The 113,785-nt window shown below is 72.8% G+C and carries 99 protein-coding genes (2 of these 99 cut by a window edge); 57 read left to right on the top strand and 42 right to left on the bottom strand.

What is annotated here, in order from left to right:
- The 4 genes from LOK46_RS19295 to LOK46_RS19280 all read right to left on the bottom strand — a co-directional run.
- A protein-coding gene (locus LOK46_RS19295) for a hypothetical protein (protein ID WP_273559831.1) crosses the window boundary here: on the bottom strand, positions 1-1,920 show its 5' portion. It extends 162 nt beyond the left edge of the window; 1,920 of the gene's 2,082 nt are visible here — the first part of the coding sequence; the start codon lies at positions 1,918-1,920; the stop codon falls past the left edge of the window.
- A gap of 334 nt (positions 1,921-2,254) precedes the next feature.
- Positions 2,255-5,074, bottom strand: a complete 2,820-nt coding sequence (locus tag LOK46_RS19290) for a DUF4159 domain-containing protein (protein ID WP_273559829.1) — start codon at positions 5,072-5,074, stop codon at positions 2,255-2,257.
- Positions 5,075-5,081: 7 nt separating this feature from the next.
- Positions 5,082-5,993: a DUF58 domain-containing protein gene (locus LOK46_RS19285; protein WP_273559827.1), complete on the bottom strand. Its 912-nt coding sequence runs from the start codon at positions 5,991-5,993 to the stop codon at positions 5,082-5,084.
- A gap of 2 nt (positions 5,994-5,995) precedes the next feature.
- Positions 5,996-7,000, bottom strand: coding sequence for an AAA family ATPase (locus tag LOK46_RS19280; RefSeq protein WP_273559825.1), 1,005 nt, complete (start codon positions 6,998-7,000; stop codon positions 5,996-5,998).
- 669 nt (positions 7,001-7,669) lie between these two features.
- Here LOK46_RS19280 and LOK46_RS19275 point away from each other — a divergent pair.
- The 5 genes from LOK46_RS19275 to LOK46_RS19255 all read left to right on the top strand — a co-directional run bounded on the left by LOK46_RS19275 (position 7,670) and on the right by LOK46_RS19255 (position 15,231).
- Entirely contained in the window at positions 7,670-10,816 is a 3,147-nt protein-coding gene (locus LOK46_RS19275) for a rhamnan synthesis F family protein (RefSeq protein ID WP_273559823.1), read from the top strand.
- A gap of 19 nt (positions 10,817-10,835) precedes the next feature.
- Positions 10,836-12,368 (top strand): glycosyltransferase family 2 protein, encoded by a 1,533-nt coding sequence (locus LOK46_RS19270; protein ID WP_273559822.1) that lies wholly within the window; start codon positions 10,836-10,838, stop codon positions 12,366-12,368.
- A 142-nt stretch (positions 12,369-12,510) separates the two neighbouring features.
- Complete coding sequence (locus LOK46_RS19265) at positions 12,511-13,014, top strand: cupin domain-containing protein (protein ID WP_273559820.1); 504 nt, start codon at positions 12,511-12,513, stop codon at positions 13,012-13,014.
- A gap of 133 nt (positions 13,015-13,147) precedes the next feature.
- Positions 13,148-14,203, top strand: a complete 1,056-nt coding sequence (locus tag LOK46_RS19260; protein WP_273559818.1) for an acyltransferase family protein — start codon at positions 13,148-13,150, stop codon at positions 14,201-14,203.
- Between the two features lie 74 nt (positions 14,204-14,277).
- A complete protein-coding gene (locus tag LOK46_RS19255; RefSeq protein WP_273559816.1) occupies positions 14,278-15,231 on the top strand; it encodes a phosphatase PAP2 family protein in 954 nt (317 codons plus the stop codon).
- Positions 15,232-15,242: 11 nt separating this feature from the next.
- Here the strand turns inward: LOK46_RS19255 and LOK46_RS19250 are convergent, their stop codons facing one another.
- Positions 15,243-16,508, bottom strand: a complete 1,266-nt coding sequence (locus LOK46_RS19250; protein ID WP_273559814.1) for an FAD-dependent monooxygenase — start codon at positions 16,506-16,508, stop codon at positions 15,243-15,245.
- Positions 16,509-16,606: 98 nt separating this feature from the next.
- Between LOK46_RS19250 and tesB the strand changes: the two genes are divergently transcribed.
- The 3 genes from tesB (at position 16,607) to LOK46_RS19235 (ending at position 19,727) form a co-directional block, all read left to right on the top strand.
- On the top strand, positions 16,607-17,506 hold the full coding sequence (tesB, locus tag LOK46_RS19245; protein WP_273559812.1) for an acyl-CoA thioesterase II: 900 nt from the start codon (positions 16,607-16,609) through the stop codon (positions 17,504-17,506).
- A gap of 301 nt (positions 17,507-17,807) precedes the next feature.
- Positions 17,808-18,146, top strand: coding sequence for a P-II family nitrogen regulator (locus LOK46_RS19240; protein ID WP_010683623.1), 339 nt, complete (start codon positions 17,808-17,810; stop codon positions 18,144-18,146).
- A gap of 81 nt (positions 18,147-18,227) precedes the next feature.
- Complete coding sequence (locus LOK46_RS19235; RefSeq protein WP_273559806.1) at positions 18,228-19,727, top strand: ammonium transporter; 1,500 nt, start codon at positions 18,228-18,230, stop codon at positions 19,725-19,727.
- Positions 19,728-19,938: 211 nt separating this feature from the next.
- Here the strand turns inward: LOK46_RS19235 and LOK46_RS19230 are convergent, their stop codons facing one another.
- Positions 19,939-21,108: a phosphoserine transaminase gene (locus LOK46_RS19230; protein WP_273559804.1), complete on the bottom strand. Its 1,170-nt coding sequence runs from the start codon at positions 21,106-21,108 to the stop codon at positions 19,939-19,941.
- Positions 21,109-21,323: 215 nt separating this feature from the next.
- Here LOK46_RS19230 and LOK46_RS19225 point away from each other — a divergent pair, with 215 nt between their 5' ends.
- Positions 21,324-21,503: a hypothetical protein gene (locus tag LOK46_RS19225; protein ID WP_273559802.1), complete on the top strand. Its 180-nt coding sequence runs from the start codon at positions 21,324-21,326 to the stop codon at positions 21,501-21,503.
- On the opposite strand, the gene trmD is transcribed toward LOK46_RS19225, so the two are convergent.
- Positions 21,461-22,225 (bottom strand): tRNA (guanosine(37)-N1)-methyltransferase TrmD, encoded by a 765-nt coding sequence (trmD, locus tag LOK46_RS19220; protein ID WP_273559800.1) that lies wholly within the window; start codon positions 22,223-22,225, stop codon positions 21,461-21,463. The genes LOK46_RS19225 and trmD overlap by 43 nt on opposite strands.
- A gap of 75 nt (positions 22,226-22,300) precedes the next feature.
- Here trmD and LOK46_RS19215 point away from each other — a divergent pair, with 75 nt between their 5' ends.
- Entirely contained in the window at positions 22,301-23,050 is a 750-nt protein-coding gene (locus LOK46_RS19215) for a class I SAM-dependent methyltransferase (protein WP_273559798.1), read from the top strand.
- A 7-nt stretch (positions 23,051-23,057) separates the two neighbouring features.
- Here the strand turns inward: LOK46_RS19215 and LOK46_RS19210 are convergent, their stop codons facing one another.
- Both LOK46_RS19210 and LOK46_RS19205 read right to left on the bottom strand, forming a co-directional pair.
- Positions 23,058-24,095: an aromatic ring-hydroxylating oxygenase subunit alpha gene (locus LOK46_RS19210; RefSeq protein ID WP_443192900.1), complete on the bottom strand. Its 1,038-nt coding sequence runs from the start codon at positions 24,093-24,095 to the stop codon at positions 23,058-23,060.
- A 416-nt stretch (positions 24,096-24,511) separates the two neighbouring features.
- Positions 24,512-25,141: an ATPase gene (locus tag LOK46_RS19205; protein ID WP_273559794.1), complete on the bottom strand. Its 630-nt coding sequence runs from the start codon at positions 25,139-25,141 to the stop codon at positions 24,512-24,514.
- A gap of 299 nt (positions 25,142-25,440) precedes the next feature.
- Here LOK46_RS19205 and LOK46_RS19200 point away from each other — a divergent pair, with 299 nt between their 5' ends.
- From LOK46_RS19200 to rimM, 5 genes are read left to right on the top strand one after another with little or no spacing between them, the layout of a single operon-like run.
- The gene (locus LOK46_RS19200) at positions 25,441-25,659 is read left to right on the top strand and encodes a glutathione S-transferase (RefSeq protein WP_273559792.1); all 219 of its coding nucleotides are present in this window, start codon (positions 25,441-25,443) and stop codon (positions 25,657-25,659) included.
- An 18-nt stretch (positions 25,660-25,677) separates the two neighbouring features.
- Positions 25,678-27,249 (top strand): signal recognition particle protein, encoded by a 1,572-nt coding sequence (gene ffh, locus LOK46_RS19195; protein WP_273559791.1) that lies wholly within the window; start codon positions 25,678-25,680, stop codon positions 27,247-27,249.
- On the top strand, positions 27,246-27,578 hold the full coding sequence (locus tag LOK46_RS19190; RefSeq protein ID WP_012320554.1) for a chorismate mutase: 333 nt from the start codon (positions 27,246-27,248) through the stop codon (positions 27,576-27,578). The genes ffh and LOK46_RS19190 overlap by 4 nt, the downstream gene beginning before the upstream one ends.
- 7 nt (positions 27,579-27,585) lie before the next feature.
- Complete coding sequence (gene rpsP, locus LOK46_RS19185; RefSeq protein ID WP_020092607.1) at positions 27,586-27,948, top strand: 30S ribosomal protein S16; 363 nt, start codon at positions 27,586-27,588, stop codon at positions 27,946-27,948.
- Positions 27,949-27,960: 12 nt separating this feature from the next.
- Positions 27,961-28,656: a ribosome maturation factor RimM gene (rimM, locus tag LOK46_RS19180; protein ID WP_273559788.1), complete on the top strand. Its 696-nt coding sequence runs from the start codon at positions 27,961-27,963 to the stop codon at positions 28,654-28,656.
- Positions 28,657-28,724: 68 nt separating this feature from the next.
- On the opposite strand, the gene LOK46_RS19175 is transcribed toward rimM, so the two are convergent.
- Complete coding sequence (locus LOK46_RS19175; RefSeq protein WP_273559786.1) at positions 28,725-30,404, bottom strand: DHA2 family efflux MFS transporter permease subunit; 1,680 nt, start codon at positions 30,402-30,404, stop codon at positions 28,725-28,727.
- Entirely contained in the window at positions 30,401-31,684 is a 1,284-nt protein-coding gene (locus LOK46_RS19170; protein WP_273559785.1) for an HlyD family secretion protein, read from the bottom strand. The genes LOK46_RS19175 and LOK46_RS19170 overlap by 4 nt, the downstream gene beginning before the upstream one ends.
- A 195-nt stretch (positions 31,685-31,879) precedes the next feature.
- Here LOK46_RS19170 and LOK46_RS19165 point away from each other — a divergent pair, with 195 nt between their 5' ends.
- Both LOK46_RS19165 and LOK46_RS19160 read left to right on the top strand, forming a co-directional pair.
- On the top strand, positions 31,880-32,542 hold the full coding sequence (locus LOK46_RS19165; RefSeq protein ID WP_273559784.1) for an HdeD family acid-resistance protein: 663 nt from the start codon (positions 31,880-31,882) through the stop codon (positions 32,540-32,542).
- A gap of 161 nt (positions 32,543-32,703) precedes the next feature.
- Positions 32,704-35,172 carry a PBP1A family penicillin-binding protein gene (locus LOK46_RS19160; RefSeq protein ID WP_273559782.1) on the top strand — a complete coding sequence of 823 codons (2,469 nt, stop codon included), beginning with the start codon at positions 32,704-32,706 and terminating at the stop codon, positions 35,170-35,172.
- 247 nt (positions 35,173-35,419) lie between these two features.
- Here the strand turns inward: LOK46_RS19160 and LOK46_RS19155 are convergent, their stop codons facing one another.
- Positions 35,420-35,848 carry a DUF1810 domain-containing protein gene (locus LOK46_RS19155; RefSeq protein WP_273559780.1) on the bottom strand — a complete coding sequence of 143 codons (429 nt, stop codon included), beginning with the start codon at positions 35,846-35,848 and terminating at the stop codon, positions 35,420-35,422.
- A 150-nt stretch (positions 35,849-35,998) separates the two neighbouring features.
- On the opposite strand from LOK46_RS19155, the gene LOK46_RS19150 reads away from it, so the two are divergent.
- Positions 35,999-36,382: a hypothetical protein gene (locus tag LOK46_RS19150; protein ID WP_273559778.1), complete on the top strand. Its 384-nt coding sequence runs from the start codon at positions 35,999-36,001 to the stop codon at positions 36,380-36,382.
- Between the two features lie 57 nt (positions 36,383-36,439).
- Here the strand turns inward: LOK46_RS19150 and LOK46_RS19145 are convergent, their stop codons facing one another.
- A complete protein-coding gene (locus LOK46_RS19145; RefSeq protein ID WP_273559777.1) occupies positions 36,440-36,709 on the bottom strand; it encodes a hypothetical protein in 270 nt (89 codons plus the stop codon).
- Positions 36,710-36,943: 234 nt separating this feature from the next.
- Between LOK46_RS19145 and LOK46_RS19140 the strand changes: the two genes are divergently transcribed.
- Together LOK46_RS19140 and pcaD are read left to right on the top strand one after the other, a co-directional pair.
- Complete coding sequence (locus LOK46_RS19140; protein ID WP_273559775.1) at positions 36,944-37,189, top strand: DUF2061 domain-containing protein; 246 nt, start codon at positions 36,944-36,946, stop codon at positions 37,187-37,189.
- A gap of 81 nt (positions 37,190-37,270) precedes the next feature.
- Positions 37,271-38,068, top strand: coding sequence for a 3-oxoadipate enol-lactonase (pcaD, locus tag LOK46_RS19135; protein ID WP_273559773.1), 798 nt, complete (start codon positions 37,271-37,273; stop codon positions 38,066-38,068).
- 33 nt (positions 38,069-38,101) lie between these two features.
- Here the strand turns inward: pcaD and LOK46_RS19130 are convergent, their stop codons facing one another.
- The 7 genes from LOK46_RS19130 to LOK46_RS19100 form a co-directional block, all read right to left on the bottom strand.
- Positions 38,102-38,389, bottom strand: a complete 288-nt coding sequence (locus LOK46_RS19130) for a hypothetical protein (protein ID WP_273559771.1) — start codon at positions 38,387-38,389, stop codon at positions 38,102-38,104.
- Positions 38,390-38,750: 361 nt separating this feature from the next.
- Positions 38,751-39,164: an EF-hand domain-containing protein gene (locus LOK46_RS19125; RefSeq protein WP_273559769.1), complete on the bottom strand. Its 414-nt coding sequence runs from the start codon at positions 39,162-39,164 to the stop codon at positions 38,751-38,753.
- Between the two features lie 195 nt (positions 39,165-39,359).
- Complete coding sequence (locus LOK46_RS19120; RefSeq protein ID WP_273559767.1) at positions 39,360-39,605, bottom strand: hypothetical protein; 246 nt, start codon at positions 39,603-39,605, stop codon at positions 39,360-39,362.
- A 98-nt stretch (positions 39,606-39,703) separates the two neighbouring features.
- Entirely contained in the window at positions 39,704-41,323 is a 1,620-nt protein-coding gene (locus tag LOK46_RS19115; protein ID WP_273559765.1) for an ABC transporter substrate-binding protein, read from the bottom strand.
- A 153-nt stretch (positions 41,324-41,476) separates the two neighbouring features.
- Positions 41,477-42,538 (bottom strand): MBL fold metallo-hydrolase, encoded by a 1,062-nt coding sequence (locus LOK46_RS19110; protein ID WP_273559763.1) that lies wholly within the window; start codon positions 42,536-42,538, stop codon positions 41,477-41,479.
- Between the two features lie 151 nt (positions 42,539-42,689).
- Positions 42,690-42,926 (bottom strand): DUF6894 family protein, encoded by a 237-nt coding sequence (locus tag LOK46_RS19105; RefSeq protein WP_012320537.1) that lies wholly within the window; start codon positions 42,924-42,926, stop codon positions 42,690-42,692.
- 296 nt (positions 42,927-43,222) lie between these two features.
- Entirely contained in the window at positions 43,223-44,461 is a 1,239-nt protein-coding gene (locus LOK46_RS19100; RefSeq protein WP_273564639.1) for a transglycosylase SLT domain-containing protein, read from the bottom strand.
- 335 nt (positions 44,462-44,796) lie between these two features.
- Here LOK46_RS19100 and LOK46_RS19095 point away from each other — a divergent pair, with 335 nt between their 5' ends.
- The 11 genes from LOK46_RS19095 (at position 44,797) to LOK46_RS19045 (ending at position 57,588) form a co-directional block, all read left to right on the top strand.
- Positions 44,797-45,987 (top strand): inositol-3-phosphate synthase, encoded by a 1,191-nt coding sequence (locus LOK46_RS19095; RefSeq protein ID WP_273559761.1) that lies wholly within the window; start codon positions 44,797-44,799, stop codon positions 45,985-45,987.
- Between the two features lie 174 nt (positions 45,988-46,161).
- Positions 46,162-47,091: a hypothetical protein gene (locus LOK46_RS19090; RefSeq protein ID WP_273559760.1), complete on the top strand. Its 930-nt coding sequence runs from the start codon at positions 46,162-46,164 to the stop codon at positions 47,089-47,091.
- A 44-nt stretch (positions 47,092-47,135) separates the two neighbouring features.
- The gene (locus tag LOK46_RS19085) at positions 47,136-48,317 is read left to right on the top strand and encodes a class I SAM-dependent methyltransferase (protein WP_273559759.1); all 1,182 of its coding nucleotides are present in this window, start codon (positions 47,136-47,138) and stop codon (positions 48,315-48,317) included.
- Complete coding sequence (locus LOK46_RS19080; protein WP_273564638.1) at positions 48,317-49,312, top strand: Gfo/Idh/MocA family protein; 996 nt, start codon at positions 48,317-48,319, stop codon at positions 49,310-49,312. Before LOK46_RS19085 ends, LOK46_RS19080 begins: the two co-directional genes overlap by 1 nt.
- Positions 49,313-49,532: 220 nt before the next feature.
- Positions 49,533-51,134 (top strand): YcaO-like family protein, encoded by a 1,602-nt coding sequence (locus LOK46_RS19075; protein WP_273559756.1) that lies wholly within the window; start codon positions 49,533-49,535, stop codon positions 51,132-51,134.
- On the top strand, positions 51,131-52,003 hold the full coding sequence (locus tag LOK46_RS19070; RefSeq protein WP_273559755.1) for a sugar phosphate isomerase/epimerase family protein: 873 nt from the start codon (positions 51,131-51,133) through the stop codon (positions 52,001-52,003). The genes LOK46_RS19075 and LOK46_RS19070 overlap by 4 nt, the downstream gene beginning before the upstream one ends.
- A 310-nt stretch (positions 52,004-52,313) precedes the next feature.
- Complete coding sequence (locus LOK46_RS19065; protein WP_273559754.1) at positions 52,314-53,552, top strand: glycosyltransferase family 4 protein; 1,239 nt, start codon at positions 52,314-52,316, stop codon at positions 53,550-53,552.
- Between the two features lie 121 nt (positions 53,553-53,673).
- Positions 53,674-54,432: a PIG-L deacetylase family protein gene (locus tag LOK46_RS19060; RefSeq protein WP_273559752.1), complete on the top strand. Its 759-nt coding sequence runs from the start codon at positions 53,674-53,676 to the stop codon at positions 54,430-54,432.
- Entirely contained in the window at positions 54,422-55,051 is a 630-nt protein-coding gene (locus LOK46_RS19055; protein ID WP_273559750.1) for a uracil-DNA glycosylase, read from the top strand. Before LOK46_RS19060 ends, LOK46_RS19055 begins: the two co-directional genes overlap by 11 nt.
- 151 nt (positions 55,052-55,202) lie before the next feature.
- Positions 55,203-56,297, top strand: coding sequence for a lysylphosphatidylglycerol synthase domain-containing protein (locus LOK46_RS19050; RefSeq protein WP_273559748.1), 1,095 nt, complete (start codon positions 55,203-55,205; stop codon positions 56,295-56,297).
- A 19-nt stretch (positions 56,298-56,316) separates the two neighbouring features.
- On the top strand, positions 56,317-57,588 hold the full coding sequence (locus LOK46_RS19045) for an ATP-binding protein (RefSeq protein ID WP_273559746.1): 1,272 nt from the start codon (positions 56,317-56,319) through the stop codon (positions 57,586-57,588).
- Here the strand turns inward: LOK46_RS19045 and LOK46_RS19040 are convergent.
- Positions 57,570-58,181, bottom strand: coding sequence for a glutathione S-transferase family protein (locus tag LOK46_RS19040; protein ID WP_273559745.1), 612 nt, complete (start codon positions 58,179-58,181; stop codon positions 57,570-57,572). The genes LOK46_RS19045 and LOK46_RS19040 overlap by 19 nt on opposite strands.
- Before the next feature lie 176 nt (positions 58,182-58,357).
- Between LOK46_RS19040 and LOK46_RS19035 the strand changes: the two genes are divergently transcribed.
- The 4 genes from LOK46_RS19035 to chrA all read left to right on the top strand — a co-directional run bounded on the left by LOK46_RS19035 (position 58,358) and on the right by chrA (position 63,865).
- Positions 58,358-60,832 (top strand): heavy metal translocating P-type ATPase, encoded by a 2,475-nt coding sequence (locus LOK46_RS19035; RefSeq protein WP_273559743.1) that lies wholly within the window; start codon positions 58,358-58,360, stop codon positions 60,830-60,832.
- Positions 60,829-61,287, top strand: a complete 459-nt coding sequence (gene cueR, locus LOK46_RS19030; RefSeq protein ID WP_273559741.1) for a Cu(I)-responsive transcriptional regulator — start codon at positions 60,829-60,831, stop codon at positions 61,285-61,287. Before LOK46_RS19035 ends, cueR begins: the two co-directional genes overlap by 4 nt.
- A gap of 65 nt (positions 61,288-61,352) precedes the next feature.
- A complete protein-coding gene (locus LOK46_RS19025) occupies positions 61,353-62,525 on the top strand; it encodes a M20 aminoacylase family protein (protein ID WP_273559739.1) in 1,173 nt (390 codons plus the stop codon).
- The gene (gene chrA / locus LOK46_RS19020) at positions 62,483-63,865 is read left to right on the top strand and encodes a chromate efflux transporter (protein WP_443192828.1); all 1,383 of its coding nucleotides are present in this window, start codon (positions 62,483-62,485) and stop codon (positions 63,863-63,865) included. The genes LOK46_RS19025 and chrA overlap by 43 nt, the downstream gene beginning before the upstream one ends.
- Positions 63,866-63,971: 106 nt before the next feature.
- Here the strand turns inward: chrA and LOK46_RS19015 are convergent, their stop codons facing one another.
- Positions 63,972-65,372: a leucyl aminopeptidase family protein gene (locus LOK46_RS19015; protein WP_273559736.1), complete on the bottom strand. Its 1,401-nt coding sequence runs from the start codon at positions 65,370-65,372 to the stop codon at positions 63,972-63,974.
- Positions 65,373-65,498: 126 nt separating this feature from the next.
- Between LOK46_RS19015 and LOK46_RS19010 the strand changes: the two genes are divergently transcribed.
- The 5 genes from LOK46_RS19010 (at position 65,499) to LOK46_RS18990 (ending at position 73,490) form a co-directional block, all read left to right on the top strand.
- Entirely contained in the window at positions 65,499-66,317 is an 819-nt protein-coding gene (locus LOK46_RS19010; protein WP_273564636.1) for a hypothetical protein, read from the top strand.
- Between the two features lie 559 nt (positions 66,318-66,876).
- The gene (gene acnA, locus LOK46_RS19005; protein WP_273559734.1) at positions 66,877-69,576 is read left to right on the top strand and encodes an aconitate hydratase AcnA; all 2,700 of its coding nucleotides are present in this window, start codon (positions 66,877-66,879) and stop codon (positions 69,574-69,576) included.
- A 311-nt stretch (positions 69,577-69,887) separates the two neighbouring features.
- Positions 69,888-70,574, top strand: coding sequence for a metal ABC transporter permease (locus LOK46_RS19000; protein ID WP_273559733.1), 687 nt, complete (start codon positions 69,888-69,890; stop codon positions 70,572-70,574).
- 260 nt (positions 70,575-70,834) lie between these two features.
- The gene (locus LOK46_RS18995; RefSeq protein WP_273559731.1) at positions 70,835-72,496 is read left to right on the top strand and encodes an OFA family MFS transporter; all 1,662 of its coding nucleotides are present in this window, start codon (positions 70,835-70,837) and stop codon (positions 72,494-72,496) included.
- A 76-nt stretch (positions 72,497-72,572) separates the two neighbouring features.
- Positions 72,573-73,490: a LysR family transcriptional regulator gene (locus tag LOK46_RS18990; protein ID WP_273559729.1), complete on the top strand. Its 918-nt coding sequence runs from the start codon at positions 72,573-72,575 to the stop codon at positions 73,488-73,490.
- A gap of 400 nt (positions 73,491-73,890) precedes the next feature.
- Here LOK46_RS18990 and rpmG read toward each other — a convergent pair whose 3' ends face one another.
- The 6 genes from rpmG to LOK46_RS18960 all read right to left on the bottom strand — a co-directional run bounded on the left by rpmG (position 73,891) and on the right by LOK46_RS18960 (position 79,334).
- Positions 73,891-74,058 carry a 50S ribosomal protein L33 gene (gene rpmG / locus LOK46_RS18985; RefSeq protein WP_020092568.1) on the bottom strand — a complete coding sequence of 56 codons (168 nt, stop codon included), beginning with the start codon at positions 74,056-74,058 and terminating at the stop codon, positions 73,891-73,893.
- Between the two features lie 106 nt (positions 74,059-74,164).
- Complete coding sequence (locus LOK46_RS18980) at positions 74,165-75,352, bottom strand: MFS transporter (protein WP_273559726.1); 1,188 nt, start codon at positions 75,350-75,352, stop codon at positions 74,165-74,167.
- A complete protein-coding gene (locus LOK46_RS18975) occupies positions 75,349-76,092 on the bottom strand; it encodes an NUDIX hydrolase (protein WP_273559725.1) in 744 nt (247 codons plus the stop codon). The genes LOK46_RS18980 and LOK46_RS18975 overlap by 4 nt, the downstream gene beginning before the upstream one ends.
- Positions 76,049-76,513 (bottom strand): DUF983 domain-containing protein, encoded by a 465-nt coding sequence (locus LOK46_RS18970; RefSeq protein ID WP_273559724.1) that lies wholly within the window; start codon positions 76,511-76,513, stop codon positions 76,049-76,051. Before LOK46_RS18970 ends, LOK46_RS18975 begins: the two co-directional genes overlap by 44 nt.
- A 23-nt stretch (positions 76,514-76,536) precedes the next feature.
- A complete protein-coding gene (gene rnr, locus LOK46_RS18965; RefSeq protein ID WP_273559722.1) occupies positions 76,537-78,858 on the bottom strand; it encodes a ribonuclease R in 2,322 nt (773 codons plus the stop codon).
- Positions 78,859-78,995: 137 nt separating this feature from the next.
- On the bottom strand, positions 78,996-79,334 hold the full coding sequence (locus LOK46_RS18960) for a hypothetical protein (protein WP_273559720.1): 339 nt from the start codon (positions 79,332-79,334) through the stop codon (positions 78,996-78,998).
- Positions 79,335-79,458: 124 nt separating this feature from the next.
- Between LOK46_RS18960 and ydiJ the strand changes: the two genes are divergently transcribed.
- Both ydiJ and LOK46_RS18950 read left to right on the top strand, forming a co-directional pair.
- On the top strand, positions 79,459-82,542 hold the full coding sequence (gene ydiJ, locus LOK46_RS18955; RefSeq protein ID WP_273559718.1) for a D-2-hydroxyglutarate dehydrogenase YdiJ: 3,084 nt from the start codon (positions 79,459-79,461) through the stop codon (positions 82,540-82,542).
- Positions 82,543-82,550: 8 nt separating this feature from the next.
- Positions 82,551-83,441, top strand: coding sequence for a ketopantoate reductase family protein (locus LOK46_RS18950; protein WP_273564635.1), 891 nt, complete (start codon positions 82,551-82,553; stop codon positions 83,439-83,441).
- 51 nt (positions 83,442-83,492) lie between these two features.
- Here the strand turns inward: LOK46_RS18950 and LOK46_RS18945 are convergent, their stop codons facing one another.
- From LOK46_RS18945 to LOK46_RS18930, 4 genes are all read right to left on the bottom strand, one after another.
- Complete coding sequence (locus tag LOK46_RS18945) at positions 83,493-83,807, bottom strand: plasmid stabilization protein (RefSeq protein ID WP_273559716.1); 315 nt, start codon at positions 83,805-83,807, stop codon at positions 83,493-83,495.
- 17 nt (positions 83,808-83,824) lie between these two features.
- Positions 83,825-85,444, bottom strand: coding sequence for a hybrid sensor histidine kinase/response regulator (locus LOK46_RS18940; RefSeq protein ID WP_273559714.1), 1,620 nt, complete (start codon positions 85,442-85,444; stop codon positions 83,825-83,827).
- 132 nt (positions 85,445-85,576) lie between these two features.
- Positions 85,577-87,550, bottom strand: a complete 1,974-nt coding sequence (locus LOK46_RS18935) for an AI-2E family transporter (RefSeq protein ID WP_273559712.1) — start codon at positions 87,548-87,550, stop codon at positions 85,577-85,579.
- 57 nt (positions 87,551-87,607) lie between these two features.
- Positions 87,608-87,988: a response regulator gene (locus LOK46_RS18930; RefSeq protein ID WP_012320502.1), complete on the bottom strand. Its 381-nt coding sequence runs from the start codon at positions 87,986-87,988 to the stop codon at positions 87,608-87,610.
- A gap of 196 nt (positions 87,989-88,184) precedes the next feature.
- Between LOK46_RS18930 and LOK46_RS18925 the strand changes: the two genes are divergently transcribed.
- From LOK46_RS18925 to LOK46_RS18915, 3 genes are all read left to right on the top strand, one after another.
- Positions 88,185-88,820, top strand: a complete 636-nt coding sequence (locus tag LOK46_RS18925; RefSeq protein ID WP_273559709.1) for a glutathione S-transferase family protein — start codon at positions 88,185-88,187, stop codon at positions 88,818-88,820.
- Between the two features lie 117 nt (positions 88,821-88,937).
- Positions 88,938-89,852, top strand: coding sequence for an amino acid ABC transporter substrate-binding protein (locus tag LOK46_RS18920; protein ID WP_273559707.1), 915 nt, complete (start codon positions 88,938-88,940; stop codon positions 89,850-89,852).
- An 81-nt stretch (positions 89,853-89,933) separates the two neighbouring features.
- Positions 89,934-91,175 (top strand): MFS transporter, encoded by a 1,242-nt coding sequence (locus LOK46_RS18915; protein WP_273559705.1) that lies wholly within the window; start codon positions 89,934-89,936, stop codon positions 91,173-91,175.
- 2 nt (positions 91,176-91,177) lie between these two features.
- Here LOK46_RS18915 and LOK46_RS18910 read toward each other — a convergent pair whose 3' ends face one another.
- Positions 91,178-92,416, bottom strand: a complete 1,239-nt coding sequence (locus tag LOK46_RS18910) for an NAD(P)/FAD-dependent oxidoreductase (RefSeq protein WP_273559703.1) — start codon at positions 92,414-92,416, stop codon at positions 91,178-91,180.
- Positions 92,413-93,360, bottom strand: a complete 948-nt coding sequence (locus LOK46_RS18905; RefSeq protein WP_026604832.1) for a LysR family transcriptional regulator — start codon at positions 93,358-93,360, stop codon at positions 92,413-92,415. The genes LOK46_RS18910 and LOK46_RS18905 overlap by 4 nt, the downstream gene beginning before the upstream one ends.
- A 182-nt stretch (positions 93,361-93,542) precedes the next feature.
- On the opposite strand from LOK46_RS18905, the gene LOK46_RS18900 reads away from it, so the two are divergent.
- From LOK46_RS18900 to LOK46_RS18885, 4 genes are read left to right on the top strand one after another with little or no spacing between them, the layout of a single operon-like run.
- Complete coding sequence (locus LOK46_RS18900; RefSeq protein ID WP_273559699.1) at positions 93,543-94,598, top strand: class 1 fructose-bisphosphatase; 1,056 nt, start codon at positions 93,543-93,545, stop codon at positions 94,596-94,598.
- Between the two features lie 23 nt (positions 94,599-94,621).
- A complete protein-coding gene (locus LOK46_RS18895) occupies positions 94,622-95,482 on the top strand; it encodes a phosphoribulokinase (RefSeq protein WP_012320495.1) in 861 nt (286 codons plus the stop codon).
- Positions 95,483-95,502: 20 nt separating this feature from the next.
- A complete protein-coding gene (rpe, locus tag LOK46_RS18890; RefSeq protein ID WP_020092550.1) occupies positions 95,503-96,189 on the top strand; it encodes a ribulose-phosphate 3-epimerase in 687 nt (228 codons plus the stop codon).
- Positions 96,183-96,971 carry an HAD-IA family hydrolase gene (locus LOK46_RS18885; RefSeq protein ID WP_273559693.1) on the top strand — a complete coding sequence of 263 codons (789 nt, stop codon included), beginning with the start codon at positions 96,183-96,185 and terminating at the stop codon, positions 96,969-96,971. The genes rpe and LOK46_RS18885 overlap by 7 nt, the downstream gene beginning before the upstream one ends.
- On the opposite strand, the gene LOK46_RS18880 is transcribed toward LOK46_RS18885, so the two are convergent.
- On the bottom strand, positions 96,932-97,906 hold the full coding sequence (locus LOK46_RS18880; protein WP_273559691.1) for an MBL fold metallo-hydrolase: 975 nt from the start codon (positions 97,904-97,906) through the stop codon (positions 96,932-96,934). The genes LOK46_RS18885 and LOK46_RS18880 overlap by 40 nt on opposite strands.
- 34 nt (positions 97,907-97,940) lie before the next feature.
- Positions 97,941-98,174, bottom strand: a complete 234-nt coding sequence (locus LOK46_RS18875; protein WP_273559690.1) for a hypothetical protein — start codon at positions 98,172-98,174, stop codon at positions 97,941-97,943.
- Between the two features lie 323 nt (positions 98,175-98,497).
- Between LOK46_RS18875 and LOK46_RS18870 the strand changes: the two genes are divergently transcribed.
- Positions 98,498-99,244 carry a YebC/PmpR family DNA-binding transcriptional regulator gene (locus LOK46_RS18870; RefSeq protein ID WP_273559688.1) on the top strand — a complete coding sequence of 249 codons (747 nt, stop codon included), beginning with the start codon at positions 98,498-98,500 and terminating at the stop codon, positions 99,242-99,244.
- A 212-nt stretch (positions 99,245-99,456) separates the two neighbouring features.
- Here LOK46_RS18870 and LOK46_RS18865 read toward each other — a convergent pair whose 3' ends face one another.
- Entirely contained in the window at positions 99,457-100,443 is a 987-nt protein-coding gene (locus tag LOK46_RS18865) for an alginate O-acetyltransferase AlgX-related protein (RefSeq protein ID WP_273559685.1), read from the bottom strand.
- Between the two features lie 181 nt (positions 100,444-100,624).
- On the opposite strand from LOK46_RS18865, the gene ada reads away from it, so the two are divergent.
- Positions 100,625-101,689, top strand: coding sequence for a bifunctional DNA-binding transcriptional regulator/O6-methylguanine-DNA methyltransferase Ada (gene ada, locus LOK46_RS18860; protein ID WP_273564634.1), 1,065 nt, complete (start codon positions 100,625-100,627; stop codon positions 101,687-101,689).
- Between the two features lie 275 nt (positions 101,690-101,964).
- On the opposite strand, the gene LOK46_RS18855 is transcribed toward ada, so the two are convergent.
- Entirely contained in the window at positions 101,965-103,272 is a 1,308-nt protein-coding gene (locus LOK46_RS18855) for a DUF5666 domain-containing protein (protein WP_273559683.1), read from the bottom strand.
- Between the two features lie 11 nt (positions 103,273-103,283).
- Positions 103,284-104,129, bottom strand: a complete 846-nt coding sequence (locus LOK46_RS18850) for a DUF6502 family protein (RefSeq protein ID WP_273559681.1) — start codon at positions 104,127-104,129, stop codon at positions 103,284-103,286.
- Positions 104,130-104,607: 478 nt separating this feature from the next.
- Between LOK46_RS18850 and LOK46_RS18845 the strand changes: the two genes are divergently transcribed.
- The 3 genes from LOK46_RS18845 (at position 104,608) to LOK46_RS18835 (ending at position 106,067) form a co-directional block, all read left to right on the top strand.
- A complete protein-coding gene (locus tag LOK46_RS18845) occupies positions 104,608-104,736 on the top strand; it encodes a hypothetical protein (RefSeq protein ID WP_273559679.1) in 129 nt (42 codons plus the stop codon).
- A gap of 36 nt (positions 104,737-104,772) precedes the next feature.
- Positions 104,773-105,510 (top strand): outer membrane protein, encoded by a 738-nt coding sequence (locus LOK46_RS18840; protein ID WP_273559678.1) that lies wholly within the window; start codon positions 104,773-104,775, stop codon positions 105,508-105,510.
- A 179-nt stretch (positions 105,511-105,689) separates the two neighbouring features.
- Complete coding sequence (locus LOK46_RS18835; RefSeq protein WP_273559676.1) at positions 105,690-106,067, top strand: hypothetical protein; 378 nt, start codon at positions 105,690-105,692, stop codon at positions 106,065-106,067.
- 18 nt (positions 106,068-106,085) lie between these two features.
- Here LOK46_RS18835 and grpE read toward each other — a convergent pair whose 3' ends face one another.
- The 3 genes from grpE to LOK46_RS18820 all read right to left on the bottom strand — a co-directional run bounded on the left by grpE (position 106,086) and on the right by LOK46_RS18820 (position 111,066).
- Positions 106,086-106,700, bottom strand: coding sequence for a nucleotide exchange factor GrpE (gene grpE, locus LOK46_RS18830; protein WP_273559674.1), 615 nt, complete (start codon positions 106,698-106,700; stop codon positions 106,086-106,088).
- A gap of 103 nt (positions 106,701-106,803) precedes the next feature.
- Positions 106,804-109,596, bottom strand: a complete 2,793-nt coding sequence (locus tag LOK46_RS18825) for a [protein-PII] uridylyltransferase (protein ID WP_273564633.1) — start codon at positions 109,594-109,596, stop codon at positions 106,804-106,806.
- A 51-nt stretch (positions 109,597-109,647) separates the two neighbouring features.
- Positions 109,648-111,066 carry a TAXI family TRAP transporter solute-binding subunit gene (locus tag LOK46_RS18820; protein ID WP_273559673.1) on the bottom strand — a complete coding sequence of 473 codons (1,419 nt, stop codon included), beginning with the start codon at positions 111,064-111,066 and terminating at the stop codon, positions 109,648-109,650.
- 224 nt (positions 111,067-111,290) lie between these two features.
- Between LOK46_RS18820 and LOK46_RS18815 the strand changes: the two genes are divergently transcribed.
- The 3 genes from LOK46_RS18815 to LOK46_RS18805 all read left to right on the top strand — a co-directional run.
- On the top strand, positions 111,291-111,836 hold the full coding sequence (locus LOK46_RS18815) for a regulatory protein RecX (RefSeq protein WP_273559671.1): 546 nt from the start codon (positions 111,291-111,293) through the stop codon (positions 111,834-111,836).
- A 76-nt stretch (positions 111,837-111,912) separates the two neighbouring features.
- A complete protein-coding gene (locus tag LOK46_RS18810) occupies positions 111,913-113,124 on the top strand; it encodes a putative DNA modification/repair radical SAM protein (RefSeq protein WP_273559669.1) in 1,212 nt (403 codons plus the stop codon).
- On the top strand, positions 113,124-113,785 hold the start of the coding sequence (locus LOK46_RS18805) for a UdgX family uracil-DNA binding protein (RefSeq protein WP_273559667.1). It continues 820 nt past the right edge of the window; the window shows 662 of its 1,482 coding nt (coding positions 1-662); its start codon is at positions 113,124-113,126; the stop codon falls past the right edge of the window. The genes LOK46_RS18810 and LOK46_RS18805 overlap by 1 nt, the downstream gene beginning before the upstream one ends.

Genomic DNA, 113,785 nt, shown 5'->3' with positions numbered 1-113,785 from the left:
GCGGCCGCCGCGCACCAGCGCGAGACGCGGCACCTGGATGCCGCCGGTCTCGGCGACCCGGCGGACCGAGCCGCCCGACCCGTCGGCCACGGCCTTCAGGCGCTCGGTGTCGCTGAACACGTCGGCGAGCTCGCGCGGGTTGGCCGGCCCGACGCTGACGAAGGCCACGAGGTTGCCCGACCGCAGGGTGTGCAGGCCTAGGGTCTCCGCGTCGAAGGTCGCGGTGAACAGGCCGGGCTCCTGGGGCTTGAGCGTCAGCGTCGTCACCTTGCCGGTCGGGCCCGTGACGGTGACCGGCTCGGCCTGGTCCGCCATCGTCTGGCGCTCGACCCGCACCTCGCGGCCGCGCCCGGTGGTCTGGGCGCGCAGCGCCTCCTCCTCCAGGGCCGGCTCCTTCATCAGCCAGTGTCCGAGGCGGCGCAGCAGGTCGAGATAGGGGCCACCCTCCTGGTAGCCCCGCGCCCAGAGCCAGGCGTGGTCTGACAGGAGCAGGGCGACGCGGCCCTTGTCCTCGCGCGAGAGGGCGAGCAGCGGCAGGCCCTCGGCCCCCGACAGGATCGGCTGGATCCCCGGCCGGGTCCGGGCCTCGACGATGCGCAGCCAGTCGCCCCAGGCCGGCGGGTTCGCGTCCGAGCCCGGCAGGGCGCGGGTCACCGGGTGGCGCTGGCCGACCTGAGTCGGCGCCGCCTTGTAGGGCTTCTCGACGACCCGGCCGTCGGGGTCGCCGGGCAAGATGCCGGCGAGCCGCGTGCGGGCGAGGCTGGCCGGTCCGGCGAATTCGGGGCCGGCGGCGATCAGCAGGGCGCCGCCCTCGCGGACGTAGCGGACGATGTTGTCGAAATAGGCCTGCGGCAGCACGCTCTGGTTGGCGTAGCGGTCGAAGATGATCAGGTCGAAGTCCTTGATCTTCTGGACGAACAGCTCGCGCGTCGGGAAGGCGATCAGGGAGAGTTCCGAGATCGGCGTGCCGTCCTGCTTCTCCGGCGGGCGCAGGATGGTGAAGTGGACGAGGTCGACGTTGGCGTCGGACTTCAGCAGGTTGCGCCAAGTCCGCTCGCCCTGGTGAGGCTCGCCGGAGACCAGCAGAACCCGGAGCTTCTCGCGGATGCCCTCGATCGGCAGGACCGCCCGGTTGTTGACCGTGGTGAGCTCGCCCGGCAGCGGCTCGACCTCGATCTCCACCACGTTCGGGCCGCCGTGCTCGATGCGCAGGTTCAGGGAGAACGGCTTGTCGGTGGCGACGTCCCGCCGGCCGATCTCCTCGCCGTCGCGGCGCACGGTGACGACCGCGTGGCCGGTCCCGCCGCGCTCCATGACCTCGGCGCGGATCGTCAGGTCCTTGCCGACGATGCCGAAGCGCGGCGCCTCCAAGAGCTTGATCTGCCGGTCGCGCTCGTCCGGGTGTCCGGTGACGAGGACGTGGAGCGGCGCCTTGATGCCGAGCTGGGCCAGGGAGGCGGGGACGTCGTGCACCACGCCGTCGGTGAGCATCACGATCCCGGCGAGACGCTCCGGCGGCACGTCGGCCAGCGCCTGGCTCAGGGCCGTGAACAGCTTGGTGCCGTCGTCTCCGTCCTTGGAATCGGGAACGTCGATGAAGCGGGGCTCGATATCGGTGAGCGCACCGAACCGGCGCTGCAACTCGGCGCGGACCGCGTCGGTCATCTGCGGCCGATCGCCGAGCTGCTGGGACCCGGACCGGTCGACCACGATGGCGGCCACGTCCTTCACGGGCTCACGGTCCTCGCGCACCAGCGCCGGGTTGGTCAGCGCCGCCAGCACCAGGGCGAGGACGAGGACGCGCAGCAGCGCGGTCCGGCCCCGGGCCAGGACGGCGAACACCGCCAGGACGGCGACGATCGCGCCCAGGACGGCGATGGCCGGCCAGGGCAGGAGCGGGGTGAAGCTGAGGCTCAGCATGGGGCGGAGCGCTCCGGATCCGTGAGGCGACGCCGCGCCTCATTCCTCGCACCGCCACGCTCACGCAACGGTTCGGCCAAATGCGACGGGCGCCCTCTCCCGTGCGGGAGAGGGTCGGGGTGAGGGATACGACGCTTCCGTCCCGAGCGCGCGAGCGACCCACTGACTGGACGCGCCACGTCCGGACAGGTCTCACCCCTCACCCTGTCCCTCTCCCGCACGGGAGAGGGGACCCGCGCTCCGTCCTGCTGCCGCATCACCGACCGCGCGCTCCGGATCTGCGGGCGCGCCGCGTGGGGCGAGGATGCGGCCTCGAGAAGTGTGTCCGAACTCATCACTGCCCCAGCCGCTCCAGCAGCGCGGGCACGTGGACCTGATCCGCCTTGTAGTTGCCGGTGAGCGTGTACATCACGATGTTCACGCCGCCGCGGAACGCCATCTCGCGCTGGCGCTGGTCGCCGCCGACGACCGGGTAGAGCGGCTCGCCCCGGCGCCCCACCGCCCAGGCGGCGGCGAGGTCGTTGCCCGTGATGATGATCGGGCTCACGCCGTCGCCCGCGCGGGCCGGTCGGCGCTCGGCGCCCTCGGCGGCGGGCGGCAGCGCCTCCACCCAGGTCTGGCCCGTGGCGTAGCGGCCGGGGAAGCTGTCCACGAGGTAGAAGGCTTTGGTCAGCACGTGGTCGAGGGGCACCGGCTCCAGCTCCGGCACCTCGAGCGTCGCCAGCATCTTCCGGAGATAGGCCCCTTCCGGGCTGGGCGGCCCGCCCGGCCGGGCGGTGAGCGCGTCGCGGGTGTCGAACAGGACCGTGCCGCCGTTGCGCATGAACGCGTCGATCTTGCGGATCGCGACGTCCGAGGGCTGCGGCCGGTTCGGGGCGATCGGCCAGTAGATCAGCGGGTAGAAGGCCAGCTCGTCCTTCGCCGGGTCGATTCCGGCCGGCTCGCCGGGCTCCAGGGCGGTGCGCGCGGCCAGCATCTGAGTCAGGCCGGTGAGGCCGGTGCGGCTCGCCTCGTCGACGGCGGCGTCGCCCGTGATCACGTAGGCGAGGCGCGTGACCAGCGCCGATTCGATGCCGTTCGGCCGGTTGGCGGGCGGCTCCTCCGCGCGGGCCGGGCGCGCTGGCAGGGCGGCGAGCAGGACCAGGCCGGCGAGGGCCAGCACGGCCGGTCGGCCGCGCAGGCGGGCCGCCAGACCGCCGCGGCGCAGGAAGCCGCCGAGCCACAGCCCCGCCAGGGTGTCGAGGGCCAGCAGCAGCAGCGCCAGGGTGAACAGGCTCGGCCGCAGGTCCAGGGTCTCGGCCCCGGCGAGCGACCCGAACCGGGCGCCGCCGAGGGCCGCGGTGTCGAGGGGCTGCAGCCGGTCATCCGGTTTCAGGGCGTTCACGCTGATGCCTCCGTCCGGCGGGCCGTAGAAGCCCGGCGGATGCTCAAGGTTCGCCCGGTCGGCGTAGTCGGCCGACACCGCGGTGGCCGAGGCCGGCGGCGAGCCCAGCGCGCCGAACCCGTCCAGCGTCACCCGCGGCGCGAGCACCGGGGCCGCGGCCCGCGTCGCGTCCCCCTGGACCGGCGCCGCGGCACCGGCCAGCGCCACGACGCGCCGGAGCATGTCGATGAACAGGCCGGAGAGCGGCAGGTTCGACCACGTGGTGTCGGCGGTCACGTGGAACAGCACGATCGTGCCCTGGCCGCGCTTCTGCGCGGTGACGATCGGCGTGCCGTCCTGGAGCGACGCCCAGGTCCGGTTCGGCAGGTCGCCGTCCGGCTCGGCCAGGATCTGGCGGCGCACGCCGATATCGGCCGGCGGCGTCAGGCCCGCGAAGGGGCTCTCGGGCGGGAAGGGCGCCAGGGTCTTTGGGCTGTCCCAGGAGAGCGTGCCGCCGAGCGTCCGCCCGCCCCGCCGCAGCCGCACCGGCACCAGCGGATCGTTGCCGGCGGCGAGCCGCGGGCCGGCGAAGCGCAGCAGCATCCCGCCGTCCTTCACGAAGCTCTCGATCCGCGCGGTGGTCTTCTCGTCGAGCGCGCCGACATCGGCCAGCACGAGGACCGAGACCTGATTGTCGAGGAGCTGGTTGATCGACTCCGCCGTGCCCTTGGCGCCCCGGGGCTCCTGCACGTCGGCGAAGGGCTGGAGCGCCCGCGACAGGTAGTAGGTCGGCGCCAGGAGAGGCTGCGCCTGGTCGAGGGTGCCGCCGAACACGAGCCCGACCCGGCGCCGCTTGCCGCGCTCGTCCTGCAGCACCACGGCGCCGGCCGAGCGCTCGCCCGCGATCTCCAGCCGGCTGATGCTGTTGCGCAGCTCCACCGGCATCTCGAAGGTCGCGTCCGCCTCGGTGGCGTCGGCCGCGAAGGCGAAGTCGCGCTCGGCCAGCGGCAGGCCCTTCTGGTCGAGGGCCCGGATCACCCCGGAATCGCGCCCGTTCGGCGCTGCCCGCAGGGCGTGCGTCACGAGCTTGCCGGCGTTCTCGGTGGCGGTCAGGGCGAGGGCCGGCGGCCTGTCGGCCCGCAGCACCGTGAGGGCCGCGCCCTTGTCGCCCGCGAGGTCGGCGAGGCCCTTGGCGAAGCGCGTGTCGTTCGCGCCGGCGACGCCGTCGTTGATCCAGACGAGGCCGGCGCCCCGGTTCTTGTCGAGGAAGGTCTCGATCGTCGCGAGGTGCGCGTCGCGGGTGGGGAGGATCGGGCGCGGCGCGAGGGCGCGCAGGCGCTCCAGGGCGGCGGCGGGCGTCTTCGCCTCGAAGGCCGCGGGGGCGTCGGCGAGGCCGATCACCGCCACCGGGCGGCCGTCCCGGGCGGCGCCCTCCACCGCGTCGGTGGCGACGCGCAGGCGGTCGCGCCAGTCGTGGGCGGCGGAGAAGCCGTTGTCGAGGAGCACGAGGAGCGCGCTGCGCCCGCCCCCGGCCCCGACGCCCCCGGCGTTCCAGACCGGGCCGGCCACCGCGAGGATCAGGGCGGCGGCGATCAGGAGCCGGAGGATCAGCAGCCAGGGCGGCGTGCGCGCCGGGGTCTGCCGCTGCGGGATCAGGTCGGCGACGAGCTTCAGCGGCGGGAAGTTGATCCGCCGCGGGCGCGGCGGGGTCACCCGCAGCAGGAACCACAGGGCCGGCAGGCCGATCAGGGCGGCGAGCGCCAGCGGCGCCGCGAAGGTCAGACCCAGCATGGCGGCCTCACTCGGTGCCGCGGGCGGCGATCAGCGTGGCGAGCCGCAGGGCCGCCTCGCTCGCCGGCCGGTCCGTGCGGTGGATCGTCAGCGTCCAGCCCTGGCCGCGGGCGATGGCGGCGAGCGCCGCCCGGTGCTCGGCGATCCGGGCCCGGTAGCGCGCGCCCCAGGCGTCGGCGTCGCCGATATCGAGGCTGAGGCCACCCTCGAGGTCGTGCAGGACGGCCTGGCCGGTGAACGGGAAGGTCTCCTCGATCGGGTCCGCCACCATGAGGAGGTGGCCGCGGCTGCCGCGGCCGGCGAGGCTCTGCACCGAGGCGGCGATCCGGTCGGGCTCGGTGAGGAAGTCGCCGATCAGCACCACCTCGTCGAAGCGGGCGGGGCTGGCCCGGGGCGGCAGGTCCTGGGTCAGGCCCGCGTGGTCGGCCACGAGCGCCTGGGCCAGGCGCTCGACGATGCCCCGCGACGCGCTCGCGCGGGTCAGCCCGAGCAGGCCGACCCGCTCGCCGCCCTCCACGAAAGCGTCCGCGAGGGCGAGCCCGAGGACGAGCGCCCGCTCGATCTTCGGGGCCGACGCGAGGTCCGACACGAAGCCCATCGAGGCCGAGCGGTCGATCCACAGCCAGATATTGTGGGCCGCCTCCCATTCGCGCTCGCGGACGTAGAGCCGGTCGTCCCGGGCCGAGCGGCGCCAGTCGACGCGGGCCGCGGCCTCGCCGGTGACGAAGGGGCGGAACTGCCAGAAGCTCTCGCCCGGCCCCGCGCGGCGGCGGCCGTGGAGGCCGTGGGCCAGCAGGCTCGACACGCGGCGCGCCTCCAGGACGAGGCGGGGCATCTTGTCGGAGAGGGCGGTCGCGCCCTCGCTCTCGCGCCGGCCGGGGGTGCGCCTGCCGGCGTCGAGGGCGTTCGTCGCGACCAAAGTCAGAGCTTCTCCGCGAGCTTGGCGATCAGGCCCTCGATGGTCTCGCCGTCGGCGCGGGCGGTGTAGCTCAGCGCCATCCGGTGCTTGAGCACCGGCTCGGCGAGCGCCTTCACGTCGGCCACCGAGGGGGCGACCCGGCCCTCGATCAGCGCCCGGGCGCGGGCCGCGAGCGTCAGCGCCTGGCTGGCGCGGGGGCCGGGGCCCCAGAGGAGCTTGTCCTTCACGATGGCGTCGCCGCTGTCCGGCCGGGCCGCGCGGACGAGGTCGAGGATCGCCTCGACCACGGCCTCGCCCACCGGCAGCCGGCGCACGAGGCGCTGGGCGGTGAGCAGCTGCTCGGTGGACATCACGGCCCGCGGCCGCGCCTCGTCCACGCCGGTGGTCTCGATCAGGATCCGGCGCTCGGCGGCGCGGTCGGGGTAGCCGACGTCGATCTCCAGGAGGAACCGGTCGAGCTGCGCCTCGGGCAGCGGATAGGTGCCCTCCTGCTCGATCGGGTTCTGGGTCGCCAGCACGTGGAACGGCCGGGGCAGGTCGTGGCGGGCGCCCGCCACCGAGACGTGGCCCTCCTGCATGGCCTGGAGCAGCGCCGACTGCGTGCGCGGGCTCGCCCGGTTGATCTCGTCGGCCATCAGGAGCTGGGTGAAGACCGGCCCCTGCACGAACCGGAAGGCCCGGCGGCGCTCGGCGTCCTCCTCCAGGATCTCGGTGCCGAGGATGTCGGAGGGCATCAGGTCCGGGGTGAACTGCACGCGCCGCGCGTCGAGGCCGAGCACCGTGCCGAGCGTCTCGACCAGCTTGGTCTTGGCGAGGCCGGGAAGGCCGACCAGCAAACCGTGGCCGCCGGCCAGGATGGTCACGAGTGCGAGATCGACGACTTTCTCCTGGCCGAAGATCACCCCGTGGATCGCCTCCCGCGCCGCGCCGACGTCGGCGAGGCAGCTCTCCGCCGTCGCCACGATGCCGTCGTCCAGGGCGGTGGCCGGGCTGATCCCCTGCGTCATGCCGATATCCATCTCCTGCCCGGGCCCCGCGGGACCCGCCGGCCAATCCCGCAAGTGTGGGGCTTCAGGTGCCGGGCTGGCAAGGTCGGGATCGCCGCACGCTCTCTCGCGGCCGATTTCGCGACGTCGGACGCCCTCGCCGAGGTCGGACCCGCCCACGATGTCGGACACCGGAATTCCGGCCGGGCGCGACGGGCTCCCTCTCCCGAGCGGGAGAGGGTTGGGGTGAGGGACGGGACGTGTCAGGATGGAGAACGCCCTCGAAGCGCCGTGAGGTCGCGCCCTTCTCGGACAGACCTGATCCCTCACCCTGTCCCTCTCCCGCACGGGAGAGGGGATCCGCCCTTCGTTCGGTCGCCGCGGTTCCGGTCCCGATGCGTGCGTCCTGAAGGTCCATGATGAAGAGTGCGATGGTCGGAGATATCGTCGCGCGCTCGGCCCGCCTCGCGGCGAGCCGATGCGCCTGCCGAGCGCGCGACCCCGACCGGGACGGTCGCGCGCGTCCCGGAGACGCCCCCGCTCTTGGCGTGGGCGACCCGGACCTTTAGGAAGGCGCCCAAGCCGGGGCGATCCTCACCCGCGACCGCCGGACCGGCCGAACCCTCTGATGTCTCTCGCGGATCGCGGCGTGGGCAGCTTTGCGGGCTTCCCGCGTATCCGGACCTGACCATGCGCCTTCGAGATGTGTTCGTCGTCGGATCGTCGGAGAAGGCCGGCCTCGCCGGCGCGGCGCAATCCCTCGCGCGCCCGCTGACCCGGCGCCTTAAGGGCCACCGCCGCGGCGAGCCCCGTCAGGCGGACCTCGTCCGTGCCGTCAAGGAATCCGGCCTGTTCGACCCGGCCTGGTACGCGAGGCGCTACCCCGACGTGGTCGGCGAGGGGATCGATCCGGCGGTGCACTACGCGGTCCATGGCGGGCGCGAGGGGCGCTGGCCTCACCCGCTGTTCCACGGCGACCTCTACCTCGATTCCGTCCCGGGCCTCCGGGCCGAGGGCACCAACCCGCTGCTCCACTACCTCGACCGCGGCGCCGCGACGGGCATCCGCCCCAACCCGCTGTTCGACCCGGACTGGTACGCGACGCGCTACCTCGGCGGCGCGGAGCACCGCGCCCGGGCGTTCGCCGACTTCCTGTCGCGGGGCGACACCGACCCGTCGCCTCAGTTCGACACCGCCTGGTACCTGTCCCGCTACCCGGACGCCCGGGCGGCGGGCGGCAACGCGCTGAGCCACTTCTTCGAGACCGGCCGGAAGCAGGGCTACCTGCGCAACCCGGAGGAGTTCGCCGGCCTGTCGCGGCACGTCGACCTGATCCGCCGGTCGGGCCTGTTCGACGCCGCCTTCTACCGGGAGCGCTGCCCCGAGGCCGAGACCAGCGGGCTCGAGCCCCTGGAGCACTACGTTATGGCCGGCGGCTACCGCCGCTACGCGCCCCACCCGCTGTTCGACCCCGACTGGTACGCGGCCCAGTCCGCCGCGGTGCGGGCCGACAGCCTCAACCCGCTGGTCCACTACCTGGAGCACGGCGCCGCCGAGGGCCTCGATCCGGGGCCCTGGTTCGACACGCGCTGGTACACCGAGACCTACTTGCTCGACGCCGCGGCCGGCGACGCGGCCGGGCAGAATCCGCTGGCGCATTTCCTCGCCGACGGCGGCCGCACGACGAGCCCGTCGCCGCGCTTCGACGCGCCCTGGTACCGCGCCCGCTACCCGAAGGTCGCGGCGCTCGGCCTCAACCCGCTGATCGACTACGTCACCACCGGCCTGGAGGCGGGCCGCCTGACCCGCCGCGTCCCCGGGGCCGCGGTGCCGGAAGCCTCGGACGCGCGCCTCTCCTGCCTGAAGCGCGAACCCCGGCGGCACGGCCGCACGGCCCTGTTCATCACCCACTGCCCCGAGGGGCGGATCCGCGGCCACGTCGAGCCCTACCTGCGGGCCTTCGCGGAGAACGGGACCGACCTCGTCCTGATCATCGCCGCCGACCAGCACAAGAACGCCGTGCCGCAGGCGATCCTGGATCTCTGCGCCTCGGTCTACCTGCGCGAGAACAGCGGCTTCGACTTCGCCGCCTGGGCGCATATCCTCCTGGAGGACACCGACCTCCTCGATTCCGAGACGCTCTACCTCGCCAATGACAGCCTCGTCGGACCCCTCGACCGCGACGACTTCGCCGGCCTGCTCGCCAAGATCGACGCCTTTCCGGAGGCGGTGATCGGGCTGGCCGACAATTTCTACTACAGCCACCACCTCCAGAGCTTCTTCCTGGCCCTGAAGCGGCGCTGCCTGTCCTCCTACGCGTTCAACCACTTCCTCCTGTCGGTGGCGAACTGGCCGGACAAGAACGCGGTCATCACCGAGTACGAGCTGACCTTCTCGCAGCGGATGCGGGCGGCCGGGCTCGGCATGCGCAGCCTGTTCTCGGCCCAGAACAAGCACATGTCGCTGGTCAACGACCCGCGCAACAACCGCACCCTGTTCGACTGGGAGAACATGCTCAGCCAGGGCTTCCCGTTCGTGAAGCGCTCGCTGCTGGGCGAGCACGCCGCGATCGGCGGGGCGGCGGTGCGGGAGGCGATCGCCGAGCGCGGCTTCGACCTCGACCGGCTCGACGTGACCTACACGTATCCGGGCGCGCGGGTCTGGGCGGACCTGCGCCGGCCCCGGGCGCCGGAGCGGCCGCTGCGCGTCGCCTACGTCTCGCCGATGAACTACGCCAACGGCCTCGGCGTCGCGGCCCGGAGCTACGCCCGCGCCCTGCATCGGACCCCCTTCGCGCTGAACGTCCACCCGATGGAGCGGCCGTTCCACGTCCACGCCCGGGTGGCGCCGGCGTGGCAGGCCCGGACCTTCTCGGGGCCCGCCGACGTCGCGCTGGTCCATTTCAACGGCGACAGCTGGCACTCGCTGATGAGCGACCGACAGCGGGCGATCGCCGCGGAGGCGCGGCTGAAGATCGGGCTGTTCGTCTGGGAGACCTCCCACGTGCCCGGCGGCTGGCTGCCGACCGTCGACGGGCTCGACGCGATCTGGGCGCCGACGGAGTTCTGCGCGGCGATCTTCCGGCAGATCACCGACATCCCGGTCGACGTCGTGCCCTACGTGGTCGAGAACGAGGCCGGCGAGCCGGTGAGCGCCGCCGCCAAGGCGAACCTGCGCAAGGCCTTCGCGATCGACCCGTCCAGGCGGGTGATCCTCTACGCCTTCGACGGCTCCAGCTACCTCGCCCGCAAGAACCCGCACGCGCTGATCCGGGCCTTCCGGGCGGCGGGCCTCGGGCAGGCCGGCTGGCAGCTCGTGCTCAAGACCAAGCACGTGTTCGACCTGCCCGAGGAGGGCAAGAAGCTCCTCGACCTCGTGGGCACGTCCGGCGACGTCGTGGTGATCGACCAGCCGCTCTCCCAGAACGAGCTCGGCGCGCTGTTCGACCTCTGCGCGGTCTACGCCTCGTCGCACTCCTCGGAGGGCTTCGGCCTGACGATCGCCGAGGCGATGGAGATGGGCAAGGTCGTGGTCGCCACCGATTACGGCGGCTGCCGCGACTTCCTCGACGCCACCTGCGGCTTCCCCGTGAAGGCGGAGGTCACGGCCCTCGACCAGACCTACGGCCCGTACCTGCGCGGCGCCGAGTGGGGCCAGGTGGACGAGGCGGACCTCACGCGAGCCCTCAACGACGCGGCCCGGGCGGTGACCGGGGGCGACGCGGCCCGGATCGGCGCCGCCGCCCGCGCGCGCATCCGCGAGCGGCTGTCCATCGGCGCGGTGGCGCGGGCCATGGAGGCGAGCCTGACCCGCCTCCTGGCCGCCGAACGGTCCTGAAGCCCCGGAGACGCGACCCGTGTTGAAGAAGAAACCGGTCCCGACGCCGTCGGCCTCGTGGGGCACGCTCCCGTGGCCGGACGCGATCCTGCCGCTGCCCCTCGACGCGCAACTCCGCCCCCTCGACGAGCGCCGGCTCGGCCAGGTCGCGGCCGGCCAGTTCCCCGCCTGCCGGGCGATCTTCGTCGCGCCCGCGGCCTCCGAGCTGCGCCCCGACCTCGCGGCGCGCCTGACGTGCGCGCTCGCGGAGCGGCCCGATATCGGCATCTTCTACGGCGACGACGCCGTGGTGGACGGCGCCGGCCAGGTCCGCAGCGTCCACTGCAAGCCGGCCTTCAACCCGGCCCTCCTCATGGCCGACGACTATATCGGCTTCCCGCTGCTGATCCGCGTCTCGACCCTGGCCGGCCTGAGCCCCGATTTCGGCCTGCGCCACGGCAGCGCCGCGTGGTTCCGCTTCCTGCTCGGCGCGATCTCCGCGGGGATCGGCATCGACCGGATCCCCCAGACCTTGATCGCCTCGCCGCTGGAACGCCCGAAGGCGACGCGCACGGCGCGCGCCCACGCCCTCGACCGCTGGTTCGAGACCTCCGGCATGCCGCTGCGCGCCGCCCCGGGGCTGACCGCCGACACGCTGGAGATCCGCCGGAGCCTCGACGCGCGGCCGGCCGTGACCCTGGTGGTGCCGACCAACCAGAGCCGCCCGAAGGACGATCAGGGCCGCGCCGTCGAGGGCGCCAAGCCCCACGTGATCAACCTGCTCGACAGTCTCAGCCGCAGCACCTACCCGGCCGACCGGATCCGCGTGCTGATCGGCGACGACGTGGCCGACGACGCGATCTATCGCGGCCGCTCCGACCGCTTCACCGTGACCCGCCTGCTGACGACCCGGGCTCCGGGCGAGCGGTTCAACTACGCGGCCAAGATGAACACGCTCTGGCGCGCGGCCGAGACCGACCTCGTCATCCTGATGAACGACGACCTCGTCGTGCGCCGGCCCGGCTGGATCGAGGCGCTCCTGACCTTCGCGCTGGACCGCGGCGTCGGCGGCGCCGGCGGCCGGCTGCTGTTCCCCACGGGCAAGATCCAGCATGCCGGCATGACCGGCGGCATCTTCGACGTGTTCGCCCACCCCTGGTACAACCGGGACGCGGCCGAGCCGACCTACGGCGACTGGGCCCTGACGCAGCGCGACTGCTCGGCGGTGACCGGGGCGCTCTTCGCCACCCGCAAGGCGGTGCTGGAGGCGGTCAACGGCTTCGACGAGGGCTTCGCCCTCGACTTCAACGACGTCGACCTGTGCCTGAAAATGCGGCAGCTCGGCTACCGTATCGTCTACACGCCCTTCGCCGAGATGGCGCACCACGAGAGCGCCTCGCGGCAGACCAGCTTCGCCCCGGGCTCGCAGATCGCGCGCTTCCTGCGCCGCTGGGGCGACGTCGTCGCGGAGGATCCGGCCTACAGCCCGCAGCTGCGCATCGACACCGACGTGGTCGCCCCGCGGGCCGACGCGACGCGCTGGATCACCGAGCGCCGGGCGGACGCGGCCTGAGCGGCCCGCGGAGCCGGCGCGCCCGGGTTAAGCTAAACGCGCGAAGTTCGGCCCGGCGGGCTGGAACGGGACAGTCCGAGCCTCTACCCCTTCGAGGGGGATGCGCGGGCGGATTCGACCGCGCCGGGGTGGGGAGCCGACCGTGAAGAAGCTGCTCGCCGCTGCCGCCATCCTGGCCGGCCTGGCCCTGATCGGCCTCGCGGCGGAGATCCGGCTGCACGAGCAGGGCCGCCCCGTCGCCAGCACGGCGGTCCGGTCGGGCGGCGCCGCCTTCGCCCCGGCGCCGATCCCGGCGGCCTGGGTCGTCTCCGGCGACCCCGTCACCGAGGTCGCGGAGGTCTCGCAGACCCATGACGGGAGCGCGCAGGTCTACCTGTGGCGCACCACGGCCAGCACGTTCCGCTGGACCCACCACGCCGACGAGATCATCACCATCCTCGACGGCGAGGTCTTCGTCACCGACGCCGACGGCAGCCGCCATCACCTGACGCCGGGCGACGTGGCGCATTTCCCGGTCGGGTCCGTCCAGCTCTGGGAAGTCCCCCGGACGCTGCTGAAATCGGCGATCCTCAAGCACCGCAGCCCGACCCTGGTCGAGGCGTCCCTGCGCTGGCTGCGCCGGGCGCGGGCGCTCGTCACCGGCTGAGGCGCGGGCGCCTCTGGCTCCCGACGCGCTGAGCCGAAGAGGCGCAGTCTAGGTTGAATCGCGCGATCCGGTGACACGGCTTGCTAAGGCTCGGCGCGGCATCATCGGAGTTCCGACGCCGCGAACCGACCCGATGGCCCCACCCCGCGACCTGCAGCTCGACGCCGCGCGCGGCCTCGCCGTGCTGCTGGTCCTCTCCGGCCACCTGCTGCAGCCCGTCTTCTACGGCCCGTCGGGGCCCGAGCCGGGGCCGGCCCTCGCGGTCTGGCGGGTCATCTACGCCTTCCACATGCCGTTTTTCTTCCTGCTCTGCGGGATGGTCGACCGGATCAAGGGGGAGGCGGGTCTCGCCGCCGCCGGCCGCTCCGCGCTGAAGCTCGTCGCGGTGGCGCTGGCGTTCGGCACCCTCGCGCTGGTCCTCCGGGCCGTCGACGGCACTCTGTCGCCGGGGGACGCGCTCCGCGACGCGCTGTACGGCCGCCACTTCGGCCTGGGCGTGCTCTGGTTCCTGGTCGCCTTGGGGCTGGTGCGGGTGATCGACGCCGCGGCGCGCGCGGCGGCCTTTCCGGGCGGCGACTGGGTCGTCCTGGGCGGCGCCCTGGCCCTCTCGTGGATCTGCAGCGCGCGGGCGTTCCCGTTCTGGCAGGTCCACGCGCTGGTCGGCGCCCTGCCGTTCTACGTCGCGGGCCGGCGGCTCGGACGGCGCGCGTTCGACGTGTCGGCGCTGCTCGGCGCCCTCGGCCTCGTGGTGCTCCTGCTCTGCGCGCCGCGGAACTTCGTCCACGTCGCGACCGGGCAGTACGGCGACCCGGCGCTGTTCGCCGTGACGGCCGCGGCGGGCTCGGCGTTCGCGCTGGCGGTCGCCGGCCGGCTGCGCGGCCCGCCGCGCGCCGCGGCCGGCCTGCTGGGGCGGGCGAGCTTCGAGCTCTACATCGTGAGCGGCTTATTCCTCCTGCTGGCGCCGCACTGGCCCGCCTGGGACCGGTGGGACCTCCTGGTGCTGCTCGCCGCAATCGGCCTGCCCCTGCACCTGATCGCGGCTCGCGGGCTGCGCGGGCCGATCCGGGCCGTCCGCGCGGCCGCCGACAGCGTCGTCGACGGTTTGGTCGACGGGCTCGCCGGCCGCCGGCGTCGCGCGCGGGCGCCGGACACCGCGCCGAGGCCGGGCTTGTCCGGGGCGGATCCTTAAGACTTGTGCGGGACCATCCGCCCGCATTCCGGCCGCAAGACCCTCGATGACAGCGCCACACGCCAGGGGCCCCGATGTTCGCTGAGCGCCCGCGCGGCGGCGTCGGCGCGTGGCCCCTGATCGCCGCCACGCTGGTCGCCACGGTCGTCTGGATGGCGGTCGCCGGGCTGCACTTCGCCTGGGACAGCGCCCTCGTCACCCTCGGGGCCTGCGGCGGGCTCGAGGCCCTGGCGCAGGTCTACCGCACGCGCCGCCCCGAGCCGCGCATCGCCGCGACGCTCAGCGCGCTGGCGCAGGTCATCGCCTTCAGCGCCTGCGCGGCCGCCCTGTCGTACGCGGTCGCGAGCACCGGCGGCCCGCTCTGGGATTCGACATTCGACGCCTGGGACCGGCGGCTCGGCCTGGACTGGCGCGCCTACCTGACCTTCGTGGACGGCCATCCGCGGCTCGGACTGGCGCTGTCGCTCGCCTACCGGAGCCTGATCCTGCAGACCATGCTGGCGGTCATCCTGCTGGGCTTCAGCGGCCGGCTGCGGGCGCTGCAGGACTTCGTCCTCGCCTTCGCCCTCGCCGGCACGGTGACGGTCCTGGTCTCGGCGCTGACGCCGGCCCTGGCGAACTTCGTGTACCTGGGCCTGTCACCGGCGGACTTCCCCGACCTGCACCCGGCCGCGTCCTACGTCCACGTCGCGGACCTGACCGGCCTGCGCGACGGCACGCTCCGGACGATCAACCTCGACCACGTCGAGGGCATCATCACGTTCCCGAGCTTCCACGCGGCGCTGGGGGCCCTCTACATCTGGGCCTTCTGGCACCTGCGCGCGGCCCGGATCCCGGCCCTGGCCGTGAACGCTCTCCTGATCGCCGCCACGCCGATCGACGGCGGCCACTACTTCGTTGACGTGATCGCCGGGCTGGTCATCGCCGTCCTGGCCATCTGCGCCGCGCGGGCGCTCGGTCGGCGGCGGGCCGCCGACGCGCTCCGCCCCGGCGCGCCCGAGGGCGGCCCCGCTCCGGGACGGGCCTGACGTCGGGCGCCTCAGAGCGGCTCGCCCCGCATCAGCCGGGGCCGCGAGTCGCGCGCGGCCGCGGCCTCGCCGATGAAGAAGCGCTTCAGCCCCGGCAGCCGGTCGACGATGCCGAGGCCGAGGTCGCGGGCGAGCCGCAGCGGCAGCGCGTCGTTCGAGAACAGCCGGTTCAGCCCGTCGGTGGCCGCCGCCATGGCGAAGCTGTCGAAGCGCCGGGCGCGCTCGTAGGCGCGCAGCACGTCGGGGCTGCCGGGATCGAGGCCGAGGCGCAGCGCGCCGGTCACGGCCTCGGCCAGCGCCGCGGCGTCCGCGAGCCCGAGGTTGAGGCCCTGGCCGGCGATCGGGTGGATCACGTGGGCGGCGTCGCCCAGCAGCGCGAGGCGCTCGGCGCGGAAGGCGCGGGCGATGCCGAAGGCGAGGGGATGCCGGCTCGGGCCGTGCTCCAGCGCGAGCGTGCCGAGATCCAGGGTGAACCGGCGCTCAATCTCGGCGAGCACCTCGTCGGGCTCGCCGGAGAGCAGGGCCTCGGCGTCCTCCGACCGCTCGGTCCAGACGATGGAGGAGCGGTGCCCCAGGGGACCGCCGTCCCGCAGCGGCAGGATCGCGAACGGGCCAGCGGGCAGGAAGTGCTCGAAGGCGCGGCCTTCGTGCGGCCGCGCGTGGCCGATGGTCGCCACGATGCCGACCTGCGGGTAGGACCAGCCGACCCAGCCGATCCGCGCGGCCTCGCGCAGCCGCGAGCGCGCCCCGTCGGCGGCCACCAGCAGGTCGCCCCGCAGGGTCTCGCCGGTGGTGAGCGCCGCGCGGATCGCGGCCCCCTCCGGCAGCGCGCGCACGACCCCGGCGGCGACGATCGCCACCCCCGCCGCCCGGCAGCCCTCCGCGAGGGCCGCGGCGAGCGGCTCGGCCTCGATCATGTGGGCGAAGGGCTCGCCGTCGTCGCGCTCGGCGTCCGCCTCGCGGCCGAAGGTCAGGAAGACCGGCCGCACCGGGTCGGCGAGGCGACTGTCGCTGATCACCATCTCGGCGATCGGCTCGGCCGCGTCGGCGACCCGGGCCCACAGGCCGAGGCGCTCCAGCATCCGCCGCCCGCCCGCCGCGAGGGCGTAGGCGCGGCCGCGATGCCGGGCGGGGTCCGCGGCGCCCGGATCGATCACCGTCACGGCCAGCGCCGGCCCGTGGGCCTGCTTCAGGGCGAGCGCCAGGGCGAGGCTGGGCAGGCCGCCGCCGGCGATCAGGAGGCTGCGGCTGCCGGGGCGAGGCGTCTCGGCCGTCATCGGGGCGGATCTCCTAGGGGTCCCGCGCGGGACGCGTGGATTGGTTCGTCCGAAAAGCCTATGTCGCACGCGGGCAACGAACGGAAACCCCGCGGGTCATGACCGACGCCAACACCGACGCGATGACGGACGCCGTCGCCGAGCTGATCGCCATCCTCGACCTGGAGCGGCTGGAGGTCGACCTGTTTCGCGGCCAGAACCCCAGGACGGGCTGGCGGCGCGTCTTCGGCGGGCAGGTGGTCGCGCAGGCCCTGGTCGCCGCGACCCGGACGGTGCCGGACGACCGCCCCGCCCACTCCCTCCACGCCTACTTCATGCTGCCCGGCGACCCGCGCACGCCCATCGTCTACGAGGTCGAGCGGATCCGGGACGGGCGGAGCTTCACGACCCGCCGGGTCAAGGCGATCCAGCACGGGCGCGCGATCTTCGCCACGACGGTCTCCTATCAGGTCGTCGAGGAGGGGCTGACGCACCAGCCGGCGATGCCGGCGGTGCCCGGACCCGAGGGGCTCCTCGACGGCAAGGCCCTCGCGGCCGCCGGCGGCACCGGGATGCCGGAGGCGATCGCCGCCTATTTCGGCCGCGAGCGGCCGATCGCGCTGCGGCCGGTCGACCTGAACCGCTACCTCCCCGCCGGCGCGGGTGGCCGGGCCCCGGACCCGATCTTCAATGTCTGGCTGCGCGCGGCCTCGGCGCTGCCGGACGATCCGGCGCTGCACCGGGCCGTGCTGGCCTACGCCTCCGACATGACCCTGCTCGACGTCTCGCTGATCCCGCACGCGCGCTCGGTGTTCGATCCGACGATCCAGGCCGCGAGCCTCGACCACGCGCTGTGGTTCCACCGACCGGTCAGGATCGACGACTGGCTGCTCTACGCGCAGGACAGCCCGGTGGCGGGCGGCGCCCGCGGCTTCGCGCGGGGCCAGATCTTCGACCGGGCCGGCAACCTGGTGGCGTCGGTGGCTCAGGAGGGTCTGATCCGCCCGACGCGGGATTAAAGAGGCTTTCCCGGACGTGCGTTGCCGGTGCGCCACAGGGTGGAATGCACGAAATCGGGCAGGGTGCCTCATCGTTGTGCGCCGTTGCGGCGAGCGATGCCCGCGATCTGGCCGTGGCGGACTAATCGATGGGCAAAATGACGATCGGCGGAAATGTTCCCGGCCAAGCTTGTCTGGCATAGTCCTTGAATAGCGGCCTTCGACCGCGGGTCATCCCGAGCCTGCGGACGGTCCGGGTCGGCTCGTCCCGCAGGTCGGGTGACGGCAACGGTTCCCAAGGACTTCGAAGGGGGCGTCGCCCATGAAAATCGTGATGGCCATCATCAAGCCGTTCAAGCTCGAGGAGGTGCGCGACGCGCTCACCGGAATCGGCGTCCACGGCCTGACGGTGACGGAGGTGAAGGGCTACGGCCGCCAGAAGGGCCACACCGAGATCTACCGCGGCGCGGAATACGCGGTCAGCTTCCTGCCCAAGCTGAAGATCGAGGTCGCCGTCGCCTCGGACCTGACGTCCAGCGTGATCGACGCCATCGCGGGGGCCGCGCGGACCGGCCAGATCGGCGACGGCAAGATCTTCGTGATGCCGCTGGAGAAGGCAGTGCGCATCCGGACCGGCGAGACCGACGCCGACGCCCTCTGATCCGCGGCCCGGTCCGACCGGGCCCGCCGATCCCCAGACCTCCTGAAACACTACGGACTTGAGACCGGGAGCCACGTGCCCATGAAACTTCGTCATGCCCTCATGCTCGGCTTGGGAGGAGCGGCGATCGCCGCCCTCCTGATCGAGCCGTCCCTCGCGCAGACCCCGACACCGGAAGCCGCCTCGCCGCCGCCCTCGCCGATCCCCAACAAGGGCGACACGGCCTGGATGATGATCTCGTCGGCCCTGGTGCTGATGATGAGCATCCCCGGCCTCGCGCTGTTCTACGGCGGTCTCGTGCGCACCAAGAACATGCTGTCGGTGCTGACCCAGGTGTTCGCGATCGTGTCGATCGTCGGCCTGCTCTGGGTGTTCTACGGCTACAGCCTCGCCTTCACCAGCGGCGGCGGCCTCAACGACTTCGTCGGCGGCTTCTCGAAGGCGTTCCTGAAGGGTATCGACGCGAACTCGACCGTCGCGACCTTCTCGAACGGCGTCGTGATCCCCGAATACGCCTATCTGTGCTTCCAGATGACGTTCGCCATGATCACGCCCGCGCTGATCGTCGGCGCCTTCGCCGAGCGGATGAAGTTCTCCGCGCTCGTGGTGTTCACGATCCTCTGGGTCACGATCATCTACTTCCCGATGGCCCACATGGTCTGGTACTGGGCCGGCCCGGACGCCGTCGGCAACGCCGCCAAGGCTCTGGCCGCCGCCACCGACGACGCGTCGAAGGCGACCGCCCAGGCGGCCCTCGACGCGGTCAACAAGGACGCCGGCTTCCTCTTCCAGAAGGGCGCCCTCGACTTCGCCGGCGGCACCGTGGTGCACATCAACGCGGGCATCGCCGGCTTCGTCGGCTGCCTGATCATGGGCAAGCGCATCGGCTACGGCCGTGACCTGCTCGCCCCGCACTCCCTGACCATGACGATGATCGGCGCCTCGCTGCTGTGGGTCGGCTGGTTCGGCTTCAACGCCGGCTCGAACCTCGAGTCCAACGGCACCGCCGCCCTCGCCATGCTCAACACCTTCGTGGCGACCTGCGGCGCCGCGGTGGCGTGGCTGTTCGCCGAGTGGGCCCTCAAGGGCAAGCCGTCCCTGCTCGGCATGCTGTCGGGCGCGGTCGCCGGCCTCGTCGCGGTCACCCCGGCCTCCGGCTTCGCCGGCCCGATGGGCTCGATCGTGCTCGGCCTCGTCGCCGGCGTGGTCTGCTTCGTGATGTGCTCCACGGTGAAGAACGCGCTGGGCTACGACGACTCGCTGGACGTCTTCGGCGTCCACTGCGTCGGCGGCATCCTGGGCGCGCTGGCGACCGGCATCCTGGTCGATCCGAACCTCGGCGGCGTCGGCATTCCCGACTACACCTCGAAGCCGGGCGAGCTCGCCGTCGGTGCCTACGACATGATGAGCCAGCTCATCGTCCAGGCCGAGGCGGTCGGCCTGACGCTCCTGTGGTCGGGCATCGGCTCGGCGATCCTCTACAAGCTCGTCGACGTGACGATCGGCCTGCGTGTCACGCAGGAGGAGGAGCGCGAGGGTCTCGACATCGCCGATCACGGCGAGCGCGCCTACAACTACTGAGACGGACGGCGCGGCCCCGCGGGGCCGCGTCCGCGGACAGGAAAACCCCGGCTCCGAGAGGGCCGGGGTTTTTCGCGTCGGGCCGTCATCGCGAGCGCAGCGAAGCGACCCAGGGCAGCGCTGCGGTCGGAATCGGAGCGAAGCCCTGGATTGCTTCGCTCCGCTCGCAAAGACGATACGGAGCGGCGACCGGGCATCAAACCCGAAGCATTTACGCCGCCCGCGTCAGCGCCGCCTTCTCCTCCGCGAAGGCCCAGTCGAGCCAGGGCGTCAGCGCCTCGAGATCGGCGGTCTCGACGGTGGCGCCGCACCAGATCCGCAGGCCCGCCGGGGCGTCGCGGTAGGCGCCGATGTCGAGGGCGACGCCCTCCCGGTCGAGGCGCTCGACGATCCCCGCCGCGAAGGCCGAGACCGCCGCGTCGCCGCGGGCGAGCACGTCCGGATCGGCGATCACGAGGCAGACGCCCGTGTTCGAGTAGGTGGCGGGATCGGCGGCCAGCGGCGCGATCCAGGGCGTGCGCGCGACCCAGTCGTAGATCGCCTTGGCGTTGGCGTCGGCCCGCGCGTGCAGCGCCGGCAGGCCGCCGATCCGCTCGGCCCAGTCCAGGGTGTCGAGGTAGTCCTCGACGGCCAGCATCGAGGGCGTGTTGATCGTGTCGCCCTTGAAGATGCCCTCGATCAGCTTCCCGTCCTTGGTGAGGCGGAAGATCTTCGGCAGGGGCCAGGACGGCGTGTGGCTCTCCAGCCGCGCCACGGCGCGGGGCGAGAGGATCAGCATGCCGTGCGCCGCCTCGCCGCCCATCACCTTCTGCCAGGAGAAGGTCACGACATCGAGCTTGTCCCAGGGCAGGGGTTGGGCGAAGGCCGCCGAGGTCGCGTCGCAGATCGTCAGGCCCTCGCGGTCGGCCGCGATCCAGTCGCCGTCCGGCACCTTCACGCCGGCCGCGGTGCCGTTCCAGGTGAAGACCACGTCGCTGCGTTTCGTGTCGATCGCCGCGAGGTCCGGCAGGATGCCGTAGGGGGTCTGGTGGATGCGGGGCGCGATCTTGAGCTGCTTCAGCGCGTCCGTGACCCACTCCTTGCCGAACGCCTCCCAGGCGGCGACCTCGACGGGCTTCGGCCCGAGCATCGTCCACATCGCCATCTCGACGGCGCCGGTGTCGGAGGCCGGGACGATGCCGATCCGGTACTCGGCCGGCACCTGCAGGACCGCGCGGGTCAGGTCGATCGCCCGGCCGAGCTTGGCCTTGCCGACGGGGGAGCGGTGCGACCGGCCGAGGGCGGCGTCGGCCAGCGCGGCCGGGGTCCAGCCGGGGCGCTTGGCGCAGGGGCCGGAGGAGAAGTGGGGCACGCGCGGGCGCTGCGTGGGGCGGCTGGTCATGGCGGATCCATCCTTGCAGAGGGCCGCGCTCCCGCGGGGAGGCGCGTCCCGGCTCGCGCATGCGCCGAAACCGGCCGGCTTGCAAGCGCCTGTCCCGCCAGCAGTCTTCGCCGCGCTGCCCCTGGCCGGGACAGTGGCCCGGAGGGCGGGGAACAGTCGATTAAGCCGGGCCCGTTAGCCTTAATGAGGTGCCGCGTAGCGTTTGAGGTGCGCCGATGACTTTCCACAGCGCCGCGATATTGGCGGTCTGGTCCGTTCTACTCTTGGTTATTGGGGCCTTAATACCGCGCATCGTGCTGGCGAGCCGGACACCGCGGCTCGTGCCGCGGCCGCTGCAGCTCGACCCGCTGGATTACGACCGCGACGGCCCGGTGATCGACCTCGAGCCGGCCTGACCGGCGACAGTCCCGCCGCGCAGGTCCGGGCGCCGCTCGGCGGTGATCCGCTCGGCCTCCGCCCGCCGCCAGCGGGCGATGGCGGCGTGGTTGCCGCCGGAGAGGACATCGGGGATCGCGCGGCCCTCCCAGTCGCGGGGGCGCGTGTAGTGCGGGTACTCGAGGAGCCCGCCCTCGAAGCTCTCCTCGACGCCGGATTCCATCTTGCCCATCACGCCGGGCAGGAGGCGCACGCAGGCGTCCAGCACCACCAGGGCGGCGATCTCGCCGCCCGACAGCACGTAGTCGCCGATCGAGACCTCCTCGAGGCCGCGCCCGGCGATCACGCGCTCGTCGACGCCCTCGAAGCGGCCGCAGACGATCAGCGCGCCCGGTCCCGCCGCGAGGTCGCGCACGCGGGCCTGGGTGAGCGGCCGGCCGCGGGGCGACATCAGCAGGCGCGGGCGCGGGTCGTCGGCCCTGGTCGCGGCGTCGACGGCCGCGGCGTCGATGGCGGCGCCGAGCACGTCGCAGCGCAGGACCATCCCGGCCCCGCCGCCGGCCGGCGTGTCGTCGACCGAGCGGTGGCGGCCGAGGCCGTGCTCGCGGATGTTGCGGGCCTCCAGGATCCAGTCGCCCCGCGCCAGGGCGTCGCCCGACAGGGACACGCCCAGCGGGCCCGGGAACATCTCCGGGTAGAGGGTGAGGATCGTGGCCCGCCAGGGCGTGTCCGCGCGCGTCATGGCGCTTGATGGCGCGCGGGGTGCGGCACGGTCAACGGGCCCGGCACCGCCGTCGCGCCCGGCGGGTTGTCGGCCATGATCCGCGCCCTCGCCCTCCTCGCTGCCGCCACTGCCGCCACTGCCGCGGCCATTGCCGCATTGGCCGGCCCGGTCCGCGCCGCCGAGCCCCTGGCGCCCCCGGGTGCGCCCGCCGCCGCCTTCCCCAGGCCCGACCGGCCCGTGGCCGAGATCGTCGCGCCGCGCTGGTCCTCGGAGGCCGAGCGCGACAGGGCCGGCGAGTTCGAGCAGGTCGCCAGGGGGATGGGCATCGCGCCCGGCGAGACGGTGGCGGATATCGGTGCCGGCAGCGGCTACTACGCGGTGCGGCTGAGCCCCCGGGTCGGGCCGCGCGGGCGCGTGCTCGCCGAGGACGTGACGCCGTCCTACCTGGCGGCCCTGGAGACGCGGGTGCGGCCGCTCGGGAACGTCACGGTCGTGCGCGGCGAGCCGCACGACCCGCGCCTGCCCCCGGCCTCGGTCGACGCGGCGATCCTCGTCCACATGTACCACGAGATCACCCAGCCCTTCGGTCTGCTCCACAACCTCGCCGCCGCGATGCGCCCGGGCGGCCGGGTCGGGATCGTCGATGCCGACGCCGTTCCCTCCCGGCACGGCACACCGCCGGCGCTCCTGCGCTGCGAGCTCGCCGCCGCGGGCTACCGCGAGACCGGCTTCCAGCCGCTCGCGGACGGGGCCTACCTGGCGGTGTTCGCGGCGCCCGCGCCGGACGCCCGCCCGAGGCCGGAGACGGTCCGCCCCTGCCGCGACGACGCGACGGCGCGGTAGTGGCGCCTCAGGAGCGCCAGCGCAGCTCGCGGCGCTCCAGCGGGTTGACGAACGGGCGCCCGTCGCGAGCCGATTCCAGGGCCTCGCGCTTCAGCCGGAAATACCATTGCGAGGGCAGGTCGCCCTGGCCGAACAGCACCATGGTGGGCTTGCGGTCGAGCCCGTCCTGCGCGTGCTGGAGCACCTGCTGGTCCTGGGTCAGGAACTGCCGCATCAGCGGGTGCGCGACCGGTCTGAGCAGGTTCAGGGCCGGCATGCTCCAGTAGAGGGCGTTGGTGAGCAGCGTCCGGTCCGGCGTCAGCGGCGTCGCGAAGGTGTAGTTCGCCACCCGCTTCGCCCCCGCGCGGATGCGCTCCAGCCGCACGCCGGGCAGGCGGAACTCGATCTCGACCTCGGGGACGCCGCCGAGCAGGCGGTAGACCGGCGAGCTCGTCGTGGTCGCGTGGCTCGTCATCACGAAGCCGTGGGGCACCGGCTGGAATGTCTTCACCTTCTCGCGGAGCTGCTTCGAGGGCCGGAACCACCACGAATCGTGGACGAAGGCGACGTGCCCGGGATCGACGAGGCTCAGCGTCGTCAGGTCGAAGGAGGCCTCGACCTCCAGCTCGACCACGAGGGAGCCGGCCGGCTCGAAATCCAGCGCCGGCACCTCCGGCACCGCGCCGGCGGCCGGGCCGAGATGCGGGTTGACCCAGAGGAAGCCGGCGCTCTCCCGCACGGGGAAGCGCTGCACCTGGATGCGCGAGAAGTCGGCGGCGTCGTGCTCCGACAGGGTCGGGACGTCGCGGCAGCGCCCGTCGGTGCCGAAGCGCCAGCCGTGGAACGGGCACATCAGGGTGTCGCCGTCGAAGCGGCCCTTCGACAGGGCCATGCCGCGGTGGGGGCAGCGGTCGCGCAGCGCGAAGGGCGTGCCGTCGGGGGCGCGGCCCAGCACGATCTGCTCGCCGTTCAGCGCCACGGCCCGCAGGGCCGACCGGCCGCCCGCCCTGCCGAGGCTCCGGGACTGCCCGACGCAGTACCACGCGTTGCCGAGCGGCTGGCGCATCGCGTCGGGATCGAGCGCGGCCTCGTCGGCGGGGCGCGGCGGGTTGGCGAAGGGCGCGTTCAAGGCGGTTCGGGCAGACCTCGGGGCGCCCGTCATACGCCCGGCCGCCGGGACGGGGAAGCGCCGGGCCGGGGAGGACAAACGGGCGCAGGCGCGGGGCTTCACAAGCCGGGCGCGGCCACCTACCTTCGCTTCACCCGCAACCAACGAAAGGAGGTGATCCAGTGTCTCATTGTCATCAGCCGTGTGTCTCGGCTCATCGGACCTGGACCGTCGCCTCCGGCGCGTCGCTCTAAGACGCGTCAGAGACCCGATCTCGGGACAGTTCCGCCGGACAGCACGGTTCGGCAATGGAAGGGCCACCCTCTCGGGTGGCCCTTCGGCGTTTCAGGGTCCGGAAATGCGGTCGGCGTCGCTCAGCGCCGCTGGGACTGGAACAGCGGCTGGGCGAGCGCCTCGGTCCGGGCGCGCCACAGGTCGCGCTCCTCGCGCAGGGCGTCGCGCTCGCCGGCCAGGGTCAGCCGCTCGGCCCGCAGGGCGTCCCGCTCCGCGATTGCCCGGTCCCGCTCGGCGCGCAGCTCCTCGCGCTCGGCCCGGAAGCGCTCCCGCTCCCCGCGGAACTCCTCGCGTTCGACGCGGACGTCCTCCTGCTCGGCCCGGAGATCCTCCAGGGAGCCGATCTCGTCGCGGATATGCTCGCGCAGGGTCCGGATCTCGTCGGCCAGGATGGCCTGCAGCTCGTCCTGGCGCTCGGCCTCCACGCGGAGCTTGGCCTTCAGCATCAGGTTCTCGGCCATCAGCTCGGCGATGTCGGGATCCTCGGCCGCGCCCCGCGGGGCCTCGGGGCCCGGAACGACGCGGGGCGACCACGCCGCCTCGGCGCCGCGGGGCCGCTTCGCCTCGGGCAGAACCTCAGCCGGCCGCGCCTCGCCGCGGGCCTCGGCCGGCGCCTGGGCCTTCATCGCCGTCAGCCAGTCGCGGAGCGGACCGGTCGTGGGAAAGCTGCCGGACTCGGTCGGCGAGTGAGAGCGGGCGGGTTCCGACATCGGCGGGCGTCCTGAGCGAATATGGCCCGAAGACAATCCCAACATGCTTAACGATCGGTAAAGGTTAACACCGATCGGCGGCCCGTTCTGGCACCGTTGCGGCGCCCGGCGGGCCGAAAAATTGACTTTCCGGCCGGCTGCCGCTACGCCCCGGCCTCCCGATCCGTTGCCGATCGACCGACGCCAAGCCGACTGGCCCTCGAGGCCGGAGGTCAACGCCCGACAGCGCGTGTGCGCCCTCGGGCGCGATGGGTGTTGGCCGATGGGCGATGACGGGATCCGCCGGCCGAGGCACCCGCATGACGCGAGATCAAGAAGCGTTGAAGATCGAGGACGCGATCAACGAGACCTGCCCGTGGTCGGGCAAGCCGATCTCGGCCGACTCGCTGACGCTCTACAACGGCGCCGTGGTCGGCTTCTGCAACCCGGAATGCCGGGACAAGTTCGCCAAGGCCGTGCGCGGCTTCGAGGCCGCCCTCCAGGCGCGCCGCGTCGAGCGCGCCGGGCTCGAGCAGTAACGGCGGGGCGTCAGGAACATGTTCGAAGGCCTGTCCGACCGCCTCTCAGGCATCCTCTCGGGGCTCACCCGTCGCGGTGCCCTGACCGAGGCCGACGTCACCGCCGCCATGCGCGAGGTGCGCCGCGCCCTCCTGGAGGCCGACGTCGCCCTCGAGGTGGTCCGCGGCTTCACCGACCGGGTGAAGGAGAAGGCCGTCGGCGCCGTCGTGCTCAAGTCGGTGACGCCCGGCCAGATGGTCGTGAAGATCGTCAACGACGAGCTCGTGGCGATGCTCGGCACCGACGCCGAGACCGTCGATCTCAACGCCCCCGCCCCGGTGCCGATCCTGATGGTCGGCCTGCAGGGCTCGGGCAAGACCACCACCACGGCCAAGATCGCCCGGCGCCTCGCCGACCGCGAGAAGCGCAAGGTGCTGCTCGCCTCCCTCGACACCCGCCGCCCGGCCGCCATGGAGCAGCTCGCGGTGCTGGCCAAGCAGGTCGGCGTCGAGTCCCTGCCGATCGTCGCCGGCCAGTCGGCGGTGCAGATCGCCAAGCGCGCCATGGACGCCGCCCGTCTCGGCGGCTTCGACGTGGTGATGCTCGACACCGCCGGCCGCACCACGGTGGACGAGGGCCTGATGGCCGAGGCCGCCGAGGTGAAGGCCGCGACGAGGCCCCACGAGGTGCTGCTGGTCGCCGACGCGCTCACCGGTCAGGACGCCGTCAACACCGCCCGCGCCTTCGACGAGCGGCTCGGCGTCACCGGCATCGTGCTGACCCGCATGGACGGCGATTCCCGCGGCGGCGCGGCGCTGTCGATGCGCGCCGTCACCGGCAAGCCGATCAAGCTGGTCGGCGTCGGCGAGAAGGTCGACGCGCTGGAAGAGTTCCACCCGGCCCGCGTCGCCAACCGCATCCTCGGCATGGGCGACATCGTCTCGCTCGTCGAGAAGGCCGCCGAGACCATCGACCACGAGCAGGCGCTCCGCACCGCGGAGAAGATGCGCAAGGGCAAGTTCGACCTGGAGGATCTCTCCATGCAGCTCGCCCAGATGGAGAAGATGGGCGGCATCGGCGGCCTGATGGGCATGCTGCCCGGGATGGGCCAGATCAAGAAGCAGGTCGAGGGCGCCAACCTCGACGAGAAGATGTTCAAGCGCCAGCGGGCGATCATCTCGTCGATGACCCCGCAGGAGCGGAAGAACCCCGACCTCCTCAAGAACAGCCGCAAGAAGCGCATCGCGGCGGGCTCGGGGGTCGACGTCTCGGAGATCAACAAGCTCCTGAAGATGCACCGGACCATGGCCGACATGATGAAGGCGATGGGCCAGGGCAAGCGCGGGATCGGGCAGGCGCTCGGCTCGATGTTCGGCCTCGGCGGCGGCGGGATGGGCGGGATGGGCGGCGGCATGCCCGGTCTCCCGCCCGGCATGCCGGAGCCGACGCCGGAGCAGATCGCGCAGCTCGAGAAGCAGTTCGGCGGCAAGCTGCCGCCGATGCCGCCGGGCCTGGGCGGGGGCGGGATGCCCAAGATCCCGGGGCTTCCGGGCCTCGGCGGTCCGAAGCTGCCGGGTCTCGGCGGGTTCATGCCGGGGAAGAAGAAATGAGCGTGCTCGCGGCCCAGGCCGTCGATCCCGAACTCGCGCGCCTGCGGGACAGCATCGACAACTTCGATGCGGCGCTGATCCACCTCCTCGCCGAGCGTTTCCGCTGCACGCAGCGGGTCGGCGAGCTCAAGGCCCGAAAGGGGATCCCCCCTTCCGATCCGGACCGGGAGGCCCGTCAGGTCGCCCGGCTCCGCAAGCTCGCGGTCGAGGCCAAGCTCGACCCCGACTTCGCCGAGAAGTTTCTGGCCTTCGTGGTCAAGGAAGTCATTCGGCACCACCAGTCGATCAAGGCGGACCACGAGTCCCAGATCGAGCAACAGCGAAAGTAGTCAGACCATGGCCCTCAAGATCCGTCTCACCCGCGGCGGCGCCAAGAAGCGCCCCTATTACCGCATCGTCGTCGCCGACGCCCGCGCCCCGCGCGACGGCCGCTTCATCGACAAGGTCGGCGCCTACGACCCGATGAAGGCCAAGGACGATCCGGCCCGCATCGTGCTCGACAACGAGAAGATCCAGAGCTGGCTCGCCAAGGGCGCGCAGCCGACCGACCGCGTCCTGCGCTTCCTCGACCAGGCGGGCCTCGCCAAGCGCCCGACCCGCAACAACCCGCAGAAGGCCGAGCCGGGCGAGAAGGCCAAGGAGCGCGCCGCCAAGCGCGCCGAGAAGGCCGCCGCCCCCGCCGAGGACGCTGCCGCGTAAGGCGCTCCGGTCATGGCGCGCCGCCCCGCAGGGCCCACCTCCCGCGACGGCGGCCGCCGAGGCCGCACGAGCTCGGCGATCGGCAAGATCGCGCCCGACGCGGCGACCTCGCCCAAGGCACCGGCCCCCAGGCCGGCGCCGCTGCCCGTGCCGCCCGATCCCGACCTCGTCCTGCTGGGCGAGTTCGGGCGGGCGCACGGCCTCAACGGCGAGGTCCGGCTCAAATCCTACACCGGCGATCCGCAGGCGATCGCCGGCTACGGAACCCTTCAGACGGCCGACGGCCGGACGCTGACGCTCGCCGACGTGCGTCCCGCTCCCGGCCCGTCGCCCGACATGCTGATCGCCCGGGTCAAGGGCGTCTCCGGCCGCAGCGCCGCGGAGGCGCTCAACCGCGTGGCCCTGTACGTTCCCCGCGACCGTCTGGACGCGCCCGAGGACGACGACGAGGTCTACGCCGCCGACCTGATCGGCGCCGCGGCCGTGGACGAGACCGGGACCCTCGTCGGGACGATCGTGGCCGTGCCGAATTACGGCGGCGGCGATCTCTTGGAACTGCGACCGCCGAACGGCGGCGCCACGGCGCTCCTGCCCTTCACGAAGGCCTTCGTGCCGGTCCTCGACGTGGCGCAGCGCCGCGTCACCGTGGTCGCGCCGGAGGACCTGTTCGCGGCGCCGGGCGAGAAGCCCGCCGACGATCCGGGCTAGGGGCGAAGGCCGGTCCTCGCGCCGGCGGCGCGTCCGGCGTCCGGGCGGCGCCCCGGCCGCGACCGCCCTCAATGCCCCCCGGCCGGCGCCCCGCCGCCGAGCTTGACGCTCTTCAGGCTCAGGGCCAGCGGGACCGCGCAGGCGGCGACGAGGCCCAGCACCCAGAACACGTCGATGTAGGCCCAGTAGGCCACCTGCGTGCTGAGCACGCTCCCGATCCACGCCGTGGCCTGGTTCTGGGCCTCGATTCCGGCGTAGCCGTGCTCGGAGAAGTACTGCGTCGCCTGTCGCATGGTCTCCTGGTAGGCCGGCGAGGCCGGGTTGACGCTCTCCACCAGGCGGCTCTGATGGAACTGGCTCCGGTAGGCCAGGATGTTCTGCGCCAGGGAGACGCCCATCGAGCCGCCGACGTTGCGGGCGACGTTGATCAGCGCCGAGGCCTGGTCGGTCTGGTCCTTGCGGATCCCCTCGTACGAGGCCGAGGTGATCGACAGGAACACCATCGGCAGGCCGATGCCGATATAGACCCGCGACCACGCGAAGAACGCGAAGGTCGTGCTGCCGTCGATCCGCGTCAGGTCGTACATCCCCAGCGCCACGATGGTCATGCCGGTGGCGATCAGCCATTTCGGCTGGACGTAGGACGAGATCCGGCCGGTGAGGAACATCATCACCACCGTGACGATGCCGCCCGGGCCGAGGACGAGGCCCGACAGGGTGGCGGTGTAGCCGTAATATTCCTGCGTGATCTGCGGGATGAACTGCGTGGTGGCGATCAGGATCGCCCCGGTGAACATCATCACCAGGAAGCACGAGCCGAACTGGCGGTTGCCGATGAGGCGGAGGTCGACGACCGGGTTCTCGCGCGTCAGCAGCCACGGGATCATGGCGATGAACGAGACGACCATCAGCACGCCGGAGACGTTCATCAGCGTCGAGGTGCCGAACCAGTCCTTCCGCTGGCCCTCGTCGAGGATCACCTCCAGCGAGCCCAGGAACAGGGCGACCAGCACGAAGCCGACGATGTCGAAGCGGATGCCCTTGCGCACCAGGGCGCGGCGCTCCTTCTTGGCCGCGTCGCTGTCCTCGATCAGCCAGTACATCAGCCCGAGGGCGAGGACGCCGACCGGCCCGTTGATCAGGAAGCACCAGTGCCAGGAGGCGTTGTCGGACAGCCAGCCGCCGAGTGTCGGGCCGATCACCGGCGCCACCACGATGGCGACCCCGTAGAGCGCGAAGGCCTGGCCGCGCTTCTCCGGCGGGAAGGAATCGGCCAGGATCGACTGCGCGAGCGGCGCCATGCCGCCGCCGCCGAGCCCCTGCATCACCCGGAACAGCAGCAGCGATTCCAGGCTCCAGGCGAAGCCGCACAGGATCGACGACACGGTGAACAGCGCCACCGACCACATGAAGAACGCCTTGCGGCCGTAGCGCTTGGCCAGGAAGCTCGACGCCGTCAGGGTGATCGCGTTGGCGACGAGGTAGCTCGTCACCACCCAGGCCGCCTCGTCGGGGCCGACCGCGAGCCCGCCCGAGATGTAGCGCAGGGCCACGTTGGCGATGGTGGTGTCGAGCACCTCCATGAAGGTCGCCAGCGCGACCACGCCGGCGATCAGCCACGGATTGTGGCCGCCCGGCGCCTTCCCGGACCCGGGCTTGCTTCCGTTCTCCTTGCCCCCGTTCCGTCTGCCCGCACCCGGCCCGCGCCCGGGCGCGGCCGCGCTCCCCCGGCTGGCCACTGCGCTCACCGCACCGTGACGGTCGGGACGATCGACATGCCCGGGCCGATCGACACGTCCGTCGGCCAGGACTTGACCACGATCTTGACCGGGATGCGCTGGGTCACCTTCACGTAGTTGCCGGTGGCGTTCTGCGCCGGCAGCAGGCTGAAGGCGGTGCCCGAGCCCGGCTGCACCGAGGCGACCGTGCCCTGGATCTTGCGGCCGGGATACGCGTCGATCTCGATGGCGACCGGCTGGCCCGGCCGCATGTCGGTGATCTGCGTCTCCTTGAAGTTCGCCGTCACCCAGATGTCGTCGGGCACGAACATCGCCAGGGTCTGGCCGGCCTGGGCGAGCTGGCCGACGCCGCCGGTGAGCCGCACGACGCGGCCGCCCTGGACGGCGCGGACCGTCGTGTAGCCGAGGTTCAGCTCGGCCTGCTCGACCTGCGCCCGGTCGCGGCCGAGCTGCGCCTGGGTCGAGGCCTTCTGGGCCTGGAGCGAGCCGACCTGCTTCTGCGCGGCGACCACGCTGGCGTTGGCGCTCTGCACGGCCGCCTGCCGCTGCTGCAGCGTCGAGGTCGCCGACTGCGACTGCTGGACCGAGCCGGAGCCGCGCTCGGCGAGGTCCTTGTAGCGGGCCGCGTCCTCCTGGGCGAACTTCAGCGCCGCCTCGGCGGTGGCGACCTGCGCCTTGGAGACGTCGATGTTGGCGTACTGCGCCTGGATCTGCGCGTCGATGTTCTTGATGCCGGCCTCGTCGGCGGCGACCTGCGCCTTCGCCTGATCGAGGGCGATGTCGTAGTCGCGCTGGAAGACCTGGAACAGGATCTGCCCGGCCTCGACGTGCTGGTTGTCGGTGACCGGCACGTCCACCAGGTAGCCGCCGACCTTCGGCTGGATCGAGATGCTGCGCGCGTCGACGAAGGCGTCGTCGGTGCTCTCGTACGGGTGCATGTACAGCAGCCAGTAGAAGAACACCCCGACGCAGAGCGCGACGACCGCGAGCGCGCCGAGCAGGAACGCGAGCGGGTGGCGGCGCAGGACGTTGGGGCGCCGCGCGTCGTCCCCGCCGTCGTCGTCGGACTCCGCCGCGTCGTCGTCGGCGTGCCCGTCCTGCGCCTCGGGCGCGTCGTCGTCGGCCTGCTCCGCGCCGGGCTCGCGCGCGGTCTCGCGACCGGTCCCGCCGGCCGCGGCCGGCGCGGCGCGGCCGAGATCGAGCACGTCGCGCTCGCGTGCGACGGCCCGGCCGTCGGCCGGCCGCGGGCGCGCCTCGTCCTCGGAGAGGTGCCGCTGATCGTCAAACATGGGAAGTCGTCGCCCGATGGGCCGGCCACCCGGGGGGTGACCGGGCTTGTCGCATCGCCCGCCTCAGGCAGCACAAGCCGGCCGCAGGCCCAAGGTTCCACGCGCAGATCTGCCCGCCTAGGAACGCATGCCGCACTGCGGCGTTCTGCGCCCGGAACCTTTGCCGTTCCCGGCCTCAAGGCCCAGGAGTTCGCCATGACCAGCAGTCCATCCCCGACGCCGAACCGCCCCGGATCCGGTCCGGCGACCACCCCCTCCGGCATCCCGCTCGTCGGCGCGGCCCGCCTCGACGCCATGAGCGCGGCGCTGGCACGGAACTGGTGGCTCGTCGCCCTGCGCGGCGTCGTCGCGATCCTGTTCGGGGCGATCGCGTTCATCGCGCCGGGCGCCTTCGTGCTCTCGCTGGTCCTGTTCTTCGCCGCCTACATGCTCGTCGACGGCGTCGTCGCCGTCGTCGGCGCGGTCCGGGCCGCGCAGCGCCACGAGCGCTGGGGCTTCCTGCTGCTCGAGGGGCTCGTCGACATCGTCGTGGGCGTCGCCGCGGTGCTGGTGCCGGCCGCCGCCGTCTGGGCGTTCGTGCTGCTGCTCGCCGCGTGGGCGCTGGTCACCGGCGGCCTGATGATCGCCGCCGCCTTCCGCCTGCACCTCCATTACGGGCGCTGGTGGCTCGTCCTCGGCGGGGTCGTGTCGATCCTGTTCGGCCTCGCGCTGCTCATCAACCCGGGCATGTCGGCCCTGGTGCTGACGTGGTGGATCGGCTCCTACACCTTCGCTTTCGGCATCCTCCTGCTGATCCTGGCCTTCAAGCTGCGCGCCCAGCACGGGGCCGCCGGTCCGGGAGCGCCGCTCGGCCGGTGAGCCGGCCCGGGACCGGATCGGGCGCCGTGACCCGATCCACACGGTCGCGGCGCGATCGACGCGCCGCCCGTCCCGCGACCCCGCACCGGCGCGACACCGGGACGGATGCGGCTTAGAAGGCTCGGTCGGCCGGATCGGCCGGTCCCGGAACACGCACCACGATGACGCCCGACGCGCCGGAACGCGCCCCGGCCGACGGGCCGAAACCGCCGAAGCCGGACCCCGCCGCCGACGCCCCGGACCCGCGGCTCGCCGCCCGCGAGGCCGGCCGCGCCGCGCGCGACCTCGCGCGCCATCTCCGGACCCTCCTCGCCGCGGCCGGGCTCGGCCTCGCGCGGACCGGCCGGGCCCTGTCGGCGCGCGCGGCGGAGCGCGCGGCGCGGGCACGGGCGCGACCGGCCCCGGCGGATCTCCCGCCCGCCGTCGCCGAGACGGACGCGCGCGTCCTGGGCCGGCGCGCGCACCCGGTCCTCGGCCGCCGGCACCCGGCCCTGATGGCCGCCGCCGCGGTGGTCCTGCTGCCGGCCCTGGCGCTGGCGATCTACCTGTTCGCGGCCTTCGTGAGCCTGCCGCCGCTGGGCGGCGCCGTGGTCGAGACCGGCCAGCGGGCGATCACCGTCGAGGCCGACGACGGCCGGGTCTTCGCCACCCGCGGCAGCTTCCGCGGCCAGAAGCTCACCGCGGCCGACCTGCCGCCGCACCTCGCCCAGGCGATCGTGGCGATCGAGGACCGCCGCTTCTACAGCCACTGGGGCATCGACCTGCGCGGCCTCGCCCGGGCGGCGTGGCGCAATGTCCGCGGCGGCGGCGTGCGCGAGGGCGGCTCGACCATCACCCAGCAATACGTCCGCCTGACCTCCCTCAACCAGGAGAAGACGCTCTGGCGGAAGGTGCAGGAAGCCTTCCTGGCCCTGCGGGTCGAGTCGACGATGAGCAAGGACGCGATCCTGCTCGGCTACCTCGACTCCGCCTATTTCGGCGCCGGCGCCTACGGGGCGGACGCGGCGGCGCGGCGCTATTTCGGCAAGCCCGCCAAGGCCCTGAACCTGCCGGAATCGGCCATGCTGGCCGGGCTGGTGCGGGCGCCCTCGCAGCTCGCCCCGACCCGCAACCTCGGCGGCGCCAAGGAGCGCGCCGACGTGGTGCTCCAGGCCATGGTCGAGACCGGCGCGATCACGCAGGCAGAGGCCGACGCCGCGCGCAAGCAGAGCGTAACCCTGAAGTCGCCGCCCGAGGCGCCGCCCGGCACCAACTACTTCCTCGACATGATCGCGGGCGACGTGAAGCGCCTCGCCGGCACCGACGGCGACATGACGGTGCGCTCGACCCTCAACCTCGACCTGCAGAGCCTCGCCGAGGGCGTCGTGGCCCGCCGCCTCGACAAGGACGGCGCCCGCCGCAAGGTCGGCCAGGCCGCCATGGTGGTGCTGTCGAAGGAGGGCGCGATCCTCGCCATGGTCGGCGGCCGCGACTATGAGGACAGCCAGTTCAACCGCGCCGTCCAGGCCAAGCGCCAGCCCGGCTCCTTGTTCAAGCTCCTCGCCTACCTGACAGCCTACGAGAAGGGCTACTCGCCGGAATCCGTGATGGTCGACCGCCCGGTCCAGATCGGCGACTGGCAGCCCGAGAACGACGACGGCCGCTACAGGGGCCCCGTGCCCCTGCGGACCGCCTTCGCGCTCTCGATCAACACCGTGGCGGCCCAGCTCGGGCAGGATGTCGGCATCCCGGCGGTGATCGCCACCGCCCGCAAGCTCGGGATCCAGTCGGACCTGCCCAACGTGCCGAGCCTCGTCCTCGGCTCCGGCGCCGTGAGCCTCCTGGAGATGACCCGCGCCTACGGCTCGGTCCTGTCCGGGCGCACCCCGCTCCAGTCCTACGGCATCCAGGCGATCCGCGGGGCCGCGCCGCAGCCGCTCTACGTCCGCGCCGACGCGGCCCCGGGCCCGATGCTGGCGCAGGAGCCGCGCACCATGATGCTCGACTCGCTGCAGGCGGTGGTGGAATCCGGCACCGGCCGCGCCGCGCGGGTGCCCGGCCAGATCATCGGCGGCAAGACCGGCACGAGCCAGGATTTCCGCGACGCGTGGTTCGTCGGCATGACCCCCGACCTCGTGGTCGGGATCTGGGTCGGCAACGACGACGACAGCCCGATGAACCGCATGTTCGGCGGCGAGATGCCGGCCGGGATCTTCCACGACTTCGTCCAGCGGGCCGCCGAGAAGCTCGCGAAGGGCAAGGCCCGCCCCTCGGCGGAGCGGGCCGAGCCGGCCCGGGCGGCGGCACCCGCCCCGGCGGCCGAGCCGGCCGCGGCCGGCGAGGTCCGCGGCGTGCCGGAGGTGATCGATACCGGCACCCTCAACCTGCGCGGGCGGGTCGTGCGCCTCCTCGGCGTGGTCGGCGAGCGCGGCCACCTCGCCCGCCAGCTCGCCAGCTACCTGCGCCGCCGCGAGGTGGTCTGCACCGGCCTGTCCGACGGGACCACGGCCCGCTGCCGCATCGAGGGCGACGACCTCGCCGGGCTGATCCTGGCGGCGGGCGGCGCGCGGGCCTCGGAGGACGCGCCGCCGGACCTCCTGGGCGCCGAGGAGCAGGCCCGCGCCGAGCGGGTCGGGCTGTGGGGCCGGTGAGGCCCCAGGGCCGTTCCCGACCGGATCGGGACGGCCGCGATCGCCGAGCCCGCGCCGCACGGGGCGCGAGTCCCCTCTCCCGCGCGGGAGAGGGACAGGGGCGAGGCATCAGGTCCGTCCGGAGAGATCGCATCCCTCACCCCAACCCTCTCCCGCACGGGAGAGGGGGCGTGGGAGCGAAGGAACGGCGCGGCCTCGGCCGAAGGCATCGTCCCTCCAAGCCGTCGCAACGCGATCGGGAACTGCGCTAGCCGGCCCCCAGCTTCTCCAGCGTCCGCGGATCGGGGACGCCGTCGAAGTAGCGCGCCAGCGCGTCGGCGAAGAGCGGCTCCCCCGGCACGGCGCGGGCGAACAGCGTCATGCTGGAGCGGAACTTCAGATCGTCGGGCGCGCCGAAGATCGCGCGGGCCGAGCGGCCGGCGACGGCGTTGACGGCCGCCGTGCAGGCGCGCAGGCGCGCGCCGAGCACCGGGTGCGCCGCGTAGGCCTCGGCCTCCGCGAGGGACCCGATGGCGTAACGCTGCGCCATCGGGCTCGCGCCGAGCCCGGCGATCTGCGGGAAGACGAACCACATCCAGTGGCTGCGCTTGTCCCCGGCCTGCAATTCCGCCAGGGCTTGCGCGTAGACGCCCTCCTGCGCGGTGACGAAGCGGCCGAGTTCGTGGGTGTCGGTCATGCGCGGCTCCGATGCTCCGGTCCCGCTCCGTCAACCGCGCGGCGGCGGCCGCGGATGCAGACGCGAACGCGGTCGCGGATCTCGGCGCGGATCTCGGCGCGGATCCGGGCCGTCGCAGACGGCGCGTCGGGATTGGTGTAAGCGCCGCCCATGCTCGGAACGCTCGTCGCCTTCATGGTCGCGAACCCGGCGATGAGCCACGCGCTGACGGCGATCCCCGAGACCGCCGGGGTCGCGGCCGCGCTGATCCTGCTGCGCAGCCCCCGGCCGGAAGGCATCGCGGCGCTCGTGGTCTCGACCTACTACTACGGTCGCGAGGCCGGGCAGCGGGAACACGACATCAAGCATGCCGGGTGGGACGCCGTGCAGGCGCATCTCGGCGCCGAGTTCCTGTACGGCTGGTCGCTGCCGAACCTGCAGCAATGGGTGGCGCCGACCTGCGCAGCCTGGGCGGTTGCGGCGGCGATCTACCTGATCCGGTCGCGGATGGCGCGCGCGGCGCCCCTTCGGCCGCCTGGCCGCGGGCGGCCCTGATGGGCAGCCCGGCCGCGTCCGCCGCGCAATCGCGCGCGGCGGCGCCGGGTGCCCGGCTCAGGCGCGGGTGAACGGCCCGTCCGGCGGCCCGATCTCGCTGCGGTCCCCGAGAAGCCGCCGGCCCGAGGCGATGATCTGGACCGTCTCGCGGCTGCTGCACTGGCGCCGCGCGAGGGCCTCCAGGTCGCGCAGGTAGGCAATCACCGGGCCGCGCTGCTTGTCGGCGCGGCCGATCACCGGCTCGACCTTCGCGGTCACCAGACCGCCGACCGAGTCCCAGAATTCCGCCGGGCGGGTCGCGGCGTCGCCCATCGCAGGCTCGTGCATCGCTGATCTCCTCTGGCCTAGCCACCGCTCTTGTCGGGCGTCCCGGCCGGCGGCGCATTAGCCCATGTTGAAGACGGTCATCCGGATCGCGGCGCTCGCGGCATCGTCATCCGCGCGCCGGGCGATCCGGCGGGTCGGCATCCGATGCGCGGCCCATGATGGACAGCGCCGCCGCGCGTATCTCGGATGGACAGCCGGGAGCCCGTATGCCCGCCGACAACGTCCCGACCCGTGATGGCCGCGCGCCCGAGGCCGCCCGGACGGGCGCACCCCCCGTCCGGGGACAGCCGCCTCCGCTCGATCGCCAAGGCCGTGAGCTGGCGCGTCGTCGGGAGCCTCGACACGCTGCTGCTGTCCTATCTGTTCACCGGAAGCGTACTGGTCGCCGGCTCGATCGCCTCGACCGAGACCGTGACCATGACCGTGCTGTACTACCTCCACGAGCGTGGCTGGGGCCTGATTCCCCTGGGCCGCGCCTGACTGCTGTCGGGGGTGGCGATGCCCGCCATGTCCGCCCCCGACGGCGTGACATCCTCGAGAGCCCGGACCGGAGAGAGCCGCATGCCGCAGATCACCGTCGGAGGACTCGGCCTCCGCTACCACCTCGAGGGTCCCGAGGACGCCCCGGTCGTCGCCTTCTCGAACTCGCTGGGGGCGACCCTCGAGATGTGGGACGCGCTGATGCCCGCCCTCGCGGGACGTTACCGGACGCTGCGCTACGACACCCTTGGCCACGGCGGATCGGACACGCGCGACCGGCCCGCGGTGATCGCGGATCTGGCCGGGGACCTCGCGGGCCTGCTGGACGCCCTGGGCATCGGCCGGGCCCATCTGGTCGGGCTCTCGCTCGGCGGCATGACCGTGCAGGCGCTGGCGAGCGCCGATCCCGGGCGAGCGCTCAGCGCAACCCTGATGGCGACGGCGGCCTTCCTGCCGAGCCAGCAGAGCTGGGATGAGCGCGCCGCGACCGTGCGCGCCCAGGGGACGGCGGCCGTGGTCGAGGCGACGCTGGGACGCTGGTTCACCCCGGGCTTCGCGGAGCGCGACCCCGGGGCGGTCCGGGCGGTCCGCAAGCGCTTCCTGGCCTGCGACTCGGCCGGCTACGCGGTCTGCTGCGGGGCGATCGGGCGCATGGATCTCCGGCCGGCGCTGGCCGCCATCACCGCGCCGACCCTGGTGATCGCCGGTCGCGACGATCCCTCGACGCCCCCGGCCATGGCCGAGGAGATCTGCGGCGGCATCGCCCAGGCCGAGCTCGTCGTGCTGCCGCGCGCGGCGCATCTGCTGGCCGTCGAGCGCGCCGACGCGGTCGGCAGCTACCTGCGGGCCTTCCTCGACCGCGCCGCGCCGGGCGCGTAGCCGGGCCGCCGCGGCGCCGTCCCGGCAATGGCGTCAGTGGCAGGCGATCCCGACATCGGCGGGCGACATGCCGCGCGCCAGGCGCCGCCCGGTCCGCAGCAGCGCCTGTCCGAGCAGCGCCACGGTCAGCGGGTCGCCGTCCTGCTCGGCCAGCTGATAGGCCGCGAGCAGCGCGTCGCCGAGCTCGCCGAGCCGGTCCGTGGGCTCCGCATCCGCGATTCCGGCGTCGCGCCCGGCACCGCTGTCGGGCCCGTCGGCCAGCGCGCACAGTTCCGCGCGGCGTCTCGCGTTCGCTTCGTCCTCTGGTGAGCCGTTGCGCATTATGTTGGTCCCTCAACCAGCTTGAGGGTGCACCTACAGGTTGCGAACCGTCAACTCCCCCCGGGCGCGCCCGGTGAGCGGTCGAGCGTCGCAGCTCTCGAAGGGGTAAGACCCGGTGCCGGGCGACCCGCCGGCGCCGCCCGAGGGTACACGGGGGCGCTGTCGCCGGCGCCCGGTCGCGGCCGACGCGGCAGTCGGCGCTCAGGAACAATCGCGCCGATCCACAACTTTGGCGTGCAAAGTCGATGGAACGGCGCGGCCCGACGAAGGTGAAGCGTCGGGTCGAACGCAGCAAGGCCCCCGCGGTCAGCTCCGCGGGGGCCCTGCTCATCGACGCTCCATCAGGAGCGTCCGGTCGGTTTTACTTGATGAGGGCGAGGAGAGCCTTGCCGGCCTTGGTGTTCAGCTCCTTGGCGTCGAGCGTGCCGTCGTTGTCCGGATCGGCCAGCTTGAAGCGCTCGCCGACGGCCGCGAGGTACTCCTTCTTGTCGAGGGTGCCGTCGCTGTCCGGATCGGCCTGCTTCACGCCGGCCGGGCTCAGGCGGCCCTTCAGCTCGCGGGCGTCGAGGGTGCCGTCCGAATCCTTCTCGAGACGGTCGAAGGTCGCCGAGGCCACCGCCTCCACTTCCTTCAGGTCGACGGTGCCGTCGTTGTCGGTGTCGATCATCTTGACGGCGCTCGCCCCGCTCACCGGCTTGGCGAACGCGGCCGGAGCAGAGAGGCCGCACACCGCGAGGGTCACCGCCGCGAAGCCACTGATGAAACGAAGGGTCATTGCCAGATGCTCCCGAAATTTGATGCTCGATCTTCCTAGTCGCCGACTCGCCGTGCTGCAAGTGCGAAATTCGACCCTGTGGGCGGATCGCATGTCTCGGCGCCATCGTCGGCGGATCGGCATAGAAAAAGGGGCCGGCGCGAGCCGGCCCCCGAAGAGGGCGCACAGTCGCCGTACGGCGATCCGCGCGGCGATTCAGTATCCGTAGCCGCGGCGCACCGCGGGGCGGTCGTCGTCGAATCTCTGCCGACGGTAGAGGCGGTCCTCGTCATAGGCGCGGTCGCCCCGATACTCTTCGCGGCGGAAGTCGCGCTCCTGCTGGGCGCGGGAGCGCAGGTCCACGCTCGGCCCGTCGGGACCGATATCGATTCGCTGCGCCGCGGCGGGGACGACGCTCGTCAGGGAGGCAGCCAGGACGGCGCCGGCAAGCAGGGTCTTCATGGGACTCTCCTTCGTGCGTTCGGGGTCCAACCCGTCTTCGCGCCGATCGTTCCCGATTCTCCCGCGTCCTCGCCGCCTCCGAGACAGATCCCGACGGATCACGCGAGCGTCGCGAGGTCCTGAAACCAGTGCTGCGCCTGGACGTAGTTCTTCACCCGCGGCGACAGCGCGTGCGGATTGGTGTCGTGAACCACCCAAACCTGCACGGCGTCGTCCACGACGATTTCGTGGATGCGCGCGAGCAGCCGGTTCTGCTCGGCCACGTCGAGGCTCGCCTTCACCTTGTCGCAGAGGGCGTCGACCTCGGCATTGCGGTAGTGGCTCCAGTTCACGCCGTTCGGCGCGATCTGCCGCGAATCGTAGAAGCGCAGGATCGCGTAGAACGGGTCGGAGGTGACGTAGGCGATGTTGCCGGCGCTGACGCCCTTGAGGCTCGGATCCGCGGCGCCCTGGCGCCACGCCGTGTAGGCCACCTCCAGCTCGACGGTCTTGAACTCCACCTGGATGCCGACCTCAGCCCAGCTCTGCTGGACGAACTCGTTGATCGGTAGCGACAGCATCTGCCCGGTGCCGCCGGTCGGGATCAGGACCGTGGCCTTCACGGGGTTCTTCACCGAGTAGCCGGCCTCCGCGACGAGCTTGCGCGCCGCCTCGACGTCGGTCCGGATCCTGAAGCCCGGCTTGCCGAACCACGGGCTCGATTCCTGGACCTGCCCGACGGCGGGCTGGGCGAGGCCGCCCATCAGCTCGACGACGCCCGCGCGGTCGATGGCGAGGTTGGCGGCCTTGCGCAGGCGCAGGTCGCGCCAGGGCGACCCCTCCACCATCGACAGGTGGTAGTTCCAGACATGGGGCGTCTCGTTGCCCACGACCCGCATGCCGGCGGCCTTCAGGCGCGGCACCGCGTCGGGCGCGGGCGTCTCGATCAGGTCGACGCTGCCGGACAGGAGCGCGTTCACCCGGGCGAGGTCCTCGGGCACGCAGGCGAGGGTCAGCTTCGCGAGCTTCGGGACCCGCTTCGGGTTCCAGTAGCCGGCGTTCGGCAGCAGCTCGAGGCGCACCCGCGGCACCAGCTGCCCCATCCGGAACGGCCCGGTCCCCGAGGGCGCGAAGGCGAACTTCGCCCAGTCCTTCCCGACCTTCTCGTACTGCGCCGGCGACGAGATCAGGAACCAGAGCATCTGGTAGGGGAACAGGCTGTCGGGCGTCTTGGTGACGACCTGGACGGTCTTGGCGTCGACCTTCCGGTAGCTCGCGACCCCGGGCAGGCGCGGGCGGACCTGGGCCGCCTGCCGCTGGTCGAAATGCGGCGCCTCCTTGTTCAGCACCTTGTCGAAGTTCCAGATCACCGCGTCGGCATCGAAGGCCGAGCCGTCGTGGAAGGCCACACCCTCGCGCAGGTGGAACGTCCAGACCTTGGAGTCGGCCGGGTCGGCCTCCCAGGCGGTGGCGAGGCCGGGCACCATCTTGCCGGGCCGGTCGGCGACGTCGAGTTCCCAGGCGACCAGGGGGTCGTAGAGCGTCAGCCCGGTGAACTGGTAGCCGCCCGCGCCCCGGTCCGGCTGGCCGGTGGTGAGCGGCAGGTCGGTCATGGAGATGCCGTAGGTCAGGGTGCCGGAGGCCGCGCCCTGCGCGCCGGCGCGGCCCGCCGCCCCCAGCGCCGCCAGGGCGACGCCCCCGGCCATCAGGGATCGGCGTGTCGGCTTGATCGGGTCCATCGTGTCTCTCGGCTGAAGGCGCGGGCGCCGCACGGAACGGCGCGCGCCCTCGGCGCGCGGCGGCGCGGCCCGGGCCTCCACCCCATGCTGCATACAGAATGATGCACGCATCGTGCCCGATGGCCGCCGGCGCCTCCCGGATGCCCCGGGGGTTCAGGCCTCCCAGACCTGGCCGGGCCTGAGTGCGACGAAGCGCTCGGCCGGGATGCCGGCCCCGCCGAGGGCCGCCGCCAGCGCCTCGACGGGCCGCTCGACGCCCTCGTCGGTGAGCTGGAACGTGCCCCAGTGATGGCCGAGGGCCTGCTCGGCGCCGAGCAGGGTGAGGACCTTCACGGCCTCGGCCGGGTCGACGTGCTGCGCTTGCATGAACCAGCGCGGCTCGTAGGCGCCGATCGGCAGCGTCGCGAGGCGCGGCGGCCCGAACCGCGCCCTCACGTCGGAGAAGAGCGCGCCGTCGCCGAAGCCGGTATCGCCGACATGGTAGTGCACGCCGCGGGGCGAGGTGATCACGAAGGCGCACCACAGCGCCATGCGCCGGTCGTTGACGCCCCGGGCCGACCAGTGGTTCGCGGGCGTCAGGTGGACCTGCAGCCCGTCGCCGAGATCGACCGATTGTCCCCAGTCGCGGGTCTCGACATGCATCGTGTCGTCGTAGCCGCGCAGGATCGTGTCGTTGCCCAGAGGCGCCACGATCAGCGGCTGGTGCGCCTGCCAGAGCCGGGCGAGGCTAGGCCCGTCGAGATGGTCGTAGTGGTTGTGGGTGACCAGGACCGCGTCGATCGGCGGCAGGTCGGCGAAGGCGATGCCCGGCGGGTTGACGCGCTTCGGCCCGGCGAAGCGGACCGGGCTCGCGCGCTTGGCGAAGACCGGGTCGATCAGGATGTTCCGGCCGGCGACCTGCACGAGGTAGCTCGCGTGGCCGATCAGCACGACCCGGAGGCCCTCGACGCGCTCGGGCGGCCGGTCGGCCGGGTAGGGGCTGGGGAAGCTCTTCGGCCAGGGCTCGCGCTGCCGCCGGGCCTGCCAGCGCAGCACGTCGGGGAGCGCCTTGTCGGTGGACTGACCGGGCAGGAAGAACCGCAACCCGTCGAAATGGTCGGAGGTCGGGCCGCGATAGTACGGGTTCCGGCCGCGCCGGTGCGCGGCGTAGCCGACGCCGCCGAGCGTCATGACCGTGGCCGCACTCGCGACCGTGAGCAGGCTGCGCCGTTTCATGGGGCCGAGATGGACGGAACCGGGGGCCGGTCAAGCGCTGCCGCGGCGCGGCGCGGAGCCTCAGGGAGGTTTCGGCGACGTCTCAGGGGCGCCTCAAGGGCGCCTCAAGGGCGCCTCAAGGGGCACCTCAGGGGCGCGGAGCGGGCCCGCCTCACTCCACCATCTCGGCGGCGAGGGACAGGCGCGCCCGGTAGACCACCTTGCCGACGCCGTCGCGGACGCAGGCCACGTAATCCTGGCGCTCGACGTCCGGCAGCATGTCGCGGGCGATCGCCGACATGATGCGGGTGACCTTGGCGCGGGCCGCCGGCAGGTCCGGCAGGTCGAACCCGACCTCATCGTGGATCGGCTGCGAGCCGTCGTGCAGGTCGATGAAGTAGCGGGGCATCGGCGCCAAGCGTCTCTAAGAGAAGTAGTCTACCGACAGGATTGGTCTTGCTATGGTTAACAGTGCCTTAAAAGCCGAGGTATGAGGCCCCCTCGGCGGTCGGGCGAGAACCGGCCTCGACCTCGCCGCACCGCCCCCGATCCGCCCCCGATCCGCCCCGGCGCGTCCGGATCCCGGGACGACGCGGGGGAGACTCCCTCAGGTGACGGGAGAGGAAGGACCGCCCGTCCGGCGAATCCGGCGCGCCGAAGCCGCGATCCGGTCCGCTCAGGAGAGCCGGCGGCCCGGCGGGGTCCTCACACCCCGTCCGGCGGCAGCGCTTCCGTCACCTCGACGCGGCGGTTGCCGGCCACGGGGGCCGTCTCCTCGACGGCGGCGACGTCGCTCTGGGCCGGCGCCCTGTCGAGCGCCTCGGCGACCGCCGCCACGCCCTTGTAGCGGGTCAGCCGCCGGTCGATCATGCCGTCGATCCGGTCGTGCAGCTCGGACACGGTCAGGCTGCGGCGCTTGCCGCCCGTCTTCTCGGTGAACAGGCTGCGATTGGCCCGGGCCGCCGTGCGGAACTCGCGTCCGGCGACCTCGCCGGGCTTCTCGGAGGAGAGCGACAGGAAGCGCCCGGCGCTCGCGGTGCCGAGGAAATGGGCGAGGTACAGCTCGGTCGTGGTGAGCGCGCGCCCGACCCGGGCCTCGATGCGCTCGCGGTCGCGCTTGATGAGCTCGGCCGCCATCAGGGCGGCGACGCGCGGGTCGTTGCGCAGGCCGAGCACCCGGGCGCGCATGCTGCCCGCGACGGTGATCGCCGCACCCCGGCCCTTCACGGCGGCGGCCTCCTCGGCGAGCCCGTAGCGCGCGCCGTAATCGCGGATCATCTCCAGCCAGGTGCGGGCGACGAACTGGAACAGGCCCTGCGCCGAGGACGTCGCGGCCTTCGCGTCGGTGTCGAAGCTCGATTCCTTGTCGGCCAGCGCCATCATGTAGACGGGATCGACGCCGGCCTCGTCGGAGGCCTTGACGATGGTGTCGACCACCTTGCGCGGCACGCTGCGCTCGCCGAACTTGACCGCGTCCTGCTCCTGCGTGACCCGCGGCAGGGCCGCGAGGTCGTCCTGGATCAGGGCCGTGGTGGCGGGCTCCTGCTCCGGCACCGGCAGGCCGTTCCAGGCGTTCTCGGCCGGCGCCGCCAGCGCCTCCGCGGGCGCCGCTGCGGGAACCGTGGGCTCGGACGCGTGTTGAGTCATTGCCTGCGCGGCGCGCGGGCTGGTGTCGATCCGGTCGTGGGCCTGGGCGGCCGGCGCGAAATAGGCGGGCGCGAAGGCGGCCTGCGGCAGACCGAACCCGGCGACGAGCCCGAGGGCCAGCGTCCCGGAGATCCGGCCGAGGCCGGTGCGGCGAAGTGACCGGCGCCCTGTCTCGCGTCCGGCCCGCGGCAGCCACGCCACGGCTTCATCCTCGATATGGCCCGTACCGTTCAGGGTCTGCGGCACGAGTCGGCTCACGTCGTCGGCGCGACGCGCCGGCTCCGGGAAAACCCCCATCATTGGTCCTCTTCAGATTGGTCCTTGCGTCCGCCCGGCTCTGACGGCCGGCTTTTCTGGAAGCGGCGGCCCTATCGACGCCGGCCGTGACCAGAATGGGACGGCGCCGTGATCCAAGCGTGGCACGGTCAAGGAAGGGTTAACCCTGCCCCTCAGGGCCGCGTTAACGCCGCGAACCGGCCCCGCACGGGACGACGGTGGGGCAATGTTGTCGCATTCGGCTTGGAACGCAGCACTGCCGAGCCAGTTAGGTACGGCCCCGGGGGGGCGAACTTCCGTCCCAGGACGGACCCTTCAAGACGCCACCCGCGTCCGCACAAGGACATCAGTTTCCGATGAGCATGCAGTCCGGTCGCCGCGTCGGTGTCGCGTTCGTTGGCATGGGGGGCGCTGTCGCCACCACTGCCATCGCCGGCATCGAGATGATCAAATCCGGCTCCAACCGTCTCGACGGGCTGCCGCTCGCCGGTCTCTCGGTGGCCGGCATGGCCGACTACAAGGACCTCGTCTTCGGGGGCTGGGACCTGAACGGCGACGACCTCGCCTCCGCGGCGAGCGGGCACGGCGTGCTCTCGAAGGACGACATCGAGAACGGCGCCCAGGCCCTGAAGGGCATCACGCCCTGGCCGGCGGTCGGCAGCGCCAAGTTCTGCAAGAACATCGACGGCCAGAATCGGATCGTCGCCAAGGACCACCGCGAGGCGGTCTCGGTGATCGCCAACGACCTCCGCCGCTTCCAGAAGGAGAGCAACCTCGACGACGTGGTCGTGGTGAACCTCGCCTCCACGGAGCGCTGGCCCGACCTCAACGACCCGACCCTGAACTCCACGGCCGCCTTCGAGAAGGGCCTGGATTCGAGCGACGAGGCGATCTCGCCGGCGATGCTCTACGCCTACGCGGCGATCAAGAGCGGCATCCCCTACGCCAACTTCACCCCGAGCGTCGCCGCCGACGTCCCGGCGCTCCTCGACCTCGCCAAGGAGCTGAACGTCCCGGTCGCCGGCAAGGACGGCAAGACCGGCCAGACCATGATGAAGACGGTGCTGGCCCCCGCCTTCAAGGCGCGCGCGCTGCACGTCGACGGCTGGTTCTCGACCAACATCCTCGGCAACCGCGACGGTCTCGCCCTGAACGACCCGAACTCCCTGCAGTCGAAGCTCAACACCAAGGGCACGGTGCTCGACTCGATCCTCGGCTACCCGGTCGAGGATCACCTCGTGCACATCCACTATTACCGGCCGCGCGGCGACGACAAGGAAGCCTGGGACAACATCGACGTCACCGGCTTCATGGGCCAGCGGATGCAGATCAAGGTCAACTTCCTCTGCAAGGACTCGATCCTGGCCGCGCCGCTCGTCATCGAGATCGCCCGCGTCCTCGACCTCGCGAGCAAGCGCGGCGACGGCGGCGTGCAGGAGCAGCTCTCGACCTTCTTCAAGGCGCCGATGGTCAAGAACGGCCACGGGCCGGAGCACGCCTTCGGCAAGCAGGAGAAGATGCTCCACGACTGGCTGGGCGTGCACTGAGGCTTCCCGCATCGACGGGCATGGTCTGAACTCGGTACGGCCCCTTCGTCGATGACGGGCCGGAACCGGCCCCCCTCTCCCGCATGGGAGAGGGGACCCGCGTCCAGCCGGACGACGGGCGAGTCCGTCCCAGCCGCCTGTGAGGCCGTGAGCCTCATCCGGCCGAGAGAAATGATGCCCCGCGAGAACCACCCGTCGCAATCCGGTGCCGCAGCGCCCGAGGCCCTGCGCGACCTTCTGGTCGAGATGAACGACCTCAAGCGCGTCCGCTCCGCGGGCCGTACGGGCTCGATCGCCGAGCGGCTGTTCGCGCAGGGGTGGGGGCTGCTCACGGGCGGCGCCGCGCCCGACGACGTCGCCCTCGACATCGCGGCCGTCACCCTCGCGGCGACGCGCCTCTGCGACCTCGACGCGGCCTTCCTGTCCGCGGCGGGGCTCTCGGACGCGGCCGCCTCCGCGGTGCTGGTGGCGGGCTTCGACGCCGTCACCGGAGACCTCGATCCGGACCTCCGCGACCGCCTGCGCGCGCGGCTCGCGCCGCGTCCGGCGGGCCGACCCGGGCCGCTGCCGGGCTTCGTCAGCGCCCTGGCGCAGCAGCCGCGGGCTGGCGTCACCTGTCCCGGCCGCGCCCGCATCCTCCTGGAGCCGCCGGAGAACCACGCCGAGCACTGCCTGATCGTGGCGGTCTACGGCGTCTGCCTCAGCCCGTTCTACCGGGCCGATCCCGGCACCGTGTTCCTGGCCGCGATGGCCCACCACTTCCACAACGCCGCGATGCCGGATGCCGGCTTCACCGGCGAGATGCTGCTCGGCGACCATCTCGGCCCGATCATGGCGACCACCACCGCGTGGGCGCTCAACGAGCTCGACGAACCCCTGCGGGCCCGGGTCGAGCGCGCCCGCGCGGTCCTTCCGGACGACGCCACCGCCGAGGGCCGCGCCTTCCACGCGGCCGACTGCATCGACCGCGTCCTCCAGATCGCCCAGCATCTCCGCGGGGCCTCGACCACGATGGGGATGGTGCTCGACGAGTGGGAGCTGGTCCACGCCGGCCCGGTGAAGGGCTTCCACGATCGTGTCCTCGCCGACATGCGCATCCCTTGATCGCCGGACCCGGTCGCCCATCTGCCCGGGCGGCTCCGAGAACCATGATTCCGTTCGAACTCAGATCGCCGGACACCGGCAACCCGCTGAAGGCCGACGGCCCGCACGCCCTGCGCGACGCGGAGACCGGCGCGCGCTGGCCCGTGATCGACGGGATCCCGTACCTGCGGACCAACCGCGCGGCCCTGGTCGAGCGGGTGCTCGCGCATCTCGACGCCGGCGAGCCCGACGAGGCGCTGGCCGCGCTGCTGGTCGATCAGGACGACTGGTGGAACGGGCCGCCGGCCGATGCCGCCGGGATCATCCGCCTGATCAAGGAGCGCCGCACCGCGACCCTGCGCGACGCGGTCGAGCTCCTCGGCTGGGGCCGCGTCGGCGACTACTTCCTGCACCGCTGGAGCGACCCGACCTTCCTGGCCGGCCTGTCGCTGCTGGAGGCGCACTGGAACGAGCCGATCTGCGTCTTCGAGTTCGCCTGCGGCATCGGCCACTACCTGCGCGAGCTGCAGCGGCGCGGCTGCAAGGTCGCCGGCGCCGACGTGGTCTTCGCCAAGCTCTGGGTGGCGCGCCACTGGGTCGTCGCCGAGAAGGCGCAGCTCGTCTGCTTCGATGCCGGCTCGCCCCACTGGCCGATCCCGGGGGCGCCGGTCGATCTGGTCGTCTGCAACGACGCCTTCTACTTCCTCGACGACAAGGCGGCGCTCCTCGAGTGCCTCCGCCAGAACGCCGGGGACGACGGCTGGCTGGCGCTGAGCCACATCCACAACCGCGACTGCCCGGGCTTCTCGGCCGGCCGCGCGGTGACGGCCGAGGAGATCGCCGAGTTCTTCCCCGACGCCCTGGTCTACGACGACGCGGAGCTGACCCGGGCGCTGGTCGAGGCGCGGGCGCCGAGCCCGCAGGATCCCGCGGCCCTGCGGAGCTGCGAGGCGTTCTCGGTGGTGTGCGGTCCCGGCATGCGCCCGGCGCCGCGCGCGCTGGTCGACGGCCTGACCCTGCCGAAGCCGGGGACCGTGCTGCGGCTCAACCCGCTCTACGCGCCAGAAGGCGACGGTCACGTCATCCGCTGGCCCTCGGAGCGCTACGAGGCGGAGTACGGCCCCCGCGCCACCTACCCGCCGCGCTCCCCTGGACCCGAGTCGCTGGCCTTCGACGGCAGCCTCGACGCGTCGGAGACGCAGCGCGTCCGCGTGCGCGAGTTCGTCGACCTGCCGGAGCGCTGGTGATGGACGCGGTCGGCTGGGGCATCGTCGGCTACGGCTGGGTTGCCCGCGACTACATGGAGCCCGGCATCCGCGCGGCCGGACACCGCCTGGTCGCCGTCTGCGATCCGAACCCGGAGAGCCGCGCGGCCGCCGAGCGTGCGGGCGCGCGCGTCCATTCCGACCTCGCCAGCCTCATCGCCGAGCCCGAGGTCGAGGCGGTCTACGTGGCGACGCCGAACCACCTCCACCGCGGCGCCGTGGAGGCGCTGGCCGCCGCCGGCAAGGCGGTGCTCTGCGAGAAGCCGATGGCGGCGACGCTCGGTGACGCCGAGGCCATCGTCCGCGCGGTCGAGTCGCAGAGAATCTTCTACGGCACCGCCTTCGACCAGCGGCACCACCCGGCCCACCGGGCGATCCGTGCTCAGGTCGCGGCCGCGCGGCTCGGCACGGTCACGACCGTGCGGATCGTCTACGCCTGCTGGCTCGGGCGCGACTGGTCGGAGGCCGGCCAGCCGAACTGGCGGATCGACGCAGCGCAGGCCGGGGGCGGCGCGCTGATGGACCTCGCCCCGCACGGGCTCGACCTCGTGGACTTCCTGCTCGGCGAGCCGATCGCTGACCTCGCGGCCCTGACCCAGACCAAGGCCCAGGATTACGCGGTCGACGACGGTGCCCTGCTGATCGGGCGGACCGCGAGCGGCGCCCTGGCGAGCCTGCACGTCGCCTACAACTGCCCCGACGCGCTGCCGCGCCGCCGCCTGGAGGTGGTCGGCACGAAGGGCCTGCTCGTCGCCGAGAACACGATGGGCCAGACGGCCGGCGGGTCCCTGACCTTCATCGACGGCGCCAGCGGCCGCACGGAGGCGCTCGCCTTCGACACCGACAGCTCGCCCTTCACCGAGCAGGTGCGCGCCTTCGGCTCGGCCCTGCGCCGGCCCGAGGAGCGGGCGGCGTACGCGGCGTCCCGCGACTTTCACACGATGCGGCTCGTCGCCCGCGCCTACGGGCAGGGGTAGCGGACAGGAAATTCGATCACGCAACCAACCCAAGCATCTCCCACTCACCCCCTCATCCTGAGGTGCCGGAGCGCAGCGGAGGCCTCGGAGGAGGGCTCCAGGGATCCCGGTGCCATCTGGAACCCTCCTTCGAGGACCGCTCTGGCGGTCACCTCTGGATGAGGGGGTGGGTGGGGCGAAGCTGGGAAGGCGGGCGGTTCGCGGCAGACGGGAACACGACTTGAGCAACGCAGACGCCTTCCACGACCAGGACGACCGCGCCCGCCACGAGCGGATCAAGGCGCCGCGCCCCTACCGCTTCGGCGCCAGGCGGCCGATCGAGGGCCTGCCCGAGACCTTGCCCGACCCGGTCAGGGCCTATCTCGACGTGCTGCCGGAGGGGCGCGTCGTCGGCTTCCCGCTGGCGCCCCTCGACCGCACCGGCATCCCGGTCTGGTTCGTGGCCCTGTTCCTCGACGACCCGTTCTTCGTCGGCGCGATGCCGTCGGGCATCGGCTACGGCGCCACCGACGACGAGGCGCTGATCGGCGCCGTCGCGGAGATCGCCGAGAACCTGATGCCGTCGCTCGCGGTGCTGCCCCGCGCGAAGGAGCGGGCGAGCTACACCGATCTCGCCCGCGTCTACGGAGCCAAGTCGGTCACCGACCCGCTGACCCTGTGCCTGCCCGCCGGCTCCCCGGTCGGCCGCGACACGGTGCTCGAGTGGACGCCGAGCATCCGCCACGCCACCGGCGAGATCGTCCTGATGCCGCTCGACGTCGCCGCCACCGACTATTTCGAGCTGTCGGAGGGCTACAAACCCTTCACCAACCTGATCACCAACGGTCTCGGCGCCGGGCCCGACGTGCCCTTCGCGCTGGGCCACGGCGTGCTGGAGCTGCTCCAGCGGGACGGCAACGGCCTGCTGTTCCGGGCCCTCGACCAGGGCGTGATGCTCGACCTCGACGGCATCGGCCCCGAGAACGCCGCGATGCTGGCCCGGCTGAAGGAGCTCGGCATCCGCGCACTGCCGAAATTCGCCACCGACCAGTTCGGCCTCACCAACCTCTACGTCGTCGGCTACGACGAGGATCCGGCGCGCACGCCGGCGCCGATCGCGCTCTCGGCCTGCGGCGAGGCCTGCGATCCGGACCGGGAGCGGGCCCTGCGCAAGGCGCTGCTGGAGTTCCAGGCGGCGCGAGTGCGCAAGACCTTCGGCCACGGCCCCCTCGACATGGCCGCCACGGTGACCCCGCCGGGCTACGTCGACGCGTTCATCCAGAAGGCGCTGCCCAGCCTGGACCTCGAGGAGAGCCGCGCCCTCCAGGCCATGCTCCAATGGATCGAGATGCCGGCGGCCGACCTGCGCGGCGTGCTGGCCGACACGGTCTATTCCGAGCGGAGCACGAAGCGCTTCGCCGAGCTGCCCTCGACCCCGGCCGCCGACGGCCACGCCCGGGGGAAGATTGCCTGCGACCGGCTCCTGGAGGCGGGGTTCGACGTGCTCTACGTCGACTGCACGCCCCCGGGCGGCGGGGTCGGCGTGGTGAAGGCGATCGTGCCGGGGCTCGAGGTCGAGACCATGAGCTACTACCGGATCGGCGAGCGCAACACGAAGAAGCTCCTCGACCGCGACCATCCGCTGATCAAGTTCGGCACCGAGAGCGAGACCCTGCGGCCGGTGCGCCTGACCCCTGAAGCCCTGGAGCGGTTCGGCGGCCAGCCGCTGTTCGACGTGGCCCTGGCCGAGCGGATCGTCGGGCGGCACTATCCGCTCTACCGCGAGCCAGAATCGCACCACGCGCCGTTCCGCCTCGCCCAGCGGAAGGGGAGGGCGGCGTGACGCTCCGGTTCGCCTACAACACCAACGGCGCGGCCAACCACCGCCTCGACGACGCGATCCACCTGATCAAGGCGGCGGGCTACGACGGCGTGGCGCTCACCCTCGACATCCACCACCTCGACCCCTTCGCCGACACCTGGGCAGCGGAGGCCGGCCGGGTGGCGAGCCTGCTGGAGAAGCTGGAGCTGACCTGCGTCATCGAGACGGGCGCCCGCTTCCTGCTCGATCCGTCCGCCAAGCACGAGCCGACGCTGGTGACCGCCGACGCCGCGGGCCGCGCCCGGCGGGTCGGCTTCCTCAAGCGGGCGATCGAGATCGGCGCGATGCTCTCCGCCGAAGCGGTCTCGTTCTGGGCCGGCGTGCCGAAACCCGGCGTCGATCACGGCGAGGCCCGGCGCTGGCTGGTCGAGGGGCTGCACGAGGTCGCAGCCTTCGCGGCCGAGTCCGGCATCGTGCCCTGCCTGGAGCCCGAGCCCGGCATGCTGATCGAGACGCTCGACGATTACGCGGCCCTCGCCGTGCCGGGCCTGAAGCTCGCCCTCGACACCGGCCACTGCCTCGTCACGGGCGAGCGGGAGCCGGCGGCGGCCGTGCGGGAGTTCTCCGACCGGATCGGCACCGTGGCGATCGAGGACATGAAGCGCGGCAGCCACATCCACCTGCCCTTCGGCGAGGGCGATATGGACGTGCCGGGCGTGCTGGAGGCGCTGGAAGAGGTCGGCTTCGGCAAACTGATCTGCGTCGAGCTCTCCCGCGAGAGCCACCGGGCCGACGTGATGATCCCGCAGGCACTCGAGTATCTCCGCGGCTGCCGACGGCCCGGCCCGGTCCTGGCCGGCGAGCAGGAGACGCGGCGGCAATGGCAGTGAGCACGGCCGCCTCAACTGATGGCGCGCAAGTCATCGTTCCGGTATGGCGCGGAGTCCGGCCCCAGTCTGGCATGTTGGCTCCGACATTCACTTCGACCGCCCGGCTTCGAGATCGCGCGCGGGTCCCCTCTCCCGTGCGGGAGAGGGACAGGGTGAGGGTTGAGTACTGCCCGGATGAGGCGCGACCGGTGGGCGCGCCGATGGGGCGCTCAAACCTCAACTTTCTCACCCCTCACCCCAATCCTCTCCCGCACGGGAGAGGGGGCAGGTCGCGCTCCGTCACCGGCGGAACGCGTCCCATGGTACAACGATGAGAATCCTCTTCCTCAGCCGCCGCTACTTCCCGGCGATATCGGGCATGAGCGTCTACGCGCAGAACCTTCTGCGCGAGCTGGTCGGCGCCGGCCACGATGTCACGATGATCTCGCAGTACCGGGGCGACGCCTTCGGAACCCGGGTCTACGGGGGCGGGCCGCCGCCGCCGGTGCCGGGGGTCCGGGTGATCGGCCTGGAACAGCTCGGCGAGCAGACGTCGGGCGATTTCGAGCGCGACATCGCCACGATGGTGGACGCGATCGCCCGAGAGCACGCCCGGAAACCCTTCGACATCCTGCATGCCCAGTACGGCTACCCGACCGGCTGGGCGGTCCTGCTCGCCGCCCGCGAGCTGGGCGTGCCGAGCGTCGTCTCGATCCAGGGTGGCGACGGCCACTGGGTCGGATCCTGCTGCGAGACCCACCGGGTCGCCATGTGCGAGGTGCTGGCCCACGCCAACGCGCTGCTGATCGGCGGCGCCTCCTTCGTGGACGAGGTCTGCGAGCGGCTCGGGTCGGACCCCGCCCGCTTCACCATCGTGCCCGGCGCGGTCGACACCGACCGGTTCGCGCAGGGCACGCCCGACGGCCTGCCCGCGCCCCATGCGGGCCCGGTCCGGCTGTTCTACCACGGCCGGGTCGACCGCCGGAAAGGCGTGCTCGACTTCATCGAGGCCCTGGCGATCCTGCGCGCGCAGGGCACGCCGTTCGCCGCCACCGTCTCGGGGATCGGGCCCGACGTGGACCCCGCCAGGGCGCTCGCCGCGGAGCGCGCCTTCTCGGAGCGCGAGATCGCCTTCACGGGCTACGCCGAGTACGGCTCCGTGCCCGACCTCTACCGCCGCGCCGACGTCTTCGTCTCGCCGACCTACGCGGAGGGCTTCTCCAACACGATCCTGGAGGCGCTCGCGGCCGGGCTCGCCACCGTCTCGTGCCACGCGGTCGGCGTCTCGGACTGCCTGCGCGACGGGGAGAACGGGCTGCTGGTCAACCCGGGCGACGTCCCGGCGCAGGCCGCCGCGCTGACCCGGATCATCACGGACGCCGACCTGCGCCGCCGCATCGCGACGGCCGGGCTCGAGGAGTGCCGGCGGGTCTACTCGTGGCACGCGGTCGGGCGGCAGATCATGGAGGTCTACGCGCGGGTGCGCGACGAGCGGCCGGCCACCGACTTCTCGCCGGACCTGCCCCACGATCCGACCTGCCGCTTCCGCGCCGAGCCGCACCTGCTCTGAGGGATCCGCCAGATTCGGGAATCCCGATCCACGCCCTCATCCTTCGAGGCCTCCGCTACGCTGCGGCATCTCAGGATGCGGTCGAGGGTTGAGTGTCGTCCCAGCCGACAGGCTCTGAACCATGCCCACCGCGCTCGCCCTCTCGCCCCATCTCGACGACGCGGCCTTCTCGTGCGGCGGCCTCCTGGCAAGCCTCGCGCAAGCTGGCTGGCGCGTTGTCATGGCAACCCTGCTCACCGGCAGCGTCGCCGAGCCGAGGGGCTTCGCGCTCGCCTGCCAGCTCGACAAGGGCCTGCCGGCCGAGGTCGACTACATGGCGCTGCGCCGGGATGAAGACATCGAGGCCGCCGCCGCGCTCGGCATCGCCCCGCCCGTGCACCTGCCGTTCCGAGAGGCGCCGCACCGGGGCTACGGCTCGGCGCCGGAACTCTTTTCCGAGGCCCGCGCGGATGACGGCATCGCGGCCGACCTCGGGCCCGCCATCGCGGAGCTGATCGCTGTCGAGAGACCGGATCTCCTCCTCGCACCCCAGGCGATCGGCGGCCATGTCGATCACGTCCAGGCGGTCCGGGCGCTGCGCAGTCTCGACCCGCTTCCCCCGATCCTGTGGTGGCGCGACTTTCCCTACACGGTGCGCGAGACCGCTCCCCGGGAGCCGCTCGCGGCCCTGTTCGCCGAGCTTTCCGAGCAGACCGTGACCCTCGCCCCGGACGCGCAGGACCGGAAGCGCGCCGCCTGCGCGGCCTATGCCAGCCAGATCGGATTCCAGTTCGGCGGCGTGGCCGGCCTCGACGCGCGCCTCGCCCGGGAGCGGGGCATCGAGCGCTTCCGGCGGTCGGCCCCCCGCGGCCCCGCGATCCCCGGCCTCGATGCCGGCTGAGCCGATGGCGCCGAAGGCGCTGGCCGATCCGGAGGCCCTCGCGGCCCGCCGCGCCCTGATCGACAGCCCCCACATCGCGCCGATCCGGGCGCTCGCCGCGCGGATCTCCGCCGAGCGCGGTGCCCCGGTCCCGGCGCCCGATCCCCTGGACGGTGGCGTCGGCGCGCGGATGCTCCTCCTCCTCGAGACGCCCGGCCCGGCGGTGCTGCGCACCGGCTTCGTCACCCGCGACAGCGCGAACGGCACGGCCGCGAACCTGTTCCGCTTCCTCGCCGAGGCCGGGCTCAGCCGGGCCGACACGCTGATCTGGAACGCGGTTCCCTGGCTGATCCACGCCGAGGGCGCCCGCAACCGGGCGCCCCGCCGGGCGGAGGTCGCGGCGGCCGCGCCCTATCTGGCCCCGCTCCTCGACCTGCTGCCGCGCCTCGCCGTGGCGGTGCTGGCCGGCCGCTTCGCCGGGGAGGCGGCGCCTGCCCTCGCGGCGCTCCGCGCCGACCTGCCGGTGATCCGGGTGCCGCACCCGAGCCCGACCTACGTCTGCACCTCGCCGGAGGTGCCCGAGCGGATCCGGCGCGGCCTCGCGGAGGCGGCCGCGATCCTCGATCGGGCCTCCGCCTGAGGATAGATCGCCCGTCACGGGCCCGCCTTCCCTGGCCTTGCGCGCCGGTTCGGCCTACATGCGGGGCGACGGGCCGCGGTCCGGGAGATTCCGGCACGGGCTGACGGCCTTCGGCCGGGCCGCGCAGCCGGAAGGGCGGACGCCGATCGGCATGAATTTTCAGGGACAGCACCGGAGTCCGGCCGAGCCGGTCGAGCCGGTCCAGCACGATGCCGAAGCGGGCTCGAAGCGGAAGAGCCGGCGCAGCCGCTATGCCTGGATCGGCACGGCGGCCAGCATCGTGCTGTTCGCGGTCTCCCTCGGCGTCCTGTGGAAGCTCGTGCAGAGCGTCAGCTGGGCGGAGGTGCGCAGCGCCATCGCGGCCGCGACCGCCGAGCAGCTCGGACTCGCCTTCCTGTTCGTCGGCGTCAGCTACCTGTTCCTGACCGGCTACGACGCGCTGGCCCTGCGCCAGCTCAAGATCAAGGTGCCGTACCGGATCACCGCGCTCGCCTCGTTCACGAGCTACGCGGTGAGCTTCACCCTCGGCTTCCCGCTGCTCACCGCCGGGACGATCCGATACTGGATCTACGCCCGGCAGGGCCTCTCGACGGCCAAGATCGCCGCCCTCACCGTCATCGCCGGCTTCACCTTCTGGCTCGGCATGGGCGTGGTGCTGGGCCTGAGCCTGATCATCGAGGCCGGCCAGCTCGCCGGGCTCGCCTTCACGTCGATTCGGATCAACCAGGGTGTCGGCCTCGCGGCGCTCGCCCTGGTGCTCGGCTACCTCGCCTGGGTGTCGGCCAAGAAGCGCAGCATCACCGTGAAGCACTGGCGCCTGGAGCTGCCCGGGGCCTCCGTGTCGATCGGCCAGATGCTCGTCGGCATCGGCGACGTCTGCGCGGCGGCGGCGGTGCTCTACGTCCTGCTGCCCCAGGAGACGACGCTGGGCTTCACCACCTTCCTGGCGATCTACGTGCTCGCCGCCATGCTGGGGATCGCGTCGAACGCGCCCGGCGGCATCGGGGTGTTCGAGGCCACCGTGCTCCTCGCCCTGTCGAGCCTGCCGCGCAACGAGGTGCTGACCTCGCTGCTGCTGTTCCGCGGCTGCTACTACGTCGTGCCGTTCGTGACCGCCCTGGCGATGCTCGGCCTCTACGAGATCGTGAAGCGCGCGGGCGGCGCCCGCGATCCCGGCCCGCCGGAGGGCACCGCCGGGCCGTCCGGCCGGGCGTGGCGCGACGAGTCCGAGTCCGAGCCCCGCTGACCGGCCGGCCGCGCCCGTCATGTCCGGCCGCCTGCGCAGCTCTCCCGCCTGGACCGGCGCCGCGATCGCCGCGGGCCTGCTCGGCCTCGCCACCGCCCTGGCCGGGCGGCTGGACCTCCCGCTGATCCTGATCGGGCTGGCGGCGGTCTGCCTGGGCGGCTGGCTCGGGGGGCGCGGCCGCGAGGCCCCCGTCGCGCGACCGGCCGCCGCCACGCCGCGCCACGCCGTCGCCGAGGCGCTGCTGGCCCACGTGCCGGACCCGGTCATCCTCGTGGACCGGCGCACCCTGGTGCTGGAGGCCAATCCCGCCGCCCGGGCACTCTTGCCGGCCCTCCATCAGGCCCGGCCGCTGTCCTTCGCGCTCCGCGACCCGGAGGTCCTCGACGGCATCGAGGCCGTGCTGAGTTCGGGCCTCCCCCGCCGCGTCGCCCTGTCGACCCGGGTGCCGCTGGAGCGGACCTTCGAGGTCCAGATCGGCGCCCTGCCGATGCCCGACGGGTCCGGCGTCAGCGCGCTCCTGTTCCTGCGCGACCTCACCTCGGCCCGGCGCCTCGAGGCCATGCGGGTCGATTTCGTCGCCAACGCGAGCCACGAGCTGCGCACGCCGCTCGCCACCCTGATCGGCTTCATCGAGACCCTGCAGGGGCCGGCCCGCGACGACGCGCAGGCGCGGGAGCGCTTCCTGGAGATCATGCGCGTCCAGGCCCTGCGGATGACGCGCCTGATCGACGACCTGCTGTCGCTGTCGCGGATCGAGCTGCGCGAGCACGTCGCCCCCACCGCGGTGGTCGATCTCGGGGCGCTCGCCCGCCAGATGGTCGACGCCCAGGGCCCGCCCGCCGAGGCGCGGGGCGCCGCGATCCGGCTGGAGGAGGGGGCCGGCCCCTACGCGGTCCCCGGCGACGCCGACGAGCTCGCCCGGGTGATCGAGAACCTGATCGAGAACGCCGTGAAGTACGGCGGCGGCCGGATCAGCGTCGGGCTCATACGCGAGGACGACCCGCGGCTCGGCCGCCGCGTCGTCCTGTCGGTCGCCGATGACGGGCCGGGCATCCCGCCCGAGCACATCCCGCGGCTGACGGAGCGGTTCTACCGGGTCGACGTCGCCTCGAGCCGCGCCCGCGGCGGCACGGGGCTGGGGCTCGCCATCGTCAAGCACAGCCTCAACCGCCATCGCGGTCGCCTCGCCATCGAGAGCGCGGCCGGGGAGGGGACGATCGTGCGGGTCAGCCTGCCGGAATACGGCGCCGCGCCGCCGCAGCCCGCGGCCGATCAGGCCGGCCCGGCGTAGGGGCCGATCCCGAGCCCGGCCTCGACGCGCCCGACCCAGGCGCGGATCGCCGGGTATTCCGCGAGGTCGAAGCCGCCCTCATGGGCCATGCGGGTGTAGGCGACGAGCGCCACGTCGGCGAGGGTCAGGGTCTCGCCCGCCATGAAGACCGAGCGCGCGAGGGTGCCCTCCATCAGCCGCAGGGCGTCGGCGCCGCGCTCGGCCAGCTTCGGGTCGAGATCCTCGGGCGCCCGCTTGAGGTAGTGGAGCTGGTAGCGGCGGACCGCGATGTAGGGCTCGTGGCTGTACTGCTCCCAGAACATCCACTGCAGCATGCGGGCGCGGGGCAGGGGCTCCGCGGGCACCAGCGCGGAGCCCTCCGCGAGATAGACGATGATCGCGTTCGACTCCGACAGCACGGTGCCGTCGGGCAGGACGACGAACGGCACGCGGCCGGCCGGGTTCAGGGCGAGGAACTCGGGTTCGCGCGTCCCGCCGCCCGGGACGTCCACGTCGCGCCAGACCGCCGGGATGCCGAGACGGGCCGCGACCCACTTGACCTTGAGGCAGTTCCCGGAACCCGGGTCGCCGTAGATCGTCAGCGGTTCGCTCATCCGTGTCCCCGTCGCTCCGGTGGGCGGCGACCTTGGCCGGCCAAGCGCGATTCGACAACGGCGGCGGCTCTGCATCGACCGGTCCGACGTGAACCGTCGCCCGCGATGCCCTTGACCTTCCCATCATGGGAAGCCTCATCTGACCGGGCATGGATGCTTCGAACCGGATCACCGCCATGTCGAAATCCGTCGCCCTGACCGTCCCCGTCGAGGGCATGTCCTGCGCCTCCTGCGTCGGCCGCGTCGAGCGCGCCCTCGCGGCGCTGCCCGGCGCCCGGGAGGTGGCGGTGAACCTCGCCACGCATCGGGCCAGCCTCGTCCTCGACGGCGCCGCGAGCCCGGGCGACGTCGCGACGGCGCTGGCGGAGGCCGGCTACCCCGTCCCCGAGACGCAGAGCCTCCTGGCCGTGGAGGGGATGTCCTGCGCGAGCTGCGTGGGCCGCGTCGAGCGGGCGCTGGCCGCCGTGCCGGGGGTGACCGGAGCCAGCGTCAACCTCGCCGCGGGCCGGGCCGCGGTCCGACATCCCGAGGGGGTGGTGCCGATGGAGGCGCTGGTGGCGGCCGTGGAGACGGCCGGCTACGAGGCACGGCCGGTCGAGGCCGGCCACTCGGTCGACCCCTCCGCCCGTCAGGCCGAGGAGGGTCGCGCCCTGCACCGCGACCTGATCGTCGCCGCCCTGCTGTCGGTGCCCGTCGTGGTCCTAGACATGGGCGGCCACCTCCTGCCCGCGCTGCACGGCGGCCCCGTGACGGCCCTGGTCCAGGCGGTGCTGGCCACCCTGGTCCTCGCCGGCCCAGGGCGGCGCTTCTTCCTGCGCGGCGGTCCGGGCCTCCTGCGCGGCCATCCCGACATGAACGCCCTGGTCGCCCTCGGGGCGGGCGCCGCCTACCTGTACTCGCTGGTCTCGACCCTGGCGCCCGACCTCCTGCCGGCCGGGGCGGCGCACCTCTACTTCGAGGCGAGCGTCCTGATCGTCACGCTGATCCTGCTCGGCCGGACGCTGGAGGCCGGCGCCAAGGGGCGCACCGGTCAGGCGATCGCGCGGCTGATGGACCTGACGCCGAAGACCGCCCGGGTCGTCCGCGACGGCGCGGAGACCGAGGTGCCCCTCGACGCCCTGCGCCTCGGCGACGTGGTCCGGGTGCGTCCCGGCGAGCGGGTGGCGGCCGACGGTGCCGTGGTCGCCGGCAGCAGCCACGTCGACGAGAGCATGGTCACGGGCGAGCCGGCCCCGGTGCGCAAGGGGCCGGGCGATACCGTGGTCGGCGGGACGCTCAACGGCCGCGGCAGCCTCGACCTGCGGGTCGAGGCCGTGGGCGGCGCCACCGTGGTGGCGCAGATCGCCGCCATGGTGGAGCGGGCCCAGGGCGGCAAGCTGCCGATCCAGGCGCTGGTCGACCGCGTCACCGGGCGATTCGTTCCGGCGGTGATCGGCATCGCCGCGGTGACCTTCCTGGCTTGGCTGATCCTGGCACCGGCCCCGGCGCTGGGTCCGGCCCTGGTCAACGCCGTGGCGGTGCTGATCATCGCCTGCCCCTGCGCCATGGGGCTCGCGACGCCGACCGCCATCATGGTCGGCACCGGGCGCGCGGCGGCGCGCGGCGTGCTGTTCCGCGACGGCGCGGCGCTGCAGGGCCTGCGCGACGTGCGGGTCGTGGCCCTCGACAAGACCGGCACCCTCACCGAGGGGCACCCCCGGCTCACCGACATCGTCCCGGCCGCCGGCATCGCGGAGGACGCGGCGCTGGCCCTCGCGGCCGCGCTGGAAACCCGGTCCGAGCACCCGCTGGCCGGTGCCGTCGTGGCGGCGGCCCGCGACCGCGGCCTCGACCTGTCGGAGCCGGACAGTTTCGAGGCGGTGGCGGGCTTCGGGATCTCCGGACGGGTCGGGGGCCGGACCGTGGCCCTCGGCGCGCCGCGCTACCTGGAGCGTCTCGGAATCGCCCTGGACCCGGATCTCGCCGCCCGGGCCGAGGCGCTGGCGGGCGCGGGTCGGAGCCCGATCCACCTCGTCCTCGACGGCCGCCACGCCGCGATCCTGGCGGTAACCGATCCCGTGAAGCCGGGCGCCCGCGCGGCGGTGGCGGCCCTCAAGGCGAGGGGGCTCGCGGTGGCGATGGTCACGGGCGACGATCCCGTCACCGCGGCCGGCGTGGCGCGGGGCCTCGGCATCGACGCCGTGGCCGCCGGTGTTCTGCCCGGCGGGAAGGTCGAGGCCGTGCAGCGATTCCGGGCCGCGCACGGGCCGGTGGCCTTCGTGGGCGACGGCATCAACGACGCGCCGGCCCTGGCCGAGGCCGATGTCGGGCTGGCGATCGGCACCGGCACCGACATCGCCGTCGAGAGCGCCGACGTGGTGCTGATGTCGGGGGATCTGGACGCCCTGGTCGAGGCGCTGGCGCTGTCGCGGGCGGTGATGGCCAATATCCGCCAGAACCTGTTCTGGGCCTTCGCCTACAACGCCGCGCTGATCCCGGTGGCGGCGGGCGTGCTGGTGCCGCTCGGCGGCCCGGCCCTGTCGCCGGTCCTGGCCGCGGGCGCCATGGCGTTCTCGAGCGTGTTCGTCCTGGGCAACGCCCTCCGTCTGCGCCGGGCCGGCGGGCGGCCCGCGAACGCCGCGGCGCCGGCGCTCGCCGCGAGGCCGGCATGAGCGCGCCGCCCCTGACGATCGGCGAGGCGGCGCGCCGCACCGGCGTCTCGGCCAAGATGATCCGCTGGTACGAGGCGACCGGCCTGTTGCCGCCGGCCGCCCGGTCCGAGGCCGGCTACCGCCACTACGGCGAGGCGGACCTGCACACGCTGCGCTTCATCCGCCGCGCCCGCGACCTCGGGTTCAGCGTGGACGCGATCGCGGATCTCCTGGCGCTGTGGCGCGACCGGACCCGGCCGAGCGCCGGGGTGAAGGCGATCGCGCAGGCGCAGATCGCGGATCTGCGCCGCCGCATCGCCGAGATGGAGGGCATGGCCCGGACGCTGGAGCATCTGGCGGAGGCCTGCTGCGGCGACGCGCGCCCGGAATGCCCGATCCTCGACGATCTCGCGGCGGGGGATCACGGGCCGACGCGGCGGCGCGCGATCCGCGCGCTCCCCGAGCGTGGCCGTTGACGGCGGCTCTGGCCCCGGCTTTGCTGGTCCGGCCCACCCGCCAAGGCCACGAGAGCCCCGACCCGATGCCCGTCCTCGAACGGATCCACGCCTTCGCCGACACGATGACGGCCTGGCGGCACGACCTGCACGCCCATCCCGAGCTGCTCTACGACGTCGATCGCACCGCCGGCCTCGTCGCCGAGACGCTGCGGTCCTTCGGCTGCGACGAGGTCGTCACCGGCATCGGCCGCACCGGGGTGGTCGGCGTCATCCGCGGCCGGGGACGCACCTCCAACCGCGCCATCGGCCTGCGCGCCGACATGGACGCCCTGCCGATCCAGGAGGTGCGCGACCTGCCCTACCGCTCCACCGTGCCGGGCAAGATGCACGCCTGCGGCCACGACGGGCACACCGCCATGCTGCTCGGCGCCGCCAAGTACCTCGCCGAGACCCGGGATTTCGACGGCGCGGCCGTGCTGATCTTCCAGCCGGCCGAGGAGGGCGGCGGCGGCGGTGAGGCCATGGTCGACGACGGCCTGATGGAGCGGTTCGGGGTCGAGGCGGTCTACGGGATGCACAACATCCCCGGCATGGCGGTCGGCACCTTCGCGATCCGGCCCGGGCCGATCATGGCCTCGACCGACCGCTTCACCGTCACCATCGAGGGGCGGGGCGGGCACGCGGCCCTGCCGCAGAACGCCGTCGACAGCGTGCTCGTGGCGAGCCACGTCATCATCGCCCTGCAGAGCATCGTGTCGCGCAACCTCGACCCGGTGCAGTCGGCCGTGGTCTCGGTCTGCGCGCTGGAGGCCGGCGAGGCCTTCAACGTCCTGCCGCAGACCGTCACCATGCGGGGCACGATGCGCACCCTGTCCCAGGCCGTGCGCAGCCAGATCAAGGCGCGGATCGAGACCCTGGTGGCCGAGATCGCCGGCGGCTTCGGCGCGCAGGGCCGGGTCGAGTACGGGGCGAGCTACCCGGTGACCGAGAACCATCCCGCCGAGACCGACTTCATGGCCGGCGTCGCCGCGGCGCTGGTGGGTGGGGAGAACGTCGACCGGGCGGTGGCACCGATGATGACCGCCGAGGACTTCTCCTACATGCTCGGCCGCCGCCCCGGCGCCTACATGTTCATCGGCAACGGCGACAGTGCCTCGCTCCACCACCCGCACTACGACTTCAACGACGCGGCCGCGCCGTACGGGGCCTCCCTGTGGGCGCGCCTGATCGAGACCGGGCTGCCGCGCACCGCCTGAGCGCGCCGCCCGCTCTCCCGTCGCTCGCCGAGGCCGTCCCGGTCTGGCTGCGGGTGGCGGCCCTCTCCTTCGGCGGACCGGCCGGGCAGATCGCCGTGATGCACCGCATCCTGGTGGAGGAGCGGCGCTGGATCTCGGAGCGGCGCTTCCTGCACGGGCTCGGCTTCTGCACCCTGCTGCCGGGTCCGGAGGCGCAGCAACTCGCCACCTATATCGGCTGGCTGATGCACGGGCCGGCGGGCGGGCTCGTTGCCGGGGGGCTGTTCGTGCTGCCGGGGCTCCTCGCCCTGATGGCCTTGAGCTGGCTCTACGTGCTCTACGGCCACGTCGACGCGGTCGCCGGGCTGTTCTTCGGGCTCAAGGCGGCCGTGCTCGCCATCGTACTGCACGCCCTCTGGCGGCTGGGCGGTCGCGCCCTGCGCGACCGTACGGACCGGCTCGTGGCGCTCGCCGCCTTCGTGGCGATCTTCGCCCTCGCGGTGCCGTTCCCGCTCGTCGTGGTCGCCGCCGGCCTGCTCGGCCTCGCCCGCGGCCAGCGCCCGGCCGCCGAGGGCGCGGCGGATCCGGCGGAGGAGGCGGACGTCCTGATCGGCGAGGCGGCGCTGCCGCGGGAGCGCGTCGGCGCCGCGTCCTCCCTGCGGACGGCCGCGCTCTGGCTCGCTTTCTGGCTCCTGCCGGTGGCGGCGCTGCTGGTCCTGCCCGGCGTGCCGCCGGTCTTCGGGCAGGTGGCGCTGTTCTTCTCCAAGATGGCCCTCGTGACCTTCGGGGGCGCCTACGCGGCGCTCGCCTACGTGGCGCAGCAGGCGGTGGAGCATTTCGGCTGGCTGAAGCCCGGCGAGATGCTCGACGGGCTCGGCCTCGCCGAGACCACGCCAGGCCCGCTGATCATGGTGCTCCAGTTCGTGGGCTTCCTGGCGGGGTTCCGGGCGCCCGGCGCCCTGCCGCCGCTGCTCGCCGGGACGCTCGCAGGGCTAATGACGACCTGGGTCACCTTCGTGCCGTGTTTCCTGTGGATCTTCGCCGGCGCGCCGCTGATCGGGCGCCTGCGCGGCAGCCGCCGGCTCGCGGGGGCGCTCTCGGCGATCACCGCCGCGGTGGCGGGGGTGATCCTCAACCTCGCGGTCTGGTTCGGGCTGCGGACGCTGTTCGCCCAGGTCGAGACCGTGCCGCTCGGGCCACTCAGGCTCGACCTGCCGGTGCCGGGCAGCCTCGATCCGGCCGCCCTGCTGCTGACCCTGGCGGCGATCCTCGCGGTGTTCCGGTTCGGGCTCGGGACGCTCCAGACCCTGGCGCTCTGCGCCGGGGCCGGGATCCTGCTGCGGCAGGCGGGGCTCGCTTGAGCCGCACCGTCATCGCGCGCGCAGCGAAGCGTCCCAGGGCTGCGCACCCTCGATCAGCGCAGGGCTGACTCGATGGCTTCGCTGCGCTGGCGCGGACGAGCGGCGATCAGCGGCCGTAGCGGGCCTTGAGCAGCGCGTAGGTCAGCCGCGCGGTCTGGACCTCGCCGCCCTCCGGCCGGCCGGGCTTGGTCGAGGGGTTCCAGCCGTAGAGGTCGAAATGGCCGTGCGCCTTCGTGTTCGGCGCGAAGCGGCGCAGGAACAGGGCCGCGGTGATCGCCCCCGCGAACGGCCCGCTGGAGACGTTGTTGAGGTCGGCCACCTTGGAGTCGAGCAGGCTCGCGTAGGGCGCGTGCAGCGGCATGCGCCAGACCGGATCGATCGCCGTCCGCCCGGCCCGCGCCACCGCCTCCGCCAGCGCGTCGTCCTCCGTGAAGAAGGCCGGCAGGTCCGGCCCGAGGGCCACCCGGGCCGCGCCGGTCAGGGTCGAGAAGTCGAGGATCAGCTCGGGCGAGTCCGCGTCCGCGAGGGCGAGCGCGTCGGCGAGGATCAGTCGGCCCTCCGCGTCGGTGTTGCCGATCTCGACGCTGAGCCCGGCCCGGCTCGGCAGCACGTCGCCGGGTCGGAAGGCGTTGCCGGAGACCGCGTTCTCCACCGCGGGGATCAGCAGGCGCAGGCGCAGGCGCAGCCCGGCGCCCATGACCATGTCGGCGGCGGCCAGCGCCGCGGCGGCGCCGCCCATGTCCTTCTTCATCAGCAGCATCGCGGCCGATGGCTTGAGGTCGAGGCCGCCGGTGTCGAAGGCGACGCCCTTGCCGACCAGGGTCACGCGCGGCGCGTCCGCCGGCCCCCAGGTCAGGTCGATCAGCCGCGGCGCCCGGGGCGAGGCGGCGCCGACCGCGTGGATCAGCGGGTAGTCCCTGGCGAGCGCCTCGCCCTGCGTGACGGTGACGGTGGCGCCGTGGCGGTCGCCGAGCGCCCGGGCGGCCGCCTCGATCTCGGCGGGTCCGAGATCGTTGGCCGGCGTGTTGACGAGGTCCCGGCCCAGCGCCACCGCGGCGGCGATCCGCTCCACCTCGGCCGCGTCGATGCCGGCCGGCGCCGCGAGCCGGGCCTTGGCCCCGCCGCCGGACCGGTATCGGCCGAAGCGGTAGCTGCCCATCAGCCAGGCGAGGGCGGCCTCGGCCGGCTCGGGGGCGTTGTCGAGGCGGAAGGTCCCCTCCGGCAGCAGGCCCGGCAGCTTGCCGACGAGGAGGCGGTCGTAGGCCGCGGCCTCCGGATCTCCGAGGCCGAACAGGACCCGCGCGAGGCTGCCGTCCGGGCCGGGCAGGAGCGCGAGGCTGCCCGCCTTCGGCTTGAAGCCGATGGCCTGGGCGAAGCTCCTCTGGGCCGGCTCCAGGCCGGACTCGACCGCCGCCCAGCCCCCGGTCGTGACCAGCGTCACCGGTACGGCCTGCGTGTCGCCGGGCAGGAGGCCGCGGGTCGTCGCCGGATTCTCGGCCTGGGTCATGTGCCTCTCGCGTGCCGCCCGGACCGGCGGCTTAACGGGTGATTAGGGTTAACGCTCTATCACCGGCCGGCCGGGAGCGTGAAGCGCGTGCCATCGCGTCCGGTCCAGATGCCGGCGGAGCGCACCATGATGACGGCCCTGTTCCGGGTCACCCAGTCCCAGGCCCGCGCCGGACGCCGCGCCGCCCTCGCGGCCGCCGTCGCGCTCGGCCTCGCCGGCTGCAACACCGGCTCTCCCGAGACGACCGGGTCGATCGGCCCCCTCGGCGGCCCGTCGGCGGCCGCCGCGGCGCCCTCCCGGCAGGACGTCGACCGGCTGGCCGAGCGCTTCAACGCCGACCCCACCGACGGGCGCACCGCGATGGCCTACGCGCGCGCCCTGCGGGCCACCGATCAGATCAGCCAGGCCTCGGCGGTGCTGCAGCAGGCCGCCCTGCGCAACCCGCGCGACCGGGCCCTTCTCGGCGCCTACGGCAAGTCGCTGGTCGAGGCGGGCCGCTTCCGCGAGGCGATCGACGTGCTGTCCAACGCGCACACCCCGGCCAATCCCGACTGGCGCATCCTGTCGGCGCAGGGCTCGGCCTCCGCCCAGCTCGGCGAGCAGGCGCGCGCGCAGGGCTTCTACGAGGCCGCACTCAAGATCCGGCCGAACGAGCCCTCGCTCCTGTCCAATCTCGGCCTGTCCTACGCGCTGTCGCGCAACCTCGATCAGGCCGAGCAGACCCTGCGGCTCGCCGCCGACCAACCCGGCGCCGACGCGCGGGTGCGGGCGAACCTCGCCATGGTCCTGGGCCTCAAGGGCCGCTTCGCCGACGCCGAGGCCGTTCTGCGCCGCGACATGAGCGCCGAGGAGGCGGCCACGAACGTCGCGTCCCTGCGCAAGCTCGCGGCTCAGCCGAATCGGTCGAAGGCGCTGTCGAGGGCCGGTGTGCCCGGGGAAGGGTAGGGCGCCTGCTCGGCGCGACTCCCCCTCGGCGGGCTCGCGGATTCACGCAGCGGGACCGGCAACACCAGTGCAGGGTGGAGCGCGGGACCCCTCTCCCGAGCGGGAGAGGGACACGGTGAGGCATCAGGTCTGTCCGACCGAGACGCGACCCGTGCGCGCGTCGATGGCGCGCTCGATACTGATCGCTCGCTTCTCGCCCCAACCCGCTCGCGCTCGAGAGAGGGGGCCTGTCGCGCTCTGCCGCCAGCGTCGATGTCCGCTGGAGATGCGAGAGTCTCACAGGCCTCTGCAGCGCGCGCCCATTCGCCGCCACGGTCCCCGACAGGAAAACGCACCTGTCATGACGACCCGGTAGCGGCCAGATTCGAAAAGTTCTATATCCCTCCGCGGCTGCGCCGCGCGGCATCACGGGCGTCCAAATCGCCCCCGCGCATCGTCCTGCCCGGGCACTCCCGGGGCGGCGCGCGCCCGTCGGGCGCTACACAGGCCGAACACAGACTTCGTAGCGCAGGTCTTGCCTGCGCGTGTTCGACAACCCGCAGCGAGGATAGAACCAGCCGTGCCCTCACTCGACAGCTTCAAGGCCCGCCAGACGCTTCAAGCCGGCGGCAAGACCTACACCTACTATTCCATCCCCGCGGCCGAGAAGAGCGGCCTCGCCTCGGCGGCCGCGCTGCCCTTCTCCATGAAGGTGATCCTCGAGAACCTGCTGCGCTACGAGGACGACCGCTCCGTCCGCAAGGCCGATATCGAGGCCGCCGTCGGCTGGCTCGAGCAGAAGGGCAAGGCCGAGGTCGAGATCGCGTTCCGCCCGTCGCGCGTGCTGATGCAGGACTTCACCGGCGTGCCGGCGGTGGTCGACCTCGCGGCGATGCGCGACGCCATGGTGGCGCTCGGCGGCGACCCGCAGAAGATCAACCCGCTGGTGCCGGTCGATCTCGTCATCGACCACTCGGTGATCGTCGACGAGTTCGGCACCCCGAAGGCGCTGGCCGACAACGTCGCCCTGGAATACGAGCGCAACGGCGAGCGCTACACCTTCCTGAAGTGGGGCCAGTCGGCCTTCGACAACTTCTCGGTGGTGCCTCCGGGCACCGGCATCTGCCACCAGGTGAACCTGGAATACCTGTCGCAGACCGTGTGGACGAAGTCCGAGGACGGCTCCGACGTGGCCTACCCGGATTCGCTGGTCGGCACCGATTCGCACACCACCATGGTCAACGGCATGGCGGTGCTGGGCTGGGGCGTCGGCGGCATCGAGGCCGAGGCGGCCATGCTCGGCCAGCCGCTGTCGATGCTGATCCCCGAGGTCGTGGGCTTCAAGCTGTCGGGCAAGCTGCCCGAGGGCACCACCGCCACCGACCTCGTGCTCACCGTCACCCAGATGCTGCGCAAGAAGGGCGTGGTCGGCAAGTTCGTGGAGTTCTACGGCCCCGGCCTCGACGACATGGCGGTCGCCGACCGGGCCACGATCTCCAACATGGCCCCCGAGTACGGCGCGACCTGCGGGTTCTTCCCGGTCGACCAGAAGACCATCGACTTCCTGAAGGTCACCGGCCGCTCGGACGACCGGATCGCCCTGGTCGAGGCCTACGCGAAGGCGCAGGGCATGTGGCGCGACGCCGGCACGCCCGACCCGGTCTTCACCGACACGCTGGAGCTCGACATGGGCGAGGTCCGGCCGTCGCTGGCCGGCCCGAAGCGCCCGCAGGACCGGGTGCTCCTCGACGGTGCCAAGCCCGGCTTCGCCGCCTCGATGGAGACCGAGTTCAAGAAGGCCGCCGACCTCGCCCGCCGCTACCCCGTCGAGGGCACGAACTTCGACATCGGGCACGGCGACGTGGTGATCGCCGCGATCACGAGCTGCACCAACACGTCGAACCCCTCGGTGATGATCGGCGCGGGCCTGCTCGCCCGCAACGCCGTCGCCAAGGGCCTGCGCTCCAAGCCGTGGGTGAAGACCTCCCTGGCGCCCGGATCGCAGGTGGTCGGCGAGTACCTGGAGAAGTCCGGCCTGCAGGAGCCGCTCGACGCGCTCGGCTTCAACCTCGTGGGCTTCGGCTGCACCACCTGCATCGGCAATTCCGGCCCGCTGCCGGAGGCGATCTCGAAGGCGATCAACGACAACGACGTCGTCGCCGCGGCGGTGCTCTCGGGCAACCGCAACTTCGAGGGCCGGGTGAACCCCGACGTGCGGGCGAATTACCTCGCCTCGCCGCCGCTGGTGGTCGCCTACGCGCTGGCCGGCTCGCTCCAGATCGACATCACCACGGAGCCGCTGGGCCAGGGATCCGACGGCAAGCCCGTCTACCTGAAGGACATCTGGCCGACCTCGGCCGAGGTGCAGCAGTTCATCGAGGAGAACATCACCTCGGCGCTGTTCAAGTCGCGCTACGCCGACGTGTTCGGCGGCGACCAGAACTGGAAAGACGTCGAGGTCACCGAGGCCGAGACCTTCGCGTGGAACCCGGGCTCCACCTACGTGCAGAACCCGCCCTACTTCGTCGGCATGGAGAAGACGCCGAAGCCGGTCGAGGACATCGAGGGCGCGCGCATCCTCGGCCTCTTCCTCGACTCGATCACCACCGACCACATCTCGCCAGCGGGCAACATCCGCGCGGCGTCGCCGGCCGGCGAGTACCTGCAGTCGCACCAGGTGCGCGTGCAGGACTTCAACCAGTACGGCACAAGGCGCGGCAACCACGAGGTGATGATGCGGGGCACCTTCGCCAACATCCGCATCAAGAACCAGATGGTGAAGGACGCCTCCGGCGGCGTGGTCGAGGGCGGGTGGACGCACTTCCAGCCGTCCGGCGAGAAGATGTTCATCTACGACGCGGCGATGAAGTACGCGGAAGCCGGCACCCCGCTCGTCATCTTCGCCGGCAAGGAGTACGGCACCGGCTCGTCGCGCGACTGGGCCGCGAAGGGCACGAAGCTGCTCGGCGTCCGCGCCGTGGTGGCCGAGAGCTTCGAGCGCATCCACCGCTCGAACCTCGTCGGCATGGGCGTGGTGCCGCTGGTCTTCCAGGGCGACACGAGCTGGCAGTCCCTGGGCCTGAAGGGTGACGAGACCGTCACCATCAAGGGCCTCGCGGGCGAGCTGAAGCCCCGCCAGACGCTGACCGCGGAGATCAAGTCCGCCGACGGCTCGGTGAAGCAGGTCCCGCTGACCTGCCGGATCGATACGCTCGACGAGCTCGAGTACTTCCGCAACGGCGGCATCCTGCCCTACGTGCTGCGCTCGCTCGCGGCGTGAGACTCCGGAGGGCAGCGTCCCCGCTGCCCGTGCGGAATTCAGGCGGCGCCCACCGGGTGCCGCCTGACTCGTTTTCGGTCGGTGCCGTCGTCCGACGCGCCACCCTGTCATCGCGAGCGCAGCGAAGTGATCCAGGGCGGCGCGACAGAGGAAGTCCTTGCGCCGGCTGGATTGCTTCGCTCCGCTCGCAAAGACGGTGGTGTCTGACAACCTCGCTTCTGTCGCCGAGCAGGTCATTTCGCTTGCGCGCAACCTTGTTTCGCGCGCGGGCCGCCCCATAACCCGGCTCCTGAAGCCAGGATGGGACCCCGATGAAGCACCTCAGCAAGACCCTCGTCGCCGCCGGCCTGACAGCCCTGCTGTCGAGCGCGGCCTTCGCCGCGCAGGTCGAGCGCGTCCGCGGGACCGTCGACAAGGCCGACGGCAGCACGCTCACGATCAAGACCGACGACGGCAAGACCGAGACGGTCGACGTCGCCGGCGCCAAGTTCGCCTGGGTGGTCCCGTCCAGCCTCGACGCGATCAAGGACGGCGTCTTCATCGGCACCGCCACCAAGGGCGAGAACCCGATGACCGCCCTGGAGGTCGTGCTCTTCCCCGAGTCGATGCGCGGCACGGGCGAGGGCCATTACGGCTGGGACTCGATCACCGACCACACCGCGGGCGCCGGCGCCAAGGTGAAGAGCGCGATGACCAACGGCACCGTGAAGGCCGAGTCGTCGAACGCCCCGAAGGTCAAGAGCGCCATGACCAACGGAACCGTCAAGGCCGACAAGGCAGCCTCGGGCGGCGAGCGCACCCTGACGGTGAGCTACGGCAAGGAGGGATCCAAGGAGATCGTGGTCCCGTCCTCGGCGCCGATCGTCGCCTTCGAGCCCGCCGACAAGGCGATCCTGACGCCCGGCTCCAAGGTCTTCGCCGTGGTCGCCAAGGACGGCGCCAAGGCCGAGGGCAAGCTCGTGGCGGTCGGCAAGGACGGCCTGACCCCGCCCATGTGAGGATCGTCGCGGGGCCGGGCGCCGGACAGAACCGCTGCCCGGCCCCGCATCGCAGAGATTCCCGCACGGTCTGCACGGCGCGGCGGACCCGGTCTCCGACCGCGCCCGACCGCCTGTGCACGCGGAGTGCGCATACAGTCGGCGCCGAACGGGATTAAAATCGCCGTCTCAGCGTGCCACGCGCTGGCACCCTGCACACAAATCGCGCATGGTCGCCCGCCGAGCGGACCGCCAACGAGGCCGCGGCGGAGGAGTCCATCATGGGTGCTGGAGTGGCAGGCGCGATCGCGCCTGGGGGAACGCCGAGTCTGCTGTCGCGCGAGCGGATCGTCGCAAAGCCGGGCTTCAACCGGTGGCTGGTGCCACCGGCGGCCCTGGCAATCCATCTCTGCATCGGAATGGCCTACGGCCTGTCGGTGTTCTGGCTGCCGCTGACCCGGGCGCTCTCCGTGGGCAAGCCGGCGCCCGCCGCCTGTCCCGACATGGGCGTGATGACGGCCCTGTTCACCACCACCTGCGATTGGCGCGTCAGCGACCTCGTCACGGTGTTCTCCATCGGCATCGTCGTGCTCGGCCTCTCGGCCGCCCTGTTCGGCGGCTGGCTGGAGCGGGCGGGCCCGCGCAAGGCCGGCATCGCGGCGGCCCTCTGCTGGGGCGGCGGCTTCCTGATCGGCGCCTTCGGCGTCTACATCCACCAGCTGTGGCTGGTCTGGCTCGGCATGGGCCTGATCGGCGGCGTCGGGCTGGGCCTCGGCTACATCTCGCCGGTCTCGACGCTGATCAAGTGGTTCCCGGATCGCCGCGGCATGGCCACCGGCATGGCGATCATGGGCTTCGGCGGCGGCGCGATGATCGGCTCGCCCCTGGCCGACAGCCTGATCAAGAGCTTCCGGACCGCGGACTCGGCCGGCGTCTGGCAGACCCTCGCGGTGATGGGGGTGGGGTACATCCTGTTCATGTTGGGCGGCGCGTTCGGCTACCGCGTGCCGCCGGCCGGCTGGCGCCCGGACGGCTGGACCAGCCCGACCGCCAAGAACGCCATGATCGCCTCGGGGCACGTCCACCTGCGCGACGCCCACAAGACCTTCCAGTTCTGGATGATCTGGCTCGTCCTGTTCCTCAACGTGTCCGCCGGCATCGGCGTGCTGGCCCTGGCCTCGCCGATGCTCCAGGAGATCTTCGGCGGCGAGCTGATCGGCCTGCCCGGCACCGGCTTCTCGGCCCTCGACGCCGGCCAGAAGGCACAGGTCGCGGCCATCGCGGCCGGCTTCGTCGGCCTGCTGTCCCTGTTCAACATCCTGGGCCGGTTCTTCTGGGCCTCGATGTCGGACCGGATCGGCCGCAAGGTCACTTACGCGATCTTCTTCGCGCTGGGCGGCCTCCTGTACGCGGCGGCGCCCTGGGCCGCCGGCATCGGCTCGCAGGCGCTGTTCGTCGCGATCTTCTGCGTGATCCTGTCCATGTACGGCGGCGGCTTCGCGACGGTGCCGGCCTACCTCGCCGACGTGTTCGGCACGCAGTTCGTGGGCGCGATCCACGGGCGCCTGCTCACCGCGTGGTCGATGGCCGGCATCGTCGGGCCCTTCGTCATCACCAAGATCCGCGAGGCGCAGGTCGCCGCGGGCGTGCAGGGGGCCGACCTCTACGGCCGGACCATGTACGTGCTGGCGAGCTTCCTGGCGGTCGGCTTCCTCTGCAACCTGCTCGTCCGGCCCCTGGCGCAACGCTGGTTCATGTCCGATTCCGAGCGGGCCTCCCTGGACGTCCGCGCGGGCGCCACGGCCTCGGGGCCGTCCGGCTCCTTCGGGATCGGCCGCGGCGGCTTCAGCGCCGGGGCCGCCCTGGCCTGGGCGGTGGTCGGCATCCCGATCATCTGGGGCATCGGCATCACGCTGTCGAAGGCGTTCATCCTGTTCCGCTGAGCGGGCACGCTCGGTTGTGGCGGGCACGGCGGGTCGCTAGGTTTCCGGCGCCTCGCCGTGCCGGGATGCCGTCGTCGTGATCGACAAGCTGGACTTCCTGCTCGCGCTCGCCCGCGAGCAGCATTTCGGGCACGCCGCCGAGGCCTGCGGCGTGACCCAGCAGACCCTCTCGGCCGGCGTGAAGCAGCTGGAGAACCGCTTCGGCGTGCAGCTCGTCTTGCGCGGCTCTCGTTTCCAGGGCTTCACCCCCGAGGGCGAGCGGGTCCTGGAATGGGCGCGGCGCATCGTGGCCGACGCGCGGGCCATGCACGAGGAGGTCACCGGCCTGCGCCGCGGCCTGACCGGCCACCTGCGCATCGCCGCCATTCCCACGGCGCTGCCGATGATCGTGAACCTCACGACGCCCTACCGCGAGCGGCACCCGGACGTGCGGCTGACGGTCGAGTCGGCCACCTCCGCCGACATCTTCTCGCTGATCGAGAACCTGGAGGCGGATGCGGGCCTGACCTACCTCGACAACGAGCCCCTCGGGCGGGTGATCTCCGTTCCCCTCTACCGGGAGCGCTACCGCCTCGTGACGGCGATCGGCGGCCCTTTCGAGGGACGCACCAGCGTCACCTGGGCCGAGACCAGCAGGCTGCCCCTCTGCCTGCTCACGCCGAACATGCAGAACCGGCGGATCATCGACCATCAGATCCGGGAGGCGGGTGCGGATCCCGCCTCCACCCTCGAGTCGAACTCGATGATCGTGCTGCTGACCCATGTGCGCACCCTGCGCTGGGCCTCGATCATGCCGGAGATCCTGGTCGACGCCCTGGGCCCCATGGCCGGCGTGCGCACCATCCCGATCACCGCGCCGGACCTGGAGCACACGATCGGCCTCGTCGCCCCGCGGCGCGAGCCGTCCACGCCGATGGTGACGGCGCTCGTGGCTATCGCGCGGTCCCTGGCGCGGACGCTCGATCCGGATCTGGCCGCGTCGGGGCCCGCCTGAGCGGTCGGTTCCGCACGCGGACCGGGGCGCGGCGGTCCGGGAGCAACCCGCGGGTCGCACGGAGCGCGTGCACCGGCAGCGTCAGGACGAGCCAGATCGCCAGTACGGCCGCGATGATGAGGATCGCCAGCAGGATCCGCTGCATCGAACCCGCCCCCTGCCCGCCGGGCTGGTCGCAATCGCGGGCCGGAGATCGGCCGCGGAATCGCGCAGCGTCCGGGACGAGCGACGGTTAACGATTCGTGCTGGCGCCAGGCTGTCGGCCGCACGGGCGGTGGCCGAGCAGCCACCGGGCCCGCGCGCCATCACCGCGCGCGAGGCGGTGCCGGGCATAGAAAAAGCCGCTTCGTCTCCGAAGCGGCTTCCCGTCGGCGGTCAGGCTGCGACGCAGCCCGCGGCCTTACTTGATCTTGGTCTCCTTGAAGTCGACGTGCTTGCGCGCGACCGGGTCGTACTTGCGCATCGTCAGCTTCTCGGTCTGCGTGCGGGAGTTCTTCTTGGTGACGTAGAAATAGCCCGTGTCGGCGGTGGAGACGAGCTTGATCTTGACGGTGACGGCCTTGGCCATGGCGCGGCGCTCCTGCAGGGTGCGGCATTCCGCGTGAGCGAAACGCAAATGGCCGGGAGAGCCCGGCCGAATACGGGCGGGTGAATGCCCGATCGGACCCGGCAGGTCAAGAGCGGGCGCGCCGCCGCTCCGTCGCGGCGAGCCAGCCGGCGAAGGCCAGGAACAGGGCGAGCAGCGCCAGCGCGAACCCGTTCGGCGGCACGAGATCGAGCCCGCCGCCGATCACCGGCGGCCCCAGCATCAGCCCGACATTGTAGAGCACCACGAAGGCCGCGTTGGCGCCCGCGAGATCGTTCGGCGGCGTGCGGTCGCCCAGCATCGCGAGGCCGACCGTGTAGAGGGTGCCGGCGATGCCGCCCCAGACGAGGAGCAGCAGGCCGAAGGCCGCCGGATGGCCGGCCGCGAGGGGGATCAGGGCCGAGCCCGCAGCCCCCGCGAGGCCGGCGCCGAGGAGCACCGCGCCCCGGTCGAGGCGGTCGGCGAGCCAGCCGAACGGGATCTGGAACAGCACGTTGCCCAGCGCGATCAGGCTGACGAGGCCGGCCGCCCCTTGCGCGTCGTAGCCGAGGCGCAGGCCGTAGAGCGGCAGGATGGCGAAGATGCCGGTCTCCACCGCCCCGTAGGCCAGGGCCGCCGCCAGGGCGCCGGGGGCGAGCCGGACGTAGCCGAGGATGCCGCGGCCGGAGCCCGGCTCGATCGTCGGCGACAGCCCGCGGGCCAGGGCGATGGGCAGGCCGCCGGCCAGCATGAGGGCGGCCCCCGTCGCGTAGGGCGCCAGCCCCTCGGTCCCGACCAGCGCCAGCAGGAGCGGGCCGACCGCGAAGCCCGCCGCCAGGACGGTGGCGTAGATGCCCATCACCAGGCCGCGCCGCTCCGGCGGGGCGGCGGCGTTGATCCAGTACTCGGAGAGGACGAACAGCGCCCCGAGCGTCGCCGAGAACACGAAGCGCAGGGGGAACCACAGGGCGATGCCCGGCAGCAGCGGGAACAGCGCGAGGCTGATAGCCCCGACGAGGAGCGCCAGTCCGAGCAGCGGCGCGACGCCGATCCGCGCGGCGAGGCGCGGCACGAACGGCACCGTGCAGATGCTGGCGATGCCCGCCACCGCGGTGTTGAGTCCGATCAGCGTGCTCGACGCGCCGCGCCGCTCCATCTCGATCGAGAGGAGCGGGATCGACAGGCTCAACCCGATGCCGACGACGGTGACGCAGGTCACGGCCGCCGAGATCGCCGCCACATCCTCCGAACTGATCCCGCGCCGCCCGTCCTGCTGCAATCCCTTCGGACCGCTCACAAGGCCACCCGTTCGCGCCGCCCGTAGCGCTCGTAGTGGAAGGGAATCATCCGGTAGGGCGCGAAGTCGGCGGCGATCTGCGCCTCCAGATCGTCCAGGATCGCGCGGGTGATGTGGGGCAGATCGAGCTTGCGGGCGGCGTCGAGCCGGACCCAGGCGAGTTCGGTGAACTCGGCATCGGCCTCGACCCGCCCCGGCTCCTCGGCCGCCACCATCCGGCGGTCGACGGTGAAGAAGCGCGTGTCGAAGCGGCGGACGCGCTTCGGCGGGGTGATCGCGCGGGCGACGAGGTGCAGCGCCTCGAGGTCGGGCAGCACGCCGTGCCGGGCGAAGCCCTCCCAGCCCGCCGGCACGTCCTCGGGCGCACCGTGCTCGGTCGTGCCGAGGAGCAGACCGGTCTCCTCGTAGGTCTCGCGGATCGCGGCGAGCGCCAGCGCCCGGCCGAGATGGTGCGGGGGCCGGGACACCTGCCGGGTCAGCGCCGCCTCGGCGTAGTCCGGGAGCGCCCCGGCCACCGGCATGTGGCGGTCGCCGAGCTCGATCCGGCCGCCCGGGAAGACGAACTTGCCCGGCATGAAGGCGAGGTTCGGGTTGCGCCGGCCCATCAGGACCTTCGGGCCGCCCCGTCCGCGCCGGTCGATTACGATCATGGTCGCGGCGTCCCGCGGCCGCAGGCGCGCCGCGGCGGGCTTCCGCTCAGGAGCTGTGGCGATCGGGGGCTCCCGCTGCGGCTCCGGCAAGGCGCGTCTCCTCAAGCCCCGGGGCGGGGCGGCTCCGCGGTAGCGTGGCGAAGCCGTGCATGCCAAGGGCGTATTGCAGCCCGACGACGGCGCCCTTCACGGGCTGGAGCAGGGCCAGCGCGAAGACGAGGGTGAAGACCGGCCACACGCCCATCTCGACCCAGAGCGGCACGTCGTAGGCGCTCTCGGTCTCCAGGATCAGGTAGCCGACGATGTGGGCGACGATGAAGATCACCACGTAGGGCGGCAGGTCGTCGGCCCGGTGATGGTGCAGCTCCAGGCCGCAGACGTCGCATTCCGGCCGCACCTTGAGGAAGCGGCCGAAGATCCGCCCCTCGCCGCAATGCGGGCAGCGGCCGATGAAGCCCCGGGCCATCGCAGGAATCAGGCGGGTGCGCTCGGGAATCGCGTCGGCGGCCATCCCCTGCCTGTACACCGCCCGAGTCAGCGGCGCGAGCCGCGGTGGCGCGACCCGGTGTTGCGGATGCCGGCGGGGCGGCCGGGCGGCGCGGCCTTGAAGGGCCGCGCGCCGGACTTCTTACCCGACCCGGCGCTGCGGGCCCCGGAACGGGTCCGGCCCTCGCTGAGCAGCTCGAAGCGCAGCGCCCCGGCCACCGGCGCGGCCTCCACGAGCCGCACTTCGACCCGGTCGCCGAGGCGGAACGTCTCCCCGGTGCGCTCGCCCACCAGGGCGTGCCGGCCCTCCTCGTGGCGGAAATAGTCGGCGCCGAGCTGCGAGACCGGCACGAAGCCGTCCGCGCCGGTCTCGTCGAGCTTGATGAACAGGCCGGCCCGGGTCACGCCGGCGATCTGGCCCGCGAAGGTGGCGCCGACCTGGTCGGCGAGGTGGTGGGCGATCAGCCGGTCGATGGTCTCGCGCTCGGCCGCCATGGCGCGGCGCTCGGCCGCCGAGATCTGCTCGCCGATCTGCGCCAGCTCGCCGAGGGAGACGTCGCCCGCGAGCCCGTCCGAGCCGAGCCGGCAGGCGGTGATCAGCGCCCGGTGCACGATCAGGTCGGCGTAGCGCCGGATCGGCGAGGTGAAGTGCGCGTAGCGGCGCAGGTTCAGGCCGAAATGCCCGAGATTCTCGGGGGCGTAGACCGCCTGGGCCTGGCTGCGCAGGATCACCTCGTTGAGGAAGACGCCGTGCTCGGTCTCGGCCGCGGTGGCGAGGATCCGGTTGAACAGGGCGGGGCGCAGCGCCCCTTCCTTGGGCAGCTTGATGCCCACCGAGGCCAGGACCTCGCCCAGCGCCCGCATCTTCTCCAGGGCGGGCTCGTCGTGGACGCGGTAGATCAGCGGCTGACGCGCCTGCTCCAGGGTCTCGGCGGCGGCGACGTTCGCCTGGATCATGAACTCCTCGATGAGCCGGTGGGCGTCGAGGCGTTCCGGCACGATCACCCGGTCGACCGCGCCCTCCGGGCTCAGGAGGACCTTGCGCTCGGGCAGGTCGAGGGCCAGCGGCCCCCGGCGGTCGCGGGCCGCGCGCAGGGCCGCGTAGGCGGTCCAGAGGGGGCGGAGCGCCGTCTCCAGCAGCGGCCCGGTCGTGTCGTCCGGCCGCCCGTCGATGGCGGCCTGCGCCTGCGCGTAGGCGAGCTTGGCGCGGGAGCGCATCATCACCCGGTGGAAGCCGTGGCGGCGCTTCTCGCCGTCGGCGGCGATGACCATCCGCACCGCCAGCGCCGGCCGGTCCTCGCCCTCGCGGAGCGAGCAGAGGTCGTTCGAGATCCGCTCGGGCAGCATCGGCACGACCCGGTCGGGAAAGTAGACCGAGTTGCCCCGCTCCAGCGCCTCGCGGTCGAGGCTGGAGCCCGGCCGGACATAGGCGGCCACGTCCGCGATGGCGACGGTGAGGATGAAGCCGCCGGGATTGGCCGGGTCGGGATCGGCCTCGGCCATGACGGCGTCGTCGTGGTCCTTGGCGTCCGGCGGGTCGATGGTCAGGAGCAGCCGGTCGCGCCAGTCCTCGCGGCCCTTCAGGGTGGCAGGCTTAACGGAATCGGCCTCCACCAGGGTCGCGTCGGCGAAGACGTGCGGGATGTTGTGCAGGTGCAGCGCGATCAGGCTCACCGCCTTCTCGGAGCCGAGCGAGCCCAGCCGCTCCCGGACGCGGCCCCGCGGCAGGCCGAAGCGGGTCTCGCGCTCCAGCGAGACGCTGACGAGGTCGCCGTCGCGGGCCTGTCCCTCCTCCCCCGGCGGGATCAGGATCTCGCGGCCCTGCGAGCGTTTCTCCACCGGGACGATCCGGCCGCCCTGCGCGCCTTCCCGGTAGACGCCGATGATCTCGGCCTTGTTCTTCCCGATGACCTTGACGACCCGGCCGCTGTAGCCGCCCTCCGCGTCGCGCTCGACCCGGACCAGGGCGCGGTCGCCGATGCCCGGGGCCGGGCGGTTGCCCTTGCGGGGGCCGCGCGGCTGGGTCAGCACGATGGCGGGCGGCTTGCCGGTTCCGGTCCACTCCACCGGGATCGCCAGGAAATCGCCGTGGCGGTCGCGGGATCGGATGTCGGCCAGCACGACCGGCGGCAGATGGCCCGCCGGGGCGAGGCCGCCGCGGCCGCGGTCGAGGGCGCCGTCCTCCTCGATCTCCTTGAGGACGCGCTTCAGGTCGATCTTGGCGGCCCCCTTGATGCCGAAAGCTTTGGCGATCTCCCGCTTGCCGACGCGCTCCTTCGACTCGGCCACGAAGGCGAGGATCTGCTCGCGGGTGGGGACGGGCTGCGGAGCGGCGGGCTCGGCCGCCGGGGCGGTGGTGCGTCGTGCCAAAAGGGGGGTGCCGGACAGTTCTGCGATAGACGGGACCCGCGTGCGGGCGCGGGACCGAGGCGTCGGTCCTGTGGGACTAACATGGGTGTCCGGCCCGCCCGCGGCAACGCCGTGCCGGCACTCCTCAACAGGCGCGATCAGCCGGTCGAGGCGCTCGTCCGGATGCGCGCCACGGCCTGATCCACGTCGAGGTCGGGTGCGAGAAGCTCGTCCAGGGTGAAGGGGCAGGCGCGCGGCAGGGTCAGGTTCACACGTCCCTCCAGCGGCGCGAGCTCCGGACTCTCCGCCTCCTGGACGGCGAGCGTCCAGGCGCCGTCCATCCGCAGGCTCCCGGGTTCGGGCGGATCGCCCGCGAGGGCGGCGAGCCTGGCGCGGCCGGCCGCGCGGCAGGCGCCGCTCAGGCCGTCGTCCGACAGGAGGGCGGCCTTGATCAGCTCGGCCAGGGCGTCCCTGACCCGTTCGAGGCTCGCGTTCATGGGCATCCGTTCCGGAGATTGCGGGAGGGCGCAGGAAGTCGCGGGTGCGTGGCAAGCCGGATGCCAGCGCGCCCTGTCCCATCGCCGATGGTCTCCCGCGATCCGCCGGGTGTAGAAGGCGCGGATGATCCCGGTCCTGACCCGCCACACCGAGGCCGTGCCGCTCTACGCCGCGGCCTGCGCCGAGCTGCGCCTGCGCGGCTTCGAGGGCGACCTGACGCTCTCGGACGCCGACCGCACGGTCTTCGCCACCGACAACTCGATCTACCAGGTGGCGCCGGGGGCCGTGGCCTTTCCGCGCACCCGCGACGACCTCGTGCGCGTCGCCAAGCTCCTCGCGGATCCGCGCTTCGCCGAGATCGTGATCCGGCCCCGGGGCGGGGCGACCGGCACCAACGGCCAGTCGCTGGGCCACGGCCTCGTGGTCGACACCTCGCGGCACATGAACCGGGTGTTGGAGATCGACGTCGCGAACCGCGTCGTCCGGGTCGAGCCGGGGGTGGTGAAGGACCAGCTCAACCGGGAGCTCGCGAAGCACGGCCTGTTCTTCGCGCCGGAACTCTCCACCTCGAACCGCGCCACGATCGGCGGGATGATCTCGACCGATGCCTGCGGGCAGGGCTCGTGCCTCTACGGCAAGACCCGGGACCACGTCCTCGCGCTGACCTGCGTGCTCACCGACGGCACGGTCTGGACCGCCGAGCCGCTGGACCCGGCCGGGCTCGCCGCCGCCAAGGGTCGCGACGACCGCGTCGGCGCGATCCACCGCACCGTCGACGCCGTGGTCACCGAGAACGCGGCGCTTATCGCCGAGCGCTTCCCGAAGCTCAACCGCTGCCTCACCGGCTACGACCTCGCGCATCTGCGCGACGCGGGCGGCCGGTTCGACCTCAAGAGCGTGATCTGCGGCTCGGAAGGCACGCTGGCGCTGATCGCCGAGGCGCGGCTCAACGTGCTGCCGATCCCGAAGGCGGCGGTGCTGGTCGCGCTCTCGTACATCGATTTCGACGCGGCGCTGCGGGACGCGCAGGCGCTGCTGCCGTTCGGCGCCGCCTCGGTGGAGACGATCGACTCCACGGTCCTGGCGCTGGCCCGCAAGGATCCGATCTGGGCCGAGGTGCGGGCCTTCTTCCCCGACGATCCGGCCGGGCGGCCGGTGGACGGCATCAACCTCGTGGAGTTCGTCGGCGACGACGCCGCGACCGTGGAGGCGGCCCTCGCGCGGCTCACCGGGATGCTGGAGGCCGAGCGCGGCACCGACACGAAGCGCATCGGCTTCACCATCGCCCGGGGCGACGCGATCGAGCGGCTCTGGACCATGCGCAAGAAGGCGGTGGGTCTGCTGGGCGCCGCCAAGGGCGACGCGCGCCCGATCCCGTTCGTCGAGGACACGGCCGTCCCGCCGGAGCGGCTCGCCGACTTCATCGCGGAGTTCCGCGCGCTCCTCGACGGCAAGGGGCTGCGCTACGGCATGTTTGGCCACGTCGACGCCGGCGTGCTGCACGTCCGGCCGGCCATCGACCTGAAGGACCCGGCCCAGAACGGCCTGATCCGCGAGGTCACGGAGGGCGTGGTCGCCCTGACCGCCAAGTACGGCGGCCTGCTCTGGGGCGAGCACGGCAAGGGCTTCCGCTCGGAATTCGTGCCGGAGACGTTCGGGCCGCTGATGCCGGCGCTGGAGGCGGTCAAGCGCGCCTTCGACCCGGACGACCGGATGAATCCGGGCAAGATCGCCTCGGCCAGGGGCGCGGGCCTGACCCGGATCGACGGCGTGCCGCGCCGGGGCGAGCGGGACCGCACCATCCCGGCGCCGGTCCGGGAGGATTTCGACGAAGCGCTCCACTGCAACGGCAACGGCGCCTGCTTCAGCTTCGACGCGGACGAGGCCATGTGCCCGTCCTGGAAGGCGACGCGGGAGCGGCGCCACTCGCCCAAGGGCCGCGCCTCGCTGATGCGCGAGTGGCTGCGCCGCGCGGCGGAGGCCGGGGTCGACCCGGCCGCCGAGCTGGCGCGGCAGCCCGCCGGGTGGCTGCGCGACGTGGCGGCGACCCTGCGGAGCCGCCTCCGCGGCCGCCCCGAGGCCGACGACTTCTCCCACGCCGTCAAGGAGGCGATGGACGGCTGCCTGGCCTGCAAGTCCTGCACGGGGTCCTGCCCGATCAAGGTCGACGTGCCGACCTTCCGGGCCAAGTTCCTGGCGCTCTACCACACGCGCTACGCGCGGCCGCTGAAGGACCATCTCGTGGCGGCGCTGGAGCCGCTGCTGCCGCTGGCGGCGCGGGCGCCGCGCCTGAGCAACGCGGTCCTGGCCAACCCGCTGGCTCGGCTGATCCTGGCCCGGGCCGGGCTGGTGGCGATCCCGGCCCTGTCGCCCGTCGCGCTCACGGCGCGGCTGGCGGAACGCGGCGTCGCCGTCGCGACCCCGGACGCCCTGGCTCGGCTGGAGCCGCGGGAGCGCGCGCGGTCCGTGCTGGTGGTGCAGGACGCCTTCACCAGCCACTTCGACGCGGAGGTCGTGGCCGACAGCTGCGACCTCCTCGCCGCCCTCGGCTTCCGGCCCTGGCTGGTGCCCTACCGGCCCAACGGCAAGCCGCTGCACGTGCACGGCTTCCTGGCGCGGTTCGCCGCCGTCGCCCGGTCCAACGCCGCGATGCTGCGCGACCTCGCCGGGCACGGCGTGCCCCTGGTCGGGATCGACCCGTCGATGACGCTGACCTACCGGTCCGAGTACGCGCAGGCGCTGGGCGGCGATCTCCCGAAGGTCCACCTCCTGCAGGAATGGCTCGCCGCCCGGCTCGACCGGATCGCGCCGGGGCAGGGGGGGCGCACGATGCGGCTGCTGCCCCATTGCACCGAGCGCACCAACGCGCCGGGCGCGGTGCGGGACTGGCAGGCCGTGTTCGCCCATCTCGGCCTGAGGCTCGAGGTGCCGGCCGCCGGCTGCTGCGGCATGGCGGGGACCTACGGGCACGAGGCGGGCCACCGCGCCACCTCCGAGGCGATCTACGGCCTGAGCTGGGCCCGCCACGTGGCCGAGGCCCCCGGCTGCACCCTGCTGGCGGACGGCTATTCCTGCCGCTCCCAGGCCAAGCTGGTCGACGGCGTGCGGCTGCGCCACCCGGCCCAGGCGCTGCTGGAGCATGTCCGCGCGGCCGCCGCGGGCGCGGCGCCCTTCCATCCCGAGCGCGCCGCGGCGGTGGCGCCGTGAGCGCCGCCCTGAACGTCGCCGTCGTGGGGGCCGGCGCGGTCGGCTGCTACTACGGGTTTCTCCTGGCGCGGGCCGGCCACGCGGTGACGCTGATCGGCCGTCCCGCCCTGGTCGTAGCGGTGGAGAAGGCCGGTCTCGTGCTGGAGAGCGCGGCCGGGACGGCCTCGGTGCCCGTCCGGGCGACCGATACGGGGGCGGGCGTGTCGGGCGCCGACCTCGTGCTGGTCTGCGTGAAGTCGGGCGACACCGAGGCGGCGGGCGCGATGATCGCCCCCCACCTCGATCCGGCCGCCACGGTCCTCAGCCTCCAGAACGGCGTCGACAACGCCGAGCGGCTCGCCGCCGTGCTGGGCCGGCCGGTCGTGCCGGTGGCGGTCTACGTCGCCACCGCGATGGCCGGCCCCGGCCATGTCCGGCACAACGGGCGCGGCGACCTGATCCTCGGCGCCTCGGAGACGAGCGCGCGCGTCGCCGCCGCGTTCGCGGCGGCCGGCATCCCGACCACCGTCTCGGAGAAAGCCGTCGACGCGCTCTGGGCGAAGCTGATCATCAACTGCGCCTACAACGCCCTGTCGGCCCTGACGCAGCTGCCCTACGGCCGCCTGGTGCAGGGCGAGGGCGTGGTCGCGGTCATCGCCGACGTCGTGCAGGAATGCGCGCGCGTGGCGGAGGCCGAGGGCGTGTCCGTGTCGTCCCGCATCCTCGACGACGTGATGGCGCTCAGCACCGCCATGGCCGGACAGCGCTCGTCCACCGCCCAGGACCTGGCCCGCGGCCGGCCGAGCGAGATCGACCACCTCAACGGCACGATCGTGCGCCGGGGCGCGGCGCACGGGATCCCGACGCCGGCGAACCGGCTGCTGCACACCCTGGTCAAGCTCGCCGAGCGGCGGGACTGAGAGCGCCCCTGCACGGGCACGGGTGCCGGCGGCCCGGTTCGCGACGGGCGGTCACGCCCGCGCGGCGGCGTTGGCCTTGCGGGTCGCGGCGGCCTTCTTGGCGGACGCGGAGCGCTCCGCGGCGGTCCGCCCGGCCGCGGCCTTGCCGCCGGACGCGCCGCCCCTGTGGGCGGCCGGGTGGCCCGTGGCCTTGCCGCGGCCCGATCCGCCCGGCTTCTTGCCCCCGCCATCGTCCTTGTTGACGGTGGCCCAGGCCCGGGCCTCCGCCTCCTTCTCGGGCACACCGCGGGACTCGTACGAGTCGGCGATGTGCTCGGCCTTGCGCTTCTGCTTGTCGGTGTATTTCGACTTGTCGCCCTGGGACATGGGCCGTCTCCCGAAGCTCAGCCCACCCCGGTCGGACCGTCGAGGATCGCGCGCACGCGGCGGACCAGCTCCGTGCGCCGGTAGGGCTTGTTCAGGAGATCAAACTCCGAGCCGCCGATATCGGTTCGCTCCAGGCTCGCCTCCGCGTAGCCCGTGGCGAGCAGGACCTTGAGCCGGGGCTGGCGCCGCCGGGCCTCGCGGGCCAGCAATACCCCGTTCATGCCCCCCGGCATGATCAGGTCGGTGAAGAGCAGATCGACCTTCCCGCTCGAATCCAGGATCTCGAGGGCCTCGCGGGCATTGCTCGCCACCAGCGTCGTGTAGCCGAAGTCCCGCAGGATGGTGCGGGCGAGCTCGGCCACGTCCTCGCGGTCGTCGACGATCAGGATCGTCTCGGTGCCCTGGCGGTCCACGGCCCGCAGGGAGACCTTCGCGGGGGCATTGACGTCGCCGTCGGTCGCGGGGAACGACAGGCGCACCGTCGTGCCGGCGCCCACCGCCGACTCGATCTGCGCGGCGCCGCCCGACTGCTTGGCGAAGCCGTAGACCATCGACAGGCCGAGGCCCGTGCCCTTGCCCTCTTCCTTGGTGGTGAAGAAGGGGTCCATCACCCGGGCGAGCACCGCCGGCGGGATGCCGGTGCCGCTGTCGCGGATGGCGATGCTGACGTAGCGGCCGTCGCGCAGCGGCCCCAGTTCCCGGCCGCGCGCGGCGATCTCGCTGTTCTCCGTGGAGATCCGGACAGTGCCGCCCTCCGGCATCGCGTCGCGGGCGTTGATCAGCACGTTCAGGATCGCGACCTCCGCCTGGGTCGGGTCGACCCGGCAGTTCCAGAGATCCGCCGCGAGGTCGAGTTCGACCTTCACGGACTCGCCCACCGAGCGGGCGACCATCTCGCCCATCCCCTCAATCAGGGTGTTGAGATTGACCGCGCGGCCGTCCAGCCGCTGCTTGCGGGCGAAGGCCAGCAATTGCTGCGTCAGCGTCGTCGCGCGCTCGGCGGCCTGCCGGATGTTCTCGGTGGCCCGGCCGAGCCGCGCGCGGTCGGCGTCGGGCTTCTCCAAGCCGGCCGCCAGGATGTCGACGTAGCCGACGATCACCTGCAGCAGGTTGTTGAAATCGTGCGCGATGCCGCCGGTGAGCTGGCCGAGCGCCTCCATCTTCTGGGCCTGGCCCAGCGCCTCCTCGGCGTCGCGGCGGCGCGAGACGTCGAGCTGCGAGCCGAAATAGTACACGAGCTCGCCGTCGGCATTGTAGACCGGCGAGACGAACAGGGCGTTCCAGAAGGTCGAGCCGTTCTTGCGGTAGTTCAGGATCTCGGTGGCGAACTCGCGCTTCTCGGCGATCGCCGCGCGGACCTGCGCGACGCTCTCGCGATCGGTGTCGGGACCCTGGAGGAAGCGGCAATTCCGCCCGATCAGCTCTTCCGGGGTGTAGCCGGTCATCGCCAGGAACGCCCGGTTGGCGAAGATGATCGGGTTGTCGGGCTGGCGCGGATCGGTGACGATCATCGGCATCCGCGTCGTCTCGACGGCCGCGAAGAAGATGTCGCTCTTGCGGTCGGTGATGTCGCTCGGGGCACCGTCCCGGATCGGGGGACTCGGCCCGGAGGGCGGGGTTTCTGGCGTCTCAGACATGCGAGGTGGTCGTCACCTTCCAGGCCGGGAAAGATTTCTGCGCGTGGCCGATCACGAAATGCGTGCGCGACATTAGCGGCCGGACGGCCGATGTCGACGGTGCGTCCCCAGCGGAGGTGTCGCGCGAAGATCTCATGCCGCGGCCGGCCGCGCCGCCTCGGAGGGCGCGCCCACCGGCGCCGGGACGAGCCGGGGCGGCGCGGGTTCGCGGCAGGCGCCCTGCACCGCCGACAGGGCCTCGTTCAGCGACGTCACCAGGAAGTCCGCCGAGGTCGCCCGGCGCAGCCGCTCCAGGGTCGCCGGATCGCGCTCGCGCCAGAAGCCGACCAGGATGCGCACGCCCGGCACCGCGGCCCGGGCCTGCCGGACCGTGAACCGGATCTGCGACAGGCTCACCGGCTCCAGGTAGGAGAAGCAGATCAGCGCGAGGCCTTCCGGATTCTCGGGCCGCTCGCCGGCGCGGATCGCCGCCATGGACAGGATCTGCGAGGCCAACCCGTGGCGCGCGAGGATCTGACTCAGCATCAGCGTCGCCGCCTCGTCGAACGGACCGCGGCTCGACACGCACAGGACCGGCGTGTCGCCGCGCCAGTTCGGCGCGAGGTCCTCGCGCTCCAGGACGATGCCGGCGACCTGCCGGTCGGGCCCGACGGCGGCCAGCGCCGCCGCAGTCTCGGTGTCGGGGCCGCGGCCGGATCCCCGCCGGGTGCGGCGCCCGACCGGCGCCGTGCCGAGGCGGTCCACCACCGTGCGGATCGCCGCGCCGACCTCCTCCTGCCGCGCGCGGTCCAGGGTGCCGCGCGACAGATCCTCTTGCGCCAGCAGCAGGCCCGCGAGCGCGACCTCGTCGTAGTAGGTGACGAGGGCGCGTTCCTTCAGGAACTGCCAGCCTTGGTCGATCGCCTCCACCGGGTCGCCGGCCAGCATGCGCTGGTAGAAGATCTCGGGCGGCGACAGGGCCGGCTGATCGCCGAGCAGCACGTCGAGGTACCAGAGCCGCTCCACGTGCCGGCCGAGCACCACCAGGCAGACGGTGAGAGGCGTGGCGAGAACGAGGCCGATCGGCCCCCACAGGAACGTCCAGATCGTCGCCGCCAGGATGACGGCGACCGGCGAGAGGCCGGTGGAGTGCCCGTAGAGCAGCGGCTCGATCACGTGGCCGCAGATCGGCTCGACCACGAGGAACAGCGCCGCGGTGGCGATGACCATGCTCCAGCCGGGATCGACGGCGGCGGCCAGGATCAGCGGCAGCAGGGCGCTGATCGCCGCGCCGATATAGGGCACGAAGCGCAGGATCGCCGCGAGGACGCCGAACAGGGTCGGGCTCGGGACGCCGATCACCCAGAGCCCGAGGCCGATGACGAGGCCGAACGCGATGTTGAGGGCGAGCTGGGCCAGGAAGAAGCGACTCAGCCGGCTCGTGGCGTCGTCGATCGCCGCCGTCGTGCGCCGCAGATCGCCCGAGCCGCCGGCGAGCCGGATCGCCCGGTTCCGCAGGTCCTCGCGCTGGAGCAGGATGAAGATCGTGAAGATCAGGATCAGGCCCGTCGTGGCCAGCGGGTGCAGGATCGGGCCCGCGAAGGTCTGAAGCGTGTCGACGACGCTGGCGCGGGCGGGGGTGAGCTCGACCGTGAGGGGATGCGTGCGCGACCCCGGCTCGCCGCGGACCTCCGCGGCCGGCGGCGGCTGCAGGGTGGCGCTGAGGTCCTGCACCATGTCGACGATCCGCGACAGCGTGCCGGTCCCGGCCGTCGCCCCGCGCAGATCCTTGATCTTCGTGCGCATCACCTGGGTGTAGCGCGGCAGGTCGGAGGCGAGCTGGGACGCCTCGCTGGCGATCAGGCTGCCGATGCCGAACAGGGCGCCGAAGACGATCACCACCACCAGCAGGACCGCGGGCGCGCGGGGGACGCGCAGCCGCCGCAGCATCCGCACCGCCGGCACGAGGACGAAGCTCAGGAGGATCGCCAGCGTCACCGGCACGAGGATCTCGCGCCCCAGATACAGCGCCGCCATCGTGGCGACCACGAGGAGGATCGATGCCAGCGCCACGAAGACCGGCAGGCCCTGCCGCAGGCGCTGGGCAGTGACGGGATCCTCGCTCACGGACACGCTCCACTCACATCAGGTCTCGGGGCCACAGGTCGCGCGTCCGCTGCCGGGTCAGCTCGCCTGCGCGGTCTCGCCGAGGGCGGCGCTGATCTGGCTGAGCAGCTTCGAGAAATCGACGGGCTTCGGATGGTAGTCGTCGCAGCCCGCCTGGATCGCCTTGTCGCGGTCGCCCGACATGGCGTGGGCCGTGAGCGCGATGATCGGGATCGCCCGGGTGTCGGTGCCGGATTTCAGCGTCCGGGCGACCGACCAGCCGTCGAGGACCGGCAGGTTCATGTCGAGGAGGATCACGTCGGGCTGGCCCGAGCGGGCCTGGCGGACGCCGGCCTCGCCGTCGTGCGCGAGGATCACCTCGTAGCCGCGCCGCTTGAGGCGGCGCGAGAGGAAATCCCAGATCTCTTCGTGGTCCTCGACCAGCAGAATCTTCGCCATCAGAACTCGTAACCCCCGGCTCGCGTCGTGCCGGTCGGACGCCCAACGCGCGGCAACGCACAATCGCCCAACGCTCCTGCCGCGATTCCGGTCCCTGGTGAAGTGGCGCTCCGGCCAGCGGTTGACCCGCCGGTCCGCCGGTAAGAGCGTGCACTCCAACGAATCGACAATCCTCGGACGGGGCGGAACGGTCACTATGCCTGACATCGAGCTCTACCATTCGCCCAATACCCGCTCGTCGGGCGTGCGCGTGCTGCTCGAGGAACTCGGGGCCCCGTACCGGCTGCACGCGCTCAACATGCGCGCCGGCGAGCACCTCCAGGACGCCTATCGCGCCGTCAACCCGATGGCGAAGGTCCCGGCGATCCGCCACGGCGACGCCCTGGTGACCGAGCAGGCGGCCATCTACCTCTACCTCGCCGACCTGTTCCCCGAGGCGGGGCTCGCCCCGGCGCCGACCGAGCCCGACCGGGCCACCTACCTGCGCTGGATGGTGTTCTACGGCTCCTGCTTCGAGCCCGCGGTGATCGACCGGCACCTGCAGCGGGAGCCGGGCCCGCGCGCCATGTCGGCCTACGCCGATTACGACAGCGTCATCGCCCGGGTGAAGGAGGCCCTGACGCCCGGCCCGTACCTGCTCGGCGCGCGCTTCAGCGCCGCCGACGTGCTGTGGGGCGGCGCCCTCGGCTGGACGACGGGCTTCGGCCTGGTCGCGCCCGATCCGGCGCTGACCGCCTACGTGGAGCGCATCCGGTCCCGCCCGGCCTCCCGGAAGGTCGCGGCCGCGGACGCGCAGCTCGCCGAGGCGCACCAGGCGGCCGCGTCCGCCTGAGCGCGGCCGGACTCTTGCTGGGGCTCCGGCCGGGGGCCGGCCCCGGCGCGCGGTCCGGTCTCCCGCCGTCGGCGCACCCCGCGGGCGGCCCCTCGCGCGACCGGAACCCGTCGGCCCATGCGTCTGCTCGCCCCCCTTGTCGCCGCGCTTCTCCTCGGTGCCCCCGCGGGGGCCGCACGCGCCGCCGAGCTCACCGGCACGCTCAAGAAGATCCACGACAGCAACAGGCTGGTCCTCGGCGTGCGCGACACCGCAACGCCGTTCAGCTACCTGGACGAGGACCAGAAGGTCGTCGGCTTCGCGGTCGACATCTGCCTGAAGATCGCCGACGCGGTGAAGCGCGAACTGAAGATGCCGGGCCTCGAGGTCGGGATGGAGTTCGTCAACTCCTCCTCCCGCATCCCGCTGATGACCAACAACACGATCGATCTCGAATGCGGGACGACCACCAACAACGCCGAGCGCAAGAAGCAGGTCGACTTCACCAACACCCATTTCCTGACGGCGACCCGCTTCGTGTCCCGGAAGGACCAGCACATCGCCGGCCTGGACGACCTGCGCGGCAAGACGGTCTCGTCGGTGGCCGGCTCGACCAACATCCTGATGCTGATCAAGGCCAACAACGAGCGCAGGCTCGGCATCACGGTGATCGCCGCCAAGGACGTTCCGGAGGGGTTCCTCATGGTCGAGACCGGCCGGGCAGTGGCCTTCGTCATGGACGACGTGCAGCTCAGCGTGGTCGCGGCCCAGTCCAAGGAGCCCGCCGCCTACGCGGTCAGCGACGTGACCCTGTCCAACCCGGAGCCCTACGGGATCATGCTGCGCAAGGACGACCCGGCCTTCAAGGCGGTGGTCGACCGGGCGACCGCCGATCTCTACCGGAGCCCCGAGATCACGGTGCTCTACGACCGCTGGTTCCTGAAGCCCGTGCCGCCGCGCGGCCTCAACTACAACGTGCCGCTGTCGTCGGCCCTGCGCTGGGCCTTCGCGCACCCGACCGACAATTCGGATCCCGCGTTCTACGCGCACTGATCTGTCGCGCGGCGGGGTTCCGCTCCGGCGAGGGAGATGCGATGCCGCGAGTCTGATCCCGCCCGCGTCGCGAAGCGTGCCATGACCGACAGCACAGAGCCGGCTCTCCCGTCCAGCGCGGCCGTCGCCGCGCCGCCGGCCACGTCGATCCCGCGCCTGATCCTCGTGCTGGCCTGCGCGGGCTTCGGCAGCACCTTCGCGCTCCGCTCGGTCGAGCCCCTGGTCGGCGTGCTCGCCCGGGATCTCGCGAGCGACGCCCACACGGTGGCGCTCCTCTCCACCGCCTTCGCGCTGCCCTACGCGTTCATCCAGCCGGTGCTCGGCCCGATCGGCGACGCGCTCGGCAAGGAGCGGGTGATGAGCACCTGCCTCGCGGTGCTCGCCGTCGCGCTGACCCTGTGCAGCGTCGCGCCGGATATCGGCAGCCTGTTCGGCCTGCGCATGCTGGCGGGGGCGGCCGCGGGCGGCTGCATCCCGCTCTCGCTGGCCCTCCTGGGTGACCGCGTGCCGATGGAGAGCCGCCAAGTGGCGATCGGGCGCTTCCTCGTGGCGGTGATCCTCGGCCAGCTCTCGGGCTCGACCTTCGCGGGCCTGATCGAGGCGGCGATCGGCTGGCGCGGCGTCTTCGCGGTGACCGCCGCGGTGGCGGCCCTGGCCTGCGCGGCGACCGTCCTCGGCTTCGACCGGGCCGGCCGGGCCCCGGCCCGCCGCCCCGCCTTCGGCGAGGCGGTGACGCGCTACCGGACGATCCTGCGCAATCCCCGGGCGCGGGTGCTGTTCTCGGCGGTGTTCATCGAGGCGATCGCGATCTTCGGCGTGTTCCCGCATCTCGCCCCGCTGATCGAGGCGCGGGGGGAGGGCGGCCCGCGCGAGGCCGGTTTGGTGCTGGCGGGGTTCGCGGTCGGCGGCCTGCTCTACTCGGCCCTCGTCGGGCTGCTGGTGCGGCTGCTCGGCCTGCCGCGGATGCTGATCGGGGGCGGGCTGATCTGCGGCGCGTCGCTCACGGTGGTCGGGCTCGCGGGCTCCTGGCAGGTCGACTGCGCCGCGCTCACCGCCATGGGCCTCGGCTTCTACATGCTGCACAACACCTACCAGACGCAGGTCACCGAGGTCGCCCCCAAGGCCCGCGCCTCCGCGGTGGCGCTCCACGCCTTCTCGTTCTTCTGCGGGCAGGCGCTCGGCGTCGCGGTGATCGGGCAGGCGCTGCTCCGGTTCGGCCAGCTCGGGGCGCTCCTCGGATGCGCCGTCACCATCCTGGCGCTCGGGATCGCGACGGCCATCGCCCTGCGGCAGAAGCCGGCGCCGGTGGCGTTCCCGGGCTGAGGTCAGGCCCGCCGCAGAGCGAGCCCCTTCAGGTCGAAGTCCGGATCGGCCGCCTGGTCGGGCGTCAGCGGCGTCCCGGCCGCGAGCAGGCGGCGCGCGATCATGTGGTCGCCCGCGCGGTCGACGGATTCCACCGCGCTCAGGCGCCCGTCGCGGAAGCGGAAGACCGAGACGGCGTCGCCGGCCCCGCGGACGACGCTGGCATCGCCGGGTCCCGACAGGCCGGCGATCTGCAGCTTGTGCGGACCCTGGTCGCTCCAGAACCACGGCAGCGCGCCGTAGGGCGCGGGCTTGCCGGTGAGGCGGGCCGCGAGGCAGCGGCCCTGGTCGATGGCGTTCTGCACGGACTCGATCCGCACCGTCCCATCCGGCGTCAGCCCGCGGGCGAAGGGGATGGGGAAGCGGGCGCAGTCGCCGATCGCCGAGATCGCCGGGTCCGGCGTCGCCAGGAACGCGTCGACCCGCACGCCGTCCTCGGCCGGGAGGCCGGCCTCCGCGGCGAGCTCCCGATTCGGCAGGACGCCGATCCCCACGAGGATCAGGTCGGCCGCGCGTTCGCTACCGTCCGCCAGGGCGACGCCGGCGGCGCGGCCGTCCCGTCCGACGATCGCCGTGACGCCGGCCCCGAAGGCGAAGCGCACGCCCATCGCGGCGTGGGCGCGGCGGAAGAGTTCGCCCATCTCGGACGAGACCGCCCGGGCCATGGGCCGCTCGGCCGCCTCGATCACCGTCACCGGGAGGCCGCGCGCGGCCGCGACGGCGGCGAATTCGAGCCCGATGAAGCCGGCCCCGACGACCGCGATGGCCCGGGCCGCGGCGACCTCCTCCTTGAGGGCGTCGGCATCCGCGAGGCCGCGCAGCTGGCGCACGCCCGCGAGTTCGGCGCCCGGCACCGGCAGGGGGCGGTTGCGCGCGCCGGTGGCGAGCACGAGGTGGTCGTAGGGGAGGTCGGTGCCGTCCGAGAGCCGCAGGCGGCGCGCGTCCCGGTCGATCGCGACGGCGCGGAGCCCCGGGCGGTGCGCGATGGCGTGCTCGGCGAAGAAGCCGGGCGGGCGCAGGAACAGGCCCTCCCGGTCGGTCTTGCCGGCGAGGTAGGCCTTCGAGAGGGGCGGCCGCTGGTAGGGCAGGGCGGCCTCGTCGCCCACCAGGGTGATCGGGTCCCGGAACCCGCCCTCCCGCAGGGACGCGGCGAGCTGGAACCCGGCCTGCCCGGCGCCGGCCACGACGACGCCGGCGCTCACGCCTTGGCTCCGGCCAGCACGAGACCGCTCTGGGCGACGCCCGGCAGGCAGCGCGCGCCCTCCGACATCAGGTAGGACCAGACCGCGGAGGCCGCCGGGCCCAGCACCTTGTCGGCGCGCCGGACCGCGTACCAGTCGCGCCGGATCGGCAGGCCCCTGACGTTGAGGAGGACGAGGCGCCCGCTCTCGAGCTCGGCCGCCACGGAGTGCACCGAGAGCAGCGCGATCCCGAGCCCGGCCATCACCGCCTGCTTGATGGTCTCGTTCGACCCGGTGTCGATGTCCAGCGGCGCCCGCTTGACCAGGACGCCGCTCATGAACTCCTCGAAGACCATGCGGGTGCCCGAGCCCTCTTCGCGGAGGAAGAACGGCTGGTCCGCGAGGTCCTCGCGGTTCAGGTCGGTCCGGCCCGCCAGGGGGTGGCCGGGCGGCGCGATCAGCACGATCGGGTGCGGCCCGAAGGTGGCGGCCTCGATCGGGAAGTCCCGGGGCGGGCGGCCCATCAGGGCGAAGTCGATCTCGTAGCCGCGCAGCGCCTCCACGGTCTGGCCGCGGTTGCGCACCGACAGGCTGATCTCGACGCCGGGATGCTTCTTGACGAAGCCCGCGATCACCTGCGGGGCGAAGTACTTGGCGGTGGAGACGACGCCGAGCGCCACGCGCCCGCCCTCCGCGCCGCGCAGGGTGCGCAGCCGGTCGGTGCAGGTCTCCAGCACGGTGTTGATGCTGTCGATCGCCCAGAGCATCTCGCGGCCGGCATCGGTCGGCTTGAGGCCGCCTGGCGTCCGGTCGAACAGCAGCAGCCCGGCCTCCTCCTCCAGCTGGCGGATGCGCGCGTAGAGGGCGGCCGAGGTGACGTTCAGCTCCTGCGCAGCCCGGGTCATGGTGCCGAGGCGGGCCACGGCAGCGACCGCCTGAAGCTGCTTGAGGGAGAGGTTGCGCATGGCGGACATCTCGTTTTTTTCGTCCTATGGCACAAGATCGCACAGAAATCTTGAAGGCCGCGCCGCGGGTTCCTGTCGATCCGGAGACAGAGACCGCTATCTTGGCAGCCAAGCGGCCGCTACAGAGCCGGCGCGGAACGCGCGATCCCCGCGGACGGGATCCGAGCAGGAGGAGTAGGCCGATGGCAATTTCAGCGGCGATCGGGACACCTCTCGAGACCTGCCTGGCGCAGGCCGTGGACGCCAATCCGGCGCTGAAGGACGCCGCCGCGGTGATCGCGGCCGTCGCGCGGTCGGCGGTGGAGATCAGCGAGCGGATCGGGCGCGGCGCGCTCGGCGGCGACCTCGCGGCGGCCGGCGATCACAACAGCGACGGCGACGTTCAGAAGGCCCTCGACGTCATCGCTCACGAGAGCGTGACCGCGGCGCTGCAGGGGGCCCCGGTCGCCGAGGTCGCCTCCGAGGAGGCCGAGGAGGTGATGCGGCTCGACCCGGACGCCCCGCTCGCCGTCGCCATCGACCCCCTCGACGGCTCCTCCAACATCGGCGTGAACATGGCCGTCGGCATGATCTTCGGCATCCGGCCGTCGATCAAGGATCCGGCGAACCCGCTAGCCTCGTTCACCACCCCCGGCTCGACGCAGATCGCCGCGGGCTTCGTCACCTACGGCCCGGCCACAGCGCTGATCCTGACGCTCGGCGACGGCACCCAGTCCTACGTGCTCGACCGCGCCGAGGGCCGGTTCAAGCTGACGAGCCCGGCCATGTCGGTGCCGGCCTCCGCCAAGGAATTCGCCATCAACGCCTCGAACGCCCGGCACTGGGACGCGCCGGTCAAGGCCTACATCGAGGATTGCCAGCGCGGCACCGAGGGGCCGCGCGACAAGGACTACAACATGCGCTGGCTCGCCTCGCTGGTGGCCGACATCCAGCGCGTGCTGACCCGCGGCGGCGTGTTCCTCTACCCGGGCGACGCCCGGAAGAACTACGCCCGCGGCCGCCTGCGGCTGCTCTACGAGGTCGCGCCCGTGGCCATGCTGGTCGAGCAGGCCGGCGGCGCGGCGACCGACGGCCAGACGCGGATCCTCGACCTCATGGCCACCGGGATCCACGAGCGGGCGCCGCTGGTCTGCGGCTCCACCGAGGAGGTGGCGTGCGTCGCCACCTACTACGCCGGTGGCAAGCCCGATGCCGGCCGCTCGCCGCTGTTCGGCCAGCGGGGCCTGATGCGCTCGTAGCCCGGAGTCCGAAGTACACATCGATGTCGGCGCGGCACCCCATCATCTCGGTGACCGGCTCCTCCGGGGCCGGAACCACCTCGGTGCGCAACACCTTCGAGCAGATCTTCCGCCGCGAGGACGTGCGGGCGGTCTTCATCGAGGGTGACGGCTTCCACGCCTTCGACCGCGACACGATGCGGGCGATGATGGCGAACGAGCCGACGCTGTCCCACTTCGCGCCGCGGGCCAACCTCCTGCCGGAGCTGGAGGCGGTGTTCCGCAGCTACGCCGAGTCCGGGACGGGCCGGACCCGTCACTACGCCCACGACCAGCACGACGCGCAGGCCTACGGCATCCCTGAGGGCAGCTTCTCGGACTGGGAGACGTTCCCGCCCGATTCCGACCTCCTGTTCTACGAGGGCCTGCACGGCTGCGTGGCCGACCAGGACGTCGACATCGCCCGCTACGCCGACCTGAAGATCGGCGTCGTGCCGGTGATCAACCTCGAATGGATCCAGAAGCTGCACCGTGACCGCTCGTTCCGCGGCTACTCCACCGAGGCGGTGACCGACGTCATCCTGCGGCGCATGCCCGACTACGTGCAGACCATCTGCCCGCAATTCTCGTTCACCGACATCAACTTCCAGCGGGTGCCGACGGTCGACACCTCGAACCCGTTCATCGCCCGCTGGATCCCAACCGCCGACGAATCGATGGTCGTGATCCGCTTCAAGGACCCGAAGGGGATCGACTTCTCGTATCTCGTCTCCATGATTCACGACAGTTTCATGAGCCGGGCCAACTCCATCGTGATCCCCGGCGGCAAGCTCGACCTGGCGATGCAGCTGATCCTGACCCCGATGATCATGCAGCTCGTCGAGCGCCGCCGCCGGCTGGCGTGAGCCGATTCCGAAAGCTTCCCATGCTCGCACCCGTCATCGCCCCGTCGATCCTGTCCGCCGACTTCTCGAAGCTCGCCGAGGAGACCCGCGCCGTGGACGCGGCCGGCGCCGACTGGATCCACCTCGACGTGATGGACGGGCATTTCGTGCCCAACATCACCTTCGGCCCGCCGGTGGTGAAAGCACTCCGTCCCCACACCCAAAAATACTTCGACGTGCACCTGATGATCGCGCCGGCCGATCCGTACCTCGCGGCGTTCGCGCAGGCGGGGGCCGACGGCATCACGGTCCACGCCGAGGCCGGGCCGCACATCCACCGCTCGCTCCAGACCATCCGCGACCTCGGCAAGCGCGCCGGCGTGGCGATCAACCCGGGCACGCCGGCCGCCATGGTCGAGCCGGTGCTCGACCTCGTGGATCTCGTGCTGGTGATGACCGTCAATCCCGGCTTCGGCGGCCAGAGCTTCATCAAGGGCGCGATGGAGTCGGTGGCGCGGGTGCGCGCCATGGTGGCGGGCCGGGACATCCGCATCCAGGTCGACGGCGGGATCGACCCCGAGACGGTCAAGGTCGCGAGCCGCGCCGGGGCCGACACGTTCGTGGCCGGCAACGCGGTCTTCAGCGGCGGCCCGGACGCCTACGCCGAGCGCATCGCGGCGATCCGCGAGGGCGCGGAGGGCGCCTCCGGTCGCGACCTGTCGTGCTGAGGGCGCTGATCTTCGACGTCGACGGGACCCTCGCCGAGACCGAGGACCTGCATCGGCAGGCGTTCAACCGCGCCTTCGCGGAGCTCGGCCTGCCGTGGCGGTGGGACGAGGCGCTCTACGCCGACCTGCTGGCCGTCATGGGCGGCAAGGAGCGGCTCGCCCACTACATCGACACCGAGCACCCGGCGGAGGCCGAGGCGCTCCACGCCCGCGCGCCGGAGATCCACGCCCGCAAGACGCGCGCCTACGGAGACCTCGTCGCGCTGAACGGCCTGCCGCTCCGTCCCGGGATCGCCCGGCTGATCGCCGAGGCCCGTGCGGCGGGTCTCCGGCTCGCCGTGGCCACCACGACGAGCCGGCCGAACGTCGACCGGCTCCTCGCCGCCAACTTTCCGCCGGGCGCCGCGCCCTTCGACGTGATCGCTGCCGGCGACGAGGCGAGCCGCAAGAAGCCCGCGCCCGACGTGTTCCTGCTGGCGCTCGCCGGCCTGGAGATCCCGGCCTCCGAGGCGGTGGCCTTCGAGGATTCGGCCGCCGGCATCAGCTCGGCCCGGGCCGCCGGGCTGCCGGTCCTGGCGACCCGGAGCCGCTACACCGAGAGCCACCGGCTCGACGGCGCCTTCTCGGCCGTCTCGGATCTCGGCGAGCCGGATCGGCCGCACCGGCACCTGGCGGGCGTCGCGTGGCCGGGCGGGGTCGTGGACCTGCCCGCCCTGATCCGGTGGCACGACGCCACGGACGGTCAGGGCGTGCCGGTCCAGGCGATGGGCATGAGCCGGTAGCCCGGCCCGTCCCGCTCCACGTGGCCGAGCGACGGGAAGGGAAAGTGGTAGCCGACCACGAGGGCCCTCTCGGACGCGGCCATGTCGTAGAAGCGGTGGCGCGTCGCCTGCGCCTGATCGGCGTCGTGATCGTACATCACGTGCCAGTCCGGGTGCTGCAGGAAGAAGGCTGGGATGTTGGTCACGTCGGACTGAATCAGCAGACGGTCCGCACCTGACGCGACCGCGAAGGCCGTGTGGCCCGGCGTGTGGCCGGGGGCGGCGAGGGCGGTGATCCCGGGCACGATCTCCTCGTCCCACGCGAAGGTGCCGATTCGGTCCTTCAGGTCGCCGAGCACCCGGCGGGTGTTGGCGAAGTAGCCCTGCGTCACCGGGTCGGCGGCGCGGGCCATGTTGGCGTCGCTCATCCAGAACGCCCAGTCCGGCGCGGCGGCCCGGATCTCGGCGTTCGGGAAGGCGAGGCTGCCGTCCACCCTCTTGAGGCCGTTCGTGTGGTCGGGATGGAGGTGCGAGAGCAGGACGAGGTCGATGTCCTCGGGTCTGATCCCGGCCGCCGCGAGGTTCGCCGCGAGGCGGCCGACGGGCGCGCCCGGCACCGGGCCGTTGCCGGTATCGATCAGGACGAGCTTCGCGCCCGTGTTGATCAGCGTCGGGTTGAACGGCACCGTCACCTGGCCGGGGGGCATGTAGGCCGCCCGCGCGGCGCCGAGCGCCTCGTCCCGGGGAACGTTGCGCACGAAGCGGTCCGGCATCGGGAAGCTGCGCGCCCCGTCGTTGAGGATCGTGACCTCGCAGCTGCCGATACGCGTCCGGTAGAAGCCCGGCGCCTGCGCTCCGCCGAAGGGTGCGGTGGCGCGGGCGCCGCCGCCGAGACCCAGGACGGCCCCTCCGGCGAGCGCGCCCCGCACCAATTCGCGACGGTTCGTGCCCGGCATCGGATCCTCCATGAAGCCCGCGTTGGCCCGTGTCCTAGCGTCGGCCCGGCCGGCGATCGGTGCGGGCGCCCGCCCGCCCGTGCGCCTCGGTGGCGAACAGCATCGTGCCGGCCACGAGGCCGAGCGCGGCCGCGATCCCGAGCTTGAGCCAGCGCGGGTCGGCCGCGGCGACGTCGCCGGCAGCGCGGGCGTCGAAGCGGCCGCGGGCGCCGGGATCGGTGACCAACGGCGCGTAGAGGGTGTCGGGGCGGTTCATCGGTGCCTGCATGCCTGTCATCGTCCCGCGTTCGCCGCGCCGGGCACGTTCGTGGGCGACAGCGCGGCCGGCACCCGTGACCGTGCGGCGTCCCTACCGGCTCGCCATCGCGCTTCCCGCCGCGCGCGCGTCTAGCGCCAACGCCCGAGACGGCCATCTTTTCCGCGGTCACGGGATTGCGAAGCCCGCGCACCCGTGTCGGTCCGGGCCGCGCCGACCGACTGCGGCCGCGTTGCTTCGCCCGGAGGCGGCGGCCTATATACGGCGCGACCCACAGCCGCGATGGCGGGGTCCCGCACGCCCGCCCTCGCCAACGAACAAAAGTCTGAACCGTCATGGCAGGCCATTCGCAGTTCAAGAACATCATGCACCGGAAGGGCCGGGTGGACGCGGTCCGCTCGAAGGTGTTCGGCAAGCTCGCCCGCGAGATCACGGTGGCGGCCAAGCTCGGCACGCCCGACCCGGCGATGAACCCGCGCCTGCGCGCCGCGATCCTGGCGGCCCGCGCCGAGAACATGCCCAAGGACAATATCGAGCGCGCCATCAAGAAGGCCGCCGGCGCCGACGGCGAGAACTACGAGGACATCCGCTACGAGGGCTACGGGCCCGGCGGTGCCGCGCTGATCGTCGAGGCGCAGACCGACAACCGCAACCGCACCGCCTCGGACGTGCGCTCGGCCTTCACCAAGTCCGGCGGCAGCCTCGCCGAGACCGGGGCCGTCGCCTTCATGTTCGACCGCGTGGGCGTGATCGCCTACCCGGCCTCCGTGGCCGATGCCGACACGATGCTGGAAGCCGCCATCGAGGCCGGCGCCGACGACGTCAGCTCCGGGGAGGACGGCCACGAGGTCATCTGCGCCCAGGATTCCTACGGCGAGGTCACGAAGGCCCTCGAGGCGCGCTTCGGCGAGCCGAGCCGCACGGGCCTGATCTGGAAGGCGCAGAACACCATCGACGTCGACGACGAGACCGGCGAGAAGCTCATCCGCCTCGTCGAGGTGATCGAGGACCAGGACGACGTCCAGAACGTCTACGTCAACTTCGCCCTGTCGGACGCGCTGGTGGCGAAGCTGCAGGCGTGAGAGGCGTTGCCGCTCCGCCGGGTCGCGCGGCCCGTTGAGACGAACGCACGGTCATTCCGGGGCGCCGTCGTCGAACCCGGAATCCAGAGCCGCCGACAGGGCCGGTCCGAGCGCTCGGCGCGGTTCTGGATGCCGGGCCGTGCTGCGCAGTCCCGGAATGACGGGGCTCCCGCTCCGGGACGCGACACGTTCGTGAAGCCCGCGTCCGGCGCTCAGGCGCCCGCGGCCGCGAGTTCGGCCCCGAAGCGGTCCTGCGCGTAGCGCTCCACCGAGAAGGTGTCGTCGGGCAGCTGCACCATGAAGCGCTCGGCCACCTCGGTCAGCACGATGTCGGGCCGGATGCGCTCGATATACGGCCAGTCCAGCGAGGTGCTCCAGACGAAGTGCACCTCGCGGAACGTCTCGGCCAGCATGATCGTCAGCATGTACGGCATGACGTGCGAGAAGGAATCGCCGAACAGCGCCAGCCGGCGCGGGTCCGTGGCCTTGGCGTTCCCGTAGATCACGTGCGCGCCGACATGCAGCGTGTGCAGCAGGCCGGCCTTCTCCCGGGCCTCGACGATCGGGCTGCCGTAGGTCCGGACCGCGTCCTGCTGCATCAGGACGGTGCGCGAGCGCGCCCGGCGGGGCGGATCGAAGGCGCTGCCCAGATCGCCGTCGTGGTCGGTCTCGAAGGACGGCCGCTCCCGCAGGTCCCGCCGCGGCTCGGCGCCCAGCGCCCGGCAGATCTCCGCGTAGGCGAGATAGCAGCCGTCGGCGGACCAGTGGGTGTCGGTCCGGCAGTAGAGGTCGGCCGCGTCGCGCTGCGCCCGCATCGGCGTCACCAGATCGATGCAGGTCTGCCGCCAGCGCTTCCGCCGGCGCCAGGCCGCGTACAGCCCGACCGGACCCGGGAAGCGGCCCGCCGGGGGCTCGCCGTGGAGGAGGCGGTAGGCCGGCGACGCGCTCGGCCGGATGGTGAGCCCGTCGAGCCGGTGATCGTAGATCATCAGCTTCTCCGGGGCGACGACGTGGCGGTACAGGATCCCCTGGGCGCGCAGGCGCCGCTCCCGCGTCGTGACGAGGCTGCGCCACTGCCAGATCAGCTCGGTCGTCTCCTCCGGCCGCTCGTACTGGCCGAGCACGTCGTTCGTGCCCGTCTTCAGGAACAGCCAGCCGTCCTGGCCGACGTGGATGTGATCGGGCGTGCTCGGAGCCATGGCGCACTCGTGAGGCGGGTCGCCCGTTCCGGCGGCCGCCGCGGATGTCGAATTCGGCCGCAAGGAGCGGGATGCCGGAGCGGCGGCGGACCGACAGAGTGCTGCACGCGTCATCCACCACCCGGCAGGCCCCGTCATGCCTCTCCTCAACGCCCGCGCCAAGCCGCATAGTGCCGCCGCCATGAGCCGCGTTCCCACGACAGACCCCAGCGATGCCGCGCGCTGGGCGGCCCTCGCCGCCCGCGACGCGCGGGCCGACGGCACCTTCGTGTACGCGGTCCGCACCACGGGCGTGTACTGCCGCCCGAGCTGCGCCGCGCGCGCGGCGCGGCCCGAGAACGTTAGCTTCCACCGGACCTGCGCCGAGGCCGAGGCGGCCGGCTTTCGGCCGTGCCGCCGCTGCCGCCCGGACGAGCCCGCCCTCGCCGAGCGCCGGGCCGAGGCGGTCGCCCGCGCCTGCCGCCTGATCGAGACGGCCGAGACGATGCCGTCCCTCGCCGCGCTCGCCCGCGCCGCCGGCCTGAGCGCCTACCACTTCCACCGGGTGTTCAAGGACGCCACCGGCGTGACCCCCGGGGCCTACGCGGCCGCCCACCGCGCCGCCGCCGTGGCGCGGCGGCTGCCCGGCGCCGCCTCGGTGACGGAGGCGCTGTACGAGGCCGGCTACGGCGCGGCGAGCCGGTTCTACGCGGAGGGCGCGCCGCGCCTCGGCATGGCGCCCGCCGCCTACCGGATGGGCGGCGCGGGCCTGCGCATCCGGTTCGGCATCGGCGCCTGCAGCCTCGGAGCGATCCTCGTCGCCGCCACCGAGGCGGGCGTCTGCGCGATCCTCCTCGGGGACGCGCCCGAGCCGCTCCTCCGCGATCTCCAGGACCGCTTCCCCGCCGCGGAGATCGAGGGCGGTGACCCGGCCTTCGAGGGCTGGATGGCGCGGGTCATCGGGCTCGTGGAGACGCCGGGCAGCGGGCTCGACCTGCCGCTCGACATCCGCGGCACGGCGTTCCAGCAGCGGGTCTGGACGGCGCTGCGCAAGATCCCGGTGGGATCCACCGCGACCTACGCGGAGATCGCCCGGGCGATCGGCCTGCCGACGGCGACGCGCGCGGTCGCGCAGGCCTGCGGGGCGAACCCGGTCGCGGTGGCCATCCCCTGCCACCGCGTCGTGCGCTCGGACGGCGCCCTGTCGGGCTATCGCTGGGGCGTCGCGCGCAAGCGCGCGTTGCTCGACCGGGAGGCGGAGGCCTGAGGACCTGCTGTGCCGGACGATCCGGTGCTCGCCGCGCTATGACCTGGGCCCGCCTCCGATCGCGTTGCGACGGCTCGGGAGGAAGGCGGCTCCGGTCGAGACAGCCGCGCCATGCCCCCCTCTCCCGTGCGGGAGAGGGTTGGGGTGAGGGATGCGACCTCTCCGGACGGACCTGACCCCTCACCCTGTCCCTCTCCCGCACGGGAGAGGGGACCCGCGCCTCGAGCGGCACGGACTCGGCGATCGCCCCCATCTCAACGCGATCGGTAACGGCTCTAGCGTCGGCCACCGCCGGGACCACCAGGACCGCCGAAACCGCCGCCGCCGCCGAAGCCGCCTCCGCCCGGGCCGGGTCCTCCGGGCGGACCGCCGAAGCCCCCGGGGCCGCCCGGGAACGCCCCGGGGCCTGCCGGCGGCGCACCGCCGAAGCCGCCGCGCGGCGCTCCGAATCCGCCGGGGCCCTCCGAACCGGGGACGACCGTGCCCCCCGGCCGGGTGTCGATCGCGGGGCCGCGCGGCTCGCCGACGCCCCCCGGGCGGCCGCCGGGCTCGGCGCCGAAGCGGCCGGGCACCTCGTCGGGGAGGTTGCGGAGGTCGAGCCGGTCGCGCTCCCGCTCGAACCGCGGGGCGTCCGGCTGCCGCGGCTCGGGCGCGACGCGGTTCTCGATCCGCAGTCGCTCCACCGTCAGGTCCCCGTCCCGCGCGATCGCCGCGGTCAGCACCGCCCGCACGCTCCCGGTGCGCGGAACCCGCGCGCCCGAACGGCCCGCGACGGCGTAGCCCGCGCCGATGTCGAGCCCGCCGTTACCGCGGCCGATATAGGCCTCGATCGAGACCTGCCTCAGGCCCGGCGGGAAGGGCAGGCCCACCTGCGCGGCGTTGGTCACGGTGAGGACGCCGTTCGCCGCGCGGCCCGTCACCAGGGCGCGCTTGCCCGGCGGCAGGGCGTCGGCGCCCGCGAGACGAAGGCCGCCGATCCCGAGGCCGCCCGCCACCCGCCGCACCGGGCCGGCGACGCGGTCGGGGCCGGTGTCCCGCGGCTCGATCAGGCTCGCCACGATCACGCCGTCGGGCCGGCGCAGCCCGCTCACCGCGACCCGCGCGCCCGGCTGCCACGCACCGCCGAGACCCGCGGTCGAGACCCGCTGCCCGAGCACCACGAGCCGCCCGGGCGCGACCGACTCCACCGGGCCCACCACCTCGCTGGTCACGTCGATCCGCCGCGTGGCGAGCCCGCCGCCCTCGGGCCGCGCCACCGCGTGGACGACCTGCCCGATCTTCAGGTCGGCGGCCTGCGCGGCCGCGCCGTCGATGCGCACCTCCACCTCGGGCGGATAGGCGATGCGCAGGTCGTTGACGATGATCGAGCCGAAGCGGCGGATCGTGCCGATCACGCCGGTGCCGCCGATGCCGCGGTCGCCCTCGCCGAGGGAGCCGTTCCGCGGCTCGTCGGTCCGCATCATGCCGGTGCCGCCGATGCCCTGGTCGCGCGGCGATTCCTGCGACCGAGCGGCGCCGGGCAGCAGGGTCGCGGCGCCCGCGAGCAGGCGCAGGACGAACCGGCGGTTGAGCGAGGCGCGCACCGGCCGGCCTCTCACCGCTCGTCCGCGGGCCGCGCCGGCGGCGCCGCTTCGGTGTAGACGTAGAGGCCGAAATTCCAGCGATGCGTGCCGCCGGGATCGGTCTGGCAGGCGGCGTGCGCTTCCCGGTTGGCCTGCTGCAGCGCCTCCATGGCGATCTCGCGGGCGCGCGCCTCGAGCTTGATCGCGAGGTCCTTGGACAGCCCGTCGTAGTGGACCGCCCGCTCCAGGAACCGGGGCGCGTCGCCGACGATGTTGGCGACGGCCGCCGCGATGTGGTCGTGCAGGTTGCGGCCGAAATAGTAGAGCTGCGGCCCCTCGGCACCGTCGCCGCGGGGGACGTAGGCGGCCTCCGCGAGCACGATCCGGTCCTGCGGATCGGTGAACGCGAGCCCGCGGTCGAGCCACTCGTCGAGGACGGCGCGGGGCCGCAGGTCCCGGGTCACGCCCGCGACCAGGGATTCGAACGAGGGCGCGCCGCCCTCAGCCGTGCGCGGGAGCCTCAGGGGCTGGCCCTGCGGATCGGTGAAGGCCGGGTCGGCGATCCAGCGGGCGATGATCCGGCTGGTGCGTGAGACGACCGCCGGCACGGCGCTGACCGGAGCACCGGCGCCCCGCAGGCGCCGGACCTCCTTGCGATGGATGCCGGTGAGCAGGGAGACGCGGCTGTCGGTCTGCTCCTTGCCGGCGAGGGCGAAGTCGTACTCGGCGACGTTCACGTAGAGCTCGCGCAGCAGGTCCGTGAGCGCCGGGAAGGTGATGCCGCGGGCGACGAGCAGGCGCACGAGGGGGCGCAGCAACCGCGCCAGCGGCGCGTGCAGGCTGGCGCCCTCCCGCGGTGTTTCAGCAGTCTCGGACATCGCTTCATCGTGACGGCTTGTGCCGTGGGATACAATCCCACCCGGTGCGGCGGCGCACATCGAACCGTCGATTTCGCATTGACGTGGGATTTTTGCACACGTAAACCACTTCCGTGGTCAAAATTCCCACGAAGGCACGGAGACTCCGGCCGATGACGGTTGAAACGCGCATCCTCGTGGCGAAGTCGCTGCCGCCGCTCATGCTCCCGACGGCCCGGACGGGTCACGCGCGACTGAGCGATCCCCTTCCGCGGTTCCGGCGCCTCGTCTGCGTCGTCGCCGCGCTCACTCTGCCCGTCCTCGGTGTCGCTGTCGCGGAAACGGTCCACCGCGCCAGTCCACCGAAGGCGCCGCAGGCCGCCGCTCCCGTCTTCCCCTCAGACGGGGCGGCGGCACCCTCGGGTGCCGTCGTGCCCAGGCGCGCCGCCAGAGCCGTGAGGATCGCGGCCCGTCCCGACGAGAACCGTGGGGGCCGGTCGTGATCGCCCTGTCCGTCTCCGGACGCGCCCGGACTGCGCCAACCTGCGGTGGAGCGGCCATCCTCGATCTCGCCCTCTGCCTAATCCTGTCGGTGACCGTCGTCGGGCTGCTCCTCCTGGCCCTCTGATCCCGCGGCACCGCCGCGCTCCAGAACGAGATCCCCATGAATGCAAGAACTTACGCAGCCCTCGCGGGCGCCGCATGCGGCTGCCTGGCCCTCGCCGCCCGGGCGGCGGACCTGCCCCGCCGCGCGCCGCCGGTGCCGCTGCCGTCGCTGCCGGTCTTCACCTGGACTGGCTTCTACGCCGGCGTGAATGCCGGATACGCGTTCCCGACCGGGAGCGGCGGCTTCACCGACCCGACCTACGGCACCGTCACGGGCGGCGGCCGGTCCGGCGGCTTCGCCGGCGGCGGCCAGATCGGCTACAATTATCAGTTCACGCCGGGCGCCGGCGTCGTCGTCGGCGTCGAGACCGACATCCAGGGCACGGCCTTCGCCAAGGCGGACGCCGCCTATCTCGGCGCCGCGCCGTACTACAGCGTCCGACCGAGCCTCAATTATCTCGGCACGGTCCGCGCCCGGCTCGGCTACGCCTTCGACCGCGTGCTCGTCTACGGCACCGGCGGCTTCGCGTACGGCGGCGGCGCGCGCTCGACCTACGCGGGTTCCTACCCCTACGCCCTGTCGTCGACGGACCGGACCGGCTACGCGGCCGGCGGTGGCATCGAGTACGCTTTCACCGAGAAGCTCTCCGCCAAGGTGGAGGCGCTCTACCTCCATCTCGGACGCGGTACGACCGCCGCCACATACTACAGCGCCAGTGTTCCGGCGTTTTACGGTGCCGGCAAACAGGATTCCGATTTCGCGTTGGTTCGGGCGGGTGTGAATTACCGATTCTAAGCAGTATTCGCGGGGAGAGAGCTTGACGGAGCGGCCAAGCTGGGTCGCAATGCCGGGCGTTCGGCTTCGCGAATCTGTCGGCCGCGCGAGCCTGTCCACGGCCGATGGATGTCGGTGAAGCCGGATGCCGCGCGGGTCCTGCCCCGCGGGACCAGGGGTTCTCTCCGACAGGACCGGCCGTGAGCATTCCCAGCCCGACCTCCCTCACGACAATGCTGCTCGCCGTCGCGCTCGCGGCCTGCGCCGTCCCGGCGCGGGCCCAGGAGATCGTCCCGCCCGGGCCCTCCGGGCGCGGCGCCATCCTGATCTACGGGAACTTCTGCGGCCCCGGCAGCCGCGGCCCCGGCTACCCGCCGATCGACGCGCTGGATCTCGCCTGCGCGCATCACGATGCCTGCTCCCCCGAGCCGGCCTCGGGAACGCTGCCGACCTGCGCCTGCAACGGCCGCCTCCGCGTCGAGGCGGGGCTGGTCGCCCGGGATCCGGCCGCGCCGGCCCAGACCCGCCAGACCGCGCGGTTCATATCGGATTTTGCCGCGGCGCTGCCCTGCGAGTAGGGCGCGCCGCGGGACCGCTCAGGCGGCGTCGGCCGGGTTGGCGGCCGCCTTCGGGCCGCCCTTGGCGACACCCACCAGGGCCGGGCGCAGCACGCGCTCGCCGATGACGTAGCCCGCCTGCACGACCTGCACGACGGTGCCGGCCGGAACCTCCGCGTTCGGCACCTCGAACATCGCCTGATGGCGGTTCGGGTCGAACTTCTGGCCCTGCGGCTCGACGATCTTCACGCCGTGGCGCTCCAGCGTCTTGCCGAGGTCGCGCTCGGTGAGCTCGATCCCGTCGATCAGCCCCTTCAGGGCGCCGTCGGCCGTGGCCTTCGCGTCGGCCGGGACGCTGTCGAGGGCGCGGCGGATGTTGTCGGCGACGTTGAGCACGTCCCGGGCGAAGTTGGTCACCGCGTAGGCGCGCGCGTCGGCGACCTCGCGCTCCGTCCGGCGGCGCAGGTTCTCCATCTCGGCGAGGGTCCGCAGCGTCCGGTCCTTGAGCTCGTCGCGCTCGGCGGTCAGCAGGGCCAGGGCCTCCGCGACCGGATCGACGGAGGTCGACGCGCTGCCCTGACCCGCGGGCGCGGAATCCTGGGCCGCGCCGGCACCGGCTTCGACCGTGGTCTGGCGCTGGTCATCCTGAGGCATGTCGTTGCTCGTCATCACGTTTCAGTCGTGGGCGGGAATCGGTGGGCGATGATGGAATCGGCGCTGATATCTGGCCACAGGGCCGCGAAATCAACCCGTACGCTCACGCCTCGCGCGGCGGCGGCGCCGCCACCAGCGCCTCCAGACCCTCGGCCTTGAGCGTCGCGACGTCGTGCGCGAACACGTCCATCACGGCGGCCCGGATCGCGGCCTGCCGGTCGGGCTGCGTCACCCGCGTGCCGGTGAGATCGGTGACGTAGAAGACGTCCACGGCGCGCTCGCCGAAGGTCGCCACGTGCGCCGACGTGATGTTGAGCGAGAGCCGGCTGAAGGCGGTGGTGAGTTCGTAGAGCAGGCCCGGCCGGTCGAGGCCGGTGATCTCCACCACGGTCTCCCGGCTCGACAGGGCGTTGTCGATGATGACGTCCGGCGGCACCGGGAAGGTCTTGGCGCGGGTGCTGGTCGGCGGGTGCTTGTCGGCCACGAGGTCGGCGATCTTGATCTCCCCCTTGAGCGCCCGCTCGATCGCCGCGGTGATGCGCTTGGTGCGCCGCAGCTCGTCGTCGTCCCGCTCGAAGGCGCGGGAGATGAAGATCGTGTCGAGGGCGAAGCCGTCCGTGGTGGTGAAGATCTGCGCGTCGACGATGTTGCTGCCGGCCGCCGCGCAGGCGCCGGTGACGATGGCGAGCAGGCGGGGATGGTCCGGCGAGTAGACCGTGATCTCGGTCACGCCCCGCACGGGGTCGAGGGCCACGTCGGTCGCGCTGGTCCGACTGTCGCGCACGACGTCGCGCAGGAAGATCGCGTTCTTGAGCTGGCGCGTGCCGTCGACCTTGAGCCAGTAGGCCTGGCTGTGGCGGGCCGCGTAGGCGTCGAACTCCTCCGAGCCCCAGCCGGGCAGCTGCTCCCGCAGGCCCATCTGGACGAGGCGCACCCGGTCGGTGCGGGCGATCTCGGAATGGCCGCCCGACAGGTAGACCTCGGTCTCGTCGTAGAGCGTGCGGAGCAGCGTGCCCTTCCAGGCCGTCCAGACGCCGGGCCCGACGGCGGTGATGTCGGCCACCGTCAGGATGGTCAGGAGCTTCAGCCGCTCCAGGCTCTGCACGCTCGCGGCGAAGCGCTCGATCGTCTTGGCATCCGAGAGGTCGCGGCTCTGCGCGGTCATCGACATCAGCAGGTGGTGTTCCACGAGCCAGCGCACCGTCTCGGTCTCGGCCTGGTTCAGGCCGAAGCGCGGGCAGAGCTTCTCGGCGATGGCGGCGCCGGCGATCGAGTGGTCCTCCGGCCGGCCCTTGGCGATGTCGTGCAGCAGGATCGCCACGTAGAGCGCGGTGCGGTTGTGGATCGAGTGCACGAGGCGCGAGACCAGCGGGTAGGTCTCCTGGACCCGACCCGACTCGATATCGGCCAGCACGCCGACCGTGCGCAGCAGGTGCTCGTCCACCGTGAAGTGGTGGTACATGTTGAACTGCATCATCGCGACGATGCGTCCGAAATCCGGGATGAAGCGGCCGAGCACGCCCGCCTCGTTCATCTCGCGCAGCGCCTCCTCCGGCGCGTTCCGGGAGGTCAGGATCTCGACGAACAGGCGGTTCGCCTCGGGGTCAACGCGCAACGACGGGTTGACGAGGCGCAGGGACCGGTTGGCTAGCCGCTTGGCATCCGGATGGATCGCGAGGTTGTGCCGGTCGGCGAGCCAGAACAGCCGGATCAGGTTGACCGGGTCGCGCTCGAAGGCGTCCTCCGCGCGCAGGTTCACCCGGCCGTGGTCGATCCAGAAATCCTCCGCCTCCATGGCGGTCGCCCGGAAGCGGTCGCGGAACCGGCCGATCCAGCGGTCGAGAACCGGCGTGCGCTTGGCGTGGCGCGCCTCCAGCTCCGCGCAGACGATCGCGGTGAGATCGCCGACATCCTTGGCGATGCGGAAATAGGCCTTCATGAAGCGCTCGACGCCGGAGAGGCCGCCCCGGGCCTCGTAGCCGAAGCGCTCGGCGATCCGCGGCTGCAGACCGAAGGACAGGCGCTCCTCGGCGCGCTTCGTGGCGAAGTGCATGTGGCAGCGCACCCGCCACAGGAACTCCTCGCAGCGCTCGAACAGCGCGTACTCTTCCGGGGTGAACAGGCCGGCGCTGACGAGTTCGGCCTGATCACGCACCCGGTAGGTGTACTTGGCGATCCAGAACAGCGTGTTCAGGTCGCGCAGGCCGCCCTTGCCGTCCTTGACGTTGGGCTCGACGAGGTAGCGCGAGGTGCCGGCCTTGGAGACGCGCATGTCGCGCTCGCGCAGCTTCGCCTCCACGAACTCGGCGGCGGACCCGACCACGAGCTCGGCGTCGAAGCGCGTCACGAGCTCCTCGTAGAGGACGCGGGTGCCGAACAGGAACCGCGCCTCCAGCAGGGAGGTGCGGATCGTCATGTCGGCCCGCGCCTCGCGCAGGCACTCCTCGACCGAGCGGGTGGCGTGGCCGACCTTCAGCTTCAGGTCCCACAGGACGTAGAGCATCCCCTCGACGACGCTCTCGGACCACGCGGTCTGCTTGTAGGGCAGCAGGAACAGCAGATCGATGTCCGATCCCGGCGCCATCGTGCCCCGGCCGTAGCCGCCGGTCGCGACGACCGCGAGCTGCTCGCCGGTCGACGGGTTGTCGTTGGGATAGAGCCGCCAGACAACGGCGTCGTGGATCGCCCGGACCACCGCGTCGGTGAGGTTCGAGAGCGTCTGCGCGCAGAGCAGGCCGTTGCGGTCCTCGAGGAGCTGCGCCTCGGCGGCCCGGTGGCCCTCCTCGATCACCCGGCGCAACTGCGGCACCAGCGCGGCCCGGAGCTTGGTGGGCTCGCGGGCCTCGCGGTCGAGATTCTCGAGGACCGTATCGAGGGCGGCGACGGGATCGAACATGGTTCCCGTTAGCATGATATCCCTAAGCCGCCAGCCATGCGGCGCCCGCCGCTACTCCGCGGCCGGCAGGTCGAGGGCGAGCAGCCGCGCCGTGCGGTTGCGAGTCGCCGCCCGGGGCTCGGTCTCGCTCGTCTGCCGCCGCGCGTCGGCGATGGCCGCGTGGACGCCGTCGACCGCCAGGATCAGGGCGCTGACCGTCCGCGCGTCGATGCTGCGCTCGCGGGCGTAGCAGACGACGTCGGCCACCAGCCCGTCGGTCTCGATCGCGATCGCGTCGAGTTCGGCGGCGCTGGTCGCCGCGCGCACCTCGCGCATGATGTCGAGCAGCCGGTCGAGGACGAAATCCACGCGCTCCCGGCGCTTGCGGGCGAGGCGCTGGCCGATCCAGGCGAAGCCGGAGCCGATCGTGCCGCCGAAGAAGGCGAACAGGTAGATGTAATCCTCGTAGCGGTCGAGGAAGGTCTGCTGCTCGCGCTCGAAATAGTCGACGGCGCCGGGGTGGTTCGGCAGGCGCGCCGAGGTCGCCGCCACCGTCGTGTCGAAGTCCGGCGCCTTCATCAGCTTGGCCACCGGCGCGGTCGAGGCGAGCCGCGAGCGCCACTCGAACAGGTGCTGCGTCGCCGAGGCGACCGCGACGCGGCTGACCGTGCCCCGGGCCATCAGACGGTAGGAGGCGCCGACCGTCTTGATCTCCTCGTCGGGCCGCTTCGGGCGGCCGCCGAAGGTGCCGGCCGGGATCGTCACCGATTGCAGCTCGGGGAAGCGCTGCAGGATCGCGTCGCCGTCCGGGATCGAGACGAAGCCGATCTTGCGGTCCGGCGAGCCCAGCTCGACGGCGCGCACCACCGCGGCCGCGGATTTGGAGGCCGGGCTCGCGATCACCGCCACCGCGTCGACGCGCTTCTCGGTCAGCGCGGCCGTGACGTCGCCGACCTTCAAGGGCACCACGACCACGTGGCCGGGCTCCGCCTCGGCGGCGTGGCCGGCCTCCGACCCGTCCTCGCCCGCGCTGTCCGGCACGAGGTCGTAGAAGGAGAGCAGGTTCGTGAGGAACGACAGGTCGGCGCTGTGGCGGACCACGATGCCGAGCCGCTTGCGCGCCAGGGCGGGCACGTCGTCGAGATCGGCCGCCTCGGGCGCCGCGATGACGAGGGCCTCGTCGTGCAGGATCGCCAGGGTCAGCCCGTTCTCGGGCAGGAACACGTCCGGCCGCACCACCGCGAGGTCGGCCTTGTTCCGCTGGAGCGCCAGGGCACTGTCGCGCACGTCGCCGTAGCGCACCACCTTGAGCCGGACATCCTCCCGCGCCCGGTCGAGGGCGCCGGCATAGGCCTCGATCAGCGCGGCCTCGGGGCCGTCCTGCGGGCCGACCGCCACCGTCAGGGTGTTCGGACGCGACAGGTAGACGATCGCGGCCGCGGCCGCGGCCAGGCCCAGGGCCACGAGGACCAGGAGCCACTCGCGCCGCATCAGGAAGGCCGCCGCGCCGTGGAGCCGCCGGCGCCATCGGCCCTGCGCACTGCCTGCCGAAGAACGGTGGTTCGGGCCATGGCCGAGCCTGTCGCGTTGCGCGCGTTCCATACCCGAGTCATGGAACGCAAACCTGTCGAGATCGTGAAGAACCGGTGAAATCTCCATTCGTTGCAGGATCCGCGCCAGAACGCCGCGACCGGGAGGTCAAGCCGCCCGGCCCCGTGAGCCCGGCCTGGCTCGAGCGGGCGGCGCTCCACTACCTGGAGCGCTACAGCGCCTCGACCGAGATGCTGCGCCGGACGCTCGCCCGCCGCGTCCAGAAGCGGGCGCGGGCCCGGGGCGAGGATCCCGAACGCTTCGCCGACCTCGTGACGGCGACCGTCGCGCGGGCCGTGTCGGCCGGCCTCGTGGACGACGCGCGCTTCGCCGATACCCGCCTCGCCACCCTGCGCCGCCGCGGAACGTCGACCCGCGGCGTCTCGGCCAAGCTCGCCGCCAAGGGGATCCCGCGCGACGTCGTGGAGGCCGCCATGCTGGCGGAGCGCGACGCCCTGCCGGACGGCGAGGCGGACGCGATCGAGGAGCAGGCCGCGCAGGCCTACGCCAAGCGGCGTCGCCTCGGCCCGTATCGCCGCCCGGATCAGCGGGCGACGCACCGGGACCGGGACCTCGCCGCCCTGGCCCGGGCCGGCTTCGCCTACGGCCTCGCCCGCCGGGTGGTCGACCGGGACCCTGACGAAGCCGACGAGCCCGACGCGCCGGCGTGACGGGTGCGGCATCGCGGCCCGGGGTGAACGCCGCGCCGGCCTTGCACCTTCGGCCGCGTTGTTCATTGTCTGTTCGATGGACGAGACACTGGCCAAGAAGCTGCGCATCCTCGCGGACGCCGCCAAGTACGACGCCTCCTGCGCCTCCTCGGCCGCGCCGAAGCGGGCCGCGGGCAAGGACGGGCTCGGGTCGACCACCGGGGCCGGGATCTGCCACGCCTACACGCCGGACGGGCGGTGCGTCTCGCTCCTCAAGATCCTGCTGACCAACTGGTGCCTGTTCGACTGCGCCTACTGCGTGAACCGGCGCTCCTCGAACGTGCGGCGGGCGAAGTTCACCGTGGAGGAGGTCGTGAGCCTCACCCTGAACTTCTACCGGCGCAACTACATCGAGGGCCTGTTCCTGTCCTCCGGCATCATCAAGTCGCCGGACCACACGATGGAGCTGCTGACCCGCGTGGCGAAGTCGCTGCGGCGCGACCACGGCTTCGCCGGCTACATCCACCTCAAGTCGATCCCGGAGGCGAGTCCCTGGCTGATCGAGGAGGCCGGCCTGTACGCCGACCGGCTCTCGATCAACGTCGAGTTGCCGACCGAGGCGAGCCTGGAGCGGCTCGCGCCCGAGAAGGACGGCGCCGCGATCCAGGTGGCCATGGCGCAGATCGGCGAGCGCATCGTGCAGGCCAAGGCCGAGAAGCGCCGGTTCTCGCCTGCCGGCCACTCGACGCAGGTGATCGTCGGGGCGGACGCCACCACCGACGAGGCGCTGATCCGCAAGAGCGCGCTGCTCTACGGCAGCGTCGGGCTGAAGCGGGTCTACTACTCCGCCTACAGCCCGATCCCGGACGGGTCGGCGATCCTGCCGCCGAAGCCGCCGCCGCTCCAGCGCGAGCACCGCCTGTACCAGGCCGACTGGCTGCTCCGGTACTACGAATTCACCCCCGACGAGGTGGCCGACGCTTCCGAGGGCGGGATGCTGGCCCTCGACATCGACCCGAAGCTCGCCTGGGCGCTCAAGCACCGGGACAGGTTCCCCGTGGACGTGAACCGGGCCGACCGGGAATGGCTGCTGCGGGTGCCGGGGCTCGGCGCGCGGGCGGTCGACAAGATCATCCGGGCGCGCCGCCACGCGACGCTGCGCCTCGACGACGTCGCCCGGCTGACCTCCGGCCTCAAGCGGGCGCGCCCGTTCCTGGTGGCCGCCGACCATCGGCCGGTCGGGCTCACGGACCGGCTCGACCTCCGGGCGCGGCTGGTCGAGCCCGCGGCGCAGCTGAGCCTGTTCTGATGGGGGCGGGTCACGCGCCGCGTCCCTCACGCTCCGGGGACGGGGCGGATCCGCGGTCGCCGCGCGCCGTCGCGCTGCGCCCCGGCGCCGATCTCGACGGATTCCGCAACGCCGTCCGGAGCCTCGTCGCGCGGGGCGTCGCGCCCGAAGCCGTGACGTGGTCGGTGACGGATGCGCCCGGCCTGTTCGGCAGCGACGCGCAGCAGGACGCCGGCACGCCGCTCGTCCTGCCGAAGGCCGTCGCGAGCCTGATCCCGCAGGTGATCCCCCACCGCGATCCGGAGCGGTACGGCCTGCTCTACGCACTCGTCTGGCGGGTCTGCCACGGCGAGCGGCACCTGATGGAGGTCGGCAGCGATCCCCTGGTCCACCGCCTGCACCGGATGGCGAAGGCGATCGGGCGCGACCTCCACAAGATGCACGCCTTCCTGCGCTTCCGCCGCGCGGAGGGACCGGACGGCGAGCGCTACGTCGCGTGGTTCGAGCCCGATCACCACATCCTCGAGGCGGCGGCGCCGTTCTTCGTCGATCGCTTCCGCGGGATGCACTGGTCGATCCTGACGCCCGAAGGCTCGGCCCACTGGGATACCGAGACCCTGACCTTCGGGCCGCCCGGGGACCGGGCGCAGCTGCCCGAGGGCGACGGCTTCGAGGCCGGCTG

Source organism: Methylobacterium sp. NMS14P (assembly GCF_028583545.1).
In the GTDB taxonomy this organism is placed as follows: Bacteria; Pseudomonadota; Alphaproteobacteria; order Rhizobiales; family Beijerinckiaceae; genus Methylobacterium.
This window is presented reverse-complemented; position numbering and strand designations above follow the sequence as displayed.

Coding starts and splice junctions, on each gene's coding strand:
- LOK46_RS19290 (WP_273559829.1), bottom strand. CDS start 5,074: ATGCTGGGTCTGACCTTCGCGGCGCCGCTGGCGCTCGCCGCCCTGATC.
- LOK46_RS19280 (WP_273559825.1), bottom strand. CDS start 7,000: ATGACGCAGGGGATCAGCCCGGCCACCGCCCTGGACGACGGCATCGTG.
- LOK46_RS19275 (WP_273559823.1), top strand. CDS start 7,670: ATGCGCCTTCGAGATGTGTTCGTCGTCGGATCGTCGGAGAAGGCCGGC.
- LOK46_RS19260 (WP_273559818.1), top strand. CDS start 13,148: ATGGCCCCACCCCGCGACCTGCAGCTCGACGCCGCGCGCGGCCTCGCC.
- LOK46_RS19255 (WP_273559816.1), top strand. CDS start 14,278: ATGTTCGCTGAGCGCCCGCGCGGCGGCGTCGGCGCGTGGCCCCTGATC.
- LOK46_RS19250 (WP_273559814.1), bottom strand. CDS start 16,508: ATGACGGCCGAGACGCCTCGCCCCGGCAGCCGCAGCCTCCTGATCGCC.
- tesB (WP_273559812.1), top strand. CDS start 16,607: ATGACCGACGCCAACACCGACGCGATGACGGACGCCGTCGCCGAGCTG.
- LOK46_RS19240 (WP_010683623.1), top strand. CDS start 17,808: ATGAAAATCGTGATGGCCATCATCAAGCCGTTCAAGCTCGAGGAGGTG.
- LOK46_RS19235 (WP_273559806.1), top strand. CDS start 18,228: ATGAAACTTCGTCATGCCCTCATGCTCGGCTTGGGAGGAGCGGCGATC.
- LOK46_RS19230 (WP_273559804.1), bottom strand. CDS start 21,108: ATGACCAGCCGCCCCACGCAGCGCCCGCGCGTGCCCCACTTCTCCTCC.
- LOK46_RS19225 (WP_273559802.1), top strand. CDS start 21,324: ATGACTTTCCACAGCGCCGCGATATTGGCGGTCTGGTCCGTTCTACTC.
- trmD (WP_273559800.1), bottom strand. CDS start 22,225: ATGACGCGCGCGGACACGCCCTGGCGGGCCACGATCCTCACCCTCTAC.
- LOK46_RS19215 (WP_273559798.1), top strand. CDS start 22,301: ATGATCCGCGCCCTCGCCCTCCTCGCTGCCGCCACTGCCGCCACTGCC.
- LOK46_RS19210 (WP_443192900.1), bottom strand. CDS start 24,095: ATGCGCCAGCCGCTCGGCAACGCGTGGTACTGCGTCGGGCAGTCCCGG.
- LOK46_RS19205 (WP_273559794.1), bottom strand. CDS start 25,141: ATGTCGGAACCCGCCCGCTCTCACTCGCCGACCGAGTCCGGCAGCTTT.
- LOK46_RS19200 (WP_273559792.1), top strand. CDS start 25,441: ATGACGCGAGATCAAGAAGCGTTGAAGATCGAGGACGCGATCAACGAG.
- ffh (WP_273559791.1), top strand. CDS start 25,678: ATGTTCGAAGGCCTGTCCGACCGCCTCTCAGGCATCCTCTCGGGGCTC.
- LOK46_RS19190 (WP_012320554.1), top strand. CDS start 27,246: ATGAGCGTGCTCGCGGCCCAGGCCGTCGATCCCGAACTCGCGCGCCTG.
- rpsP (WP_020092607.1), top strand. CDS start 27,586: ATGGCCCTCAAGATCCGTCTCACCCGCGGCGGCGCCAAGAAGCGCCCC.
- rimM (WP_273559788.1), top strand. CDS start 27,961: ATGGCGCGCCGCCCCGCAGGGCCCACCTCCCGCGACGGCGGCCGCCGA.
- LOK46_RS19170 (WP_273559785.1), bottom strand. CDS start 31,684: ATGTTTGACGATCAGCGGCACCTCTCCGAGGACGAGGCGCGCCCGCGG.
- LOK46_RS19165 (WP_273559784.1), top strand. CDS start 31,880: ATGACCAGCAGTCCATCCCCGACGCCGAACCGCCCCGGATCCGGTCCG.
- LOK46_RS19160 (WP_273559782.1), top strand. CDS start 32,704: ATGACGCCCGACGCGCCGGAACGCGCCCCGGCCGACGGGCCGAAACCG.
- LOK46_RS19155 (WP_273559780.1), bottom strand. CDS start 35,848: ATGACCGACACCCACGAACTCGGCCGCTTCGTCACCGCGCAGGAGGGC.
- LOK46_RS19150 (WP_273559778.1), top strand. CDS start 35,999: ATGCTCGGAACGCTCGTCGCCTTCATGGTCGCGAACCCGGCGATGAGC.
- LOK46_RS19145 (WP_273559777.1), bottom strand. CDS start 36,709: ATGCACGAGCCTGCGATGGGCGACGCCGCGACCCGCCCGGCGGAATTC.
- LOK46_RS19140 (WP_273559775.1), top strand. CDS start 36,944: ATGGCCGCGCGCCCGAGGCCGCCCGGACGGGCGCACCCCCCGTCCGGG.
- pcaD (WP_273559773.1), top strand. CDS start 37,271: ATGCCGCAGATCACCGTCGGAGGACTCGGCCTCCGCTACCACCTCGAG.
- LOK46_RS19130 (WP_273559771.1), bottom strand. CDS start 38,389: ATGCGCAACGGCTCACCAGAGGACGAAGCGAACGCGAGACGCCGCGCG.
- LOK46_RS19125 (WP_273559769.1), bottom strand. CDS start 39,164: ATGACCCTTCGTTTCATCAGTGGCTTCGCGGCGGTGACCCTCGCGGTG.
- LOK46_RS19120 (WP_273559767.1), bottom strand. CDS start 39,605: ATGAAGACCCTGCTTGCCGGCGCCGTCCTGGCTGCCTCCCTGACGAGC.
- LOK46_RS19115 (WP_273559765.1), bottom strand. CDS start 41,323: ATGGACCCGATCAAGCCGACACGCCGATCCCTGATGGCCGGGGGCGTC.
- LOK46_RS19110 (WP_273559763.1), bottom strand. CDS start 42,538: ATGAAACGGCGCAGCCTGCTCACGGTCGCGAGTGCGGCCACGGTCATG.
- LOK46_RS19105 (WP_012320537.1), bottom strand. CDS start 42,926: ATGCCCCGCTACTTCATCGACCTGCACGACGGCTCGCAGCCGATCCAC.
- LOK46_RS19100 (WP_273564639.1), bottom strand. CDS start 44,461: ATGGGGGTTTTCCCGGAGCCGGCGCGTCGCGCCGACGACGTGAGCCGA.
- LOK46_RS19095 (WP_273559761.1), top strand. CDS start 44,797: ATGAGCATGCAGTCCGGTCGCCGCGTCGGTGTCGCGTTCGTTGGCATG.
- LOK46_RS19090 (WP_273559760.1), top strand. CDS start 46,162: ATGCCCCGCGAGAACCACCCGTCGCAATCCGGTGCCGCAGCGCCCGAG.
- LOK46_RS19085 (WP_273559759.1), top strand. CDS start 47,136: ATGATTCCGTTCGAACTCAGATCGCCGGACACCGGCAACCCGCTGAAG.
- LOK46_RS19080 (WP_273564638.1), top strand. CDS start 48,317: ATGGACGCGGTCGGCTGGGGCATCGTCGGCTACGGCTGGGTTGCCCGC.
- LOK46_RS19065 (WP_273559754.1), top strand. CDS start 52,314: ATGAGAATCCTCTTCCTCAGCCGCCGCTACTTCCCGGCGATATCGGGC.
- LOK46_RS19060 (WP_273559752.1), top strand. CDS start 53,674: ATGCCCACCGCGCTCGCCCTCTCGCCCCATCTCGACGACGCGGCCTTC.
- LOK46_RS19055 (WP_273559750.1), top strand. CDS start 54,422: ATGCCGGCTGAGCCGATGGCGCCGAAGGCGCTGGCCGATCCGGAGGCC.
- LOK46_RS19050 (WP_273559748.1), top strand. CDS start 55,203: ATGAATTTTCAGGGACAGCACCGGAGTCCGGCCGAGCCGGTCGAGCCG.
- LOK46_RS19045 (WP_273559746.1), top strand. CDS start 56,317: ATGTCCGGCCGCCTGCGCAGCTCTCCCGCCTGGACCGGCGCCGCGATC.
- LOK46_RS19040 (WP_273559745.1), bottom strand. CDS start 58,181: ATGAGCGAACCGCTGACGATCTACGGCGACCCGGGTTCCGGGAACTGC.
- LOK46_RS19035 (WP_273559743.1), top strand. CDS start 58,358: ATGTCGAAATCCGTCGCCCTGACCGTCCCCGTCGAGGGCATGTCCTGC.
- cueR (WP_273559741.1), top strand. CDS start 60,829: ATGAGCGCGCCGCCCCTGACGATCGGCGAGGCGGCGCGCCGCACCGGC.
- LOK46_RS19025 (WP_273559739.1), top strand. CDS start 61,353: ATGCCCGTCCTCGAACGGATCCACGCCTTCGCCGACACGATGACGGCC.
- LOK46_RS19015 (WP_273559736.1), bottom strand. CDS start 65,372: ATGACCCAGGCCGAGAATCCGGCGACGACCCGCGGCCTCCTGCCCGGC.
- LOK46_RS19010 (WP_273564636.1), top strand. CDS start 65,499: ATGATGACGGCCCTGTTCCGGGTCACCCAGTCCCAGGCCCGCGCCGGA.
- LOK46_RS19000 (WP_273559733.1), top strand. CDS start 69,888: ATGAAGCACCTCAGCAAGACCCTCGTCGCCGCCGGCCTGACAGCCCTG.
- LOK46_RS18995 (WP_273559731.1), top strand. CDS start 70,835: ATGGGTGCTGGAGTGGCAGGCGCGATCGCGCCTGGGGGAACGCCGAGT.
- rpmG (WP_020092568.1), bottom strand. CDS start 74,058: ATGGCCAAGGCCGTCACCGTCAAGATCAAGCTCGTCTCCACCGCCGAC.
- LOK46_RS18970 (WP_273559724.1), bottom strand. CDS start 76,513: ATGGCCGCCGACGCGATTCCCGAGCGCACCCGCCTGATTCCTGCGATG.
- LOK46_RS18960 (WP_273559720.1), bottom strand. CDS start 79,334: ATGAACGCGAGCCTCGAACGGGTCAGGGACGCCCTGGCCGAGCTGATC.
- ydiJ (WP_273559718.1), top strand. CDS start 79,459: ATGATCCCGGTCCTGACCCGCCACACCGAGGCCGTGCCGCTCTACGCC.
- LOK46_RS18945 (WP_273559716.1), bottom strand. CDS start 83,807: ATGTCCCAGGGCGACAAGTCGAAATACACCGACAAGCAGAAGCGCAAG.
- LOK46_RS18940 (WP_273559714.1), bottom strand. CDS start 85,444: ATGTCTGAGACGCCAGAAACCCCGCCCTCCGGGCCGAGTCCCCCGATC.
- LOK46_RS18930 (WP_012320502.1), bottom strand. CDS start 87,988: ATGGCGAAGATTCTGCTGGTCGAGGACCACGAAGAGATCTGGGATTTC.
- LOK46_RS18925 (WP_273559709.1), top strand. CDS start 88,185: ATGCCTGACATCGAGCTCTACCATTCGCCCAATACCCGCTCGTCGGGC.
- LOK46_RS18920 (WP_273559707.1), top strand. CDS start 88,938: ATGCGTCTGCTCGCCCCCCTTGTCGCCGCGCTTCTCCTCGGTGCCCCC.
- LOK46_RS18915 (WP_273559705.1), top strand. CDS start 89,934: ATGACCGACAGCACAGAGCCGGCTCTCCCGTCCAGCGCGGCCGTCGCC.
- LOK46_RS18905 (WP_026604832.1), bottom strand. CDS start 93,360: ATGCGCAACCTCTCCCTCAAGCAGCTTCAGGCGGTCGCTGCCGTGGCC.
- LOK46_RS18900 (WP_273559699.1), top strand. CDS start 93,543: ATGGCAATTTCAGCGGCGATCGGGACACCTCTCGAGACCTGCCTGGCG.
- LOK46_RS18895 (WP_012320495.1), top strand. CDS start 94,622: ATGTCGGCGCGGCACCCCATCATCTCGGTGACCGGCTCCTCCGGGGCC.
- rpe (WP_020092550.1), top strand. CDS start 95,503: ATGCTCGCACCCGTCATCGCCCCGTCGATCCTGTCCGCCGACTTCTCG.
- LOK46_RS18880 (WP_273559691.1), bottom strand. CDS start 97,906: ATGCCGGGCACGAACCGTCGCGAATTGGTGCGGGGCGCGCTCGCCGGA.
- LOK46_RS18875 (WP_273559690.1), bottom strand. CDS start 98,174: ATGCAGGCACCGATGAACCGCCCCGACACCCTCTACGCGCCGTTGGTC.
- LOK46_RS18870 (WP_273559688.1), top strand. CDS start 98,498: ATGGCAGGCCATTCGCAGTTCAAGAACATCATGCACCGGAAGGGCCGG.
- LOK46_RS18865 (WP_273559685.1), bottom strand. CDS start 100,443: ATGGCTCCGAGCACGCCCGATCACATCCACGTCGGCCAGGACGGCTGG.
- ada (WP_273564634.1), top strand. CDS start 100,625: ATGAGCCGCGTTCCCACGACAGACCCCAGCGATGCCGCGCGCTGGGCG.
- LOK46_RS18850 (WP_273559681.1), bottom strand. CDS start 104,129: ATGTCCGAGACTGCTGAAACACCGCGGGAGGGCGCCAGCCTGCACGCG.
- LOK46_RS18840 (WP_273559678.1), top strand. CDS start 104,773: ATGAATGCAAGAACTTACGCAGCCCTCGCGGGCGCCGCATGCGGCTGC.
- grpE (WP_273559674.1), bottom strand. CDS start 106,700: ATGCCTCAGGATGACCAGCGCCAGACCACGGTCGAAGCCGGTGCCGGC.
- LOK46_RS18825 (WP_273564633.1), bottom strand. CDS start 109,596: ATGTTCGATCCCGTCGCCGCCCTCGATACGGTCCTCGAGAATCTCGAC.
- LOK46_RS18820 (WP_273559673.1), bottom strand. CDS start 111,066: ATGCGGCGCGAGTGGCTCCTGGTCCTCGTGGCCCTGGGCCTGGCCGCG.
- LOK46_RS18810 (WP_273559669.1), top strand. CDS start 111,913: ATGGACGAGACACTGGCCAAGAAGCTGCGCATCCTCGCGGACGCCGCC.